This is a genomic window from Bacillus cereus group sp. BfR-BA-01453 (genome assembly GCF_022662915.1).
GTDB classification, from domain to species: Bacteria; Bacillota; Bacilli; order Bacillales; family Bacillaceae_G; genus Bacillus_A; species Bacillus_A paranthracis.
Genome location: NZ_JAKUEN010000012.1, coordinates 57,672 through 139,546 on the forward strand (window position 1 = coordinate 57,672; position 81,875 = coordinate 139,546).

Genomic DNA, 81,875 nt, shown 5'->3' on the forward strand with positions numbered 1-81,875 from the left:
AAAGTTCGTTTAAAAATAACCATAATATGATTAAGTATATAAGGGATGGTGCGGTAATGACTATTGAAGTACCAATTTCAATACCAAAAACGTTAATTATTATTCCAGCGTATAACGAGGAAGAGGCAATTGCAGATACATTAACAAGATTATTAAAACTAAAACAGCATTTTACTGGATTAAGCATTTGCGTTATTAATGATGGATCACACGATAAAACAGCTCAAATCGTAAAAGAATTTCCTGTTCACCTTGTGAATTTACCGTATAATCTAGGTATTGGCTCAGCTGTACAAACTGGGTATAAATACGCATATGAGAATGGATATGATATTGCGATTCAGTTCGATGCTGATGGACAACATAACCCAGATGATTTATATAAAATTATAAAGCCTATCGCTGAAGATGAATGCGATATGGTACTAGGATCACGTTTTACAGAAAAAACAGCATATAAAGGTAGTATTTCCAGAAGAATCGGTATTTTTTATTTTACTGCCCTATTGAAAGTACTAACAAAACAAACATTTATGGATCCAACTTCTGGATATCGTGCTATCAATCGAGAAGTAATTAAAATTTTTGCACACAATTATCCAAAAGATTATCCAGAACCAGAAGTTCTTATTCATTTAAAAAAGAAAAAACTTCGCATTAATGAAATATCTGTAAATATGCAAGAGCGACAAGGTGGACAATCTTCTATCACACCTTTTAAATCTGCATATTACATGATTAAGGTAAGTCTTGCTATATTGATGCAAAAAATCGTGAAAGGTTGATAATAAATGCCTATAATTACCTTTTCATTCATCTTTATTTTATTATTATTATTATTAATTATTAATTCTATTCGTCGCGGAACTTTAGAAACGAAATATGCTGTTTTGTGGATTTTTGTTTGTATTGCAATGGCTATTTTAAGTTCTACCGATAAAATTATAAACTGGATTGGAAAACTATTAAAAGTAGAATATCCCCCTTCCATTTTATTTTTATTTGGATTATTATTCTGTTTCATCTTAATTTTTGATCTAACAAGAAAAATTTCTAAACAACATCATCAACTTGTAACATTAACGCAAGATTATGCGTTACTAAAGCAAAAATTACATGCAACTGAGCCAGACAAAGATTAACCTAATAGTTCAAAACCAATATAAAAAACCTCTTAATTTATTTCAAAAATTAAGAGGTTTTTTATTCTCAATAATAATTTATTCCCCTTCACAATCGTTACGATAAATATATCCTACTTACTAACTAAGTAAAAATAGTATAAATAAGAATTTATATGCAATAAACATATTAAAGCCGTTTGAAATACGAGAATTAACCATAAGCCACCACCTTTTTAATAGAAAGTTGATTTACAAAGTTTATATGCGTTAAAATTATACAGATGTTCTTGTAATCTTCTTCCTTTCAAAAGGCTTGTATATATGGTGCAAGACATAAAAAACTTGAGGAGATAAAAATTCTATGATGGAACAAAAACAACTTGTTTCTGTTGTCATACCTCTGTATAACACGGAAAAATATATTGAAGAAACGATGCAGTCAATATTAGATCAAACATATAAAAATATCGAAATTGTAATTGTAGATGATGGGAGTAAAGATCAGTCACCTTCTATCGTAAAAAATCTTGCTGAAAAATACCCAGGGCAAGTAAAATACGTTCATCAAAAAAACCAAGGCGTTTCAGTAGCCCGTAATACAGGTATGGAAAATGCTAGCGGAGAATATGTCGCTTTCCTTGATAGCGATGACTTATGGCATCCAACTAAAATTGAGAAGCAAGTCGAAAGTATGCATAAAAACGAAATGGACGCGTGCTATTGTGGTTATATGAATTTCTACGAAGAAACAGGCGAGAAGGTTGAACATACAACAAACTTTATTAAAGGTGATATGACAAAAGCATTCCTAACACATCAAGTTGTTGCTCAAACAAGTACTTGGATTTTCAAAAAATCTATCGTAATAGATCATAACATTCGTTTTACACCAGGATGTAGTTGGGGCGAAGACTTGGAGTTTTTATTTAAACTTATGAGTGTGACAAATGTATGTTATGTCGATGAATACTTAACATATTACAGAATCTTATCAGAAGGAAATCTTTCTTCTAAATATAAAGATTATGAATTAAAAACGGCAAAAGAGCTGGAAGTATTCAATCGTATGAAAGACTGGATACATAATAAATCTCAAGATTTCATTACAAAAGATCCTCAGTCACTTATTGAGATTCTTGAGACTTATTTATTTCCTTATACAGTCATCAATAACTCTTGTATATATATTAAAGAAAACTCTAAATTAGATAAATCACAAGTTCAATTAATCAAAAAAGATATAAAGAAATATTGCCGTAAAATCTATTCAAAGAATGGAAAGCGTAGTAAAAAACTATATGCAATGCTTTGGTTTGTACGAATTAAATTTCTGTTTTCTTAAACTGAAAATATAACGATACTCTCTTTCTGTGAACAAATCAAAATTACAAATAGGACAAGCTAACCGGGTCCTAAAGAATAGAAAGGTCTTTTCTCATGAAAACAAATAAAATTCTAAAAAATGCATCCTACCTCTTTGTAGGAAACATTACTGTTCGTTTTGTACTGGCTATTGCAACAATTCTCTTTGCAAGATATGTTTCACCAGATGAGTACGGGATGTTTACAGTTGCATTAGCAGTTTCCGCTGTCATTTGCTATTTTACGGATGCAGGTTTGACACATACGTTTATGCGTGAAGGAACAAGAAGCAACGCTAACATTAGCGTATTAATAAGCAGTTATTTACGAATTCGTTTAGTATTAGCTATCGTAATTTCTGTGCTCTTCGCCATTTTCGCTCAGTTCTTCTACACTGATGCTTACTTACGTGCCATGGTATATTGGGTCGTACTACCAACTATGTTTGGAGCTACTTTACAAGGGGTCGGGATGGCCTATTTCCAAGTAACAGAGCGTATGCAATTCACGGCGATTATTTCTGTACTACAAGGTGTGACGGCCGCAGCCGCTCTTCTGCTAGGGATGTCATTTAAATGGTCACTTATGATGGTTGCTGCTATGTATGGAATATCTAGCCTTGTAACAGGAGTCATTGCCTTTATAATGACAATCCGCTATACAACAATTCATAAGGGTTGGAATAAAGGCATTTTAGATCAATTACTTATTTTCACAGTCAATGGCGTTATCATTATGCTTTTACCGCAGTTAGGTCCTATTATCTTAGAAAAAGTTTCAACGAAAGCACAAGTTGGATTCTTTGGGGCCGCCTATAAAATACCTGCTGTACTTTACCAAATACCTGGTGTAATTGCAGCAGCCTTTTATCCAAAATTGTTTGCTTTTGGAAACGAAAATAATATTGATGAACATAGAAAGCTATCTCAATTCGAATTAAAGCTTATGTCTTTCTTAGGGATGGGAATTTCTATCCCGTTTATTGCCGATCCAAGTTTTTGGATTGTAACTCTATTAGGTGAAAAATATGCACCAGCTGGTGATGCCCTTGCAATTTTAGCCTTTATGGTCATTTTACAATCTATCAACTATCCGCTTGCTGATAATTTAACAACAGCTGGTCAACAATGGAAACGTGCAACAACTATGGCAATTGGATTGGCTGTCGCTATCATAAGTTACATCATATTAGGTAGCCAATTTGGAATGATGGGAGCTGCTGTAGCTGCTATCCTTACTGAGATTACATTATTAATCGGATTTTCATTATTCGTTCGTAAAGGATTTTCATTGCTATTCAAAGGAATAATATTCAATACACTAGCATTTATAATTAGTTATGCAATATACCGCACAGTATTAATTAGCTTACCACCACTAGTAGCTTTAGTACTTACTGGTATATTGTATGGCATTATTGGCCTTGCAATTGATCCACAAATACGCGGATTAATTTTAGGATTTGTAAATAAAAAGCTAGGTAGATAAACAATAACAAGGCAAGCTTCTAGATTGTAAATAGAAGCTTGTTTTTTTACTTATATACAATTCCCCTTCATAATAAAAGGTTCTAGGTGCAACCCCAATATATTTCTCGTACTTCTCTCCACTTAATACAACTGGCTTTTCCGTCAAATATAGTATTTCCACAAATTTTTTCATCTACTTATCAAACAGACCAATGAACTGGATCATTCTTTTTTTACAGTTATTATTCGTTTGGTATATCCCGTTAATTCTCGTATGTGTTAAATCAATTCCTCACCTGTAATGGCACCATAACCTGATATGTTCCAATTTTGTCCATAGGCCTCGTCATGTGAAGCTAATTCAACTATTGCTTTTGCACCATCTGGTGTAAAAATATATTCACGGGCGATCTTTTTATCTCCAATAAAGCTAGACATTTTATTTGCAAGTATTCCTTTTAATGTATGATGGACAAGTGTGTTTTCTGCATTTGGACCATAAAAGTTTGGGAAATGAGCAATAAACATTCGTACATTAGCTTATTTTGAAAATATATACATTTTGAAATGATGGCATTATATGAAAGAATTTAGTATCATGATTCAAGGTACTATTTCAAGTTGGACGGAGGATACTATGAGCTTATTAACAGTTGAAAAATTAGGACATACATTTGGCGATCGTACATTATTTAAAGATGTATCTATGCGATTACTAGCAGGTGAACACGTTGGATTAGTTGGTGCAAACGGTGTTGGTAAATCAACATTTATGAATATCATTACTGGTCAACTTATTCATGACCAAGGTCGTGTAGAATGGACACCGGGCACACATTACGGCTACTTAGATCAGCATACTGTTTTAACGCCTGGACGTACAATTCGTGACGTACTAGCGGATGCATTTTTACCGTTATTCGAAAAGGAAAAAGCTTTAAATGAAGTTACAGAAAAAATGGGAACTGCTACACCAGAAGAGCTAGAAGAACTTCTTGAGCAAATGGCAGAAATACAAGATGCACTTGAAGCAGGTGGTTTCTATTTACTAGATATGAAAATTGAAGAGGCTGCACGTGGTCTTGGAATTGATGCAATTGGTTTAGATCGTGATGTTTCAGCACTAAGCGGTGGACAACGTACAAAAGTATTGCTTGCAAAGCTATTACTTGAACAACCAGAAGTGTTATTACTTGATGAGCCTACTAACTATTTAGACGTTGAACATATTCATTGGTTAACAAATTATTTAAAAGAATACCCACATGCATTCTTATTAATTTCTCATGATACGGAATTTATGAACAAATGTGTTGATGTTATTTTCCATCTGGAATTCACAAAAATGACACGCTATACAGCAACATATGAAAAATTCCTAGAACTAGCAGAAATCAATAAAAATCAACATATAAACGCTTATGAAAAGCAGCGCGAGTTTATCAAAAAGCAAGAAGATTTCATTGCAAAGAACAAAGCCCGTTATTCAACAACAGGTCGTGCAAAGAGTCGTCAAAAACAACTTGATCGCATGGAACTTATTGATCGCCCGGAAACAGCAATTAAACCTGAATTCTCATTTAAAGAAAGTCGTGCAAGTAGTCGCTTCGTCTTTGAAGGTGAAAATGTAGAAATTGGATATACACATCCGCTACTACCAAAGCTATCAATGACAATTGAACGCGGTGAAAAAATTGCTATCGTTGGATGTAATGGTGTTGGTAAATCAACGTTACTAAAAACAATTTTAGGTAAAATTAAACCTTTAAGTGGTAAAACAAGTCTTGGTGACTTCTTAGAGCCAGCATACTTTGAGCAAGAAGTTAAAGCTGATAATATAACACCAATTGATGATGTATGGAATACATTCCCTGGCCTAGACCAGCATCAAATTCGTGCGATGTTAGCAAAATGCGGATTAAAAAATGAACATATTTCTCGCCCATTAAGTCAATTAAGTGGTGGAGAACAAGCAAAGGTTCGTTTATGTAAGCTAATGGGTGAAGAAAGTAACTGGCTACTATTTGATGAGCCGACAAACCATCTTGATGTTACAGCAAAAGCGGAACTTAAGAAGGCTATGAAAGCATACAAAGGAACAATTCTTCTTGTATGTCACGAACCGGACTTTTATGAAGATTGGATTACAAAGGTTTGGAACATAGAAGAATGGGCACAACAAAACTCTTAATTATCTAACCTGCCCTTTATACTGTAACTTAACGTACAAAGGGCAGTTAAGTTGAATCAGTAATATATTTTGATAAGGAGTTTTCAAATATAATGGAAAGTACATTCTCTCTCAAACTTAATACGTTTTTTGTGAAAATTTTATTAGTACTATGTCTAATCATTTCTGGTGCTATCACATGGCATTCGGTAGCAGTGATTAAAGAACATGATGAGACTAGCCTCTTAGTTTTAATACCAGTCCTTATTCTAATAGGTCTTGTATTTTTACTTTTTGGCTACATTTCTAATAAATATATGTCAAAATTGACATTTTCTATCTCACTAATCATTTTGGCTTTTTCTATTCGATTAATTTGGATGCTCAATATTCAAACTCCTGTAGAAACAGACTTTTCAATGATGTACCATAGCGCTATACAAGCTGCTAAAGGAGACTTTAGTTTCGCACAAAATACTTATTATACTTCATGGGTTTACCAACTTGGCTTTACAATGTACCAAGCCTTTATTATTAAGTTATTTGGTGAAGGGACGTTTCTCTTAAAATTTTTAAATATAATCTATTGTACAGGAACAACATTACTAATTTATAAAATAACTTCTTATATATTTAATGAATGGTCTGGACGAATAGCTGGATTACTATATGCATTTTATATCCCAAGTATTGTATTGAGTTCTGTACTAACAAATCAACACCTTGCTGTATTTTTATTTTATCTAGGCTTCTATTTATTAATTACAAAAGGCCTAAGCAATAAATATACGTGGATTTTTATAGGGGCTATCCTAGCTTTAGGAGACATCATGCGTCCACTTGGTGCTATAATCTTAATTGCAATAACTATATACGTCTTTTTGCAAGGTATATTAGGAAAATCAAGAAAAGAGATTTTTACTTCTGTAAAAAAACTTAGTGGCATTTTGATTGTATTTTTCCTTTTACATCAAATTGTAAGTTACTCATTTATATATTCCGGAATTACACAATACCCTCTCTCTAATCGTGATCCACTTTGGAAATTCACGTTAGGATTTAATCATGAAACAAAAGGTAGCTATTCTGGTGCAGATGCGGAATATATTATGTCCCTTAAACTTGGCGAAGAACGAACTGCGGCCCAAAAAAAGCTAATTCAAGAGCGACTATCTGATCCACAGAAAGTTTTATCTTTATTTGGGGATAAATTTGTACTCATGTGGGCTGATTATGACTCCGCACCATTATGGAGCCTAGTAACATTGGAAAAGACAGATAAGGATATGGTGTCATTAAAAGAGGATCTTACAAAATATGAAAAGTATATATATACTGCGGCTATGCTATTTGGCACATTATCACTCCTTTATCTCATCCTAACTAAACAAAATAAAACACATTACACTCTATTTTTATTACTAATAATTGGTTACGTAGCTATCCATTTCTTAATCGAATACCAAACAAGGTACCGATACTTCATTATCCCTAGCTTTACAATAATTCAAGGCTACGGAATATATATTTTTTATAGTCTAATATCGAAAAAGAAATTGTCATAAAAAGAAAATAAGAAACTACCTTTCAAAATATTTATAATTGCCCTCAATTTTACTTATAATTTACATTTTGAGGGCAATTTTTTATGATTAATTTCATTTGAGACTTGAAAATATGGTATAATTTTTATTTGTTGTATATGAATAACACTTCTATATTTTTTGTTTTACTTATATATTATTATAAACATGAGGATATTATTATGGAAAAACTCTTAAAGTTTGGCTTAGTAGGGATCTTTAATACACTCATTACAATTATTAGCTTTTGGATATTATTAAAATTCGGTATGAACTACCTTATTGCGAATACCATTGCCTATTCAATTGGTGTTGCCAATAGCTACTATTGGAATAAAAATTGGGTATTTAAACCTAATAATAAAGGCTCGTCAATGTTCTTTAAATTTCTAACTGTAAATTTAATTGTATATGCTTTTAATACATTATGTTTATTTATATTAGTAAATAAACTTACCTTTAATGCATTAATTGCACAGATCTTCGCAATTGGTTTCGGAATGGTTATAAATTTTGTCCTTAATAAAATTTGGACATTCAACCAAACTAAAAAGGTGACTAATTAAATTTGAACAACTTATTAAAAATACGGAGGATGCAACATGCAAAAATTAATTTCGGTTGTAGTTCCTATGTACTTCGAGGAAGAAGTAGCACAAGAATGTTATAACCGTTTAAAGTCCGTTATGCTTCAAAATAACATTAATTACGAGTTTGTCTTTGTAAACGACGGTAGTACAGATCGCACAATGGAAATCTTATCTGAAATTGCAGCAAATGATTACCGTACAAAAATTGTTAATTTCGCACGTAACTTTGGTCACCAAGTAGCTGTTACAGCTGGTATTGCTGCCGCAAAAGGTGACGCTATTGTAATTATAGATGCAGACTTACAAGATCCACCTGAAGTTATTCCTGAACTTATTGCAAAATGGGAAGAAGGATATGAAGTTGTTTATGCAAAACGTAAGCAACGTAAAGGTGAAACTTGGTTCAAACTTTTAACAGCTAAGTATTTCTATAAATTCTTAAACTATATGTCTGATATCGATATCCCAAAAGATACTGGTGATTTCCGAATCATCGACCGTAAAATAGCTGATGTTTTCAATCAAATGACTGAGCGAAATCGCTTCATCCGCGGTATGATGTCTTGGGTTGGCTTCCGCCAAACGTATGTTGAATATGAACGTGATGAGCGCTTTGCTGGCGAAACAAAATATCCATTAAAGAAAATGATTAAATTTGCATCTGACGGCATTATTGCATTTTCAACAAAGCCATTACGCATCGTTATGTCTTTAGGTTTATTATCAGTTCTTATTTCTATAATTGTCTTACTATATACAATTACTGTGAAAGTCTTTGGACATGGCACGCAAACAGGTTGGGCGTCCATTATGGTTGCTATTACATTCTTTAGTGGTATTCAATTACTTGGTCTTGGAATCGTTGGCCAGTATATTGCTCGTATTTATGACGAAAGTAAAAACCGTCCGATTTATATCGTAAAAGAAACAATTAACATTGATGAAGAAGAGACAGCACTGCAAAAAGAAAAAGTGAATGCATAATAAAAAGGTAACAATGAAAACTATCATTGTTACCTTTTTATATTGTAATAGCCCATAAGCCTCAAACGAAATTCTTTTAAAGTTGGATATGCCTCTAAATTAAACAACATCCCTTGGATAACCGGAATTCTTGGATTTTGCATCCTCATTTCTGCCTCCAAAACATCTAATGTAACAAGCAATTCCTCATCTTCTAATTGATCCGCTAAAGTACGTTTAAACACAATAATTTCTTTTAAAAAATGTTCCTTAACCTGCTCCTTAATAAGCTCTGATTTACAAAGAAATTCTCCAAGCTTTTCTTCATGTAATACAGGTTCTTCTGAAGATTCTACCAATCCATCTACTAAATGATCCACTCTTTTCAAAATAAAAGCAGAGACGTAAGATAAGTCTATTTCTGGCGCTTGTAAAATAATTAGTTCTAAATATCCACGGCATATGCCTTCTACCATAATGACTAAATCTAATAAATATGGCATAACCTTATCACCATAAATAGACAGTAAACTATTCCGATAAAATGCGTGAGACTCTAACTTCATCCGCATCATAAATTCTTCTACTTCTTTATTAAAAGGAATCGCATTTTCCCTTGCATGCATAATAATAAATTCTTTATGCTTTTGTATATCATTAAACTGGCAATGCAATTGTTTTGCAAATTTTTCACGTGGCAATAACGATTCTTTTTCAATATCCATCATTTTGTTTTGAATCTTGTCATAGTAATATCGAAGTGTCGCTAATAAAAGTTCCTCTTTTGATTTAAAGTATAAATAAAAGGCTCCCTTAGATATGCCACAAGCTGTCACAATTTCCTGCACCGATGTCGCATTTACACCCTTAGTCGCAAATAACTTCATAGCCATCTCTATAATTAAGCGCTCTTTTTCTTTCATATCATGTCTCTCCTAAATTTAATCTCGCATCTTATTATGAATGTATTATACCATCCCTTTTCATTGACGGCTGACCAATCAGTCAGTTATATTATGTATTAGACTGACCAGTTGGTCAATATAATACAAAGGGAGCGCAAACATGAACAAAATTATTAATTTTTCGTTAAAAAATAAGTTCGCAGTTTGGCTACTAACCATTATCGTTACCATTGCAGGTATTTATTCTGGGCTGAATATGAAGCTGGAAACAATTCCTGATATTACAACACCTGTTGTAACAGTAACCACGGTTTATCCTGGTGCTACACCAGAAGAAGTAGCTGATAAAGTTTCAAAACCGATGGAAGAGCAACTGCAAAATTTAAGTGGTGTAAACGTTGTTAGTTCATCATCTTTTCAAAATGCATCTTCTATTCAGGTAGAATATGATTTTGATAAAAATATGGAAAAGGCTGAAACAGAAATAAAAGAAGCTCTCGCAAATGTGAAACTGCCAGAAGGCGTAAAGGACCCGAAAGTTTCACGTGTAAACTTCAATGCCTTTCCTGTTATTTCATTAAGCGTAGCAAGTAAAAATGAATCTTTAGCTACCTTAACTGAAAAAGTAGAAAAAAATGTTGTGCCAGGATTAAAAGGACTTGATGGAGTCGCATCTGTTCAAATTTCAGGTCAACAAGTAGATGAAGTACAACTTGTCTTTAAAAAAGATAAGATGAAAGAATTAGGTTTAAGTGAAGATACTGTAAAAAATGTAATTAAAGGATCGGACGTATCTTTACCACTTGGCCTATATACATTTAAAGACACAGAAAAATCAGTTGTTGTAGATGGAAATATTACAACAATGAAAGCATTAAAAGAATTAAAAATCCCTGCTGTTCCTTCATCAGCAAGCGGTCAAGGTAGTCAAACTGCTGGAACTGGTGCACAAATGCCACAAATGAATCCAGCTGCTATGAACGGGATTCCGACAGTTACATTAGACGAAATTGCTGACATTAAGGAAGTCGGAAAAGCAGAATCTATTTCTCGAACAAATGGAAAAGAAGCAATTGGAATTCAAATTGTCAAAGCTGCTGACGCCAACACAGTTGATGTTGTAAATGCAGTGAAAGATAAAGTAAAAGAACTTGAGAAAAAATATAAAGACTTAGAGATTATTTCAACATTCGACCAAGGTGCACCTATTGAGAAATCAGTAGAAACAATGCTGAGCAAAGCCATTTTTGGTGCTATTTTTGCGATTGTTATTATTATGCTGTTCCTACGAAATATCCGAACAACATTAATCTCTGTCGTTTCCATACCACTTTCTTTATTAATTGCTGTATTAGTCATAAAGCAAATGGATATTACACTTAACATTATGACACTCGGAGCAATGACAGTCGCTATCGGGCGCGTTGTGGATGACTCCATTGTTGTTATTGAAAATATTTACCGACGTATGTCGTTATCAGGAGAGAAACTACGCGGGAAAGATTTAATTCGTGAAGCTACGAAAGAAATGTTTATTCCGATTATGTCTTCTACCATTGTAACAATTGCTGTATTTTTACCGCTTGGACTAGTAAAAGGTATGATTGGTGAAATGTTCTTACCATTCGCCTTAACTATCGTCTTCGCTTTATTAGCGTCGTTACTAGTAGCAGTTACAATCGTACCGATGCTAGCTCATTCTTTATTTAAAAAAGAGAGCATGAGAGAAAAAGAAGTACATCATGAAGAAAAACCAAGTAAATTAGCAAACGGTTATAAACGTATACTTGCATGGGCTTTAAATCATAAAATCATCACATCAAGTATTGCTGTCCTTCTATTAGTTGGTAGTCTTGCACTTGTTCCAATTATCGGTGTAAGTTTCTTACCATCTGAAGAAGAAAAAATGATTATTGCAACGTACAACCCTGAACCAGGTCAAACGTTAGAAGACGTTGAAAAAATTGCAACGAAAGCTGAGAAGCACTTCCAAGATAATAAAGACGTCAAAACAATTCAATTCTCATTAGGTGGCGAAAACCCAATGAGTCCTGGTCAATCAAATCAGGCAATGTTCTTCGTACAATATGATAACGACACGAAAAACTTCGAAAAAGAGAAAGAACAAGTCGTTAAAGATTTACAGAAAATGTCTGGAAAAGGCGAATGGAAAAACCAAGACTTCGGAGCAAGTAGCGGTAGTAACGAAATCAAGTTATACGTTTACGGAGATAGCTCAGAAGACATTAAGCCTGTCGTAAAAGATATTCAAAACATAATGAAGAAAAACAAAGACTTAAAAGATATAGACTCTAGTATTGCAAAAACATACGCAGAATACACTTTAGTCGCAGATCAGGAAAAGCTAAGTAAAATGGGTCTAACGGCTGCACAAATTGGAATGGGACTTTCTAATCAACATGATCGCCCTGTTCTGACAACAATTAAAAAAGACGGTAAAGATATCAATGTATATGTAGAAGCTGAAAAACAAAATTATGAAACAATCGATGACTTAACAAATCGTAAAATTACAACGCCGCTTGGTAATGAAGTGGCTGTAAAAGATGTGATGACTGTAAAAGAAGGAGAAACTTCGAATACAGTGAAACACCGCGATGGCCGTGTTTATGCGGAAGTAAGTGCAAAACTAACATCTGATGACGTTTCAAAAGCATCCGCCGCGGTTCAAAAAGAAGTAGATAAAATGGATCTTCCTTCTGGCGTAGATGTTTCTATGGGAGGCGTTACAAAAGATATTGAAGAATCATTCAAGCAACTTGGCTTAGCGATGTTAGCTGCGATTGCTATTGTATACTTCGTTCTTGTCGTTACATTTGGCGGTGCTCTTGCACCATTCGCAATTTTATTCTCGCTACCATTTACAATCACTGGAGCCCTTGTTGCCTTATTAATCTCTGGTGAAACGTTAAGTGTCTCTGCAATGATCGGTGCCCTTATGTTAATCGGTATCGTTGTAACAAACGCAATCGTGCTTATCGACCGCGTTATTCATAAAGAAAATGAAGGTCTATCAACACGTGAAGCTTTATTAGAAGCTGGTGCAACACGCCTTCGTCCGATTTTAATGACTGCAATTGCAACAATCGGTGCTCTTATCCCGCTCGCATTAGGATTTGAAGGTAGCGGCTTAATTTCTAAAGGACTTGGTGTAACAGTAATTGGTGGATTAACAAGTTCAACATTATTAACACTTCTTATTGTTCCAATCGTTTATGAAGTATTAAGCAAGTTTAAAAAGAAAAAAGTAAAGTAACAAAAAAATAACCTCGCTAACTGCGAGGTTATTTTTTATTTCCAAACAAGATTAGGAAATCACCATAGCCTTCTTTTTCTAATTCCTCTGTTGGAATAAATCGAAGAGCTGCTGAATTTATACAATAGCGAAGTCCATTTGGTCCTGGACCATCTGGAAATACGTGGCCGAGATGTGAATCTCCTTCCTTACTTCTCACTTCTGTACGCGTCATATTATGACTCACATCCATTTTTTCCTTCACACTAGCTGACATAACTGGCTTCGTAAAACTAGGCCATCCACATCCACTATCAAATTTATCTAGAGAAGTAAACAAAGGTTCACCTGAAACGATATCTACATAAAGACCTTCTTCTTTATGATTCCAATACTCATTTCGAAATGGTGGTTCTGTACCATTTTCCTGTGTTACATAAAATTGCATCTCATTCAGTTTTTCCTTTAAATGAGCATTATCCTTTGGCCAATGTTGCTTAATAAACGCATCTCGCCCTGAGCCCTTACGGTATAACTCGTAGCGGAATTCATTTTTCTTATGATATCCTTGGTGATATTCCTCTGCGGGATAAAACGTAGCAGCTGGCAATATTTTTGTCGCAATCGGCTTTGAAAAGCGCCCACTCCTTGCAAGCTCTGCTTTTGAAGCTACTGCTTTTTTATGTTGTTCTTCATTATGATAAAAAATCACTGTTTCGTAAGACTGTCCCCGGTCGTGGAATTGCCCACCTACATCAGTCGGATCAATTTGTCTCCAATATATATTTAATAACTCCTCATACGGCATTTTATTTGCATCAAATGTAATTTGTACTGCCTCATAATGTCCCGTCGTTTCTGAACATACTTCTTTATATGTTGGATTCTCTTTATGACCACCTGTATAGCCAGAAACAACCTTTATAATTCCTTCCATCTCTTCAAATGGCGAAACCATACACCAGAAGCACCCTCCAGCAAATGTAGCTAATTCTACCTTTTCATTTACAGCCATTCTTTCACCCCTATTCTATCTTCTCCTTACAGTATGGCATAAGAAACATCATGTTATAAAAGAAAAAGCATCGAACATCGATGCTTTTTTCTCTTCACTTTATTTTTTTCCAGCGTCCTTCTCCATTTCATCACTTGTCACATCTAAGACATCTAATAAGAAAATGAAGATTGGAATACCGATAATTAATCCCCATACACCTAAGAAGTGTTCCGAGAAGATTAATACCATAAACGTATAGAAAATTGGTAAGTTTGTTTTTTGCGACATAAACTTCGGATTTAACACGTAACTTTCAAGCGCATGAATGACTGTTACGATAACTAAAATATAAACAACGTACATAATACCGCCGATATTGTAAGCAATCATACAAAGCGGGAATAACGAAATGATAACCCCAGCTACTGGAATTAAACCAAGTAAGAAGATCATTAACGCTAAACCTAATAATTGTGGGAATCCTAATATCCATAATGCAATAACGGATAAAACGCAGTTAACAACTGCAATTAAAAATTGTGCCTCAATTACTTTTCCGAATGAACGTGCAAATTTCTTACCGAAGTACTCAATTTCAGTATAGAAAATTGCCAGTCTGCTCTCTTTAAATTTTGCAGTAAAAGCAACGATACGAGCTTTCTCCAATAAGAAAAATAAACTTAAAATTAAAGAAAGTAACACTTGAAGGCCAAATTTCCCAACATTCGTAATCGATTTATACAAAATGTCAACGCCTTGTCCTACATACTTCGAAAGTTCCATATGATTAACAGCATTAACTGCATACTTAATTAATTCACTGTCCGGTGGGTTTCTTAAAAATACGTTAAATTGATAAATCAATTGTGAAATTTGTATCGTTAATACTGGTAAATATTTAAATAGCGTAATAGCAATTCCACCAATTAACATGACATATAGAAATGCTATAATGAGTTTTCGATTAATGGGCATGAAATGATCTAATTTGCGGGAAATAAACTTTTGGAATCGATCCATTAAATACGTAAGAATAAACGTAATTAAAATTAAATTCAACATACTTTGCAGCCCGTATAACACGAGGGCAAGTATTACTAATACGAGTAACCTCTGAAATCCTTTGCTTTGAAACAGGTTTTTTATTTGCATAATCGACGAGTACTCTCTCCTGTCCTATAAAGTAAAACGTTAATAAGTAGATTTTTCTCTCTTTTCTACTTTTAATTATTCATTCATATTAAGATTTTTATAAGCTCATTATACGCCTGCCTTAGCAGATCTATAGTAGCTTACTTCTTATTTTACAATACAATGACCTAATTCAAAACGTATTCTACACAGTATTAATGAAGATTTAAGGAAACTTACATTTTGTCACAATAGGTCTTACCACTACTGTAACATAAAAAGCAAGCTATCAGTAGAAATCTGTCCTACAAATAGCTTGCTTTTCTCATTTTTTAAGTAAGTTTTACTATCCAATGAATGGCATGAACATTGGTATGACAACTACCGTTACAACTCCAACTACTGTTACAGCAATACTTGCCATAGCTGCCTCTACTTCACCCATTTCAATTCCTACTGCCACTCCTAATGCATGACCTGCTGTTCCAAGTGCTAAACCTTTTGCAATTGGATGTTTCACTCTAAATGTTTTTAAGAATAACGCTCCTAATGCGTATACGATAACTGCGTTAAAGATTACTGCAAACGATGTAATTGCTGGTATACCACCAATACTTTCAGAGATTGGTAACGCAATTGCTGTTGTTGCCGCTTGTGGTAACATTGAATTCATTACTGCTGTATCTAGGCCAATTGCTTTTGCAACAATGAACACGACAATTACTGAACAAATAGATCCAACCACGATAGCTGATAAAATTTGCCACCAATATTTTTTCAACTTATCCACTTGTTTATATAATGGAATTGCAAACGCGATTGTTGCTGGCTCTAAGAAAAAGCTAATCATTTTTCCACCAGTATTATATTCTTCGAAAGTAAAGTTACCTACTTTTAAAAAGACAATCCCTAATACCATCGCTACGAATAATGGTGTGAATAAGAAGAACCCTTTTGAATGCTTGAATAATAATGTTCCGATTCCGTATGCGATTAATGAAACGACGATTCCGAAATATGGAGTCATTGTGCTTGCCATGTTCATTCCCTCCTAACAATATATACTAAAATGGTTACGCAACTTTTCCGTGCTTGCGTCCTTTATTTACTACTTTCAATTCTTTTATATCTTCTGTTTCTTTTTTATCTTTTCCTAAAATAAATTGTGCAAATAATCCTGTTACAGCGAGTAAAATAACTGTTGCGACAACAATTACAGTTAAAATTTGTACAAAATATTGTCCCATTACACCAAGAGAATTAATAACCGAAATACCTGATGGGACGAAAAGGAATCCGATAATACCTGTTAAAGCTGTTCCAAGTGATTCAACTTGTTCCAATTTAATAACCTTTAAACATAATAGACTAAATAAAATGACTAACCCGATTACCGATGAAGGCATCGGAATTGGTAAATGTGTTGCAATAATATTAGAAATTAACATAATAGCTGAGAATATGAATGCTTGTGATAAGAAACTATATACTTTTTTCGTACTCATTTTGGCCACCTCTTTCGATTTGGTACCTTTATTGTATAGGATATAATCGCCTTAGTAAGCGTTTACATAACAGAACGTCAAATATACAGAATCAGTTACAAATATAAAAGGATGAAATACAAAAGCTGCTTCTTAAATACGAAGCAGCTTCTTGAGTTCTTTTGCATATGTACGACTAACAGGTACTTTTGATCCTTCTTTCATAATTAAATTATAAGTAGAATTGAACCACGGCTGGATTTCTGTAATATGATTAATATTTGCAATGAAGCTACGATGTACACGCATAAAACTTGCTTGCGGCAACTTCTTTTCCAAAATCACAAGTGTATCGTGTGTTATATATGTGTCCCTCATTGTTTTTACTGTTACTTTTCCATCCACAAGTCCTACATATATAATATCTTCAATATTCACAAGTACGATTGATTCTTCAATTGGTAATGCTAATTTATGCATATCTGCCGTTACATCTGCCCCTTTTATTTCTTGCTTCGTTTCTATTTGCGACTGCTTTTGTTTTTTATACTTCTTTAATGTTTGTACAATACGTTCTTCATCAAATGGCTTTAAAATATAGTCTAACGCATCTACTTCAAATGCTTGCAACGCGTATTGATCATAGGCAGTCGCAAATACAATGGCAGGTGGATTTTTCATCTTCTTTAATATATTCGCAATTTCAAATCCGTTATCATCAGATAACTGAATATCTAGGAAAACAATATCTGGTTTGTTTTTCATTAGCTCTTCTAATGCGTCCTCTACACAATCAGCCTCACCAATTATCTCAACTTCCTTCGTTCTTTCTAATAAATACTTTAGTTCATCGCGTGCTAACATTTCATCATCAACTACTAGTACTTTTAACAATCTGCTCTTCCTCCCCTACTTTTTTTGGAATAACAAAAGTAATCTCTGTCCCCTCGTTTAATTTACTTTCGATATGAAGCATCGTTTCTTTCCCAAATAGCCCAATAAGACGTTCATTAATATTATATAAAGCTGTTCCAGTCCCTTTCTTGGACGAAACTACCATCTTTCCTAATTGTTCTAAACGTTCTTCCTCAATTCCTTGCCCATTATCTTTTACTTCAAAATGAACCATACCCTCTTTTTCAAAAACATGCACTTCCACTTGGCACACTGGTTGCTTCTTCGGGAAAGCGTGTCGCAACGCATTTTCAACCAATAGTTGAAGAACAAATGGTGGTACTAAAGTTGTCTTTAGCTCATCCTCAATATACACCTTTACTTCATACTTATTTGGAAACCTTGCTTGTTCTAGCGATAAGTATGCCTGTACATGGTTTAATTCTTGTTCTAGTGGAATCAATAACTGACGTGCCCCTTGTAAATTACAACGGAAATACACACTAAGCTGTAATAATAACTTCCTTGCTTTTTCTACATCTGTTCGGCATAAAGCTGATACTGTATTAATCGCATTAAATAAAAAGTGTGGGTTAATTTGTGCTTGTAATGCCTTTATTTCCGCATCTTGCAATAATTTACTTTGCAACTCAGCTTCCCCTAATTCAAGTTGTGTAGAGAATATTTTTGCTAACCCTTCTGCTAATTCCTCTTCCACACGACTTAACTGGTTAGGATTTTTGAAATACAGTTTTAATGTTCCTATCGTATTTCCATGTGAAGTTAGTGGAATAACAATCGCCGCTTGCAAAGGGCATCCTTCATGTTGACAATTAATGACCTCACGTGATTTTGCTTTCATTATTTTTCCTGTGTGTAACACTTCTTTCGACAAACCAGTTATTAAACTATGTGAAGGAATATGGTGATCTGATGCTAATCCAACATGAGCTAATATTTTCTCTGTATCTGTTAAGGATACCGCATCAGTTCCTGTAAAGCGGTGAATAATTTGTGCCACATGCTTACACGATTCTTCTGTTAAGCCTTGGCGAAAATACGGTAACGTTTTATCTGCAATACGTAATACCTTATGAGTCTGAAGTGCCTTTGCATTCTCTTCCTGGCGCAAAATAGCTTGTATCATAGAAAGTAAAATAAAACTTCCAAAGCTATTTACAAGGATCATTGGTATCGCAATTGTTTTCACAATACTCATTCCATCCTCTACAATTAATAAGATCATAATCATTTCTAAAGAAACGATAAACACACTTAAAACCGCTGAAAATTTAGGTGTAATTGTACGATTATACTTTTTGAAAATGTATCCAATATAACCTGTTATAACTCCCGCTAAAATTGAAGAGATTGCACAACTTAGTGCAGTCGTCCCGCCAAGCATATAACGGTGAATACCAGCAATCGATCCTACACCAATTCCAACGATAGGTCCGCCAAGCAATCCACTAATTCCAACACCCATAATACGTGTATTCGCGATTGTGCTCGATGAAGAAACACCCTGTAGCCAATTTTCATTCATAATCGTATTACCCGCTATTTCAATCCCAGTGTAATTGCTTACAATTGTAAACACCGAAAAAATACAAATAAGCTTAAGCTTATCTACATAACCATCTTGCTTATGAAGAAGGCGCCTGAATGTTTTAATATGCGAAAGTAAAAATCCTAAAATAACAATAAGTCCGACGCGTTCAATCATCATAAGTACTAAATTTAGCATCTGTGATTCATTCCCTTTTATAGTAGTTAGTTTTATTATCGGAAAATAGTGAAGTGGGCGTCAAGAAGAATGAAATATCTTTTGAAATATTTTACACATAACAATTCCCTCATTATTTGACAATGTAATAGAAGAGTGCTAAAAATAAAGTAATATAATACAGTCCTTTAACCCAACCCCGTGAGGTTGAGAAGGAAGTCGGAATATACTCTATACGTATGTCCTTTTCTAGGGATACGTATGAATTTTTGGCCTTCTCATCATATCAGGTGAGAAGGCCTTTTGTTATTCTTCCATAGCGACTGTAGAAAGAAAATGAGGAGGAGTAATAATGAACGTCACTACTGATGTACAATCAACAACAGAGGAGACGAAAGAGAAAAGATATAAAACACTATTTGGGTCTGCGCTAGGATATGCAGCAGAAGGCTTAGATATGTTGCTCTTATCTTTCGTACTCGTCTACATTTTAAAAGAATTTCATTTAAGCCCTGTTGAAGGTGGGAACTTAACTTTAGCTACTACAATAGGAATGCTAATTGGGTCTTATTTATTTGGATTTATTGCTGATTTATTTGGGCGTATCCGTACGATGGCCTTCACAATCTTACTATTTTCACTCGCGACAGCACTTATTTATTTCGCAACAGATTATTGGCAATTATTAATTCTTCGCTTTTTAGTTGGAATGGGAGTTGGTGGTGAATTCGGTATTGGAATGGCCATCGTAACTGAAACATGGTCGAAAGAAATGCGCGCAAAGGCAACATCCGTTGTGGCACTTGGATGGCAATTCGGCGTACTAGTCGCTTCACTCCTACCAGCATTTATCGTTCCACACTTTGGATGGAGAGCCGTTTTCTTATTTGGACTCATTCCCGCACTACTAGCTGTCTATGTCCGAAAAAGTTTAAGTGAACCGAAAATATGGGAACAAAAACAACGATACAAAAAAGAATTGTTACAAAAAGAAGCCGAAGGTAATTTAACAACTACTGAGGCAGAGCAACTAAAGCAAATAAAAAAATTCCCACTCCGAAAATTATTTGCAAATAAAAAAGTAACGATAACAACAATTGGTCTTATTATTATGTCATTCATCCAAAACTTCGGATATTATGGAATTTTCACATGGATGCCAACTATTTTAGCAAATAAATATAACTACACATTAGCAAAGGCGAGCGGCTGGATGTTCATCTCTACGATTGGTATGCTAATTGGTATTGCAACTTTTGGTATTCTAGCTGATAAAATTGGTCGCCGTAAAACTTTTACAATCTATTATGTCGGTGGTACTATATACTGTCTCATTTACTTCTTCTTATTCACAGACTCAACATTATTGTTATGGGGAAGTGCATTGCTTGGATTCTTTGCCAATGGCATGATGGGAGGATTCGGGGCAGTTTTAGCCGAAAACTATCCTGCTGAAGCTCGCTCTACAGCAGAAAACTTTATTTTCGGTACAGGACGTGGTTTAGCTGGATTTGGGCCTGTTATTATCGGCTTACTTGCTGCAGGTGGTAATTTAATGGGAGCATTATCCCTCATCTTCATTATCTATCCAATTGGTTTAGTTACGATGTTATTATGTGTTCCAGAGACGAAAGATAAAGTATTAGAATAGATTGAAACTGTATCCTTCAAAAAAATAGGTGGATAAATAGGAAAGAGGAAGTATCTCAAATGAGATGCTTCCTCTTTTTATATAAATACAATTATTTACTTTGATTTACTAGCTTTTTGGAACAAGAAGGAGGTTTTCTCTTCTTCTTTTACAATACCTTGCTTTAAAGCTAATTCCCCCGCAACTTTTGGCGCTAGCCATAGCATTGGGAACAACAGAATGGATACCGGGACAGCTGTTACTACGATAAATGATTGCAGCGCATTAATACTTCCCTCACCCATGTATAAAAGAATCGCTGCAACTGTTCCCATAATAAGCGACCAAAACACTCGTAAGCTAATTCTAGGGTCTCCATCTCCAGTAACTGCCATTGAAATCGAATACGCCATTGAATCCCCTGTTGTTACTACAAATAAAATTGTTAATAAAAGAAATGCCGGTCCAATAATGTGAGAGAGTGGCAGTTGCTCTGTAATTGCAATCATAGCCGCTGGCATACCAGATTCACTTAATGCTGCCGATATAGAACCAGGATTCATTAACTCATAAAACACACCTGATCCCCCTAGTATAGTAAACCAAAACGTTGTAATAATAGGTGCAATAATTCCAATTGCAACGATGATTTCTCGGATTGTTCTTCCTCTTGAAATGCGGCTCACTAAAATTGCCATCATCGGTCCATACCCAATAAACCATCCCCAGAAAAAGATTGTCCACGATCCTAACCAAGTTGTATCACCACGATATGTGCTCATTGGAATAAATTCATTTATATAAAATCCAAACGAAGAAACAAATGAATCAATAATAAATCCACCTGGTCCAAATAGTAATACGAATAGCATTAATAAAACTGCTAACCTAACATTTAAATTACTTATAATTTGAATCCCTTTATCAATTCCTGTTACCGCAGATATAGTAGAAACAGCTACTACACAAACAATAATGGCTAATTGAGTCGTAAACACATCCGGGATGTTAAACAATGCTTGTAGGCCATAACTTGCTTGTAGGCCTAAAAATCCAATTGGACCAATCGTGCCTGCCGCTACCGCAATAATGGCAAATACATCGATCATTGTTCCAAGCCAACTCTTTCGCAATTTCTCTCCAAAAATAGGATATAAAAGCGTTCGAGGTTTTAATGGCATACCTTTATGATAATGCCCATACATCATAACTACCGCACTAATTGTACCTAAAATTGTCCAAGCCAGGAAACCCCAGTGCATATAACTTTGTGCTAAAGCAGGCATTACTGCTTCTTTCGTTCCAGCAGTTATACCTTCATGTATTGGTGGCACCGTCATTAAATGGTACATCGGCTCTGCCGCTGCCCAGAAAACACCACCTCCGGCCAATAATGTAGACATTATAATAGCAAGCCATTTTGTCGTACTAATCTCAGGTTTTTCTAATCCCCCAAGTTTAACTCTCCCATACTTCGAGAATGCCATACACATTGCAACAATAAATGTACCAATTAATAAAACTTGCCAGAAGGCACCAAAATATTTAATTGAAGCTGCAAAACTGCTATTAATGACTCCCTCTACATAATTTTTATTTAAGAAAACCGCAATTACAAATAATAAAAGCGAACCACCACTCATAAGAAATACAGGCCAATCCGTTTTTCGACTCTTCATCCTCATTTACACTTCCTCCTTCCTCAGCAATCTAAAAAAACAACTTTATTATGTTTTATTGTTTACACCCAAAACACAATGATTATATAAGCATAATAATTTATCTATTTCCTACACACTTATGTTGTCCCTAAAAATATGCTAAATCCCTTATTTAAAAGAAAATTTCTATTCCTCTTACATAAAAAAGCAAAATAAAAGACCTTATATTTCTATAAGGTCTTCGAAACAGAAATTTGATTATAACATAAGGAACTCCTTGGTTCAAAAAGCTCCTTCCAAAAATAACCGAGGGTAAAGGCTTCCATTTGCTACGTAACAGTAGTTAAAAAAAATTATATTTTTACAGAAAATGCCCTATACTACAAACTATTTATGAAAAAAATTCGGCTTCAAAATTTCATTCGGATACGGTTTATGATAAATATGAGTGGTAGCTGGAGATAACGGCGGAATGAGCCACACCCAATTGCCCGTTACAACACGACCACAAGCAGCTTCTTGCTTCTCAAATTGCTGAAATTGTTGCGCCGCAGTATGATGGTCAACAATACTGACTCCTTGTTTTTTAAAAGAATGTAAAACAGCCACGTTTAATTCAACTAATGCCTTATCTTTCCATAACGTACCGTTTCTTGATGTATCCAAATCCATCATTTCCGCAACTGCTGGAAGTAAATTATAGCGATCATGATCCGCTAAGTTACGTGCCCCAATCTCTGTTCCCATATACCATCCATTAAACGGAGCTGCTGTATAGGAAATACCGCCAATTTCTAAGCGCATATCTGAAATCATTGGAACCCCGTACCATTTTGCTCCAAGTGACGAAATTGGGTATTCTGGGTGTTCAATTGGCACCTCTTTTACTTCTTCTTTCGGAATTTCTTTATATATCGGCGCTTTTCCATCTATAGAAAACACAAGTGGCAATACATCGAAATTCGTACCTTCTCCTTGCCAGCCAAGTTCTTGACAAAAATCTGTAAACACAGCGGAATGAGAGTCACCAATCACTCCCATTTCTGTTTTATATCCTGCATACCGAATCAATTGGTGATTATAAATTCGTATATTATTTTCTTCACCTTGATATTGCTTAAAAATTGTAATGGTCGGTTTCACTTTTCCGTTGTTCGTTGCATATTGAATATGATGAATTAATGCATTATATACACCTTCCTCATCATTTACTTCACGTGCATCTAATATGTGCATCTTACTCCAAAATAGTCTTCCGATACATCGATTACTATTGCGCCATGCCATTCGCGATCCGTGAACAAGTTCTTCAAATGTATGTTCATACGTCCCCGTCTTCTCTATTTCAACTCGAATTTCTTTCATGCGTTCTTCTATGAATTGTTCTTTATTAAGCTCTTTATAGCAAATCGTAATAAAATGACTCGCTTCCTCTATTAATTGCTTTGTTTTACTCATAAGCGATCTCCTTCTATTTCAACAAAACGTTACTACTTTACAGTATAAGCAAAAAGAATAAGAGTCACAAACGAAAGTCGAAGTGTTACTTTTATTGTACTATCTTTCAGAAAATTAAGAGATTACTATTGACTTTCATGAAAAATAGGTGTATTTTTTACTCAGGTAAATTATTTTTACCTAGACCAACTTTTAGAGAGAAAGGAGGAAATGTCATGTCTTCATTTCAATTGCCAAAGCTTTCATATGACTATGATGAACTAGAGCCATATATCGATAGCAATACACTTTCTATTCATCATGGAAAGCACCATGCGACATACGTAAATAATTTGAATGCCGCATTAGAAAACTATTCGGAATTACATAATAAATCTTTAGAAGAGTTACTATGTAATTTAGAAGCTTTACCAAAGGAAATTGTTACAGCTGTCAGAAATAACGGTGGTGGACATTATTGTCATAGTCTTTTTTGGGAAGTAATGAGCCCACGGGGTGGCGGCGAGCCTAATGGAGACGTTGCAAAAGTAATTGATTATTATTTCAATACCTTTGACAACTTAAAAGATCAACTGTCTAAAGCAGCAATTAGCCGTTTTGGAAGTGGTTATGGATGGCTTGTCCTTGATGGTGAAGAACTTACTGTAATGAGTACACCTAATCAAGATACACCTTTGCAAGAAGGCAAAATTCCATTACTTGTCATTGATGTATGGGAACATGCCTATTATTTAAAGTACCAAAATCGTCGCCCAGAATTTGTTACCAACTGGTGGCATACAGTGAACTGGGACCGGGTAAATGAAAAATATTTACAAGCAATTCAATCACAAAAACATTAGTCGTGCGTATAAGGTAAGTTTGGTAATGTAAAATTAGTATTGTCGAAATCCTCCAGAATCCCCCGGATTGCCACCGGGGGATTTATGATTATTTCATTGCATGTATGTAATAACGTAATACTTTTTCCATTTCTATTTTCAACCCTCGGAACGGGAATCCTAATTCATTAGCTTTTCCATTATGTAATGTACAATTAGTCACTTCATTATAAGGTGCTACATGATCTCCTACTTCTTGAATGAGTGATTTTATTCCCGTATTTTCTTCTATAAAATGAATAATTTCCCGAGTAGAAACTACCCCGTTGCTACAAGCATTAATTGGCCCTTCTATTTCTTTCATCCCGCACCAAAATAAAAATTCCCCGGCTTCTTCTTCATGTATAAACGACAATTTTCCATCTAGATCATTCACTGCGACAGGTTCTTCTCTCACAATATGTTCAACATAAAATTGTAACCTTTTCGTATAATCGTTTTTTCCAATAACAACTGGAAAACGAACTGCAACAACTAGAAATGTTGCTTGTTGAAATACAACTGCTTCGGCTAATCTCTTCCCTTCACCATAATTGAAGTCATTCCTATCTCCATACGCAATTGCATACTCGTACGGATTGAAGTCCTCTTCTAATAAACTTAGTGTTGGTTCATAGACAGCCATTGAAGATGTCATAACGTATTTCTTCGTTTTCCCTCGTAACACTTCACATATTATCTTCGCTGCGTTCGAGCTATAGCATAAATTATCGAATACAATATCATAACTTTTATCTGCTAGACGCTCTGCTAGTTGTTTTTCATCTTCTCTATCTACAATAAGTCTTTTTACTCTACTCCCAAAAGAATCTTCCGTAATTCCTCTCGTCGCAATCGTTACATCGTGCCCATCTTGCAAAAGTGCTTCTACTAAATGTTTACCAAAAAATCTAGTTCCCCCTAGCACCAATACCTTCTTCAACTTTATCATCCCCATTTCGATAAATTGTAAAATACTACCTCTCTATTATAAATGCTAACATATAAAAAGCATGGAACTCGTTTAACGATTCCATGCTTTTCTACAAAAAATATATTAACGTACTCGATATTTATAAATACAATAACAGAAGTATAAAATAGAAATTACAGATACATAAACCCATAATTCATATACGAATCCCTCTCCCCATACTCCCATAAAATAAAAGAGTGAAGGTAACGTCAATGTTACCCAAGATTGTACGAAGGCAATCCTTCCAAGATATTGATTGATGTTCTTTTTTTGTGTATTTAATACAAAGAATAAATACCAAAGTAATGCCCACATAAACCACGTTAACGCATTCACAACATCGTGGAATTGAACAAATGAAACAACCATATAGAATAAAGCAATAATTGCTACCCAAATGCAGAACCACCCTAAACCGCTACTATCCATTCCTTTTATAAAAGTAACACCTACATATAAATAGGTTAATCCGAATAAGAAAGTAGCTGCATATGAACATACCGTCCAATTACTTTGATCAGAAATCATGATTAAATAGAACGGAATAATAATTTGTAGTGCACCCACAAATAAGTTAAAAACACCTGCACTTTTCATCTCTGCTTTTCCTAATATAACAAGACTATTTAAAAATAAAGCTGCACCCGAAAGTAATAATCCTACGTAACCCATATGTATTCGTGTGAAAGTCTTTCCCTTTCACACTTTTAACCTCCCCACAATATAAAGTGATTCTTTATTATTTTTCTTCCTATTTAAAACTACATACATAATTTTTAATCCAAATAGGTCAGACTTCCTACCTTGAAGAACACCGAATTTAAAACGCTTTCAATCATAAATAACCCTATCAGAACATTAATAGGATTCCTTGATTATAAACGTACTCTAACCATGACACAAGTATTGATGTTATTTTAAATATTACGTTTTTTATTTCTATAAAAATTAATAGGATAATGCACTTTTTCTATCTTATTCTACTAATTTCTAACATGGAATATTATAAAATGAGCTAGTCAGTAATACATTCATCTTTATAAGATAATCGTATACTGACCTAAACTTTCATAGTCAATATTGATAGTTTCTCATCCCTAATAATTGCTATTTATCATAAATATCATTCGGATTAATTGTAGGAATAAATCCATTTATAGAACTATATTTTTTAGATACGGTATTTGGAGTAACGGTAAACGTTACAATCTTATTACTTTGTTGTTTAAAATAGCGCATCCAATTTTGACTCCATTCATCTTTCGTAATAACTTGTTTATTGAAGTCCTCCCACAATACACCATGTATAAAATTCAAGGATGTATTTTTGATTGTGTCAAATCCCCAATTCTGTATAAGAAGCAAATCAGAATCAACACCTTTTATTTCTTTTAATAAATTTACATATGCTTCGCGAAATTTCCCTTGTGTAACTGGCTGATCATAAAAATAGTCGTCAATATCACCAGCGGTATCTAAAAACACACCGTCTATTCCTTTTCCAATAACTTGCTGTTTCACTTTATTTACAACAATCCGCCGGTAATGTTCATCAGCTAAATTCATAATATATGTATCCCACTGCTCAATCTTCATTTTCTTACCGTCTCGATAATAATAGTCTGATTCAACTACTTGCGATTTATGCCACGATTCTAATTCTAAAACACTAACATACCCAAGGACTACTGTTCCTGATTTTTTTAATTGCTGAACTTGCTCTTTCGAAAATGCATATGGCTCTATAATGACCATGTCATACTTTGAAAGTCCCTCAATTACTTGCTCATTTGCTTCACCATAATAAATTTTATAACTTCGTACATTTTTTAAAACTGGTTCCACGACATTTGCTTGGGCGAATGTACTTGAGGAAAAAATAAAAGAAAATATAGCTAAAAAGCATATGGAACGTTTCCACTCCATAATAATATTCCCCCCCTATAAAACTGTAATTTTTTATCATTTTAAATATTAATACAAGTATAGTAATACAATAACATTTTACATTTTTTCAAGCTCGATATTTAATAAAAATTCCAATAAATACAATACATTAACAAAAATTAGAATTTATTTCACTTGAATTTACTACATCTCTGTTGATAAAATGATTTGGGCTTTATATATTTTAAAATAATTCTTTTAAATTATGTATTTTATTTCAGTGTACTATTCCTCAAAATTAAATTCGCAAACGAAAGAAGGGATTTTTTATGCACTATAGACAATCTAATTTATTACAAAAAATGATTGAACCTACGATTCTCTTTATTGCTCTATTTTTTCTCTCAATACTAACTGATTTTCTAACACCAACGTATGAATACTTCTTACTCTTATTTATTACATTAATTATTTCTAGCCGGTATGGCATATCTATCGCTCTTTTCACCTTTCTAGAAGCAATGATTTATATTTTTGTAAGCGGTATATATAAGGAAGATGATATATTACTGTACTTTTATTCATTAGATTACTGGATTAATTGGATTTTCTTACTTGTTATTAGTTTATGTTGTGGACTAATGAGTACTGCACAAAAGGAACGGTATGAAGATGTACATATGATAAATAATGAGCTAAAAGCCGAAAATAAAGAATTAAAATATGTTGTGAAACAATTGGATGAAACACGTATTACACTACGTTCTCGTGTACTTGAATCAAATAATCACTTATCTAAAATGTATCATATGTTTAAAGCTTTAAATCATACACATCCTGAAATTGTACTCGATGAGGGGATAAATGTATTAAAAATGTATTTCGGAGCAAAAAAAATTGGTATCTATCACGTCGATAACAATAAACAATCACTTCGTATTAAATTAAGAGCAGAAACTGGTAAAAATACATTACCTCAATCCATTTTTGTTAAAAATGCTTCGCTAGTCATCAAAAATGCCCTAGCACATAATCGACCTTTTTTCCGTACAGAAGAGGATTTTCAAGACGCTCCACTTTTAGTTGGTCCCGTCCTATTCCAAGATGATGTACAATACGTCATTATATTAGACGAAATTGAATTTTCAAAAGTAACTTCTGAGCAATTCGAACTTTTCACATGGTATTTACGCTGGATGGGTGATCGTTTACAAAACGCTTCTAATCTTTGGCTATCAAGTCAAGAGGATCGTACATTCCCTAAAACGAGCATTTATTATGAAGATGAATTTGAACATTTACTAAAAATAGAAAAGAAACGTTACGAAACATTATCTTATCCATATTCCTATTTTGAATTTACTGTTCCACAAGATTCCTTAGAAATGATAAATTCTATTTTAAAAGATCATTTGCGTGATATTGATATATTAGGTTATAGCACGCTCGAGCAAAAAGTTATGATTCTATTACCTGGCACTGAAGAAAAATTTTTATTACCAGTCAAAACTCGTATACAAAACGCTCTTTCTTCTAAAGGAGTGGTATTCTAATGATTTTACTCCTTCTTTACTTTATTTATGCTATTTTGGTTTTTCTTTTATTTCGATTTACGAAAGGTTTGATTACTGAAGATAAGAAAGGAATTATTGAGTTTTGCTTAATTATCTCTCTCCTTTTCCCGCTTGTCGGACTTATTGTATCAGCAATCATGTTATTACTGAATATAAGACGCTCCAAGACCGAGTGGTTACAGCAATACTCTGAGTATGTTTCCTTTCAAGTTGATCATTATGAAGATATTTTGGCATCAGCAAAACAAGATATGGACCTAATTTCATTTTCTTCTGGATTAGAACTAGATAAGCCTGAGTTACATAAACAACTCATTGTACAGTTAAGCTCCTCCCCTATTTCCAATGAAGGAGGCTTATTGAAAGAAGCCATTCACCATAAAGATCCTGAAACTGTACATTACGCAGCAACTACTATTAATTTACTAAATGAACGGTACGAAAAACAGATCGAATACTTAAATAAGCAATTTCTACAAAATCCACAAAATGAAATTGCAAAAGAATTGGTTTCTAACTATTTAAGATATATAGACAGTGGTCTTCTTTCTAATCAGCAAAAAGAAAAAATAATCGCCGAATTTATGAATTTTATTACACAAAGTGTAGAACTATTCCCTACCGAACCTCTTTATCCTTTCCACCTTGGAAATCTGTTTCTACATACAAAACAATATGCAAAGTCTGAAGAACAATTTTTAAATCTTATTCATTTCTATCCTGAATCATATTACGGTTATGTTGGGTTACTTGAAATATATTATGAGCAAAAGTTATGGGACGAGCTCTATAACTTAATCAATAATCTAGCAGCTGCAAAAAGAGTTCATATACTACCGCGTAAATATCAATTATTTGTAAGGCAGTTTGGAGGCGCACACATTGAAAAAGGGGATTAATATATATATCGGAATTGTTAGTATCATTTTATTTCTCTTAATTATATCTATCCTTATATATCGAACAGAAAATTTCTATCAAAAGTTTTCTGTTCCTAAAACTAAAAAAACAGATATTGTTAAAACACTCAAAGCAAAAGATGTAGCCCAAAATGGACAAAAAATGCAATTATACGTTTTAAAAACGGATAATACATTAGGGCAACAAGTCGAATTTAATACGAAAAAGGCAATGGATTACGCACACCTACACTATAAAAATATTACAGCTAATGAAATTAAGGGACTTACTCCCTCTCCCTATACAGGAATTATTATTACAGGTGAAATAATGGCGCAACTTCCACAAGCTGATATTCAAAATTTTGTACAAATGGGCGGAAGGATTATTATCGCAAACCGACTTGATTCAGATTCTTCCTGGAACACATTATTTGGTATTACAAAAAAAGAAGGCTTCAAAGATGTGAAAGGATTAACCTTTGAAGAAGTTTTATTCCCTGGTTATCCTGATCTCTCAAGTTCTTCTCCATTGTTCACTCATAGCTCAATGAATATTACGCTAGATGAGAATACAACTAATACTTGGATTACTGCAGAAGACACTCCCATCCTTTGGACCAATGACTACGGTGAAGGAAAAGTCTTATATTGGAATACAACAGCATTGAACGATAAATTAGGTAGAGGTATGTTCGTTCAATCACTGGGTACTATTTTCCCGACTTTCGCTACAGTACAACTTGGAGCGGAGATTATGTATATCGATGACTTCCCATCTCCAATTCCAAGTGGAGAACTAAAAAACTTAACAACAGAAAAAATTTCTGTTGAAGAATTTTATAAAAAACATTGGTGGAAAAATATGAAGGATATCTCTGAAGAACTTGATATTAAATATACAGGGGTTGCAATTGGGACATATCAAAATAAAGTAACGCCACCCTTTGAAAATTTTACAGGTAAAAATAGAAATACCTATTTATTATTTGGGAGAGAATTATTAAGTCACGGTGGAGAAATCGGTATTCATGGCTATAACCATCAACCTTTATTATTACCACCAGACCCAGTAGATAAAGCACTTGAATATGTTCCATGGAATTCAAAAGAGGACATGGAGAGATCCTTAGATGCTTTACAAAAACTCGTGTATAACTTCTTTCCAAACGAAAAACTAAAAACCTATGTACCACCATCCAATATTATAAATACAACTGGATTAAGTGCATTAAATGACGCGGTTCCAACTATGGAAACAGTTGCTTCTCTATATGTGGGAAGTAAAAGTAACGGCAGTTTAATTCAAGAATTTGGACCAGACGAGCACAACAAAAATATTTATCACTTCCCACGTATTACGAGTGGCTATGCTATTTCAGATGAAGAACAATTTATTTTAGCTGATGTTACTGCAAATTTAGGGGTTATCTCACATTTCGTCCATCCAGATGATATCCTTGATGAAAAACGTTCGGGTAATTTAACGTGGGAAGAATTATTTAAAGCTTATAAAACGACAATTAAAGAAATACGAGAAAGATATCCTTATATAAAAAGTATGACACAAAGTGAAGCAACTGCTTCCATGAAAATTTATCAAACCGGTGATTTAGCTGTTTCTTATGAAGATGATGCTGTTCACATTGCATATAAAGGATTACCAAACCACACTGCAACGATTATACGTGTGGAAGAAGGGAAAAAATTGAAAACCGGTTCATTCCCATACGGCACAGTTACAAAGCTAGATTCACAAATTTATAGCGTTATATTAAAACAAGCTAACGCTACAATTCCAATTAAAGGGGTATAGCAGATGAGAATAGGTTTAGTCGTTGAAGGAAGTTATCCTTTTGTCAGTGGCGGAGTAGCAAGTTGGGTACAAATGATTATCCAACAATTTAAAGAACATGAATTCACCATTTTTGCGATCGTACCGCAAATAAAAACAGAAGAGGAATATCAATATGAAATTCCTAACAATGTAAAAGATATCATTATGATTCCCTTACAATCAGAAAGTGACTCAAACCATATAAAAACCAATTTAACGACTGATGAAGTACAAACACTTCAAAAATGGTTTACATTCCAAGCTAACGACACAGAAGCATTACAAATATTAGGGAACAAGCAAAAGCTAGGAACACTACATTCCTTCTTCGAAAGTCGTGAATTTTATGAAATAGTGAAAGAAAGCTATTTGTATGAAGAAAGTAGTGGTTCTTTCTTAAATTACTTTTGGATGTGGAGATCTATGTTCACACCAATCATTCAAATTTTACAAATTGATTTTCCTGAATTAGATCTTATCCATTCTGTATCTACAGGCTATGGTGGGCTTCTTGGAGCTGCAATTAGTGCCAAATCTGATATACCATTTATTCTAACGGAGCATGGTATTTATTCCCGGGAACGTGAAGAGGAAATACTCCAATCAACTTGGATACCAATTGAATATAAAAAAAGGTGGGTTTCTTTCTTCCATCATTTATCTCACCAAGCATATGAACAAGCTGCTGATGTGATTACGTTATTCGGACGGAATAGTGCATATCAAAAAGAACTAGGAGCTCCGGCCCATAAACTAAAAATTATTCCAAATGGTGTTACTTTATCTGACTATAAAGGGCTACGTAAGCCAAAACATAATTCAGATAAACTCATTATTTCTGCTATTATACGAGTTGTGCCAATTAAAGACGTAAAAACAATGATTTATGCAGCTAAATTATTATTAGAAAAAGATATTCCGTTTATCTTCTACTTATTAGGTCCTGATACAGAAGAACCAGAGTATGCCCAAGAATGTCGTGATTTAATTCAGCAACTTGGATTAAAAGAACATGTAATAATGACTGGCAGAGTAAACATTAAAGATTACTTAAAACAAACGGATATTCTCGTATTAACTAGCATATCTGAAGGGCAACCACTAGCTATGTTAGAAGGAATGGCATCGGGATTACCATGGGTTGTTACAGACGTTGGTTCTTGTAAGGAGTTAATTTATGGACAAGATGAAGATCCTTACGGCCAATGTGGCTTTGTTGTACCACCTGTATCTCCTGAACAAGTTGCCACCCACTTAGAATGGTATTATCGCCACCCTGAATCCATTCAACAATTCGGAAACAATGGGCGTAATCGTATTGAAGCATATTATCAATTATCAGGTGTTGTTGATAGTTATCGTAAGCTTTATTTAGAAAGGGGTGCGAAAACATGGCAGGTATAGGATTTCGATTACAAAAATTATTTCAGGAAGACTACTATTCTTCAAGGGTAAAAGCTTATGGATTTTCGTTATTTGTTACAGCTGGTCCTTGGTTAGTCGTTATTTTAGCAGTAACAACTATTCGATTCATTTTGAATTTATTTCATTCTATTTCAATTGAAGAACAGCGTCTTTTCACTATTTCAATTTCATATTGCTTTATTTTTTCTCAAATTATTTACGGAGCATTGCAGCTCATTGTAACTAGATATGTAGCTGACCTTTTATACGAACAAAAAGCTGATAAAGTATTTTCTTCATTTTTAGGAATGACGAAGATTACACTTTTTTTAGCTATTATGTTATGGCTTTTGTTTGCATTTTTCACACCGTTAGCTTTATATTATAAAATCGTGATGCTATTTTTATTTTTAGCTTTAAATATCATCTGGATTCAGTCCATTTATTTAACAGCAGCTAAAGATTATCAATCAATTGCACTAGCATTTTTAATTGGATCCATTTTTTCCCTATTAGGAATTATCCTAGTAGCTTACTGGCACCCTACACTTGGGTTAGAACATGGATCTGCCCTATTGCTTTTAATTTCTTTTACACTCGGTACTTTCATTACACTAGTATGGTTAAGTATCGTTATTGTACGAATGTTTCCAAATAGTGATGCTACTGAACAATTTACCTTTCTGTCTTATTTAGATAAATATCCAGAATTATTTTGGTCAAGCCTCTTTTACAATGTGGGTATTTGGGTATGTAATTTTGTTATTTGGTTTGGAGACGGTCGAGGAAATATTGAAAACACATTTATTTATCATCAAATTTATGATACTTCTGTTTTCTGGGCGTATTTAAGTATTATCCCAACCTATATTTTCTTTGTAGTATCCATTGAAACCAGGTTTTATGAAAGATATAAAAAGTTCTTCGGTTCGGTAAATAATGGCGGAACATTACATACGCTTTTACAATTGAAAGATTCCATGAACTTTGTCTTAAAGCAGGAAATGGAACGTATACTTCGTAATCAAGGTATTTTTTCCTTACTTATTATTTTTATAATATGGATGTTTAGTTCGCAATCTGGAAAGACAACACTTAATTACTCTATTCTACAACTAACTATAGTTGGTGCTTATGCAAATGGAATGGTGCTCGTTATTACATTACTACTCCTATACTTTGAGGATCGTAAAGGGGCATTTCGAACATCAGCTATTTTCTTTTTTGCAAACTTGTTATTAAGCCTTATCCTACTTCCATTTGGATTCAATGGTTACGGCATTAGTTTCGCCGTTGGATCTTCTATTACATTCCTATATGCTATTTCTAGGCTCTTTACTTACATTAAAGATATTGATTATTATACATTTTGCCAGTCAAATATTCCTATAAAACAGCGGACCTTTTTTACCAAATTAGCTAATAAACTTAACGGGAAATAAATACAAAAATGACCTTTGCTCATGCAAAGGTCATTTTTTGTATCTACATATTAAACTTCCAAATAGCCATTTTTATTATTTGATTGCCATCTCCAAGAATCTGCACACATTTCTTCTAATCCACGTTTTGCTTCCCATCCTAGTTCACGTTTTGCCTTTGATGCATCTGCAAAACATATTGCCACATCGCCAGGACGACGCTCTGTAATTTTATAAGGAACTTTTTTTCCTGAAACCCTTTCAAATGCTTCAACCATCTCAAGTACACTATACCCTGTACCTGTGCCCAAATTATAAGCATCTACTCCTGTTGTATTCAGTACTTTCTCTAGCGCTTTTACGTGACCTTTTGCTAAGTCTACAACATGTATGTAGTCACGGATGCCTGTTCCATCTTTCGTTGGGTAGTCATTTCCAAATACACTTAATTCTTTTAGCTTACCTACTGCCACTTGTGTGACATATGGCATTAAGTTATTTGGAATTCCATTTGGATCCTCTCCAATACGTCCACTTTCATGTGCACCAAATGGGTTGAAATAGCGAAGTAACGCGATACTCCATTCTCTATCTGCAAACGCTACATCACGCATAATTTGCTCAATCATTAATTTCGTTTGACCATATGGATTTGTTGCACTTAATGGAAACTCCTCTGTAATCGGTGACGTTTCCGGAATACCATATACAGTTGCGGATGAACTAAAAATCATCTTCTTTACATTATGTTTCTGCATTACTTCACATAGCACTAAAGTGCTCGTAATGTTGTTATGATAATATGTTAATGGAATTGCTACTGATTCCCCTACAGCTTTAAATCCTGCAAAGTGAATAACTGCTTCGATTGCATTTTCTTCAAAAATTGCGTCAAGTGCTTCTTGATTTAAAACATCTTCTTTATAAAACTTAAATTGTTTTCCTGTTATTTCTTTCACTCGATTTATAGATTCTACCGAGCTATTCGAAAGATTATCAACTACTATAATTTCGTAACCGCTATTTAGTAATTCTACACATGTATGACTACCAATATACCCTGCTCCACCTGTTACAAGTATTGCCATAATTATAGTCCTCCATATTTCATTCATTATAAACTTCTCAAAGTATATCACATATTTCTTATCCTATGTTTAATATGCGAACACAGAAACTTACATTTTATCCCATAATAATTTTATAACATATACGATTCCAATCAAATAATAAGAAAAACGCCACATAATTTTTGTTATGTGGCATTTTTCTTATTAAATTACGTAACAATATACACTTAGAAAATGTGCAAGACTACCTAATAATACAAAAACGTGAAAAATTTCATGATGTCCCATATATTTAAACTCTAGCCACTTTGGCTTTGTTCCATAAATAAATCCACCAATTGTATAAAAAATGCCCCCAAGTACTAAGAAAACAATGCCCCCTGTACTTAAATTCTCTGCTAACGGTGCAAAGAATAAAACAATTAACCAACCCATCGTAATATAAATTGCTGTCGATAACCATCTTGGACAATTAAACCAAAACATTTTAAACACAATGCCACAAATCGCAGTTGCATAGACTAAACAAAATAATAGCAAACCACTTGCTGAATTTAATGTAATTAAGCAAAAGGGTGCATATGTACCTGCAATTAATATAAAAATCATAGAATGATCTAGCTTCCTAAAGAAGTAAATAACACGTTCATTGGCCACAACACTATGATATACAGCTGACGCCGTATAAAGGACCATCATTCCAATCCCAAACAAAATAACAGCTGTAATTGCAGCAAATGATGGCATCTTGATAGAAACTTTCACAAGCATAGCTAATAAGGCAATAAATGATAATATCGCTCCACCTAAGTGAGTAAATGCATTAACTGGTTCTCTTACGTAAGTATTCATAATAACACCCCTCATATAATTACATGTAGTTTTAATAACTACGTGTAATTATATACACATTTCTTTTTAAGGTCAACATTTACAATTTATTTGTTTCGTAATACCATATTTAAGGATGTATTAGACATTAAGTTCCACTAAGTTATAAAAGTGAGGGATTCTACGTGGAAAATATAAATGAATTACTTGAGACATTGCATTTAGAAAAAAATATTAAACTTGAGGATATTCCAAATGTTGACTTATATGTAGATCAAGTTGTCCAACTATTTGAGAATACTTATGCAGATACAACGAGAACTGATGATGAAAAAGTATTAACAAAAACGATGATTAATAATTACGCAAAAGGGAAACTATTCATCCCTATCAAAAATAAAAAATATTCAAAAGAGCATATGATTTTAATTAGCCTAATTTATCAATTAAAAGGTGCTCTTTCCATTAACGACATAAAAAGTTCATTAGAAACTATAAATGACTCCTTATTAAATGATGATTCATTCGAATTAAATACGTTATACAAAAATTATCTTGCTCTTACTGAAAGCAATGTCGAAAGCTTTAAACAAGACGTAAATAACCGTGTTACAGAAGTAAATGAGATTTCTTCCTTAGAAGACACAAAGCTAGAAAAATTTCTACTACTAACATCCTTCGTGACTATGAGTAATATGTATAGACGTTTAGCGGAGCAACTAGTGGATGATTTAAAAGAATCATAAATAAAAAAACTATCCACCTATTAAAGTGGATAGTTTTTATTTACTTAATTGCTTCATGAACTTTTAATTGTTTCCCTTTAATCGTTGTAGTCTTCATGACTTTCAAGACAAGTGGTCCTTTTCCATTTAATATTTCGACGTAAGAAACATTATCTTGTATCGTAATAATGCCTATATCTTCTGCTGTAACACCTTTAATTTTAGCAATTGTACCGACGAAATCTACCGCCCTAATTTTCTTTTTCTTCCCGCCATTAAAGTAAAGCTTCATAATGCCTTTGTTGATGTCTGCATTTTTATCTTTCTTTATAATTGGTTTAGCATGTATCTTTTCTTCAAATGCAGCTTTCCCTTTCATAACTTCTTCTTTTGAAGGTCCAATTACCTTTGGAATTTCAAAGCCAATATACTCCTCAATCTCTTCTAAAAATCTATTTTCATATGGTGTTATAAATGTAATAGCTTTTCCACTATTTCCAGCTCGTCCCGTTCTTCCAGTACGATGTACATAGCTTTCTTTTTCAAGTGGAATATCATAATTAATAACATGTGTAATATTATCAATATCAATTCCTCTCGCAGCTACGTCTGTTGCTACTAAATAACGGAATTTTCCTTTTCTAAAATCATCCATGACTTCAAAACGATCTTCTTGTACCATACCACCATGTATTTTGTCACAAGGATAGTTAGCTCGTTTTAATTGTCTATATACATGATCTACATTTTCTTGTGTACGGCAGAAAATAATACAGCTATCAGGATTCTCAATCGTTGTTACATCTTTAAGTAGTGAAAGCTTCTCGTCTTCTATCGCCTCAAAAAGAGTATGTTCAATTTTATCCGTCGTAATCCCAGCCGCTTTAATTTCAATATGAGTTGGTGCATTCATATATGTACGTGATAACCTTTCAACATCTTCCGGTAATGTTGCTGAAAATAACATTGTCATTCTTTTTGTAGGTAATTCATCAATAATTGCCTCTACTTGATCGATAAAGCCCATGTTTAGCATTTCATCCGCTTCATCAATCACTAAATATTTTAATCGCTCTAAAGAAAGGGTCCCTTTTTCAATATGATCCAATACACGCCCTGGAGTCCCTACTACAATATGCGTCTTTTGCTTTAACTCTAATTTTTGACGTGCAAATGGGGATTTACCATAAATTGCGGCGGCTTTAATTCTTTTGAATCGCCCTATATTTGTAATATCTTCTTTCACCTGTACCGCAAGCTCTCTCGTTGGTGTTAAAACTAATGCTTGCGGTTTATTCTCTTCCCACTCCACCATTTCACAAAGTGGAATACCAAATGAAGCTGTTTTTCCACTTCCCGTCTGGGACTTCACAACAAGATCCTTCTTTTGTAATGCGACTGGAATAACCTCACCTTGTACTTCTGTTGGATGATCATACCCTAACCCAGTAAGTGCCCTTACAATTTCTTTACTTAATTTATACTCAAAAAAACCTTTTTTACTCATATATTAACCTCATTTTATTCTGTATTATTTTCTTTTTTATCTTTTGTATACGTTACTATCGCCCTACTTATTATACTTGAAACCTCACATAAAAAGATGGATTATGCCAGATTCATCTTTTTACATAGAAATAAACCTTATCATTTCATATATTGTTCAACTACTTGATAACATCTTTTGCTCGTATTGTTAGCATTAACCTTTTCATAGAATCCTACATCCACTCAAAAAAATAAAAAGAATACATACATCCTTGTATAATTACCTTAATTTCCTAACCTTTCTATAGACGAACAATATAAACAAAAAAACATTTTAAATTCGTTTTTAACGTTGTTTTTTAGATATAAAATCTACTTTTTAAAAAAACGTTAAGAAATCCTTTGACTTTTTAATGAAAACAATGTAAATTATCATATGGACGAACATTTTTTATTAATAAAAATAAAATATTCGTATTTTAGGGGTGTAAATGATGGAAAACGTATTCGACTATGAAGATATTCAATTAATTCCTGCAAAATGTATTGTGAACAGCCGCTCTGAATGTGATACAACTGTCACTTTAGGTAAACATAAATTTAAATTACCTGTCGTACCTGCAAATATGCAAACGATTATTGATGAAAGAATTGCAACGTATTTAGCTGAAAATAATTACTTCTATATCATGCATCGTTTCCAACCAGAGAAACGAATCTCATTCATTAGAGATATGCAATCACGTGGATTAATCGCTTCTATTAGCGTTGGTGTAAAAGCGGACGAGTATGAATTCGTACAACAGTTAGCTGCTGAACACCTTACACCTGAATACATCACGATTGATATCGCGCATGGACATTCTAATGCTGTAATCAACATGATTCAACATATTAAAAAGCATTTACCAGAAAGCTTCGTTATCGCTGGAAACGTTGGAACTCCAGAAGCGGTAAGAGAATTAGAAAACGCTGGTGCTGACGCAACAAAAGTTGGTATTGGACCTGGTAAAGTTTGTATTACTAAAATTAAAACAGGCTTTGGAACTGGTGGTTGGCAGCTAGCTGCACTTCGCTGGTGTGCAAAAGCTGCAAGTAAACCAATTATCGCTGACGGTGGTATTCGTACACATGGCGACGTAGCTAAATCTATTCGATTTGGGGCGACTATGGTTATGATCGGTTCTCTATTCGCTGGTCATGAAGAGTCTCCAGGGGAAACAATCGAAAAAGACGGCAAACTTTATAAAGAGTACTTCGGTTCAGCTTCTGAATTCCAAAAAGGTGAGAAGAAAAACGTTGAAGGTAAGAAAATGTTCGTTGAGCATAAAGGTTCTTTAGAAGACACTTTAATCGAAATGGAACAAGATCTTCAATCTTCTATCTCTTACGCTGGTGGAACAAAATTAGACTCTATTCGTACTGTAGATTATGTAGTCGTGAAAAACTCTATTTTCAACGGTGATAAAGTATATTAATTTTTAAATTTAACTCGAAGGACAAGCAGTTTTATGCTTGTCCTTCTTTTTCATATATATAGAAATGTAAAATATTTTCATTTTACTGAATTTTCTAGTATCATGTTTTTAGATACTTATAATAAGGGGGATATAATATATGAAAGATGTAATTGAGAAACGCCATATTCGTGCAGAAGTTCCTACTGAATTAACATGGGACCTCTCTGATTTATACGAATCTGATAAAGAGTGGGAAACTGCATTACGTGTATTAACAGATGATATAAAAAAACTTGATGCGTTTAAATGTCAATTACACACTAGCCCCACTATCTTATTACATTGCCTACTTTTAGAAGAAGAGCTTTTAATGAAGTTAACAAAACTATACTCCTACGCAAATTTAAAAGAATCTACCGACCGTACAAATCCAGTTATTCAAGCGAACTCTTCCAAAGTTGCTGCTTTATGGACGAAAGTACATACGGCGCTATCCTTTATTCATAATGAAATTCTCTCATTAGAAGAAGGCACAATTGAAAAATATTTAACTGAAGAAACAAAACTCGAACCTTTCCGTAAATCATTACTAGACATACTACAAAAAAGGCCGCACACGCTCTCTCCTGAAACTGAAGAAGCACTTGCTGCACTTGGCGAGGTACATAGTTCTCCATACAAAATTTACGGTATGACTAAATTAGCCGATATGGATTTTAACTCCATACAAGACGAACAAGGAAATGAACTTCCTGTCTCATTTGCATTATTTGAAAGTAAATATGAGTTTTCTCCAAGCGTAGACATACGTAGGAAAGCATACTCATCATTTGTTTCCACCTTGAAACGATATAAGAATACAGTGGCAACAACATATGCGACTGAAGTAAAAAAACAAGTAACACTCTCTCGTTTACGCAAATTTGAATCTGTTACTCATATGCTTTTAGAACCTCAAAAAGTTCCACTTGAAATGTATAACAATCAACTCGATATTATTTATAAAGAATTGGCGCCTCATATGCGCCGTTTTGCAGATTTAAAAAAGAAAGTATTAGGACTCGATCAAATGCTGTTCTGCGACTTACATGCACCTTTAGATCCCGAATTTAATCCAGCAATTACTTACGAAGAAGCAGGAAAACTCATTCAAGAATCTTTACAAGTACTTGGCGATGAATATAGTACCATTATCGAAAAAGGATTCAAAGAAAGATGGGTCGACCTTGCAGATAACGTAGGCAAATCAACTGGAGCATTTTGTTCAAGTCCATACGGTTCTCATCCATACATTTTAATTACATGGCAAAATACGATGCGTGGCTGCTTCACATTAGCTCATGAATTTGGGCATGCTGGTCATTTTTATTTAGCAAATAAAAACCAGCGTATTATGAATGTACGTCCATCTATGTACTTTGTTGAAGCACCATCTACAATGAATGAATTACTATTAGCCCAGCATTTATTAGCGACCACTGACGATAAGAGAATGCGTAGATGGGTCATTCTGCAACTACTCGGCACATATTATCATAACTTTGTTACTCACTTACTTGAGGGAGAATATCAAAGAAGAGTATACAGCCTAGCAGAAGAAGGTGGAGCACTTACAGCTACAACTTTAACTGAAATAAAAGCAAATGTACTTTCAACATTCTGGGGAGATTCCGTAGAAATTGATGAAGGTGCTGGCTTAACCTGGATGCGTCAACCTCATTATTATATGGGCTTATATTCTTACACATATTCCGCAGGCCTGACTGCATCTACTGCGGTGGCTCAAATGATTAAAGAAGAAGGACAACCTGCCGTTGATCGCTGGTTAGATGTACTTCGCGCTGGTGGTACGATGAAACCACTTGAATTAATGAAACATGCCGGAGTCGATATGTCAAAACCAGACGCAATCCGCAGGGCTGTTTCTTACGTTGGTTCCTTAATTGATGAATTAGAGCGCTCTTATCAAGAATAAAGTGAAACTTTAATCAGTGGGGGGTGTCCATCCCCCACTGATTATTAGCCCTCACCAATCGGGCTTTTACGGGCAGCCCGCTCCCTACCTAACTTCTTTGCTTCCGCTGAATTTTGAGGTGGGGATCTTACTGCCCGGCAAATAGCGGGATAAAAAATAAGCCCTCACTTTATGAGGGTTTATTTTTTATTTACTTTCCAAACCTTTTACGGTATCCACATTTTCTACATAGCTCTTCAACTGCAACTCTTCTCGAAAATCCATCAACAATGTTTGTTGCTCTTTCGCCTTCTATAATGTTAGAGAATGAATCATTATTAATATTTCCAAGGTTAATAATCCCTTCACCATCTAAACAACAAGGAATAACCGTTCCGTTCGCTAAAATACCAGCTTGATTTCGAAGACCATGACAGAATCCTTTTCCATCATCCTCTTCTTCATGCAACGCTGGCCACTGGAATTCATAGTCTTGATTAATAAAGACGCGTTCGGCAATTTTTATACCTTTTCCTGGTGTAAGCTTCTCTTCAATTTGATAAGATAGATCAAACTCATTTTCGATGATGGATAATAACTCTCTATTTTTCTGGATTTCAGCATTCGTTTTATTATCCTGCGTTAAATTCCATAATCTTAGTGAAACAATTAAATCTGATTGGCTTGTTGCCTCTCTAATGAAGGAAAGTATACTTCTTACATACCCCTCTTTGTCTTGTGAACCTGGGTGCCCATCAAAACTATGCAGTGAAAAATTCATTTGTCTTAAAGCAGGCTTATTTAACAATCTATGCCTTCTCTTATTAATTAACGTTCCGTTCGTTGTAATATTAACTTTAAACCCTTTTTCGTGGCTTAAATCTAACAATTGATCTATTTTTGGATGCAGCAACGGCTCACCCTTCACGTGCAAATAAATGTAGTCTGTGTGTGGTTTAATTTGGTCTAACCTTTTTGCAAAATCCTCCACAGAAATGAATTGCTTCTGTCTTTCCGTCGGCGGACAAAAGCTGCACGCAAGATTACATACACTCGTAATCTCCAAGTAAAATTTCTTAAACTTCTTCACCTTTAACTCCTCACTTCTATGACTACTTATACTTTTTCCTCTTCATATTACAGCATACTTTTTTAGAAATAGAAACATACTTATTTTAGGAAATATAGAAAACGGCCACATCTGTAGCCGTTTGAATGTACTATTACTATTTATGATACGGTTCCCCGCGATTAATACGAAACGCTCTATACACTTGCTCAAGCAATACTAATCGCATTAATTGGTGTGGTAACGTCATCTTTGAAAAAGAAAGTGATTCATTTGAACGCTTCATTACTTCTGAACTTAGTCCAAGTGATCCACCAATTACGAATGCAACTTTACTCTTCCCATATGTAGCAAGACGATCTAAGCTTACTGCAAATTCTTCTGATGATTTTTGCTTTCCTTCTATCGCTAACGCAATGACATGCGTATCATCAGAAATTTTATCTAGTATACGTATACCTTCTTTTTCTTTTACAATTAACATTTCTGCTTCACTTAAATTTTCTGGTGCCTTTTCATCTGGCAATTCAATTACTTCTACTTTTGCGTATGCAGATAATCGTTTTAAGTATTCTGCTATACCTTGTTTTAAATATTTTTCTTTTAATTTCCCAATTGAAATAATCGAGATATTCACACGTATTCCCCACCTTACAAACATGTTATCCACATAACTTATCCACATATCCACAATTGTTACCCACATATTGTGTGAGAATCTGTGTTCGATACAACATATGTCGCCTCATTTTGACAAAATTCACATGTTTTTTTCTCTTTTTCTGAGTTATCCACATTGTTAATAACCGGCGCGACTTCACACTCATCCACAATAATATCTAACGCTAATTCAACATGTTCTAAACAACAAGGTAAATTCATATTCTTCACCTCACTTTTCTACAATAGAAAACAGGAGGTAGGCCCTCCTGTTTTTAATACTTTTGAATGCCTAGTTTAACCGTTGTTGTTGCTCGTTTTGTACCACGATAAAACGTAAGAGTCATTTTATCATTAATTTTTTTATCATATAAGGCCGTACGGAATCCGATAATATCACGAACCGGTTTTCCATCTACTGCTACAATTACATCATGTTCTCGTAAACCAGCATCTGTACCTGGCGAAGGGCTTTTCACATCTAAAATGCAAACTCCCTCTGTTACATTGCCTGGTAAATGCAATGTTTTTGACCAATAGTAGTTTGGAATCTCATTTAATGATCTCAGTTCAATTCCAACATACGGTCTTCTTACTTTTCCGTACTTCTCTAATTCATTCATAATTGGAACAGCTCTAGTAACAGGAATAGCTAGCCCAATTCCTTCTACTTCTTTTGCAGCAATTTTCATTGAGTTAATACCAATTAATTGACCCGCTGCGTTTACAAGCGCACCACCACTATTACCCGGATTAATTGCTGCGTCTGTTTGCAATACTTCTACTTGCCAATCATAATGTCCATCTTGATCTAAATCTACAGGAACAATACGCTCATTAGCCGAAATAATACCTTGTGTGACGGTTCCAGAAAATTGGAGCCCGAGCGGGTTCCCAATCGCAATGACTGGTTCTCCTCTACGAACAGCATTAGAATCGCCAATCTCAATTACCTTTTTCACATACTTTGCATCTATTTCTAGTACAGCCAAATCTGTGACTACATCAGTTCCTAATACTTTTCCTGGAACTTTCTTACCGTCACTTAAACTTACTTCAATACGATTTGCCCCAGCAACAACATGATTATTTGTTACAATGTAAGCTTGGCCATCTGTCTTTTTATAAATTACACCCGATCCTGTACCAGCTTCTGAATCTGCCTCTGAAAAATTATCTCGCTGAATATTAATAACGCCAACAACAGCTTCAGATGCACGATCAACAGCATCGACAAAGCTAATCTGTTTAATTCCTTGCGCTTGGGCCATATTACTTCCACTTGCTTCTGCTTGTGGAAACGCGCCTGCATCATTTGAAAACAAAGGAGCTCCAAATGCAAATAACGAAGCTCCTACAATTGTTCCAGCTATACTAGAAATAACAATACCTTTATGCTTCTTTTTTCTTGCACGTTTCATACGATAATTTTCTTCATCAATAAAGGACATATTTGTTCACCTATCTTCCTGAAAACAACTATATTCACCTTTATTGTTTACTAAAATGAAGAATTATACGTATTGAATTTTTGTCGGCATTTTTGGATCTGTATCGTGAATTTCAAAGGCTTCTCCCACTCCAAATCCCTTTTCCTCTAATACTTGTGATACTGACATACGTGCCAGTTCTTTCATGTTATTATCTAAACTTAAATGGGCTAAATAAATATGTTTTGTCTCATCTGTAATTACATCCGCCATCGCTAATGCAGCATCTTCATTACAAACGTGCCCCACATCACTTAAAATACGTCGTTTAATACTCCATGGATAACGTCCCATACGAAGCATTTCTACGTCATGATTACTTTCAAATACGAAAGCATTAGCTCCCTTAATAATACCTTTCATACGGTCACTCACGTACCCTGTATCTGTAATAAGGGCTAACTTTCTATTATTGTTATGAAAAGCATAGAACATCGGCTCTGCCGCATCATGAGACACCCCAAATGACTCGACCTCAATATCACCAAATGTTTTCACATCCCCAACTGAGAAAATAAACTTTTGCTCAGTTGGGATATTTCCTATTAAGTGTTCCATTGCATTCCATGTTTTCTCATTTGCATAAACAGGTAAATCATATTTACGTGCCAATACACCTAAGCCTTTAATATGGTCACTATGTTCATGTGTTACAAGAATACCCGATACATCATTTATATTTAATTCTGCCTGTTTAAATAAAGCCTCTGTTGCTTTACCACTTAAACCTGCATCGACAAGTAACTTCTTTTCATCTGTTCCTACATATAGCATATTCCCTGTACTTCCACTTGCAAGTACGCTAAAATGCAAACCCATTCTTTCTCACTCCAGTATGTTCATCAACCACTTGATTTTCCTTTTCCCCTAATTCCATAACTTGTCCTTCAATTGCATTTACAAAGAAGTCCTGCTTCTGCTCCGTCTTTAAGTTCCACGTTGGAGCAAGTACTTGGTTATTAGAAGTAGATGCGGTAAGGTTGGCATAACCAATTTGCGCTTCTTTTACATGTGTATTCCCATGAATTTTATTTTTTAAATACAGATTTTCTAAAGCGGTTTGGGCAGTAATAATTTCTTGCTGTTTCGTTTTTTCACTTTCGCCCATTTCTTTTAAATCTGTTAACATCGTCTGCGTGTACGACACAAGTTCATTTTTTTCATTTAATTCCACAACAATCATTGCCTGATCGTTATAGAAAATAGGCTTATCTTTATATTTTTGGAAGAAGTAAATTTTAGAGTCTTTCATCGCTCCAAACTCATACTTTTGTCCATCTAATACATAGTTCTTCAAAAAATCATTATACTTATCTTTTGATAAAGATTTTGTATTTAAAAAGGGCTCTTTTAGCTTACTTTCTATTTTGTACATATTTTGTATATGCGCCGTTTGATTTTTTAAAGACTGTATGTCTTCTTCTTTAAATGCCTTGTTTTCAGCCCTAATAAATGACTCTTTTTTCGGTTCTTTAGGGAAATTACCCATAGTAATTTTGTTTGCTTTTAATTCTTGATCTATCTTCGTTTCTGCAATAAGCTCCAATTGATTACTATCTTGCTTTTGAATGAATTGAAAAATGAGAAAGAGGTCCAAAACAAAAAAGGTCACAATAAATATGGTTTTAATCCGATCCCAATCCATTTAGTCCCCCCTCATTCCACTCATATATTTTTTGTTTGCCAGCTTCATCTTCAACAAACTTTACATACCAAATTGGCTGTAGTCGCGCTACTTGCCCATCTAGTGATAATTTGTATCCAATCCCAATGTCTTTAATGGATCTTTTATCTACCGCGGCATTATTTTCTAAGGATGCTATTACAACATGACCTGACGGAAGAGTAACCTTCTGCTCTATACCTTTCGTATTTAAAGAAAGCAACGGTCTTTCATATTCCATTACTTCTTCTGATCCCCATACTTGTCTCAATTCAGCTAATCCATCAGTATTGAATACGGGATATCCATCTTCCTGTAAGCGGAATACTGTCTGTCCTTTATTCATATAGTCCAAACGATATGAATCCAAACTCCCACTATGACCATTTACAAAATCAAAACTTTTTTGTAAAAGCATTAAATTATCTGGCTTTTTCTCACTTAAAACAGAAGAATTTTTATACTTTAGCATATGCTGATCATTTTCAATCTCCATAGACCTAATACCATCTGTAAATATTTCTTTCGATTGCTCGGTAATCGGGCTTAAATAACGTGGGTCACTAAAAAGAGCATTCTTAAATGTATCAACCGCCAAATTAGATGAAATATATGTTATATTACTTAATTCTGTCGTTCCATCTGGTAAAAATAGCTTTTTCATATCATTAATTTGATAGTCAAAATAAGGTTTCGCTGATACTATAAATTGATTTTGTGCATTTACAATATCTTTTAAATACACACCACTTAATTTTGCTTCATATATTCTAGAGTTATCACCATCGGAAACAAAATTAATTTTAATTTCTTGATCCCTACTTCTAGAAGGGTCAAGAATAATTCGATTAAAGTGTTTAGGCTTATCTATACTTTTTTCTTTCATACTAAACATAGATTTAACTGCATCAAATGGGATGTTGGTAGGGAAAATAAGTTCAATTTTCCCTTCACCATGCACATAAGAAAGAAAGTCAGCCTTAGCAATCGATATCTCTTTGAACTCATGTAATTCCCCTGCTTCCAAAGTTCTATAGATTGATTCTATATCTCCCTCTCTTTTGCTCCCGTAATGATTTTTATCTTTATGCACAATGATAGAAGTAGGGCGGACAACATCAGCGATTTTCGTTTGAGTATTTCCCTCATTCCCCTGTACAAATTTTGCGTTTTGCATAGATGTGGAATCTGGCACATACGTCCATAAGTTAAAAGTAAGAAATAGACTAATTACAACTAAATTAATTAAAACTATCGTTTTAACATTCTCCATACTCATTCCCATTCGTCCTCTTCATCTGCTGCCATAGGCAATGTGAAATAAATCGTTGTCCCTTTTCCTTCCTCACTCTTTGCCCAAATCGAGCCACCATGTGCCTCAATCATTTCTTTCGCAATTGCTAATCCAAGTCCTGTACCGCCCATTTGTCTTGAACGTGCTTTATCTACGCGATAAAAACGTTCAAAGATTTTATCGACGTTTTCTTTCGGAATACCCATTCCTTGATCACTTACACTAATCTCCAATAATTCTCCGCGATCACGTAAACGATATGTTACTGTTCCACCTTCTGGTGAATACTTTAATGCATTCGAAATAATGTTATACAATACTTGCGTAATTTTATCCGTATCCATATCAATAAATCGAGATTTTTTAGAGAAAGATCGTTTGAAGCTTACGTTTTGCTCTTTAGACATTTCAAAACGATCAATAATGTTATTAAAGAAGTCAGTAAAGTCGACCCATTCTTTCATTAAACGATGTTCTGTACTATCGAGTTTAGATAGTTGCAATAACGCATTTACAAGTCTAATCATTCTTTCTGTTTCTTCTTGTGTAACTGTTAAAAATTGTGGTGCAATATTTGGATCTTGCCACGCACCGTCTGTAAGTGCCTCTAAGTAACTGCGCATTGTCGTTAATGGCGTTCTTAATTCATGAGAGACATTTGCTACAAACTCGCGGCGTTCTCTTTCTATACGCTCCTGCTCAGTCACATCATATAATACGGCAATTAAACCATTTGCTTTCCCTGTCTCTTTTTGAATAACAGAGAAACTAGCGCGTAAAATATATGGCTCATTTCTCGTACTAAAATCTAATAAAACAGAATCCGGCTCTTCGTATAAATGATCGAGCGTAAATTCTTCTTGTATTCCCAACACTTCTAAAACAGATTGATCGAGCGCCGTTTCACGCGAAACATTTAGCATCTTTTCCGCAGGATCATTTAATAAAATAATGTCCCCTTTTCGGTCAGTAGCAATTACTCCATCTGTCATATGTGATAACACGGATGACAATTTACGTCTTTCACTTTCTGTTGAAGAACGAGCTTGTTGTAATTTTTTTGATAAATTATTGAAAGATAATGCTAATTGTCCAATTTCATCATGGCTATGCACTTTTACTTTTCTTGAATAGTTTCCTTTTGCCATTTCAATTGCTTGTCTTCGCATATCAGAGATTGGTCTCGTAATCGTTTGAGCTAACAAAATTCCAAGTACAGCTGTTACGAGTAATGCAATAACGGTTCCGGTCGCAAAGATTTGATTAATATCCTTCATCTGCTTATAAACATCTTCCATGGATGCAACAACGTAAATAGCACCAAGTGCATCTTTGTTATTATCATCCATAATAGGAGTAATCATAACTTGTACACGGTGACCTGTACGACCATCCTTCTCAATTTTCACTTCTGGTTTTTTTTGTACCAATACCCGCTGAACAGCTATATCAGTTGACGTTCTATTTACCTTGTTTTGCTTTGACTCATCTGAAATAGCGAGCAGCTTTCTATTAGCATCAAATACACTTACCTCTTGAATATCCTTCTTTCGATCAGAGGCAAATTTTCGAATGGAAGTTTTAATCGTTTCACCTGTTGATTCTGTCTCTGCTTTTGTATAACTTTTTTTAAACTCTTGTTTCAAGTTATACGATAATAAGTTCGTTTGTTGCGTTAAAGAATCTCTAAAACCTTGTACAAGACTCTTTTCTAACTCTCTTACGAAATATACCCCAATAACTTGCATAGCTATCAATATTAATAGCATATATATGAGTACAAATTTTAAATGAATAGATTGAAAAAAACCGACTTTCTTCATATACTATTCCTGCTCTGGGTCACGCAAGTAATACCCTACTCCACGTCTAGTGACAATTAATGTAGGATGACTTGGATTATCTTCAATTTTTTCACGTAGACGACGTACTGTTACATCCACTGTACGTACATCTCCAAAATAGTCATAACCCCAAACTGTTTGCAATAAATGTTCACGTGTCATAACTTGTCCTAAATGTTTTGCTAAATAATGTAATAGCTCAAATTCACGGTGTGTAAGCTCAATATTTTCCTCACGTTTCGTTACACTATACGCATTTGGATTGATAACAATTGGTCCAATAACCATTTCCGTATTTTCTTCTTTTTCTGCCGCACCACCTTGCTGATGGCGACGTAAATTCGCCTTCACGCGAGCAAGTAATTCCCTCGTACTAAATGGCTTCGTTACATAATCATCTGCTCCAAGCTCAAGTCCTAATACTTTATCGATTTCAGAGTCCTTCGCTGTAAGCATAATAATCGGCATTTCTGAGCTTTTACGTATTTCCCGGCAAACCTCTAAGCCATCCTTACCTGGTAGCATAATATCTAATAAAACCATATCTGGTTGTTCTTCAGTTGCTTTTTCAATTGCTTCATCACCATCATGCGCCATTACAATTTCGAAACCTTCTTTTTCTAGGTTGAACTTCAAAATATCTGCAATCGGCTTTTCATCATCAACTACTAAAATTTTCTTTCCCATCATCGTTTATTTCCTCCTTATAAAGTGAAGCTTTAATTAGCCCTCACCAATTGGGCTTTCACGGGCAGCCCTCCCCCCACCTAACTTCTTTGCTTTCGCTGAATTTTAAAGTGGAGGCCTTACTGCCCATTAAATAGCGGGGTAAAAATATGGTCAATATCCCTAAACACATTGATGTCTACATAGTATGTCCCTATATGACCGCATCTTTTGCTTAAGTACTTTCTCCTCTATTCTCACAGACTCATGTATGATCCACTTTTACACGGAATCCTATACGATCTATAGAAAAACCTCTAGCTTCAACTGCTAGAGGCTCCTCATTCTATTTTAAAATAACTACTCAATTTTGTAAAATTACACAAATAAAAAGGATATTAAGTGGGCCCACTTAATATCCTGAGAGTGGCTCGGGACGGAATCGAACCGCCGACACGAGGATTTTCAGTCCTCTGCTCTACCGACTGAGCTACCGAGCCAAAACTATATATAAAACCACTAATGGTGGTATAAACAAAAGTGGCGGTCCCGACCGGGGTCGAACCGGCGATCTCCTGCGTGACAGGCAGGCATGTTAACCACTACACCACGGGACCAAAAATGAACATAAAAAAACATGACCCGTACGGGATTCGAACCCGTGTTACCGCCGTGAAAGGGCGGTGTCTTAACCACTTGACCAACGGGCCACGAAAAATAAAATGGTGAGCCATGAAGGACTCGAACCTTCGACCCTCTGATTAAAAGTCAGATGCTCTACCAACTGAGCTAATGGCTCATACTCACCAACGTCATATTTTCGTGACGACAAGATGTATCATAACATGTTTTATTTATTTTTTGCAATACCTTTTTTTATTTTTTATAAAAAACAAGAAAAAACTCATGCGGACATGAGTTTTTTCTTAAAAATATCAATTAAGCTTCGTATACGTTACGAACAATATTCGTTTGATTACGATCTGGTCCAACTGAGAACATAGATAATTGAATTCCTGTTAACTCAGAAACACGTTCTACGTATTTTCTTGCATTCTCAGGAAGTTCGTCTAATGATCTTACACCAGTAATATCTTCTGTCCAACCTGGAAGCTCTTCGTATACAGGCTCACATTTCGCTAAAATGTTTAAGTTTGCTGGAACTTCGTCGATAACTTCGCCATTGTATTTGTAAGCAACACAAATTTTAAGAGTTGGAATACCAGTTAGAACGTCGATAGAGTTTAATGATAAATCTGTTAAACCACTAACACGACGCGCATGTCTTACAACAACGCTATCAAACCAACCTACGCGGCGTGGACGACCAGTTGTCGTTCCATACTCACGACCAACTTCACGAATTTGATGACCAATTTCGTCATGAAGCTCAGTAGGGAACGGACCATCACCTACGCGGCTTGTATATGCTTTACATACACCTACAACGCGAGTAACTTTTGCAGGGCCAACTCCAGTTCCAACTGTTACACCACCAGCAATTGGGTTAGAAGATGTAACAAACGGATACGTACCGTGGTCGATATCAAGCATAACACCTTGTGCACCTTCAAATAATACACGGTGATTATTATCTAATGCATCATTTAATACAACAGACGTATCACACACATATTGCGCGATTTGTTGTCCGTACTCGAAGTACTCTTCGAAGATTTCTTCTACACTGAAACCTTCTGTATCGTACATTTTTTCAAACAAACGATTTTTTTGTGCTAAATTGCGCTCAAGCTTCTCTTTAAATGCTTCACGGTCTAAAAGATCAGCCATACGAATACCAATACGAGCAGCTTTGTCCATGTATGCAGGACCGATACCTTTTTTCGTTGTACCGATTTTGTTATCACCTTTACTTGCTTCTTCTAACTCATCTTGTTTTAAGTGATAAGGCAAAATAACGTGAGCACGGTTACTTACGCGTAAATTATCAGTACTTACACCACGATCGTGTAAGTATTTTAACTCTTCAAGTAATGCTTTCGGATCTACTACTAAGCCGTTTCCGATTACACAAATTTTCTCTTTATAGAAAATACCAGATGGAATTAAGTGTAATTTATATTTAACTCCGCCAAAAACAATTGTATGTCCTGCGTTATTTCCACCTTGATATCTTGCAACTACTTCCGCATGCTCAGAAAGAAAATCAGTGATTTTACCTTTTCCTTCGTCGCCCCATTGTGTTCCTACAACTACTACTGAAGACATTATTAAAGCACCTCCGCAATTTTCAAACGATCTATTCAAACAATATAATTGTACCAAAACCGAAAAAGAAGTCAACCAAAAAGCGAACATTTTTTTATCAAAAAACTTTTTCGTTCGTAAGAATTATATTTTCACACTATGAAAGCCTTATCTTTTCTATAAAAAAAAAGAAACACATCTTATTATAAGAAATGCGTTTCTTTTTTATACTATCGTTATGCCGGCGGCGCATGTCCATCTTCGAAACGACGTTCTAAGTTAACGAACTTATTGAACTCTTTAACGAATGCAAGCTCTACTGAGCCTACTGGACCATTACGCTGCTTTGCAATAATAATTTCAATCGTATTTTTATTTTCCGTTTCTCGGTCATAGTAATCTTCACGATATAGGAAGGCTACGATATCGGCATCCTGCTCGATACTTCCCGATTCACGAATATCAGACATCATCGGACGTTTATCTTGACGAGATTCTACACCACGAGATAACTGTGACAAGGCAATAACAGGAACTTGTAATTCACGCGCAATCCCTTTTAGTGTACGAGAAATCTCAGATACTTCCTGCTGACGGTTCTCTCCTGATTTCCCACTTCCTTGAATAAGCTGTAAGTAGTCAATCAAGATCATACCAAGACCCTGTTCTTGTTTTAATCTACGACATTTTGCTCGAATCTCATTTACTTTAATCCCCGGCGTATCATCAATATAAATACCAGCATTAGAAAGGCTACCCATTGCCATCGTTAATTTCGCCCAATCATCAGAAGTTAACGATCCGGTACGAAGTCTTTGTGCATCAATATTCCCTTCTGCACAAAGCATACGCATAACAAGCTGATCAGCACCCATCTCTAGACTAAAAATCGCTACATTTTCATCCGTTTTCGTCGCTACGTTTTGTGCGATATTTAATGAAAATGCCGTTTTACCTACCGACGGACGTGCCGCCACGATGATTAAATCATTTCGCTGAAACCCTGCCGTCATCTTATCTAATTCAGTAAATCCAGTTGGTATCCCGGTCACTTCACCTTTTTGATTATGCAAAAGTTCGATTTTATCGTAAGCATCTACAAGAACGTCTTTAATATTTTGGAATGCTTTCGCATTCGTCTGATGAGATACTTCTAATATTTTTTTCTCAGCCTCATTTAAAAGACCATCCACATCATCTTCTCTCTCATATCCATCAGACACAATATGAGTCGCCGTTCGAATTAAACGACGTAACAGAGCTTTTTCAGCGATGATTCTTGCATAATACTCTACGTTAGCGGCAGTCGGAACAACTTCTGCTAATTCTGCTAAGTAAGAAACCCCACCAACTTCTTCTAGTAATCCTTGATCAGCCATTGCTGACGTCATCATTACTAAGTCAATTGGCTCCCCCTTATCAGATAAACCAAGCATGACTTCAAAAATCTTTTGATGTTTCGTTCGATAAAATGAGTCAGGTACTAATAGTTCCGATGCCGATGTTAACGCATCCTGATCAATCAATATAGCACCTAAGACTGCCTGCTCAGCTTCTATATTATGCGGAGGGGTACGATCAGCCATTACATCACTCATACGCAATCCTCCTTGCTTAACTTAGTTTTATTGTTCACTAACATGAACTTTTACTGTTGCTGTTACTTGCGGATGCAATTTCACAGTAACGTTTGTATAGCCTAATGCACGAATTGCATCATCCATTTCAAATTTACGCTTATCAAGTTTAATATTGTGAGATTTTTGCATTGCATCTACGATTTGTTTACTTGTGATTGAACCGAATAGACGGCCGCCTTCTCCAGATTTAGCCTTTAATTCTACAGTTAGTTTCTCTAACGTTTCTTTTAATTGTTTTGCATTTTCAAGCTCTGCTGCTGCATCTTTTTCTTCTTTGCGCTTTTGAGCTTCTAAAGTTTTCATACTGCTATTCGTCGCTTCAGCAGCTAATCCTTGTTTTAGTAAGAAGTTATTTGCATAACCATCTGGTACGTTTTTTACTTCCCCTTTTTTCCCTTTACCTTTTACGTCTTTTAGAAAAATTACTTTCATGATTGTGTGCCTCCCTGTAAATAGTCATCAATAACAAATCGAAGCTTCTCCTCAGCTTCATCTACTGTAACATTTTTCATTTGTGTGGCTGCATTCGTTAAATGCCCGCCACCACCTAAGTTTTCCATAATTAGCTGCACATTCACTTCACCTAAAGACCTGCCGCTAATTCCAATGAAATTCTCGCCACGTTTTGCAATAACAAATGATGCAATAATTCCTGTCATTGTTAATAATGTGTCCGCTGATTGCGCAATAAGCACTTGATCGTAGTAATCATCGCTATCAACTTTTGCAATCGCAATTCCATTTTTATAAATGTACGCATTTTTAATAGCTTTTGCAACCCGTAAATACTGATCCATATCTTCTTTTAAAAGCTCTTGTACAAGTACAGTATCTGCACCGTGTGAGCGTAAATAAGAAGCAGCATCAAACGTACGAGCACCTGTCCGGAATGTAAAGCTTTTCGTATCAACAATAATACCTGCTAATAATGCTGTTGCTTCTAACATTGTCATTTTTAAATTTTTCGGTTGGTATTCAAGTAATTCCGTAACAAGTTCCGCCGTGGAAGAAGCGTATGGCTCCATGTAAACAAGCAATGGATCTTCAATAAAATCTTCTCCTCGGCGATGATGGTCAATAACAACTACATTTTCAATTTTGCGTAACAGCTTTTCTTCCATCACCATTGAAGGCTTATGCGTATCAACAACAACAAGTAATGAATCATCATTTGCAAATTCCATCGCTTGTTCTGGTGTAATAAAGTGAGACCATAACTCTTCATTTTGTTTCACTTTATCCATTAAACGCTTAATTCCCTTATCAGAATCATTTTCATCGAGCACAATATATCCTTTGCGCTCATTTAATTGCGCTACCTTTAAAATACCAATCGCAGCACCAATTGCGTCCATATCAGGAGCCCTATGCCCCATTATAATGACATTGCTACTTTCTAATACTAAATCCTTTAATGCATGTGAAATCACTCTAGCACGTACACGAGTACGTTTTTCCACCGGATTTGTCTTACCACCATAAAACTTAACTTTACCTGTCGCTTGTTTAATAGCTACTTGATCTCCACCACGCCCAAGCGCAAGGTCTAGACCTGATTGAGCCATCGCCCCAAGCTCGGATAAAGGTAAATCACCTGATCCAACACCTACACTTAATGTAAGTGGTATATTTCTTTTGGATGTTTCTTCACGTACTTGGTCTAAAATACTAAATTTCCCTTTCTCCATCTGCGCTAAAATACTTTCATTTAGTACAACGAAGAATCTTTCCGAAGATGCACGTTTTAAATATGCCCCATACTTAACGGCCCATTCATTTAGACGGGATGTCACAAGACTTGTTATATTCGTACGTAATTGATCATCTAATCCTTGTGTAACTTCATCATAATTATCTAAATAAATGACAGCTAAAACAGTACGTTGATCCTCGTACATCTTTTCAATCTCTGTTTGTTCTGTTACATCAAAGAAATAAATTAACTTTTCTTCTTTCCTTACAAAGACACGAAACTTTCGATTATTTAAAGAGACTATATCATCGGATGTTTCTCCCTTAATAAAAAGAAGTAACGTTTCTGATACATCATAAAGGTGCCATCCAGCTAATGCATGCTGCCCCAGACATGAAGATAAATAAGGATTTGCCCAATCAATCCCATAATCCTTATTGTATAACAAAATACCAATCGGCATCTGGTTAAATGCCTCATTACTCACTTTCTTTACCCTTGTAATCATATCTGTCGTATGTTTTTCAAAATTCTTTTGGAAAGTAAGTTCAAATCGTACAACAACAAAAAGGACGATACAAAAAATAAAGAAGGAGACTATCCCCATTAGTAAATGAAAATAACAGAGGATTGAAATGAGCACAAACACAAAAAATGCCAATACGTAAACAGGATATAAAAACCACTGTTTCTTATAAAATTCAGGCATGTATACAACTCCTATAAAGTAAAACTAACTTATCTTCCAGTTAGTAATACAGATTAAAATAGTATAAGGAATATTATTTTATCCTCCTATTTTAGAACGCAATGAAATCCCTAAATCAATTATACCTAAGATTATCACAAGAGGAAACAGCATCGGGATAAACATGCAGGCGATAAAACTAATAATAGGAACCCCTTTCGTAAAACCTTTGCTATGCGCTAAAAAAGCGATAAACGTCAGGCCTTGCAGCACTAGTAATAAAGCAAATATGACATATAGGTTAGAAAATACCATATGTAAATATGATGTCGGTTCTACTTTTATAAAAGTTGATAGCAAAATAAATATAACGTAATACCAAACAATACTCTTTGGTAATTGTATATCTTTGAACTTAGGCCAAGGTATAACATCATGCTTTAGCTTTCTTAAAGCACTACCTGATATTATTATGGTAATCCAAGAAAGACATACAGAAACCATCACAAGTATACTCGGGAATACCGCTTGTAATATATCATTCATTTGTACAAATAACTCTTTTTGCTCTTTACTAATCGGCATACCGGCAACACTTGCTATCTTTTCACTTTGCACTATGCTTTTATTAAACATATTTTGTATTTGCTTTATAAAATCTATGTTAAAAAACTTTATACTGGCGACATAAATTAGCATAATACTGATTAAGTATGCAAGTGAACCGGTTATTAAAATCTCCAATGGCTTTCTTTGTTTTTTATACATGCACCCTAAAACAATACCCATCAACCCAAATACGACCGTCTTTACTAGACCTATCGGCTGACTTACAAAAACAGCAATTAAAAATGCAGCCGTAAAAATTACAAATACATTCGATAATTTATATCTTATCGTTAACAATATAAATGGCAACGGCAACGCAAACGTTACAACTGTACCTAAAATCGGAACATACATAGATATAAACAATAACATTACATATATAGCCAACAACGCGGCTCCTTCAGTAATAAATCTCGCTTGCTTCACATTTTAACCTCTCTTTCAAAAAAGAAAAGCATAGCAAAATGCACAGTAGAGTCCGACTCTACTGTGCATTTCATACGCTATTATTCACCAACATATGGTAAAAGTGCCATTTGACGAGCACGTTTAATTGCAACTGTAAGTTTGCGTTGGTATTTTGCGCTTGTTCCTGTTACACGACGAGGTAAAATTTTACCACGCTCAGAAACGAAACGTTTTAATAAATCAACATCTTTATAATCGATGCGAGTGATGCCGTTAGCTGTGAAGAAACACACCTTACGACGTTTCGCACGTCCACCTTTGCGTCCTGCCATGTCTATTTCCCTCCATTCTTTGTTAAAACTAACAAATTTACTGTATTAGAACGGTAAATCGTCGTCGGAAATGTCGATCGGTTGACCTACATTTGAAAATGGATCGTCATTCTTCGTAAATCCAGAGTTACCTTGGTTACCTGAATTACTAGATTGACCAAATGGGTTAGAGCCTTGGTTACCGAAACCAGCTCCTGATGGTTGCTGATTAAATGAACCGCGTTGCTCCCCACCGCCATTACGCGGCTCTAAAAATTGTACGCTTTCCGCAAGAACTTCTGTTACGTATACACGTTTACCATCTTGTCCCTCGTAATTACGAGTTTGAAGACGCCCATCTACGCCTGCTAAGCTACCTTTTTTCAAATAATTTGCTACGTTTTCTGCTTGTTTACGCCATATAACACAATTAATAAAGTCAGCTTCACGCTCACCTTGTTGATTGGCAAATGCGCGATTCACAGCTAACGTAAAAGTAGCTACTGCAACACCATTGGGCGTGTAACGTAAGTCAGGGTCCTTAGTTAAACGACCAACGAGGATAACACGATTCATCAATCGAACCACTCTCCCTTATATATCAATTATTTTTCTTCTTCTTTAACAACGATATGACGAAGGATGTCTTCGTTGATCTTAGCTAAACGGTCGAATTCGTTAATCGCTTCTGCGTTAGATTTCACGTTTAAGATCATGTAGAAACCTTCACGTAAGTCGTTGATTTCGTAAGCTAAACGACGCTTACCCCACTCTTTCGTGTTAATGATTTCTGCACCATTGTTTGTTAAAACACCTGCAAAACGTTCAACTAAAGCTTTTTGAGCTTCTTCTTCAACGCCAGGACGAATGATGTACATAATTTCGTACTTTCTCATTACACTTTCACCTCCTTTTGGTCTAAACGGCCCATAATGGGCAAGGAGCAATTAATTTTTAGTAATTACTCACGAGTTTAGATTATATCATAGTAAGTTAGATGAATCAACTCACCCATACATAAAAAACTTGGCAAACATATAATATATTTGCCAAGCTCATATCTTTATTTTTCCTAGGAAATATTAAATTAAACGTTGAAACGGAAGTGCATAACATCTCCGTCTTTTACGATATACTCTTTTCCTTCTAAACGAACTTTACCAGCTTCTTTTGCAGCTGTCATAGAACCGTTTGTCATTAAGTCTTCGTAAGAAACTGTTTCTGCACGAATAAATCCACGCTCAAAGTCTGTATGAATTACACCAGCACATTGTGGTGCTTTCATACCTTGTTTGAATGTCCATGCACGTACTTCTTGTACACCAGCTGTGAAATAAGTAGCAAGTCCTAATAAATCATATGCAGCACGAATTAATTGATCTAAACCAGATTCTTCAATGCCTAGTTCTTCAAGGAATACCTTTTTCTCTTCTTCGTCTAACTCAGCGATTTCTGATTCGATTTTTGCACATACAACAATTACTTGAGAATTTTCATTTGCAGCAAATTCTTTTACCATTTGTACGTATTTATTTTCAGAAGGATCGATTACATCGTCCTCGCTTACGTTTGCTACGTATAACATTTCTTTCGTTGTCAATAAATGAAGACCTTTCACAATCTTCATTTGCTCTTCTGTAAATTCAACGGTACGAGCTGGTTTTCCCTCTTCGAAAGCTTCTTTTAAACGTACTAAAATTTCATGTTCATATACTGCTTCTTTATCTTTTTGTCTTGCTAATTTCGCAACACGTTCAATACGTTTATCAACAGATTCTAAATCCGCTAAGATTAGCTCTAAGTTGATTGTTTCAATATCATCAATTGGATCTACTTTCCCTGAAACGTGCGTAATATTTTCGTCTTCAAAACAACGAACAACTTGGCAAATTGCATCTACTTGGCGAATGTGAGATAAGAATTTATTTCCTAAACCTTCGCCTTTACTAGCACCCTTTACGATACCTGCAATATCAGTAAACTCAAATACAGTCGGAACAGTTTTTTTCGGTTCTACTAATTCCGTTAATTTATTTAAACGCTCATCTGGTACTTCTACAATTCCTACGTTTGGATCAATTGTACAGAATGGATAGTTTGCAGATTCTGCTCCTGCTTGTGTAATTGCATTAAATAAAGTGGACTTCCCTACGTTAGGTAATCCAACAATCCCAGCCGTTAATCCCATATTTTTCACTCCTATGTCTCAATCTTTCATCATTATAGATAGTAACGAAAAAAATGACAAGTTTCCTCCAAACGAAAAAAAGTAACAGCTACCCACTGCAACTGTTACTTTCTCTCTATTCTTCGTGCTTCACAAGTATTTTTTTCACCTTACGATCGAACTCTCTTCGAGGAATCATTACTGAATGGTCACATCCCTCGCACTTAATGCGGATATCCATTCCCATACGAATAATCTTCCAACGATTCTCCCCACATGGGTGGGCTTTCTTCATTTCCACAACATCATACAAGTTATACTGCTTTTGCTCCATTCTCCAAACCCCTCTCCATACTAAATTGCTTTTTCACTCACTAATTCTTCACGATTATATAAAACCATACGTGGATATGGAATTTCAATACCATGTAAATCTAGACGATTTTTAATTTCTTTACGAAGTGCCCTTGCAATAACTGCATGTTGCATTGGCTCTACTTCAGCAATAACACGTAGTATAACTTCTGAAGCAGCTAATGTTTGTACACCTAACAACTGAGGTGTTGTTACCATTTGTTCATACTTTGCAGGTAATTCCTCTAATAACTCTTCAATGACTTGCTCTGCTTTTGCAATATCCGCCTCATATGAAATAGATACATCCACAAATGCTACACTATTACTTACCGAGAAGTTCGTAACTTGAACAATACTTCCATTTGGTAAAGTATGAATTTCACCTGTCCAACTTTTTACTTTTGTTGTACGAAGTCCAATTTCTAAAACGACACCTTCAAACTGCCCAATTCTTACATAGTCACCTACTGAAAATTGATCTTCTAGCAAGATAAATAATCCTGTAATAACATCTTTCACTAAACTTTGAGCACCAAATCCGACTGCTAAACCAATTACCCCAGCACCGGCTAATAAACCTGATGCATTAATATCGAACACACCTAAAATCGCAATTAACATAATAAACATAACAACGTATGCCACAATATTTTCAAGTAACTTCGCTACTGTAACTGTACGACGTTCTGAAATTTGAATTGGCGAACGACTTCCCATACGAAACGCATTTCGTACAACCGCTCTTGCAATTCGTACTACAATTGCACCAATTGTTAAAATGATACATATTTTTAATGTCGCAATTCCAATATGAGCCCAACGATCAGCATCTAATAAATACTGTTTCGTAGCATTAAACCACTTCGTTAATAAATCCATGTACCTCTACCTCTCCAGCCAAAATTTCTTTTTAGTTATCCTTCTTATTGTATCAGAAGTCTCCTAATTGCTGAAAAAATTTTATGTCTTTAATTACATTTATTAACTTCCATGCAGGTATAAAATGGAACGAATATATATATACTAGTACTATTATTTCCGTTCTCACTTAAGTTTTACAGCAAGTACGCACTTATAGTTTTCCATTTTACTCACCATATAACATATTTTGAAAATTTATTAAAAGGATGGGTGCTTCATGAATATTGGAAGTTTTCGCTTACCTTTTTTCGAAAAAGAAACTCAAAACGTTATGCACCAAGATTTAGAAGCCTCTGAGACAATTAGTAACTTCTTACTTTCCCACATCCCTATTAAGACTCATATACCAATTATTCTCGTTTGTATCGGAACAGATCGTTCTACAGGCGATGCACTCGGGCCATTAGTCGGTACGAAACTAGAACAAGTAGGAATTACAAACTTCCAAGTGTTCGGCACACTAGATGAACCAGTACATGCGCTAAATTTAGAAGAAAAAATTCAGAATATACAGAAAGATAATCCTGCTTCATTTATAATTGCGGTTGATGCTTGTTTAGGAAAATCTCAAAGTATCGGTTCCATCACTACCGGAATGGGACCTAGTAAACCCGGAGCTGCGATGAATAAGAAATTACCAGCAGTTGGTGATTTACATATTCATGGCATCGTAAATCTAAATGGTTTTATGGAGTTTTTCGTCCTGCAAAATACAAGATTAAGTTTAGTTATGAAAATGGCTGATGTAATTGCACAAAGCATAATAGAAACAGACCAAAAATTATCTGTATTAAAAAAAGCAAACCATCTATAAATAATAAGATGGTTTGCTTTTTAGTTTTGCTGCGCTAATAATTCTAAAATACGATTTAAATCTTCTTTATTGAAAAATTCAATTTCGATTTTACCTTTTTCCTTTTTTGTTTCTTTAATTTTTACCTCTGTGCCAAACTTTTCTCTTAAGAACGTTTCGCGTTCTACGAAAAATATGTTTCTCTCTTTTTTTACTTGTTTTGTTTCACGTGAAACGCGTTGATTAATCTCCTGAACAATTTTCTCTAATTGACGAACATTTAATCCTTCTTTTTCAATTCGTTTCAGTAAAGATTTCAACTGCTCTTCATCTTTTATCGTAAGTAAAGTTCTCCCATGAGCCATTGAAAGTTGACCGTTTGCAATCATATCTTGCACAAAAGAAGGGAGGCTTAATAATCGCGTATAGTTTGCAATGTAAGGTCTACTCTTACCAAGACGTTTTGCTAATTGTTCTTGCGTCACATTTAGCTCATTCATTAACATTTGATATGCCATTGCTTCTTCCATTGGATTTAAATCTTCTCGTTGTAAGTTTTCAAGCAATGCAAACTCCATCATTTGCTGTTCATTTAATTGTCTTACAACGGCAGGTACTTTTTCGAGTCCCGCCTCTTTAGCAGCACGATATCTTCTTTCACCTGCAACAATTTCATATCCTTTAATACTCTTTCTAGCAATCAATGGTTGTAATATGCCGTGCTCTTTAATAGAGGCCGATAATTCCTGAATCGCCTCTTTATTAAAGTGTTTACGTGGTTGATATGGATTCGGTCTTAATTCAGTTATCGTAATCTCCTGAATTGTCTCTTCTTCTTTCACATCTAAATCAGGAAAAAACACATTGATTCCTCTTCCTAATCCTTTAGCCACCTGCAATCACTTCCTCTGCTAAATCTATATATACTTCTGCCCCTCTTGATTTAGCGTCATACTGCATAATTGGTTTCCCATGACTTGGTGCTTCACTCAAACGAACATTACGAGGGATAATCGAACGGTATACTTTATCTCTAAAGTATTTTTTCACTTCATCTATAACCTGAATCCCTAAATTTGTACGGGCATCTAACATTGTTAGCAATACGCCTTGAATTGCTAGATTTTTATTTAAGTGCTTTTGCACAAGTCGAACTGTATTTAATAGCTGACTTAACCCTTCTAGTGCGTAATATTCGCATTGAACAGGAATAATAACAGAATCTGCTGCAGTTAATGCATTAATCGTTAATAACCCTAAGGACGGGGGACAGTCGATAATAATATAATCATATTCATCACGAACTGGCTGTAATGCCCTTTGCAAACGTACTTCCCGGGAAATAGTCGGTACCAATTCAATTTCAGCGCCTGCTAATTGAATTGTAGCGGGTAGAACATCTAAGTTTTCAGTTGCGGTTTTCTGTATAACCCCTTGAACATCTGCATCTTCCACAAGAACATTGTAAATACATTGATCTAATTCGGATTTTTCAATTCCCACACCCGTCGTTGCATTTCCTTGAGCATCAATATCTACAAGAAGGACCTTTTTACCTACTTGTGCCAATCCAGCCCCTAAATTAACAGATGTTGTTGTTTTTCCAACGCCACCCTTTTGATTGGCTATAGCAATGATTTTTCCCATGATGTCACCTACTTTCAACCTTTCTATCTTATTCTAGTAACAATTACGTTTATTGTAACATGAAATAAAAGTTTTTCTTTTACGTCCTTATTAAACTTCAAAATTTATTTGTAAACTCCTTCTTCATCTAACAAGAAAATATAGTAAAAGAGACCTATCCAATAGGATCAGGTCTCTAACACGCCATTATTATTTTTTCTTCGGAATTTGAATTGTAATTTGATAGTACTCGTCAAACTCTTCTTCCTCAGAATTAACATTTAAACCACTGTCAGCAACCATTTGTAATGACTGCCTAATTGTATTCATGGCAATTCTCGTATCTCGACTTACTGCTTTTTGCTTTGCCTTACGCTTCGGTTTTGCTTCCTCTAGTAATTTCGCAATTCGTTCCTCTGTTTGCTTTACATTCAATTGTTTCTCCACAATTTCCTGTAAAACCTTCAGTTGTAATTCCTCATTCTTTAAAGGGATGAGCGCACGGGCATGGCGTTCTGTAATACTTTTTTCTAATAACGCATTTTTTATTTCTTCAGGCAACTTTAACAATCGCAACTTATTTGCGATTGTGGATTGTCCTTTTCCGAGTCTTTGTGCCAATGCTTCTTGCGTTAAATTATGTAACTCAATTAGCTTTTGATATGCCACAGCTTCCTCGATTGCTGTTAGTTCCTCACGTTGCAAGTTTTCAATTAAAGCCACAGAAGCTGTTTCTGTATCATTTAAGTTTTTTATAATTGCAGGAACCTTTTCCCACCCTAACTTTGTTGCTGCACGGAAACGCCTTTCTCCAGCAATAATCTCGTACTTATCATCCTCATATTGCCTCACAACAATTGGCTGAATAAGTCCATGTGTACGAATCGTTAATGCTAGTTCCTCAATACGCGCGTCATCAAAAACTGTTCGTGGTTGATAACGGTTAGGGGTAATATTTACTATCGGAATTTCTTGTATTTCTTCATATACCTTTTTATCTATTTCTTCATGGCTTTCGTCTTGTAATTCGAATTCGCTCTCTTTATCTCCAAAGCCAAATAAACGAGAAAACGTATTTTTCATACATATTCCACCACCTTTAGGCCTATTGACTATTCTCCATAAAATGTTTCCTATGAAACATTTACGTTTTCATTTATATAATTTAATCTTACGTCTAATAAGATTTATTTTTCAATAGGTAATTTATTGGGTGTTCCCGGTTTGCGTGGATATTTCTTTGGTGTCTTGCGCTTTTTCTCGATTAATAAAATATTACGTTCACTTTCTTCAAACGGTAATTGGAACGTAGACATTTCTTTTAAATCTCCGCCTAGCACCTCTAAAGCATACTTGCCATTTTCAATTTCTTCGTTTGCTGCAGCACCTTTCATTGCAATGAATGTTCCCCCAACTTTTACAAGTGGTAAACACAGCTCACTTAATACTGAAAGACGTGCGACTGCACGTGCCATTACAATGTCGTACGCTTCACGTACACCTTCTTTTTTTCCAAATGTTTCAGCACGATCATGACAAAACGCGACGTCACTCAATTCCAACTTTTGTGCTAAATGATTTAAGAAATTAATACGTTTTTGCAATGAGTCTACAATCGTCACTTTTAAATGCGGGAAACAGATTTTTAAAGGAATACTTGGGAATCCAGCTCCTGCGCCAACATCACAAATTGAGAATGGTTTTGAAAAATCGTAATAAAAAGCAGCTGTAATGGAATCAAAAAAGTGTTTTAAATATACTTCCTCTTTTTCCGTAATAGCCGTTAAATTCATTTTTCCATTCCATTCTACTAATGTTTCGAAGTAGATTTCGAACTGCTCTAACTGTCTAGAAGAGAGGGTGATACCCTTCTCTTCTAGCATAGATTGAAATTGTTCTATGTTCATCTAACAATATCTCCTTACTATTTATTGGTTCGATACTCGCGCAATTTTTCCTTGTTCAATATACACAAGTAAAATGGAAATGTCCGCTGGATTTACGCCCGATATACGTGAAGCCTGCCCCACTGAAAGTGGACGAACATCTTTCAATTTCTGTCTAGCTTCTGATGCAAGGCTAGAAATCGCATCATAATCAATATCGACAGGAATTTTTTTACTTTCCATCTTTTTCATACGCTCTACTTGCTGTAAAGATTTTTCGATATATCCTTCGTACTTAATCTGAATTTCAACTTGTTCTGTAACTTCATCACTTAATTCTACTTCACTTGGTACTAAAAGATGAATATGCTCATATGTCATCTCTGGACGACGTAATAAGTCACTTGCACGTATTCCATCTTTCAATTCACTTCCACCAATATTGCGAATTAATTCTTGAACTTCAGGACGTGGTTTAATAATAATGCTACTTAAACGTTCCTTTTCCTGTTCAATTTGTAATTTTTTATTTGTAAATCGCTCATAGCGTTCTTCTTTAATTAATCCAATTTCATGACCAATTTCAGTTAAACGAAGATCCGCATTATCATGGCGTAATAATAGACGATACTCTGCACGAGACGTTAATAAACGATATGGTTCATTCGTACCTTTCGTTACAAGATCATCAATTAAGACACCAATATAAGCATCCTCACGACCTAAAATCACTTCTTTTTTACCTAAAGAACGACATGCTGCATTAATTCCGGCCATAAGCCCTTGTCCTGCCGCCTCTTCGTAACCAGAAGTTCCGTTAATTTGTCCTGCTGTATATAAATTTTTAATTTTTTTCGTTTCAAGTGTTGGCCATAGTTGCGTTGGCACAATTGCATCATATTCAATTGCATAACCTGTACGCATCATTTCAACATTTTCTAGACCAGGGATTGTTCTAAGCATATCACGCTGTACGTCTTCTGGTAAGCTTGTGGATAAACCTTGTACGTACACTTCTTGTGTGTTACGTCCTTCTGGCTCTAAGAAAATTTGATGACGCGGTTTATCATTAAACCTTACTACCTTGTCTTCAATTGAAGGACAATATCTAGGACCTGTTCCCTTAATCATACCAGAATACATAGCTGAGCGATGTAGGTTTTCATCTATTAAACGATGTGTTTCCGTACTCGTATACGTTAACCAACATGGAATTTGATCCATAATAAACTTTGTCGTTTCAAAAGAGAAAGCTCGTGGCTTATCATCACCTGGCTGAATTTCTGTTTTACTGTAATCAATCGTATTACTATTTACGCGCGGAGGTGTACCTGTTTTAAATCTAACAAGATCAAATCCAAGCTCCTCTAAATGTTCCGATAAAGTAATAGATGGTTGTTGATTATTTGGACCACTCGAATATTTTAAATCTCCCATAATAATCTCACCACGTAAAAACGTTCCAGTCGTAATTACGACTGTCTTTGCTGTATATTCAGCACCAGCTTGCGTAATTACCCCTTTACATTCGCCGTCTTCAACGATTAAACGCTCTACCATTCCTTGGAACAACGTTAAGTTTGGTGTTTCTTCAATTGTTTTCTTTAATTCATGCTGGTAAGAGAACTTATCTGCTTGTGCTCGAAGTGCGCGTACAGCTGGCCCTTTACCTGTATTTAACATACGCATTTGAATATGCGTTTTATCAATGTTGCGTCCCATTTCTCCGCCTAATGCATCAATTTCACGAACAACAATCCCTTTTGCTGGTCCACCAACAGAAGGGTTACATGGCATAAACGCTACCATATCTAAGTTAATTGTTAACATTAATGTTTTGGAGCCCATTCGTGCTGCCGCAAGACCAGCTTCACATCCTGCATGACCTGCACCGATTACTATGACATCGTATGAACCGGCATTGTATCCCATTGTTTATTCCTCCTAATAATCTCTATCTTTCTGAAACATCACTATATTATTTTCCTAAACAAAATTGAGAGAACAACTGGTCAATTAAGCTTTCATGAACGGTGTCACCAGTAATTTCACCAAGTATTTCCCACGTTCTTGTTAAATCAATCTGCACCATATCAATTGGAACACCATTTTCTATCGCCTCAATTGCATCTCCAATTGTTTTTCCTGCTTGTGTTAATAATCCAATATGTCTCGCGTTAGAAACATATGTTACATCTGCGGAATCAATTGTTCCTTCAAAGAATAAATCAGCGATTGCCGTTTCAAGCTCATCTATTCCCTGTTCCTCAATTAACGACGTTGTAATAACACGATTTCCCTCTGCCAATTCTATAACACGTTCCATATCAATTGCTTGCGGTAAATCTGTCTTATTTACAATAACAATGAAATCTTTTCCTTGTACAGCACGGAATAGATCTTCATCCTCATTCGTTAAAGCTTCGCTATAATTAACGACAACTAACACTAAATCAGCTTGACTCATCATTTCTTTTGAACGCTCTACACCAATTCGTTCAACAACATCTTCTGTTTCACGAATTCCGGCCGTATCTATAAGTTTAAGTGGTACACCACGCACATTAACGTACTCTTCAATAACATCACGAGTTGTTCCTGCAATATCAGTTACAATTGCCTTTTTCTCCTGAACGAGACTATTTAATAGCGATGATTTCCCAACATTAGGTCTACCGATGATTGCAGTAGCAATACCCTCACGTAAAATCTTTCCTTGCTTTGATGTTTCTAATATTTTTGCAATTTCAGCACGAACATGTGTAGCTTTCTCAATTAAAATATTATGTGTCATTTCTTCCACATCATCATATTCCGGGTAATCTATGTTTACCTCAACATGAGCTAACGTTTCTAATATGTCCTGACGCAGACGGCCGATTAATTTAGATAATCGTCCCTCCATTTGATTAATCGCTACGTTCATTGCACGATCTGTTTTTGCACGGATTAAGTCCATAACAGCTTCTGCTTGTGATAAATCAATACGGCCATTTAAAAAAGCACGTTTTGTAAATTCACCAGGCTCTGCTAATCTTACCCCTTGCGCTAAAATAAGCTGCAATACTTTATTTACCGAAACAAGTCCACCATGACAGTTAATTTCTACTATATTTTCACGTGTAAAAGTCCTTGGTGCACGCATAATGGACACCATTACTTCTTCAATAACCTGATTTGTATCTAAATCAACAATATGACCATAATGAATTGTATGAGAAGGAACCTCTGTTAAATCCTTCCCTTTAAAAATACGATTAACTTTTTCAACCGCATCATCCCCACTTACTCGAACAATGGCAATTGCACCCTCTCCAAGCGCTGTGGAAATCGCGGCAATTGTATCAAATTCCATGTCCTTTCACCTCACTTGCTTATTTATCTCTATTTCAACATGATTATTTTCTTCACTAAATTATTAGAATACCATAACGAACCTATCTACAAAAGAATAATAACTCATTTTATTATGTCCTCATGTAAAAAACACTAAACTTATTCACAGTGGATAAGTTTAGTGTTTTTAGTTATCCACACCTATTTTCCCCTCAAAAAAACCGGCACTCAATTGAGTAACCGGTCACTTGGAAGATATTACAACATGTCGATGTGGTTCTTTTCCTTCAGAAGTTGTAATGATATTTTGATGATTAGATAATGCTTGGTGGATAATCTTTCGTTCAAAAGATGGCATAGGCTCCAATACAACTCTTTTTTTCGTACTTACCACTTGTTTTGCTAATCGATAAGAAAGTGCTTCTAACGTAGCTTTTCTTTTACTACGATAATTTTCAGCATCTAATGTGATACCAATGTACTGCTTCGTATTACGATTCGCCACAAGTTTTGTTAAATACTGTAAAGAATTCAAGGTGTTTCCTCTTTTCCCAATTAAAACACCTACATTTTCGCCGTAAATTGTAAATTCAACTTCTCGTCCTTTTACAATTTTACTAATCTCAGCTTCCACACCCATATCGTGAATAACATTTTTTAAATATTCTTCACATTCTTGAATTGGATCTTTCTTCAATACAACTTCTACTACTGCAGGTCGGTTCCCAAATAAGCCTAAGAACCCTCTCTTACCCTCATCGATAATATTTATATATACTCGGTCTTTTGAAACATTTAATTGCCTTAAAGCATCCTGTACTGCCAGCTCGACTGTTTGTCCTTTAGCAGTAATTATACTCACTTGCTTGATCCTCCTGCCTTACTAGCCTTAATTTCCGGCCCTTTGATCAAGTACATTTGAGCGATACCAAAGATATTACCAACAACCCAGTAAAGTGATAATGCAGCTGGGAAGTTAATTGCAAAGATTAAAATCATGATTGGCATTAACCAAATCATCATTGCCATTTGCGGATTTTGACCAGCAGTTCCTGCCATAGCAAGTTTTTGCTGAATAAATGTCGTAATTGCTGCAACAATCGGTAAAATATATAACGGATCTGCTTGTCCTAAGTCGAACCATAAGAATGTATGCTTACTAATTTCTGATGTTCTCATAATCGCATGGTAAAACGCGAATAAAATAGGCATCTGAACAAAGATTGGTAAACATCCTGCTAATGGATTTACACCATTTTTTTGATACAACTGCATCATTTCTTGTTGTAGTTTTTGCTGCGTTGCTTGATCTTTAGAACTATATTTCTCTTTTAACTTCACCATTTCTGGTTGTAACGCTTGCATTGCTTTCGTACTCTTCGTTTGTTTAATCATTAATGGTAATAATGCAAAACGAATAATAAGAGTTGTAACAACAATCGCTAAACCGTAATTACTACCAAATAAGTTGGCAAAATACGTAATTAACTGAGAAAGCGGGTATACGAAGTATTCATTCCAAATTCCAGTGCTTTTTGGTGTAATTGGCTGATTTACTTCACTACAGCCAGCAGTAATCGCCATTAATGCAACAACCATGGCTAGTAAACCTAATTTCTTTTTCAAAGCCTACTCCTCCTTGTATCGGTATGTATATAGTGTAATTCATTTCCTTACGCTACTTTTTTATTCTTTTCATACCAGAGCGTTTAAAGACATGAATTAAGCTTTTCTTCAATTCTTCATATGTCATCTCTGCACAAGGCTTCCTTGCTATTATAACAAAATCTTTTCCAGAATCTATCTCATCTTTTAATTCTGTGATCGACTGGCGAATCATACGTTTAATTCGGTTACGCACTACTGCATTTCCTATTTTCTTGCTGACAGAAAGGCCAATACGAAAGTTTGGCTGCTCTTCTTTATCTAGTTGATACACAACAAATTGACGATTCGCAGTCGATTTTCCTTTTTGAAAAACCGTCTGGAATTCATCATTCTTTTTTATACGATGTTTTTTCTTCATATCAATTGACACTCCTGTAGTTCATCAGCGGAAATTCACTATTATTAGAAAAAAAGACCACTGAACGATCAGTGGTCTACGCAGATAATACTTTTCTTCCTTTACGACGACGAGCTGCTAGCACTTTACGTCCGTTCGCTGTGCTCATACGGCTGCGGAAACCATGTACTTTGCTGCGCTTACGTTTATTTGGTTGGTAAGTTCTTTTCATTATATGACACCTCCCTGAGGAATATCTGTTAAAGACAGTCTTATAAATTATAGTTAATCAACTAGGAAAATGTCAATGGTTCTAGAAATTTTCATCAAATATTCATTTTGAACCTATTCACATACTTTTTCACAGACGCTATATTTCCTTGTGGATAAATATTTTTTCTTGTTTTTTATATCCACAAACTCTTTTCGTACTTTTACACAGTATATCGTGTTGTGGACAAGTTTATTCCACAAGGTATTGATTTTGTGGATAACTTTCTTAATTTCATTGCTATAGCTACTTTTTTTTGATATTATAGTTGTGTTTTCACTTTGAATAAGTTTTCCACATCTTTATCTTATCCACAATTTGTGTATAACATGTGGACAGTTTTAATCACATGTGGGTAAATGATTATCCACATTTGCTTTTTTTGTCGAAAACCCTATCTCATATACAAACGACGTTTTTAGGTTTTAAAATACGTTTCGTATAAATATACATTTTATATTTATTTAGGTTGTACATTTGTTGCGCAACCTTATTCTTTTACCATCTTAGTAAAGGAGGGACACCTTTGGAAAACATCTCTGATTTATGGAACAGCGCCTTAAAAGAACTAGAAAAAAAGGTCAGTAAACCAAGTTATGAAACATGGTTAAAATCAACGACCGCACATAATTTAAAGAAAGATGTATTAACAATTACGGCTCCAAATGAATTCGCCCGCGATTGGCTAGAATCTCATTATTCAGAGCTAATTTCAGAAACACTTTATGATTTAACAGGGGCAAAATTAGCTATTCGCTTTATTATTCCCCAAAGTCAAGCTGAAGAGGAGATCGATCTTCCTCCTTCTAAACCGAATTCAGCACAAGATGATTCTAATCATTTACCACAGAGTATGCTAAATCCAAAATATACGTTTGATACGTTTGTTATTGGCTCTGGTAACCGTTTTGCTCACGCTGCTTCATTGGCCGTAGCCGAAGCGCCAGCTAAAGCATATAATCCCCTCTTTATTTATGGGGGAGTTGGACTTGGAAAGACCCATTTAATGCATGCAATTGGTCATTATGTAATTGAACATAACCCAAATGCCAAAGTTGTATATTTATCATCAGAAAAATTTACAAATGAATTCATTAATTCTATTCGTGATAATAAAGCTGTCGATTTTCGTAATAAATACCGCAATGTGGATGTTTTATTGATAGATGATATTCAATTTTTAGCGGGAAAAGAACAAACTCAAGAAGAGTTTTTCCATACATTCAATGCATTACACGAAGAAAGTAAACAAATTGTAATTTCCAGTGATCGGCCACCAAAAGAAATTCCAACTTTAGAAGATCGTCTTCGTTCTCGCTTTGAATGGGGACTCATTACGGATATTACGCCACCAGATTTAGAAACGCGGATTGCAATTTTGCGCAAAAAGGCAAAGGCTGAAGGACTTGATATACCAAATGAGGTCATGCTTTATATTGCAAATCAAATCGATTCAAATATTCGTGAACTAGAAGGTGCACTCATCCGAGTTGTAGCTTATTCATCTTTAATTAACAAAGATATTAATGCTGATTTAGCAGCCGAAGCACTTAAAGATATTATTCCAAATTCTAAACCAAAAATTATCTCCATTTATGATATTCAAAAAGCTGTAGGAGATGTTTATCAAGTAAAATTGGAAGATTTCAAGGCGAAAAAGCGAACGAAATCAGTTGCCTTCCCTCGCCAAATTGCAATGTATTTATCACGTGAACTGACAGACTCCTCCTTACCTAAAATAGGTGAAGAATTCGGTGGACGTGATCATACAACAGTTATCCATGCTCATGAAAAAATTTCTAAGCTACTTAAGACGGATACGCAATTACAAAAGCAAGTTGAAGAAATTAACGATATTTTAAAGTAGTAGCTGAATAGTGTGAATAACTTTCCTTGTTTTACGCACAGTCTATCCACATGTAGATAGACTGTTTTTACATCCTTTAACAGGGTTATCCACATATCCACAAGCCCTATTACTATTACTACTATTTTTTATCTTTATTAATTAAATAAAATCTTATACTTACCGGAGGTTTTTCTTTATGCGTTTTACAATACAAAAAGACTATCTTGTAAGAAGTGTACAAGATGTAATGAAGGCTGTTTCTTCTCGTACAACAATTCCGATCCTTACGGGGATTAAAGTTGTCGCTACGGAAGAAGGAGTTACATTAACAGGAAGCGATGCTGATATTTCAATTGAATCTTTCATTCCAGTTGAAGAGAATGGAAAAGAAATCGTAGAAGTGAATCAATCAGGAAGTATTGTTTTACAGGCTAAATATTTTAGTGAAATTGTAAAGAAGTTGCCTAAAGAAACTGTAGAAATTTCTGTGGAAAATCATTTGATGACAAAAATAACTTCTGGAAAATCAGAGTTTAATTTAAATGGTTTAGATTCTGCAGAATATCCATTGTTACCACAAATTGAAGAACATCATGTTTTTAAGATTCCAACGGATTTACTTAAACATATGATTAGACAAACTGTATTTGCAGTTTCCACTTCTGAAACAAGACCAATCTTGACAGGTGTAAACTGGAAGGTATATAACAGCGAACTAACTGGCATTGCTACAGATAGTCACAGACTAGCTCTTCGAAAAGCAAAAATCGAAGGCATTGCAGATGAGTTCCAAGCAAATGTTGTTATTCCAGGAAAAAGTTTAAATGAATTAAGCAAAATTCTAGATGAGTCTGAAGAAATGGTAGATATCGTTATTACGGAGTATCAAGTATTATTCCGTACAAAACATTTATTATTCTTCTCAAGATTGTTAGAAGGAAATTACCCTGATACAACTCGCTTAATTCCAGCGGAGAGCAAAACAGATATTTTTGTAAATACAAAAGAATTTTTACAAGCAATTGATCGTGCATCTCTTTTAGCAAGAGATGGTCGTAATAATGTTGTAAAATTATCAACTTTAGAGCAAGCAATGCTAGAAATTTCCTCGAATTCACCAGAAATCGGAAAAGTAGTAGAAGAAGTTCAATGTGAAAAAGTAGATGGAGAAGAGTTAAAAATATCTTTTAGTGCAAAATATATGATGGATGCACTAAAAGCATTAGATAGTACTGAAATTAAGATTAGCTTTACTGGAGCAATGAGACCATTCTTAATTCGTACAGTAAATGATGAATCCATTATTCAATTAATTTTACCGGTTCGTACTTACTAAGTAAGAAATAAGGGTTGCTAGTTTTCAGATGCTAGTAGCCCTTATTTGATTTTTGGGTATTACTTTCCTAATGCTAGTTTATTTAGTACAATGAAAGAATGAACACTTTCAGAAAGTGAGCGATTTTATGAAACGTATTAAAATTTCAACAGAGTATATTACACTAGGGCAATTTTTAAAGTTAGCCGATGTAATTGATACAGGTGGCGCTGTAAAATGGTTTTTACAAGAATATGAAGTGTACGTGAATCAAGAACTTGAAAATAGAAGAGGTCGCAAACTATATGCGAACGATATTATTGAAATTCCAGGAAGCGGAAGTTTCCAAGTTCAGTCATAAAGGGGGAGCCCTTTGTTTATTTCAGAAATACAATTAAAAAACTATCGCAATTATGAAAAGTTAGAGCTTTCCTTTGAAGATAAGGTAAATGTAATTATCGGCGAGAATGCGCAAGGGAAAACGAATTTGATGGAAGCTATTTATGTTTTAGCGATGGCGAAATCTCATAGAACCTCTAATGATCGCGAGCTTATCCGTTGGGATGAAGATTTCGGTCAAATTAAAGGAAAGCTACAAAAGAGAAATAGTTCTTTGTCTTTGGAATTAAATATCTCGAAAAAAGGTAAAAAGGCAAAATTAAATCAACTTGAACAACAAAAACTGAGTCAATATATTGGCGTGATGAATGTTGTCATGTTTGCCCCAGAAGATTTAAATCTTGTAAAAGGAAGCCCTCAAGTAAGAAGACGCTTTTTAGATATGGAATTAGGCCAAATAGCTCCGGTCTATTTGTATGAATTGAGTCAATATCAAAAGGTGCTCACACAACGAAATCACTTGCTAAAAAAGATGCAAGGGAATAGTAAGAATGAGGAAACGATGTTGGATGTATTTACACTTCAACTTATTGAGCATGGTACAAAAATTTTGCAAAAACGCTTTGAATTTTTGCATTTACTACAAGAATGGGCAGCTCCAATTCATCGTGGTATAAGCCGTGGGTTAGAAGAATTAGAAATTGTCTATAAACCGAGTGTAGATGTATCAGAATCAATGGATTTGTCGAAAATAAAAGAAGTATACTATGAAAGTTTTCAATCCGTGAAACAACGTGAAATTTTCCGTGGTACGACTTTAATTGGTCCTCATCGTGATGATTTACAATTCTTCGTTAATAGTAAAAATGTTCAAGTCTTTGGTTCGCAAGGACAACAACGAACGACCGCACTGTCCCTAAAATTAGCTGAAATTGAATTGATTTACTCAGAAGTTAAAGAATATCCGATTCTTCTATTGGATGATGTATTATCAGAATTAGATGATTATCGTCAATCGCATCTGTTAAATACAATTCAAGGAAAAGTGCAAACATTTGTGACAACGACGAGTGTCGACGGAATTGAACACGAAACATTAAAAGAAGCGAAAACAATTCATGTAACGAACGGCACGGTAGATTGTGAAATAGATAGGGCGTAATCCCTGTTTAAATGGAAAAGTAGGTGATCTTTGTGTCAATGGAACAAAAGCAAATGCAAGAAAATTCATATGATGAAAGTCAAATACAGGTACTTGAAGGGCTAGAAGCAGTTCGAAAACGCCCTGGTATGTATATTGGATCTACAAGCGGAAAAGGACTTCACCATCTTGTATGGGAAATCGTCGATAATAGTATTGATGAGGCACTTGCAGGGTACTGTGATGAAATTAACGTTAGTATCGAAGAAGATAATAGTATTCGTGTAACGGATAATGGACGTGGTATTCCAGTTGGTATACAAGAAAAAATGGGACGTCCTGCTGTAGAAGTTATTATGACCGTTCTTCATGCTGGTGGTAAGTTTGGCGGCGGCGGTTATAAAGTTTCTGGTGGTTTGCATGGTGTTGGGGCATCTGTAGTAAATGCCCTATCAACAGAACTAGAGGTATTTGTACATCGTGAAGGTAAAATCCATTATCAAAAATACGAAAGAGGTATTCCGGTTGCGGATTTAAAAGTCATTGGTGACACAGATCAAACAGGAACGATGACTCGATTTAAACCAGATCCAGAAATTTTTCAGGAAACAACAGTATACGAATTTGATACGCTCGCAACTCGTATGCGTGAATTAGCATTTTTAAATCGTAATATTAAATTAACAATTGAAGATAAACGTGAACATAAGCAAAAGAAAGAATTCCATTATGAAGGTGGAATTAAATCATACGTCGAGCATTTAAATCGCTCAAAACAACCAATCCATGAAGAACCTGTATACGTAGAAGGATCAAAAGATGGTATTCAAGTTGAGGTTTCCTTACAGTATAACGAAGGATATACAAATAATATTTACTCATTTACGAATAACATTCATACGTATGAAGGTGGAACACATGAAGTAGGGTTTAAAACAGCTTTAACTCGTGTGATTAACGATTATGGACGTAAAAATAGTATTTTAAAAGATGCAGACAGTAACTTAACGGGTGAGGATGTTCGTGAAGGTTTAACTGCAATTGTATCAATTAAACATCCAAACCCACAATTTGAAGGACAAACGAAGACGAAACTTGGGAATAGTGAAGCAAGAACGATTACAGAGTCTGTGTTTTCAGAGGCATTTGAAAAGTTCTTACTAGAAAACCCGAATGTTGCACGAAAAATCGTAGAAAAAGGTACGATGGCAGCACGTGCACGTGTTGCAGCGAAAAAAGCACGTGAATTGACACGCCGCAAGAGCGCATTAGAAGTTTCAAGTTTACCTGGTAAATTAGCAGATTGCTCTTCGAAAGATCCAGCAATTAGTGAAATTTACATTGTAGAGGGTGACTCTGCCGGTGGATCAGCAAAACAAGGGCGTGATCGTCACTTCCAAGCGATTTTACCGCTAAAAGGTAAAATTATTAACGTTGAAAAAGCAAGATTGGATAAAATTTTATCTAACGATGAAGTGCGTACAATTATTACTGCAATTGGTACGAACATTGGCGGCGATTTTGATATCGAGAAAGCTCGTTATCATAAAGTTATTATTATGACGGATGCCGACGTAGATGGTGCGCATATTCGTACCCTATTATTAACGTTCTTCTATCGTTATATGCGTCAAATTATTGAACACGGTTATATCTATATTGCACAGCCACCGTTGTTTAAAATACAACAAGGTAAAAAAATTCAATATGCTTATAATGAAAAAGAGCTTGAAAAGATTTTAGCTGAATTACCAGCTCAACCTAAACCTGGTATCCAACGTTACAAAGGTTTAGGAGAAATGAACCCAACCCAGCTTTGGGAAACAACAATGGACCCAGAAGTGCGTTCATTACTCCAAGTTTCCCTTCAAGATGCAATTGAAGCAGATGAAACATTTGAAATTTTAATGGGGGATAAAGTAGAGCCACGTCGTAACTTTATCCAAGAAAATGCAAAATACGTGAAAAACCTTGATATTTAAATGAGTAATGACAGGAATCTGAGTATTCCTGTCTTCTACATATAAATCAATGTATGTGTAACGGAAATGTAAGAGGAGGTGCTCGTTGATGTCAGACAATCAACAACAAGCACGAATTCGAGAAATTAATATTAGTCATGAAATGCGTACCTCATTTTTAGATTACGCAATGAGTGTTATCGTATCTCGTGCATTACCAGATGTTCGTGATGGATTAAAACCTGTGCATCGTAGGGTTTTATATGCGATGAATGATTTAGGAATTACAGCTGATAAAGCGTATAAGAAATCAGCACGTATTGTTGGTGAAGTAATCGGTAAGTATCACCCTCATGGTGATTCAGCTGTTTATGAAACAATGGTACGTATGGCGCAAGATTTCAGTCAACGTTATATGCTTGTTGATGGGCATGGTAACTTTGGATCTGTCGATGGAGATTCAGCGGCAGCAATGCGTTATACAGAAGCAAGAATGTCTAAAATCTCTATGGAATTAATACGTGATATTTCAAAAAATACGATTGATTATCAAGATAACTACGATGGTTCTGAAAGAGAGCCGATTGTATTACCAGCGCGCTTTCCTAATTTACTAGTAAATGGTACGACAGGTATTGCAGTTGGTATGGCAACGAATATTCCGCCGCATCAACTTGGCGAAGTAATTGATGGCGTATTGGCATTAAGTCATAATCCCGATATTACTATTGCAGAATTAATGGAGTGCATTCCAGGACCAGATTTCCCGACGGCAGGTTTAATTTTAGGAAGAAGTGGTATTCGTAGAGCTTATGAAACAGGACGCGGTTCTATTATACTTCGTGCTAAAGTTGAAATTGAAGAGAAGTCAAATGGCAAACAATCTATTATCGTAACGGAACTACCTTATCAAGTAAATAAGGCGCGATTAATTGAAAAAATTGCAGAATTAGTTCGCGATAAGAAAATTGAAGGTATTACAGATTTACGTGATGAATCAGATCGAAATGGTATGCGTATTGTTATGGAAGTACGTCGTGATGCCAATGCTAATGTATTATTAAACAACTTATATAAACATACAGCACTTCAAACAAGTTTCGGTATTAACATGCTGTCTCTTGTAAATGGAGAGCCACAAGTGCTGAACTTAAAACAAAATTTATATCATTACTTGGAACATCAAAAGGTAGTAATTCGTAGACGTACAGCTTATGAACTAGAAAAAGCAGAAGCGCGTGCTCATATTTTAGAAGGATTACGAATTGCCTTAGATCATCTGGATGAAGTTATTACATTAATTCGTAGTTCGAAAACAGCGGAAATTGCAAAGCAAGGTTTAATGGAACGTTTCGGCTTAAGTGAAAAACAAGCGCAAGCTATTTTAGATATGCGTTTGCAACGTTTAACAGGTTTAGAACGCGAAAAGATTGAACAAGAATATCAGGACTTAATGAAGTTAATCGCTGAATTAAAAGCAATCTTAGCAGATGAAGAAAAGGTTCTTGAGATTATTCGTGAAGAATTAACGGAAGTAAAAGAGCGCTTCAATGATAAGAGACGCACAGAAATTACAATTGGTGGTATGGAGTCTATTGAAGATGAAGACTTGATTCCAGAACAAAATATCGCCATTACGTTAACTCATAATGGTTATATTAAGAGGTTACCAGCTTCCACGTATAAAACACAGAACCGTGGTGGACGTGGTGTGCAAGGAATGGGGACAAATGATGATGATTTCGTAGAGCATTTATTAACTACTTCTACGCATGATCATATTCTATTCTTCACTAATAAGGGGAAAGTATACCGTACGAAAGGATATGAAATCCCAGAGTATAGTCGTACAGCGAAAGGTATACCTATTATTAACCTATTAGGTGTAGATAAGGGTGAATGGATTAACGCCATTATTCCAATTCGTGAATTTGGTGACGATGAATTCTTATTCTTCACAACAAAACAAGGTATCTCTAAGAGAACACCACTTTCATCATTTGCAAATATCCGTACGAATGGCTTAATTGCAATCTCTCTTCGTGAAGAGGATGAAGTAATATCTGTACGTTTAACATCTGGTGATAAGGATATTATTGTAGGAACAAGCAATGGTATGTTAATTCGTTTTAACGAGCAAGATGTGCGTTCTATGGGACGTAACGCGGCTGGTGTAAAAGCAATTACATTAGGTGAAGAAGATCAAGTTGTAGGTATGGAAATTGTCGAAGAGGATGTAAATGTTTTAATTGTAACGAAAAATGGTTATGGAAAACGTACGCCGATTGATGAATACCGTCTACAAAGCCGTGGTGGTAAAGGTCTGAAGACTTGTAATATTACAGATAAAAACGGGAAATTAGTAGCTGTTAAATCTGTAACAGGTGATGAAGATATTATGTTAATTACAGCAGCGGGTGTTATTATTCGTATGCCAGTTGATCAAATCTCTCAAATGGGACGTAATACACAAGGTGTTCGTCTAATTCGATTAGAGGATGAGCAAGAGGTAGCGACAGTAGCAAAAGCACAAAAAGATGATGAGGAAGAAACGAGCGAAGAGGTTTCTTCAGAAGAATAAGAGGGGAGATATCTCCCCTCTTTATTTTTTTATAATAATACTTGCATAGGGACGGGAAAGCCTATATAATAGGCAGAGTCAGCAAATGAGAGATATAAGTTATCGAAAAAACTTGTTGACGAAAACAATATACTATGATATATTATAAAAGTCGCTGAAACGCGATGTTGAACTTTGAAAACTAAACGAAACAAACAACGTGAAACGTCAATTTTTATTTTAGATGCTAGACAAACTAACTTTATTGGAGAGTTTGATCCTGGCTCAGGATGAACGCTGGCGGCGTGCCTAATAC

At 35.0% G+C, this 81,875-nt stretch carries 71 protein-coding genes, 4 tRNA genes and 1 pseudogene; 26 read left to right on the plus strand and 50 right to left on the minus strand.

Going from position 1 to position 81,875, the window contains the following annotated elements; translation table 11 throughout:
- Positions 1 to 56: 56 nt before the first annotated feature.
- The 4 genes from MR070_RS20505 to MR070_RS20520 all read left to right on the plus strand — a co-directional run bounded on the left by MR070_RS20505 (position 57) and on the right by MR070_RS20520 (position 3,974).
- Complete coding sequence (locus MR070_RS20505) at positions 57 to 785, plus strand: glycosyltransferase family 2 protein (protein WP_000151537.1); 729 nt, start codon at positions 57 to 59, stop codon at positions 783 to 785.
- Positions 786 to 791: 6 nt separating this feature from the next.
- The gene (locus tag MR070_RS20510) at positions 792 to 1,142 is read left to right on the plus strand and encodes a DUF2304 domain-containing protein (protein ID WP_001121772.1); all 351 of its coding nucleotides are present in this window, start codon (positions 792 to 794) and stop codon (positions 1,140 to 1,142) included.
- Between the two features lie 343 nt (positions 1,143 to 1,485).
- A complete protein-coding gene (locus MR070_RS20515) occupies positions 1,486 to 2,466 on the plus strand; it encodes a glycosyltransferase family 2 protein (RefSeq protein ID WP_242261929.1) in 981 nt (326 codons plus the stop codon).
- A gap of 95 nt (positions 2,467 to 2,561) precedes the next feature.
- The gene (locus MR070_RS20520) at positions 2,562 to 3,974 is read left to right on the plus strand and encodes an oligosaccharide flippase family protein (RefSeq protein WP_016719048.1); all 1,413 of its coding nucleotides are present in this window, start codon (positions 2,562 to 2,564) and stop codon (positions 3,972 to 3,974) included.
- Here MR070_RS20520 and MR070_RS20525 read toward each other — a convergent pair.
- A pseudogene (locus MR070_RS20525) lies at positions 3,963 to 4,495 on the minus strand (Rossmann-fold NAD(P)-binding domain-containing protein); the annotation flags it as partial. The gene MR070_RS20520 and the pseudogene MR070_RS20525 sit on opposite strands and share 12 nt — an antisense overlap.
- A gap of 97 nt (positions 4,496 to 4,592) precedes the next feature.
- On the opposite strand from MR070_RS20525, the gene MR070_RS20530 reads away from it, so the two are divergent.
- From MR070_RS20530 to MR070_RS20545, 4 genes are all read left to right on the plus strand, one after another.
- Complete coding sequence (locus MR070_RS20530) at positions 4,593 to 6,146, plus strand: ABC-F family ATP-binding cassette domain-containing protein (RefSeq protein WP_014481802.1); 1,554 nt, start codon at positions 4,593 to 4,595, stop codon at positions 6,144 to 6,146.
- Positions 6,147 to 6,238: 92 nt separating this feature from the next.
- Entirely contained in the window at positions 6,239 to 7,690 is a 1,452-nt protein-coding gene (locus MR070_RS20535; RefSeq protein WP_242261930.1) for an ArnT family glycosyltransferase, read from the plus strand.
- Positions 7,691 to 7,890: 200 nt separating this feature from the next.
- Positions 7,891 to 8,274 (plus strand): GtrA family protein, encoded by a 384-nt coding sequence (locus MR070_RS20540; protein ID WP_000413286.1) that lies wholly within the window; start codon positions 7,891 to 7,893, stop codon positions 8,272 to 8,274.
- Between the two features lie 36 nt (positions 8,275 to 8,310).
- Positions 8,311 to 9,282 carry a glycosyltransferase family 2 protein gene (locus tag MR070_RS20545; RefSeq protein ID WP_001170717.1) on the plus strand — a complete coding sequence of 324 codons (972 nt, stop codon included), beginning with the start codon at positions 8,311 to 8,313 and terminating at the stop codon, positions 9,280 to 9,282.
- Positions 9,283 to 9,311: 29 nt separating this feature from the next.
- Here MR070_RS20545 and MR070_RS20550 read toward each other — a convergent pair whose 3' ends face one another.
- Positions 9,312 to 10,184, minus strand: coding sequence for a TetR/AcrR family transcriptional regulator (locus MR070_RS20550; RefSeq protein ID WP_044791879.1), 873 nt, complete (start codon positions 10,182 to 10,184; stop codon positions 9,312 to 9,314).
- Positions 10,185 to 10,326: 142 nt separating this feature from the next.
- On the opposite strand from MR070_RS20550, the gene MR070_RS20555 reads away from it, so the two are divergent.
- Positions 10,327 to 13,443, plus strand: a complete 3,117-nt coding sequence (locus MR070_RS20555; protein ID WP_242261931.1) for an efflux RND transporter permease subunit — start codon at positions 10,327 to 10,329, stop codon at positions 13,441 to 13,443.
- Between the two features lie 28 nt (positions 13,444 to 13,471).
- Here MR070_RS20555 and msrB read toward each other — a convergent pair whose 3' ends face one another.
- From msrB to lytS, 6 genes are all read right to left on the minus strand, one after another.
- A complete protein-coding gene (msrB, locus tag MR070_RS20560; RefSeq protein ID WP_242261932.1) occupies positions 13,472 to 14,437 on the minus strand; it encodes a peptide-methionine (R)-S-oxide reductase MsrB in 966 nt (321 codons plus the stop codon).
- Between the two features lie 99 nt (positions 14,438 to 14,536).
- Entirely contained in the window at positions 14,537 to 15,571 is a 1,035-nt protein-coding gene (locus MR070_RS20565) for an AI-2E family transporter (protein WP_001166015.1), read from the minus strand.
- A 325-nt stretch (positions 15,572 to 15,896) separates the two neighbouring features.
- Positions 15,897 to 16,589 (minus strand): antiholin-like protein LrgB, encoded by a 693-nt coding sequence (lrgB, locus tag MR070_RS20570; protein ID WP_000168869.1) that lies wholly within the window; start codon positions 16,587 to 16,589, stop codon positions 15,897 to 15,899.
- Between the two features lie 34 nt (positions 16,590 to 16,623).
- Positions 16,624 to 17,055, minus strand: coding sequence for an antiholin-like murein hydrolase modulator LrgA (lrgA, locus tag MR070_RS20575; protein WP_242261933.1), 432 nt, complete (start codon positions 17,053 to 17,055; stop codon positions 16,624 to 16,626).
- Positions 17,056 to 17,187: 132 nt separating this feature from the next.
- Positions 17,188 to 17,928: a LytR/AlgR family response regulator transcription factor gene (locus MR070_RS20580; protein WP_000921833.1), complete on the minus strand. Its 741-nt coding sequence runs from the start codon at positions 17,926 to 17,928 to the stop codon at positions 17,188 to 17,190.
- Positions 17,906 to 19,675 carry a two-component system sensor histidine kinase LytS gene (gene lytS / locus MR070_RS20585; RefSeq protein WP_000933578.1) on the minus strand — a complete coding sequence of 590 codons (1,770 nt, stop codon included), beginning with the start codon at positions 19,673 to 19,675 and terminating at the stop codon, positions 17,906 to 17,908. The genes MR070_RS20580 and lytS overlap by 23 nt, the downstream gene beginning before the upstream one ends.
- A gap of 331 nt (positions 19,676 to 20,006) precedes the next feature.
- Between lytS and MR070_RS20590 the strand changes: the two genes are divergently transcribed.
- A complete protein-coding gene (locus tag MR070_RS20590; protein ID WP_088065077.1) occupies positions 20,007 to 21,305 on the plus strand; it encodes an MFS transporter in 1,299 nt (432 codons plus the stop codon).
- Positions 21,306 to 21,400: 95 nt separating this feature from the next.
- Here MR070_RS20590 and MR070_RS20595 read toward each other — a convergent pair whose 3' ends face one another.
- Both MR070_RS20595 and MR070_RS20600 read right to left on the minus strand, forming a co-directional pair.
- Entirely contained in the window at positions 21,401 to 22,969 is a 1,569-nt protein-coding gene (locus tag MR070_RS20595) for a BCCT family transporter (protein ID WP_139896033.1), read from the minus strand.
- A 363-nt stretch (positions 22,970 to 23,332) separates the two neighbouring features.
- Positions 23,333 to 24,403: a nitric oxide synthase oxygenase gene (locus MR070_RS20600; protein WP_197225594.1), complete on the minus strand. Its 1,071-nt coding sequence runs from the start codon at positions 24,401 to 24,403 to the stop codon at positions 23,333 to 23,335.
- Between the two features lie 215 nt (positions 24,404 to 24,618).
- Between MR070_RS20600 and sodA the strand changes: the two genes are divergently transcribed.
- Complete coding sequence (gene sodA / locus MR070_RS20605) at positions 24,619 to 25,245, plus strand: superoxide dismutase [Mn] (protein ID WP_000094046.1); 627 nt, start codon at positions 24,619 to 24,621, stop codon at positions 25,243 to 25,245.
- Between the two features lie 88 nt (positions 25,246 to 25,333).
- Here the strand turns inward: sodA and MR070_RS20610 are convergent, their stop codons facing one another.
- The 3 genes from MR070_RS20610 to MR070_RS20620 form a co-directional block, all read right to left on the minus strand.
- A complete protein-coding gene (locus MR070_RS20610; protein ID WP_242261934.1) occupies positions 25,334 to 26,215 on the minus strand; it encodes an NAD-dependent epimerase/dehydratase family protein in 882 nt (293 codons plus the stop codon).
- Between the two features lie 105 nt (positions 26,216 to 26,320).
- Positions 26,321 to 26,911, minus strand: coding sequence for an AmiS/UreI family transporter (locus MR070_RS20615; RefSeq protein WP_242261935.1), 591 nt, complete (start codon positions 26,909 to 26,911; stop codon positions 26,321 to 26,323).
- Between the two features lie 435 nt (positions 26,912 to 27,346).
- On the minus strand, positions 27,347 to 28,165 hold the full coding sequence (locus tag MR070_RS20620) for an endo alpha-1,4 polygalactosaminidase (RefSeq protein WP_000454995.1): 819 nt from the start codon (positions 28,163 to 28,165) through the stop codon (positions 27,347 to 27,349).
- 290 nt (positions 28,166 to 28,455) lie between these two features.
- Here MR070_RS20620 and MR070_RS20625 point away from each other — a divergent pair, with 290 nt between their 5' ends.
- The 5 genes from MR070_RS20625 to pelG are packed head-to-tail and all read left to right on the plus strand — an operon-like array spanning position 28,456 to position 35,282.
- Positions 28,456 to 29,679, plus strand: coding sequence for a GAF domain-containing protein (locus MR070_RS20625; protein ID WP_242261936.1), 1,224 nt, complete (start codon positions 28,456 to 28,458; stop codon positions 29,677 to 29,679).
- Positions 29,679 to 30,599, plus strand: a complete 921-nt coding sequence (locus tag MR070_RS20630; RefSeq protein WP_044791870.1) for a tetratricopeptide repeat protein — start codon at positions 29,679 to 29,681, stop codon at positions 30,597 to 30,599. The genes MR070_RS20625 and MR070_RS20630 overlap by 1 nt, the downstream gene beginning before the upstream one ends.
- Positions 30,583 to 32,415, plus strand: coding sequence for a DUF2194 domain-containing protein (locus MR070_RS20635; RefSeq protein ID WP_242261937.1), 1,833 nt, complete (start codon positions 30,583 to 30,585; stop codon positions 32,413 to 32,415). The genes MR070_RS20630 and MR070_RS20635 overlap by 17 nt, the downstream gene beginning before the upstream one ends.
- A 3-nt stretch (positions 32,416 to 32,418) precedes the next feature.
- The gene (gene pelF, locus MR070_RS20640) at positions 32,419 to 33,840 is read left to right on the plus strand and encodes a GT4 family glycosyltransferase PelF (RefSeq protein WP_070807264.1); all 1,422 of its coding nucleotides are present in this window, start codon (positions 32,419 to 32,421) and stop codon (positions 33,838 to 33,840) included.
- On the plus strand, positions 33,828 to 35,282 hold the full coding sequence (gene pelG / locus MR070_RS20645) for an exopolysaccharide Pel transporter PelG (protein WP_242261938.1): 1,455 nt from the start codon (positions 33,828 to 33,830) through the stop codon (positions 35,280 to 35,282). The genes pelF and pelG overlap by 13 nt, the downstream gene beginning before the upstream one ends.
- Before the next feature lie 50 nt (positions 35,283 to 35,332).
- Here pelG and galE read toward each other — a convergent pair whose 3' ends face one another.
- Positions 35,333 to 36,349: a UDP-glucose 4-epimerase GalE gene (galE, locus tag MR070_RS20650; protein WP_000996533.1), complete on the minus strand. Its 1,017-nt coding sequence runs from the start codon at positions 36,347 to 36,349 to the stop codon at positions 35,333 to 35,335.
- 186 nt (positions 36,350 to 36,535) lie between these two features.
- Positions 36,536 to 37,183 (minus strand): PAQR family membrane homeostasis protein TrhA, encoded by a 648-nt coding sequence (trhA, locus tag MR070_RS20655; protein WP_001099729.1) that lies wholly within the window; start codon positions 37,181 to 37,183, stop codon positions 36,536 to 36,538.
- Between the two features lie 164 nt (positions 37,184 to 37,347).
- On the opposite strand from trhA, the gene MR070_RS20660 reads away from it, so the two are divergent.
- Positions 37,348 to 37,908: a DUF1836 domain-containing protein gene (locus MR070_RS20660; protein WP_000427879.1), complete on the plus strand. Its 561-nt coding sequence runs from the start codon at positions 37,348 to 37,350 to the stop codon at positions 37,906 to 37,908.
- Positions 37,909 to 37,948: 40 nt separating this feature from the next.
- Here the strand turns inward: MR070_RS20660 and dbpA are convergent, their stop codons facing one another.
- The gene (gene dbpA, locus MR070_RS20665) at positions 37,949 to 39,394 is read right to left on the minus strand and encodes an ATP-dependent RNA helicase DbpA (RefSeq protein WP_113712183.1); all 1,446 of its coding nucleotides are present in this window, start codon (positions 39,392 to 39,394) and stop codon (positions 37,949 to 37,951) included.
- 475 nt (positions 39,395 to 39,869) lie between these two features.
- On the opposite strand from dbpA, the gene guaC reads away from it, so the two are divergent.
- Entirely contained in the window at positions 39,870 to 40,853 is a 984-nt protein-coding gene (gene guaC / locus MR070_RS20670) for a GMP reductase (RefSeq protein ID WP_000432432.1), read from the plus strand.
- Between the two features lie 139 nt (positions 40,854 to 40,992).
- Positions 40,993 to 42,810: an oligoendopeptidase F gene (gene pepF / locus MR070_RS20675; protein WP_070807267.1), complete on the plus strand. Its 1,818-nt coding sequence runs from the start codon at positions 40,993 to 40,995 to the stop codon at positions 42,808 to 42,810.
- A gap of 190 nt (positions 42,811 to 43,000) precedes the next feature.
- Here the strand turns inward: pepF and MR070_RS20680 are convergent, their stop codons facing one another.
- The 24 genes from MR070_RS20680 to MR070_RS20795 all read right to left on the minus strand — a co-directional run bounded on the left by MR070_RS20680 (position 43,001) and on the right by MR070_RS20795 (position 62,435).
- The gene (locus MR070_RS20680) at positions 43,001 to 43,879 is read right to left on the minus strand and encodes a radical SAM/SPASM domain-containing protein (RefSeq protein WP_000713634.1); all 879 of its coding nucleotides are present in this window, start codon (positions 43,877 to 43,879) and stop codon (positions 43,001 to 43,003) included.
- A gap of 136 nt (positions 43,880 to 44,015) precedes the next feature.
- The gene (gene rlmH, locus MR070_RS20685; RefSeq protein WP_001027003.1) at positions 44,016 to 44,495 is read right to left on the minus strand and encodes a 23S rRNA (pseudouridine(1915)-N(3))-methyltransferase RlmH; all 480 of its coding nucleotides are present in this window, start codon (positions 44,493 to 44,495) and stop codon (positions 44,016 to 44,018) included.
- A gap of 59 nt (positions 44,496 to 44,554) precedes the next feature.
- Positions 44,555 to 44,740, minus strand: coding sequence for a CxxH/CxxC protein (locus tag MR070_RS20690; RefSeq protein ID WP_001052827.1), 186 nt, complete (start codon positions 44,738 to 44,740; stop codon positions 44,555 to 44,557).
- Between the two features lie 53 nt (positions 44,741 to 44,793).
- The gene (locus tag MR070_RS20695) at positions 44,794 to 45,969 is read right to left on the minus strand and encodes a S1C family serine protease (protein ID WP_044791859.1); all 1,176 of its coding nucleotides are present in this window, start codon (positions 45,967 to 45,969) and stop codon (positions 44,794 to 44,796) included.
- 63 nt (positions 45,970 to 46,032) lie between these two features.
- Entirely contained in the window at positions 46,033 to 46,827 is a 795-nt protein-coding gene (locus MR070_RS20700) for an MBL fold metallo-hydrolase (RefSeq protein ID WP_070807268.1), read from the minus strand.
- Positions 46,811 to 47,653, minus strand: coding sequence for a two-component system regulatory protein YycI (locus MR070_RS20705; RefSeq protein WP_000383723.1), 843 nt, complete (start codon positions 47,651 to 47,653; stop codon positions 46,811 to 46,813). Before MR070_RS20705 ends, MR070_RS20700 begins: the two co-directional genes overlap by 17 nt.
- A complete protein-coding gene (locus tag MR070_RS20710; protein ID WP_014481804.1) occupies positions 47,634 to 48,950 on the minus strand; it encodes a YycH family regulatory protein in 1,317 nt (438 codons plus the stop codon). The genes MR070_RS20705 and MR070_RS20710 overlap by 20 nt, the downstream gene beginning before the upstream one ends.
- Positions 48,947 to 50,788, minus strand: a complete 1,842-nt coding sequence (gene walK, locus MR070_RS20715) for a cell wall metabolism sensor histidine kinase WalK (RefSeq protein WP_000755380.1) — start codon at positions 50,786 to 50,788, stop codon at positions 48,947 to 48,949. Before walK ends, MR070_RS20710 begins: the two co-directional genes overlap by 4 nt.
- Before the next feature lie 3 nt (positions 50,789 to 50,791).
- Positions 50,792 to 51,499: a cell wall metabolism DNA-binding response regulator WalR gene (gene walR, locus MR070_RS20720; protein ID WP_000971872.1), complete on the minus strand. Its 708-nt coding sequence runs from the start codon at positions 51,497 to 51,499 to the stop codon at positions 50,792 to 50,794.
- Positions 51,500 to 51,902: 403 nt separating this feature from the next.
- A tRNA-Phe gene (locus MR070_RS20725) sits at positions 51,903 to 51,975 on the minus strand.
- A gap of 41 nt (positions 51,976 to 52,016) precedes the next feature.
- Positions 52,017 to 52,092, minus strand: a tRNA-Asp gene (locus tag MR070_RS20730).
- Between the two features lie 21 nt (positions 52,093 to 52,113).
- Positions 52,114 to 52,185, minus strand: a tRNA-Glu gene (locus MR070_RS20735).
- 13 nt (positions 52,186 to 52,198) lie between these two features.
- Positions 52,199 to 52,274, minus strand: a tRNA-Lys gene (locus MR070_RS20740).
- A gap of 140 nt (positions 52,275 to 52,414) precedes the next feature.
- The gene (locus MR070_RS20745; RefSeq protein ID WP_000100224.1) at positions 52,415 to 53,704 is read right to left on the minus strand and encodes an adenylosuccinate synthase; all 1,290 of its coding nucleotides are present in this window, start codon (positions 53,702 to 53,704) and stop codon (positions 52,415 to 52,417) included.
- A 215-nt stretch (positions 53,705 to 53,919) separates the two neighbouring features.
- The gene (gene dnaB, locus MR070_RS20750; protein WP_001286244.1) at positions 53,920 to 55,281 is read right to left on the minus strand and encodes a replicative DNA helicase; all 1,362 of its coding nucleotides are present in this window, start codon (positions 55,279 to 55,281) and stop codon (positions 53,920 to 53,922) included.
- 27 nt (positions 55,282 to 55,308) lie between these two features.
- Complete coding sequence (gene rplI, locus MR070_RS20755) at positions 55,309 to 55,755, minus strand: 50S ribosomal protein L9 (RefSeq protein WP_000864231.1); 447 nt, start codon at positions 55,753 to 55,755, stop codon at positions 55,309 to 55,311.
- The gene (locus MR070_RS20760) at positions 55,752 to 57,725 is read right to left on the minus strand and encodes a DHH family phosphoesterase (RefSeq protein ID WP_001113897.1); all 1,974 of its coding nucleotides are present in this window, start codon (positions 57,723 to 57,725) and stop codon (positions 55,752 to 55,754) included. The genes rplI and MR070_RS20760 overlap by 4 nt, the downstream gene beginning before the upstream one ends.
- 78 nt (positions 57,726 to 57,803) lie before the next feature.
- Positions 57,804 to 58,739 carry a YybS family protein gene (locus MR070_RS20765; protein ID WP_242261939.1) on the minus strand — a complete coding sequence of 312 codons (936 nt, stop codon included), beginning with the start codon at positions 58,737 to 58,739 and terminating at the stop codon, positions 57,804 to 57,806.
- 80 nt (positions 58,740 to 58,819) lie between these two features.
- A complete protein-coding gene (gene rpsR, locus MR070_RS20770) occupies positions 58,820 to 59,053 on the minus strand; it encodes a 30S ribosomal protein S18 (protein ID WP_000918873.1) in 234 nt (77 codons plus the stop codon).
- Positions 59,054 to 59,098: 45 nt separating this feature from the next.
- On the minus strand, positions 59,099 to 59,611 hold the full coding sequence (ssb, locus tag MR070_RS20775) for a single-stranded DNA-binding protein (protein ID WP_000981966.1): 513 nt from the start codon (positions 59,609 to 59,611) through the stop codon (positions 59,099 to 59,101).
- A gap of 26 nt (positions 59,612 to 59,637) precedes the next feature.
- Positions 59,638 to 59,928 (minus strand): 30S ribosomal protein S6, encoded by a 291-nt coding sequence (rpsF, locus tag MR070_RS20780; RefSeq protein WP_001233778.1) that lies wholly within the window; start codon positions 59,926 to 59,928, stop codon positions 59,638 to 59,640.
- 191 nt (positions 59,929 to 60,119) lie between these two features.
- Positions 60,120 to 61,220, minus strand: coding sequence for a redox-regulated ATPase YchF (gene ychF / locus MR070_RS20785; RefSeq protein WP_000524669.1), 1,101 nt, complete (start codon positions 61,218 to 61,220; stop codon positions 60,120 to 60,122).
- Positions 61,221 to 61,335: 115 nt separating this feature from the next.
- The gene (locus MR070_RS20790; RefSeq protein ID WP_000436051.1) at positions 61,336 to 61,533 is read right to left on the minus strand and encodes a DUF951 domain-containing protein; all 198 of its coding nucleotides are present in this window, start codon (positions 61,531 to 61,533) and stop codon (positions 61,336 to 61,338) included.
- A gap of 20 nt (positions 61,534 to 61,553) precedes the next feature.
- Positions 61,554 to 62,435, minus strand: coding sequence for a mechanosensitive ion channel family protein (locus MR070_RS20795; protein ID WP_138320638.1), 882 nt, complete (start codon positions 62,433 to 62,435; stop codon positions 61,554 to 61,556).
- A gap of 259 nt (positions 62,436 to 62,694) precedes the next feature.
- On the opposite strand from MR070_RS20795, the gene yyaC reads away from it, so the two are divergent.
- Entirely contained in the window at positions 62,695 to 63,291 is a 597-nt protein-coding gene (yyaC, locus tag MR070_RS20800) for a spore protease YyaC (protein WP_242261940.1), read from the plus strand.
- 20 nt (positions 63,292 to 63,311) lie between these two features.
- Here yyaC and spo0J read toward each other — a convergent pair whose 3' ends face one another.
- From spo0J to rpmH, 10 genes are all read right to left on the minus strand, one after another.
- Positions 63,312 to 64,163, minus strand: coding sequence for a stage 0 sporulation protein Spo0J (gene spo0J / locus MR070_RS20805; protein ID WP_001051838.1), 852 nt, complete (start codon positions 64,161 to 64,163; stop codon positions 63,312 to 63,314).
- Positions 64,156 to 64,917, minus strand: coding sequence for a sporulation initiation inhibitor protein Soj (soj, locus tag MR070_RS20810; RefSeq protein ID WP_000516114.1), 762 nt, complete (start codon positions 64,915 to 64,917; stop codon positions 64,156 to 64,158). The genes spo0J and soj overlap by 8 nt, the downstream gene beginning before the upstream one ends.
- A 189-nt stretch (positions 64,918 to 65,106) precedes the next feature.
- A complete protein-coding gene (noc, locus tag MR070_RS20815; protein WP_000799023.1) occupies positions 65,107 to 65,979 on the minus strand; it encodes a nucleoid occlusion protein in 873 nt (290 codons plus the stop codon).
- Between the two features lie 104 nt (positions 65,980 to 66,083).
- The gene (gene rsmG / locus MR070_RS20820) at positions 66,084 to 66,803 is read right to left on the minus strand and encodes a 16S rRNA (guanine(527)-N(7))-methyltransferase RsmG (protein ID WP_242261941.1); all 720 of its coding nucleotides are present in this window, start codon (positions 66,801 to 66,803) and stop codon (positions 66,084 to 66,086) included.
- A gap of 21 nt (positions 66,804 to 66,824) precedes the next feature.
- On the minus strand, positions 66,825 to 68,714 hold the full coding sequence (mnmG, locus tag MR070_RS20825) for a tRNA uridine-5-carboxymethylaminomethyl(34) synthesis enzyme MnmG (RefSeq protein WP_000541033.1): 1,890 nt from the start codon (positions 68,712 to 68,714) through the stop codon (positions 66,825 to 66,827).
- 46 nt (positions 68,715 to 68,760) lie between these two features.
- Complete coding sequence (gene mnmE / locus MR070_RS20830) at positions 68,761 to 70,137, minus strand: tRNA uridine-5-carboxymethylaminomethyl(34) synthesis GTPase MnmE (protein WP_000393775.1); 1,377 nt, start codon at positions 70,135 to 70,137, stop codon at positions 68,761 to 68,763.
- 225 nt (positions 70,138 to 70,362) lie between these two features.
- Positions 70,363 to 70,980, minus strand: a complete 618-nt coding sequence (gene jag / locus MR070_RS20835) for an RNA-binding cell elongation regulator Jag/EloR (protein ID WP_000022810.1) — start codon at positions 70,978 to 70,980, stop codon at positions 70,363 to 70,365.
- Positions 70,977 to 71,744, minus strand: a complete 768-nt coding sequence (spoIIIJ, locus tag MR070_RS20840; protein ID WP_242261942.1) for a YidC family membrane integrase SpoIIIJ — start codon at positions 71,742 to 71,744, stop codon at positions 70,977 to 70,979. Before spoIIIJ ends, jag begins: the two co-directional genes overlap by 4 nt.
- Positions 71,745 to 71,796: 52 nt before the next feature.
- Positions 71,797 to 72,144 carry a ribonuclease P protein component gene (gene rnpA, locus MR070_RS20845; RefSeq protein WP_000726629.1) on the minus strand — a complete coding sequence of 116 codons (348 nt, stop codon included), beginning with the start codon at positions 72,142 to 72,144 and terminating at the stop codon, positions 71,797 to 71,799.
- A gap of 76 nt (positions 72,145 to 72,220) precedes the next feature.
- Complete coding sequence (gene rpmH / locus MR070_RS20850) at positions 72,221 to 72,355, minus strand: 50S ribosomal protein L34 (protein ID WP_000831901.1); 135 nt, start codon at positions 72,353 to 72,355, stop codon at positions 72,221 to 72,223.
- Positions 72,356 to 72,920: 565 nt separating this feature from the next.
- Between rpmH and dnaA the strand changes: the two genes are divergently transcribed.
- The 6 genes from dnaA (at position 72,921) to gyrA (ending at position 81,580) form a co-directional block, all read left to right on the plus strand.
- Complete coding sequence (dnaA, locus tag MR070_RS20855; protein WP_000428025.1) at positions 72,921 to 74,261, plus strand: chromosomal replication initiator protein DnaA; 1,341 nt, start codon at positions 72,921 to 72,923, stop codon at positions 74,259 to 74,261.
- Positions 74,262 to 74,439: 178 nt separating this feature from the next.
- Positions 74,440 to 75,579 (plus strand): DNA polymerase III subunit beta, encoded by a 1,140-nt coding sequence (dnaN, locus tag MR070_RS20860; protein ID WP_001212896.1) that lies wholly within the window; start codon positions 74,440 to 74,442, stop codon positions 75,577 to 75,579.
- Between the two features lie 127 nt (positions 75,580 to 75,706).
- Positions 75,707 to 75,919 carry a S4 domain-containing protein YaaA gene (gene yaaA / locus MR070_RS20865; RefSeq protein ID WP_000821367.1) on the plus strand — a complete coding sequence of 71 codons (213 nt, stop codon included), beginning with the start codon at positions 75,707 to 75,709 and terminating at the stop codon, positions 75,917 to 75,919.
- Between the two features lie 12 nt (positions 75,920 to 75,931).
- On the plus strand, positions 75,932 to 77,059 hold the full coding sequence (recF, locus tag MR070_RS20870; protein WP_000470750.1) for a DNA replication/repair protein RecF: 1,128 nt from the start codon (positions 75,932 to 75,934) through the stop codon (positions 77,057 to 77,059).
- Between the two features lie 38 nt (positions 77,060 to 77,097).
- Positions 77,098 to 79,020, plus strand: coding sequence for a DNA topoisomerase (ATP-hydrolyzing) subunit B (gene gyrB / locus MR070_RS20875; protein ID WP_242261943.1), 1,923 nt, complete (start codon positions 77,098 to 77,100; stop codon positions 79,018 to 79,020).
- Positions 79,021 to 79,108: 88 nt separating this feature from the next.
- Positions 79,109 to 81,580, plus strand: a complete 2,472-nt coding sequence (gene gyrA / locus MR070_RS20880) for a DNA gyrase subunit A (protein ID WP_001282850.1) — start codon at positions 79,109 to 79,111, stop codon at positions 81,578 to 81,580.
- Positions 81,581 to 81,875: the final 295 nt, after the last annotated feature.

What these genes read in the sequence shown, in the direction of transcription:
- MR070_RS20505 (WP_000151537.1), top strand. Translation starts at nt 57, where the DNA reads ATGACTATTGAAGTACCAATTTCAATACCAAAAACGTTAATTATTATT.
- MR070_RS20510 (WP_001121772.1), top strand. Translation starts at nt 792, where the DNA reads ATGCCTATAATTACCTTTTCATTCATCTTTATTTTATTATTATTATTA.
- MR070_RS20515 (WP_242261929.1), top strand. Translation starts at nt 1,486, where the DNA reads ATGATGGAACAAAAACAACTTGTTTCTGTTGTCATACCTCTGTATAAC.
- MR070_RS20520 (WP_016719048.1), top strand. Translation starts at nt 2,562, where the DNA reads ATGAAAACAAATAAAATTCTAAAAAATGCATCCTACCTCTTTGTAGGA.
- MR070_RS20530 (WP_014481802.1), top strand. Translation starts at nt 4,593, where the DNA reads ATGAGCTTATTAACAGTTGAAAAATTAGGACATACATTTGGCGATCGT.
- MR070_RS20535 (WP_242261930.1), top strand. Translation starts at nt 6,239, where the DNA reads ATGGAAAGTACATTCTCTCTCAAACTTAATACGTTTTTTGTGAAAATT.
- MR070_RS20540 (WP_000413286.1), top strand. Translation starts at nt 7,891, where the DNA reads ATGGAAAAACTCTTAAAGTTTGGCTTAGTAGGGATCTTTAATACACTC.
- MR070_RS20545 (WP_001170717.1), top strand. Translation starts at nt 8,311, where the DNA reads ATGCAAAAATTAATTTCGGTTGTAGTTCCTATGTACTTCGAGGAAGAA.
- MR070_RS20550 (WP_044791879.1), bottom strand. Translation starts at nt 10,184, where the DNA reads ATGAAAGAAAAAGAGCGCTTAATTATAGAGATGGCTATGAAGTTATTT.
- MR070_RS20555 (WP_242261931.1), top strand. Translation starts at nt 10,327, where the DNA reads ATGAACAAAATTATTAATTTTTCGTTAAAAAATAAGTTCGCAGTTTGG.
- msrB (WP_242261932.1), bottom strand. Translation starts at nt 14,437, where the DNA reads ATGGCTGTAAATGAAAAGGTAGAATTAGCTACATTTGCTGGAGGGTGC.
- MR070_RS20565 (WP_001166015.1), bottom strand. Translation starts at nt 15,571, where the DNA reads ATGCAAATAAAAAACCTGTTTCAAAGCAAAGGATTTCAGAGGTTACTC.
- lrgB (WP_000168869.1), bottom strand. Translation starts at nt 16,589, where the DNA reads ATGGCAAGCACAATGACTCCATATTTCGGAATCGTCGTTTCATTAATC.
- lrgA (WP_242261933.1), bottom strand. Translation starts at nt 17,055, where the DNA reads ATGAGTACGAAAAAAGTATATAGTTTCTTATCACAAGCATTCATATTC.
- lytS (WP_000933578.1), bottom strand. Translation starts at nt 19,675, where the DNA reads ATGCTAAATTTAGTACTTATGATGATTGAACGCGTCGGACTTATTGTT.
- MR070_RS20590 (WP_088065077.1), top strand. Translation starts at nt 20,007, where the DNA reads ATGAACGTCACTACTGATGTACAATCAACAACAGAGGAGACGAAAGAG.
- MR070_RS20595 (WP_139896033.1), bottom strand. Translation starts at nt 22,969, where the DNA reads ATGAGGATGAAGAGTCGAAAAACGGATTGGCCTGTATTTCTTATGAGT.
- MR070_RS20600 (WP_197225594.1), bottom strand. Translation starts at nt 24,403, where the DNA reads ATGAGTAAAACAAAGCAATTAATAGAGGAAGCGAGTCATTTTATTACG.
- sodA (WP_000094046.1), top strand. Translation starts at nt 24,619, where the DNA reads ATGTCTTCATTTCAATTGCCAAAGCTTTCATATGACTATGATGAACTA.
- MR070_RS20610 (WP_242261934.1), bottom strand. Translation starts at nt 26,215, where the DNA reads ATGATAAAGTTGAAGAAGGTATTGGTGCTAGGGGGAACTAGATTTTTT.
- MR070_RS20615 (WP_242261935.1), bottom strand. Translation starts at nt 26,911, where the DNA reads ATGGGTTACGTAGGATTATTACTTTCGGGTGCAGCTTTATTTTTAAAT.
- MR070_RS20620 (WP_000454995.1), bottom strand. Translation starts at nt 28,165, where the DNA reads ATGGAGTGGAAACGTTCCATATGCTTTTTAGCTATATTTTCTTTTATT.
- MR070_RS20625 (WP_242261936.1), top strand. Translation starts at nt 28,456, where the DNA reads ATGCACTATAGACAATCTAATTTATTACAAAAAATGATTGAACCTACG.
- MR070_RS20630 (WP_044791870.1), top strand. Translation starts at nt 29,679, where the DNA reads ATGATTTTACTCCTTCTTTACTTTATTTATGCTATTTTGGTTTTTCTT.
- pelF (WP_070807264.1), top strand. Translation starts at nt 32,419, where the DNA reads ATGAGAATAGGTTTAGTCGTTGAAGGAAGTTATCCTTTTGTCAGTGGC.
- pelG (WP_242261938.1), top strand. Translation starts at nt 33,828, where the DNA reads ATGGCAGGTATAGGATTTCGATTACAAAAATTATTTCAGGAAGACTAC.
- galE (WP_000996533.1), bottom strand. Translation starts at nt 36,349, where the DNA reads ATGGCAATACTTGTAACAGGTGGAGCAGGGTATATTGGTAGTCATACA.
- trhA (WP_001099729.1), bottom strand. Translation starts at nt 37,183, where the DNA reads ATGAATACTTACGTAAGAGAACCAGTTAATGCATTTACTCACTTAGGT.
- dbpA (WP_113712183.1), bottom strand. Translation starts at nt 39,394, where the DNA reads ATGAGTAAAAAAGGTTTTTTTGAGTATAAATTAAGTAAAGAAATTGTA.
- guaC (WP_000432432.1), top strand. Translation starts at nt 39,870, where the DNA reads ATGGAAAACGTATTCGACTATGAAGATATTCAATTAATTCCTGCAAAA.
- pepF (WP_070807267.1), top strand. Translation starts at nt 40,993, where the DNA reads ATGAAAGATGTAATTGAGAAACGCCATATTCGTGCAGAAGTTCCTACT.
- MR070_RS20690 (WP_001052827.1), bottom strand. Translation starts at nt 44,740, where the DNA reads ATGAATTTACCTTGTTGTTTAGAACATGTTGAATTAGCGTTAGATATT.
- MR070_RS20695 (WP_044791859.1), bottom strand. Translation starts at nt 45,969, where the DNA reads ATGTCCTTTATTGATGAAGAAAATTATCGTATGAAACGTGCAAGAAAA.
- MR070_RS20700 (WP_070807268.1), bottom strand. Translation starts at nt 46,827, where the DNA reads ATGGGTTTGCATTTTAGCGTACTTGCAAGTGGAAGTACAGGGAATATG.
- MR070_RS20705 (WP_000383723.1), bottom strand. Translation starts at nt 47,653, where the DNA reads ATGGATTGGGATCGGATTAAAACCATATTTATTGTGACCTTTTTTGTT.
- MR070_RS20710 (WP_014481804.1), bottom strand. Translation starts at nt 48,950, where the DNA reads ATGAGTATGGAGAATGTTAAAACGATAGTTTTAATTAATTTAGTTGTA.
- walK (WP_000755380.1), bottom strand. Translation starts at nt 50,788, where the DNA reads ATGAAGAAAGTCGGTTTTTTTCAATCTATTCATTTAAAATTTGTACTC.
- walR (WP_000971872.1), bottom strand. Translation starts at nt 51,499, where the DNA reads ATGATGGGAAAGAAAATTTTAGTAGTTGATGATGAAAAGCCGATTGCA.
- MR070_RS20745 (WP_000100224.1), bottom strand. Translation starts at nt 53,704, where the DNA reads ATGTCTTCAGTAGTAGTTGTAGGAACACAATGGGGCGACGAAGGAAAA.
- dnaB (WP_001286244.1), bottom strand. Translation starts at nt 55,281, where the DNA reads ATGAGTGATGTAATGGCTGATCGTACCCCTCCGCATAATATAGAAGCT.
- rplI (WP_000864231.1), bottom strand. Translation starts at nt 55,755, where the DNA reads ATGAAAGTAATTTTTCTAAAAGACGTAAAAGGTAAAGGGAAAAAAGGG.
- MR070_RS20760 (WP_001113897.1), bottom strand. Translation starts at nt 57,725, where the DNA reads ATGCCTGAATTTTATAAGAAACAGTGGTTTTTATATCCTGTTTACGTA.
- rpsR (WP_000918873.1), bottom strand. Translation starts at nt 59,053, where the DNA reads ATGGCAGGACGCAAAGGTGGACGTGCGAAACGTCGTAAGGTGTGTTTC.
- rpsF (WP_001233778.1), bottom strand. Translation starts at nt 59,928, where the DNA reads ATGAGAAAGTACGAAATTATGTACATCATTCGTCCTGGCGTTGAAGAA.
- ychF (WP_000524669.1), bottom strand. Translation starts at nt 61,220, where the DNA reads ATGGGATTAACGGCTGGGATTGTTGGATTACCTAACGTAGGGAAGTCC.
- MR070_RS20790 (WP_000436051.1), bottom strand. Translation starts at nt 61,533, where the DNA reads ATGGAGCAAAAGCAGTATAACTTGTATGATGTTGTGGAAATGAAGAAA.
- MR070_RS20795 (WP_138320638.1), bottom strand. Translation starts at nt 62,435, where the DNA reads ATGGATTTATTAACGAAGTGGTTTAATGCTACGAAACAGTATTTATTA.
- yyaC (WP_242261940.1), top strand. Translation starts at nt 62,695, where the DNA reads ATGAATATTGGAAGTTTTCGCTTACCTTTTTTCGAAAAAGAAACTCAA.
- soj (WP_000516114.1), bottom strand. Translation starts at nt 64,917, where the DNA reads ATGGGAAAAATCATTGCTATAGCCAATCAAAAGGGTGGCGTTGGAAAA.
- noc (WP_000799023.1), bottom strand. Translation starts at nt 65,979, where the DNA reads ATGAAAAATACGTTTTCTCGTTTATTTGGCTTTGGAGATAAAGAGAGC.
- rsmG (WP_242261941.1), bottom strand. Translation starts at nt 66,803, where the DNA reads ATGAACATAGAACAATTTCAATCTATGCTAGAAGAGAAGGGTATCACC.
- mnmG (WP_000541033.1), bottom strand. Translation starts at nt 68,714, where the DNA reads ATGGGATACAATGCCGGTTCATACGATGTCATAGTAATCGGTGCAGGT.
- mnmE (WP_000393775.1), bottom strand. Translation starts at nt 70,137, where the DNA reads ATGGAATTTGATACAATTGCCGCGATTTCCACAGCGCTTGGAGAGGGT.
- rnpA (WP_000726629.1), bottom strand. Translation starts at nt 72,144, where the DNA reads ATGAAGAAAAAACATCGTATAAAAAAGAATGATGAATTCCAGACGGTT.
- rpmH (WP_000831901.1), bottom strand. Translation starts at nt 72,355, where the DNA reads ATGAAAAGAACTTACCAACCAAATAAACGTAAGCGCAGCAAAGTACAT.
- dnaN (WP_001212896.1), top strand. Translation starts at nt 74,440, where the DNA reads ATGCGTTTTACAATACAAAAAGACTATCTTGTAAGAAGTGTACAAGAT.
- yaaA (WP_000821367.1), top strand. Translation starts at nt 75,707, where the DNA reads ATGAAACGTATTAAAATTTCAACAGAGTATATTACACTAGGGCAATTT.
- gyrB (WP_242261943.1), top strand. Translation starts at nt 77,098, where the DNA reads ATGGAACAAAAGCAAATGCAAGAAAATTCATATGATGAAAGTCAAATA.
- gyrA (WP_001282850.1), top strand. Translation starts at nt 79,109, where the DNA reads ATGTCAGACAATCAACAACAAGCACGAATTCGAGAAATTAATATTAGT.